We start from the raw sequence: 109,884 nt of genomic DNA, 5'->3' as shown, positions 1-109,884 counted from the left end.
GCCACTTCTGGATGCCGCCATCGACCGAGAAAGCGCGGGCGTGCCCGTAATATTGCAGCGTCCAGGCCAGGCGCGGCGCCCAGCCGAAGCTGATGTCGTTGTCGTAGACCACCACGGTGGTGTCTGGGGTGATCCCCAGGCTGTTGACCAGGTCGACGAATTCCTGCTCGTTGACGATAAGGTATTTGACGTCCGAGGTGGCGCCGGCGACGGTGCGGGTGCGGATGTAGTCGCCATGCTGGACATTGATTGCTCCCTCGATATGCCCGGCGGCATATTCGGCCGCTGAACGGGTGTCGATGAGAACGACCTTTTCATTGACCGAGCCCTGTTGGACAGCGGCGACAAAATCGGTGGTGACGAAACTGTCACTCAAGGTGGTGATGGCAGCCGGCTGCGCATTGGCTGCCGTTTTGACATCACTGGAACTGCCGCAACCGACCAGCAGGCTGAGGGTGATGATTAAAAGGCCGACCAGAATGGGGATTTGAAACCTTTTCATGTTGCGTTCTCCTTGCTGTGAGTTATTTGATGGGGTCCCCTGCCTCCGGTAGTTCCGGTCAGCCTCATGGACAATGACACGATTTTTTATATAACTATTAGTCTATCGTTTTTATAGATTTTATCATACTGTAATCGACAAAGTTGGTCAACAATATTTTTCTTAAAACCTGCTATTGAGATCGGGATTCTTTCAGCGCTGGTCGATGACCCGTTTCGCTTTGTGCACCGCCCGCGGCAGGGCGCCGTCGGCGAGAATATGGACGCCGCTCGGGGCGATGCCGTGGCGGTTGCGCAGCAGACTCTTCAGGCGTTCGATCAGCGCAGCGTCGTTGTGGGCCGTACCGTCGCGCCGTTCGACGTCAAGGGTGAAACGGGTCAGGTGCTGCTCGCGACTCAGGGTGATGCGGTATTCGCCGGTCAACTCCGGAATGTCACGCACCGCGACCTCGACATCGGCGGGGAAGAGGTTGACGCCGTTGACGATGAACATGTCGTCGGTGCGGCCGTGCACCCAGATGCGGGCATGGGTCCGGCCGCAGGGGCAGGGCGAAGCGTCGCGGGTGACAATGTCGCCGGTGCGGAAGCGAATCATCGGCCGCGCGCGTTTCTGCAGGGTGGTCAGCACCAGCTCCCCCTTCTCGCCGTCGGCCACCGCCTCGCCGGTCTTGGGATCGAGAACTTCAAGCAGATGGTGATCCTCGGTAAAGTGCAGACCGTTGCGCTCGCTGCACATGCCGGCGTTGGCGCCGAAGATGTCGGAAATGCCGTAGAAATCGTAAAGCTCGGCCCCCCACAGGTTCTCGATGGCGGCGCGGGTCGCCGGCAGGGAGCCGCCCGGCTCGCCGGCGACGATGATGCGGCTGATCGCCAGATCCCTGGCCGGATCGATCCCCTGCGCCCTGGCGGTCTCTCCCAAATACCAGGCGTAGGAGGGGGTGGTCCAGGTGACCGTCGGCTGAAACTCCTGCATCAGAAACAGCAGCCGCTCGGCCGGGACGGTGCCGGCCCAGAAGCAGAGGGCGCCGAGTTTCTGGGCGCCGATGACATCGGGGCCGCCGACGAAGAGGGAGAAGTTGAGGGCGTGCAGGTAGCGGTCGATGGCGCGCACTCCGGCGGCGTAGAAGAGGCGCGCCTGCACCTCCTGCCAGGCGTCGAAATCGCCGGCGGTGAAGGGGGAGAGGGTCGGCACGCCGGTCGATCCGCTGGAGGCCGAGGCATAGACCACTTCGGCTTCCGGCACCGCCAGCAGATCGCCGAGCAGCGGGACCGCCTGCTGGCGTTCGCGCTGCACCTGCTTGCTGATGAACGGAAAGTGCCGCAGATCGTCGAGGCTGCCGAGGCTGGCGGCGCCAACCTTGCTGGCGCGAAAGGCCTGGCGGTACCAGGGGGAGTGCTCGGAGGCAAAGGCGATGTGCTCGCGCAGCAGCTTCAGCTGCAAGGCTTCCAGCTGCGGGCGCGGCAGGGTTTCGAGCTCAGCGTCGCGGTAGCTGGTGTGCAGGTCTTCGCTTGGTTTTTCGAGCAGATTGCTGGCCATTGCTGTCTCCTGTCTAATTCTGATCGAGCCCGGCGATGCGCCGGGCGTTGGTCGCAAACTTTTTCCACGGCTCCAGCGCGCGCACCACCAGCCGCGCGCCATCCGGTGAGCCGCCGCCGTTGAGGCAGCCGGGGATGCCGCCGCCGACGGTCAGCCATTCGACCAGCCGCGCCAGGCGGGCGCGGGTCTCGCCGTCGGAGACCGCCGCCAGGGCCGTGAGCAGCTTGTCGCCGTAGAGCGGGCTGGTCAGATCCTGCCACGAGGGGAAGCAGCCGGTCTCGGTGATGCCGCCGCCGATCTCCTGGGCGAGGCGCTTGGTCTCGTAGGGGAGCATGGCCACCTGCACCTTGTTGATGTGCGCCAGCAGCGGGTCGGGAATCCACACCCCCGACGGGTGCGCCTGCCCCTGCAGGATGGCGCCGAGGCCGAGCCCGAAAGTGGTCTCGTTGTTGATCGCCATGCGCGTCAGCTTTTCCTGGAAGACCTTCTGCGACAAGCCGCCGGCTTCAGCCAGGGCCAGCACCGCGCCGATCATCACGTCCCCCTGGCCGGCGACGCAGGCACCGATCGGGGCGCGGTAGAGGGCGGTGAAATGATTGATGAAGACCCCGGCGTAGCGGGTCTGCCCCTGGATAAAAACCCGCTCGTTGGGGACGAAGACGTCGTCGAAGAGCAGAAACGCCTGGCCGACGCCGCCGGCCCTGGGGGCATCCCAGCCTTCTTCCTCGTCGCGGGTGTCGCTCGGCCGCCGGGTCTCCACCGCCGTCAGCCCGGCGACATCGCGCGGCACGGCAAAGGCCACGGCAAAGGCCTCCTCCCCCTCTTTCAGACCGCCGCCCGGGACGCAGACGATCTCGTGCGCCGCGGCGACACCGCAGATCTGGGCCTTGACTCCGCGCACCACGATGCCGTCGTCGCGGACTTCCTTAATGTGCAGATACTGGTCGGCCTCGCTCTGCGCGGCGGGACCGAGGGAGCGATCCCCCTTGGCATCGGTCAGCGCCCCGGCGGTGGCCAGGGCGTTCTCTTCGAGGTAGCGGAAATAGTTCTCCAGCCGCCGGTGGTAGTCGGTCCCTTCCGCCTGGTCGAGCTCCCAGGTCGTCGCCCACAGCGCATTGAGCGCGGTCCAGCCGGCGCAGGTCGCGCCGTGGCACGCCCCGGTGCGCTGGAACTGGGCGCGTTTCATGCGCGCGTTGGCGACCACGTCATCGGCGCTGCGCATCAGGGTGTTCCAGCGGTGGGCGCGCTTGCCGGTCAGGTGCGACTCACCGGTAAAGATGGCCGCATGTTCGGGGTCGAAGCCGGCGTCGTAACAATCGGCAATCGCCTTGACATGCAGCCGGGTGGCGGCATGGCGGGTGACGTCCTTGATTGGCTTGCCCCACTTGTAAAGATTGGGAGCGAGTTGCTTGAGGCTTTTGCGGTACTGGTTACCGGTTTTCATCGCGACTCCTTGCGCAGGGGGGGCCGACCCCAAGAAAAAAGCCGGGACAACTCCCCTTGGCATGCGCATGGCACGCCGCTGGGAATCGCCCCGGCCTCCGGTTTTTCCGGTCAGCACCAAAAGGGTAGTTGTTGGGGTGGTTGTTGCAGACTCTTTGGGCCGGCAGCGCGGTTGGCACACTGTCGACTGTGCCGATTATTAACCCGCCTACGGAAAGACTGTCAAGAAAAAAATTCAAAATCTATCGATTTGATAGTCTTTGCCTTGTCATCCGCGGCGCAATTCCCGGACCCGCCCGGCGATCAGTTCTGCCGCCCGCTCGATCTCTGCGCGGTCGCTGCCATGCCCGAGGCTGAAGCGCACCGCGCCGAAACCCTGCCCGCGCGGGATGCCCAGCGCCTTGAGCACGCCGGAGAGTTCGCCACTGCCGTCGTGGCAGGCCGAGCCGGTCGAGGCGGCGACCTCCGGCAGATGGGCCAGCAGCTCGGCGCCGTTGACGTCGGCAAAGCTGATGTTCAAGGTGTTGGGCAGCCGCTCGTTGGGGTGGCCGTTGAGAATCACACCGCCGGCGCGCTCCTGCAGCAGGCGATGGAAATCGTCGCGCAAATCGCGCAACCGCACCCCTTCGGCCGGCAGCCGCTCCTGCGCCAGCTGCGCCGCCTTGCCGAGCCCGGCGATCAACGCCACGTTCTCGGTGCCGGCGCGGCGGCCCGCTTCATGACCGGCGCCGTGCAGGTAAGGGTCGAGCGTGACCCCCTGGCGCACATAGAGCGCCCCTACGCCCTTGGGCGCGTAGAACTTGTGCCCGGCGACCGTCAGCAGGTCGACCCCCAGTTCATCGACCCGGGTCGGAATTTTCCCCACCGACTGGGCCGCGTCGCTGTGCAGGGCAATCCCCTGCTCCCTGGCGATGGCGCCGATCTCGGCCAGCGGCTGCAGCGTGCCGATTTCGTTGTTGGCGTGCATTACCGAGACCAGAATGGTGCGCGGGGTCAGGGCCCGCCCCACGGCCTGCGGATCGACCCGGCCGTGACCGTCGACCGGCAGCAGGGTGACGTCAAAGCCTTGCCGCTGCAGCCATTTCAACGGTTCGAGCACCGCCGGATGCTCGATCTGCGTGGCGATAATGTGGTTGCCGCGCGCCCGGTTGGCAAAGGCAAACCCGATCAGCGCCTGATTATTCGCCTCGGTGCCGCCGCTGGTGAAGACCACCTCCGCCGGCGTGCAGCCAAGCAGGGCGGCCAGCCGTTGCCGGGCCAACTCCACCACCTCCTTGGCCTGTCGGCCGTAAAGATGGCCGCTCGACGGATTGCCGAAGCGGGTGTTCAGCGCGGCAACAACCTCCGCCACCACCAGCGGGTCGACCGGCGTGGTGGCGTTGTAGTCGAAATAGATGGGATCCATCGGGTTCTCCGTAATCGGTGTCTTATTCTACAAGGGCTAGTGTGAATTTTTTGTCAAACATAAAGACGCTAACATGTCAACAATTGCAGTTACGTTTCTTGACAAATTTACTCAGTTTAGCGTATAAGTCAACCTGTAATTTGCTGAGCCTGAAGGAAGAGGATGGCGGCATCTTTTGTGGCGCGGCGGTCGCCGTCGCGGTCCGCCTCGATTCCGGCGAGCGCTACCTGACCAGCCTCCTGTTTGAAGGCCTGGTCTGAACGCAACGGTCCCCGCGCGGTGAAGCCTTGCTGGAAAAATGAGGTCAGAGCATGAAAGCACAACCTGAATTGACGCAAGTCGAAAAGGATAAGCTGGAGATCGATCCCGATTTCGATTTTCGTGAGATCGCCCGCCGCCCGTTTGCCGACATCACCCCCAATGAGCTGGCGATGTTCAAGTGGAGCGGCGTCTATCACCAGCTGCAACCGAGCTTCTTCATGATCCGCGTGGTGACCCCCGGCGGGCGCATGACCACCCGTCAGTTCAACCGCGCGGTCGATCTGGCCGCGGAATACGCCCAGCACGAGCTCTGCATCACCACGCGCCAGACCCTGCAGTTTCACTGGGTTCGCCAGCAGGATATCTACAAGGTCATCGAAGGGATGGCCGAGGTCGGGATCACGACGAAAAACGGCTGCGGCGATGTGCCGCGCAATATTATCGGCTCGTCACTGGCCGGAGTCGGAACCAACCAGATCGGCGATTCGCTGCGCCTGATCCGCTTGATGGCAGCGGATGAAGAGATCCAGAACCAGCGCAACCTGCCGCGCAAGCACAAGATCAGTGTCGCGCCCGCCAACGATGCGCTGGCGCAGACCCTGATAAACTGCCAGGGCTGGGTGCCGGTGCGACGTGGCGACAGGGTCGGCTGGAAATTTCACGCCGGCGGCGGACTCGGCGCCCGCCCCTTTCTGGCCAAGGTCATCTTCGACTGGGTTCCCGAAGAGCTGGTGCTGCCGGTCACCCGCGCCACCATCGAGGCCTTTCGTCGCCACGGCAACCGTCGCCAGCGCGCCCACGCGCGTCTCAAGGTGGTGGTGGACCGCATGGGGGGGGCAAAGTTCGGCGAGCTGCTCCTTGAGATCCTGCGCGAACGGGGGATCGCCGGGCTGGAACAGATCGAAGTCGCCAGCAATCCGGTTCCGACCATCGGCCGCATGTCCCTCAACGGGGAGGAAGTCATCCCCCAGCGCGACCCCGGCCTGAGCATCGTGCGCGTCATGATTCCGCGCTCGGAACTGACCACGGAGCGGTCCCGCACCATTTCGCGGCTGGCCGATGAGCTGGGTGGCGGGGTGCTGATGTTCACCAACCGTCAGAACATCGAACTGCACGAGGTTCCCAACCAGAACATCGCCGCGCTGCTTGACGCCCTGCACGGCGCCGGGCTGCGCACTGCCGGCCATGAGCATCTGCCCGATATCGTCGCCTGCGTCGGCAGCACCCTGTGCAAACTGGCGGTCTCGGACGCACCGGACGCCTGCCGCCGCCTCTACGCCGCGCTGGCGGACGATGAAAACGACTGGCGCAAGATTGGTCCGCTGCGTATCAACATCACCGGCTGTCCGAACAACTGCGCCCAGGCCTGGGTAGCCGATATCGGCCTGCGCGGCACCCGGACCCGCAACCCGGAAACCGGCAGCACCGAGGCTTACAGCATTTTTGTCGGCGGCAAACTGAGTGAGGCCGGCAAGATCGCCGAATATCTCGGCGACGTGGCGAGCTCGCAGATCGTTTCCGCGGTGCGCAGAATTCTCGACCTCTACCTTGAACAGCGCCGGAGCGAGAGCGAGCGTTTCGTCGATTTCTGCGCACGGCTCGGCATCGAAACCCTGCGCACCCTGATCGCCTGAAACGAGCGGACTTTTATGCAAAAACTTCTGGTACAAGCCCAGGCGCTCATCGACGCCGAGCAAATTGAAGAAGCGGTCGCCCTCTTGTGCGATGCAGGAGTCCCGACCGAAACCGCGGTGTGCGAGCTGATCGCGACCGCCTATCAGCGGCGCAGCGCCACGCGCGGCGATACCTTCGCGGCGAAGGTGTTTGCGCAGCGCGCTCTGGCGCAGGGGAGTCGCCTGCCGCTGATGGCGAAGATTGTCGCTGCCCGGCGTCAGGATCAACCATTGCAGGCGGGGGTCCAGCCGCAAACCTACCACTTGGGCGGCTGGAACGAACAGCGCCAGGAGATGGCCGCGCCCCTCGCCTCCTGCGCGCTCTCCAGGCTGCTCGGCCGTGCCGATCAGCCGAAAGACTTGGCCTGGCTTGAGCAGAATATTCCCTGTCAGAAAGCCTGTCCGGCCGCCACCGATATTCCCGACTATCTGGCGGCCATTTTTGCCGGCCGTCACGCCGATGCCTACCGGATCAACCTGCGCGACAATGTCTTCCCGGCCGTCCTCGGCCGCGTCTGCGCGCGCCCCTGCGAAGCCGAATGCCGCCACGGCTGGGACGGTCTGGGTGATTCCGTCGCCATCTGTTTTTCAAAACGGGCGGCGGCCGATTACCAAGATCAGGGGTTGGTCGTGCTCGACCCGTGGTTTGCGGCGTCCGGCAAGCGTGTTGCCATCGTCGGTGCCGGTGTCGCCGGTCTTGCCGCGGCCCGGCAATTGGCCCTGCTCGGCCATCAGGTTCGGGTTTACGAAAAACACCACCAGCCGGGCGGCATGCTGAATCAGGGGATTCCGGTTTTTCGCCTGCCGCGTGAAATTATCGATCAGGAGATCGCGCAGATCGTCGCGCTCGGCGTTGAGATCATCTGCAATACCTGCATCGGTGAAAGTCTTTCCCTGACCGAGCTGGCGGCAGAGTACGATGCCGTGGTGCTGGCCGCCGGCACCCTGCGCCCCAATCACCTTGATCTGCCGGGCAAGGAACTGGCGGGGGTGCGACACGGCCTCGACTTTCTGCTCGAAGTCAATACCACCGGCCGCGCCGAAGTTGGCGAGAAGGTGGTGGTCATCGGCGGCGGTTTTACCGCCATGGACTGTGCGCGCACCGCCCGCAGGCTGGGCGGAGCGACACTACAGCTCGAAACGGAAGAGGCAGGTCCCGTTGCCGCGGGCTCGATTTTGCGGATGCCGCAGGACCAGGTCAAAGTCATGTACCGCCGCTCGGTCGAGGAGATGCTTGTCACCCCGGGTGAACTCGAAGAGCTGGCACACGAGCAGATCCCCCTGCACTGCATGGTCGCGCCGAGGGCGTTCGTTGGCGAAAAGGGCAGGATCACGGCGATGCGCTTTGTGCGCACTGAACTCGGCCAGCCCGATGCCAGCGGGCGCCGCCGCCCGGTCGAAATTTCGGGCAGCGAAGTTGAAATCCCGGTTGACACGGTGCTGCTCGCCACCGGCCAGGTTCCCGACACCCGCTGGATCGATGCGAACCTTCGCCGGCAGCTGGTGCAGGAGGATGGCTGGCTTAAGAGCGGCGCGGCCCACAGCACGGCACAGGAGAATATTTTTGTCGCCGGCGACTTTGCCACCGGTGCGTGGTCACTGATTCAGGCGATTGGCCATGCCAAGGAGTGCGTCAGGGTGGTCGACCGGTTTCTGACGGGAACAGACCGGCTCAAGGATGTGGCGCAGATTGAGGATGTTACCGACAGCGGCCGGATTCGCGAGATGGACGCGGTACCGCTGCAGAGGATGCCGACCACTCCGCTGGCACGGCGCGATCTGATGACCGAGGTTGATCTGGGGTTCAGCGCCGAGACCTCCGGTGATGAAGCGCAGCGCTGCTATCAGTGCCACTTCAAATACGAAATCGACAGCGACAAGTGCATCTACTGCGACTGGTGCGTCAAAGCCAAACCACGTCCCGAGTGTATCCTCAAGATCAAGAGCCTGCATCACGACGCCAATGGCCGATTGACCGGCTGGAAGATCGCCCGCAAGGTCGATGAGGTCAGCCAGGTCTGGATCAACCAGGCCGACTGCATCCGCTGCGGCGCCTGTGTCGCCGCCTGCCCGGTCGATGCCATCAGCATCCAGAAGGTCTCCCTCCATGCCGTTTGTCCGGTGACAGGTTAAAACCGCGTCCGGGCAAACCCCCTCAGATTCACCTCAACGGACTGCTCTCCAGCGACTGCACCGGACTGGGCGCGGTGTCGGCCTGTTCGACCACCTCCCCCTCGCGAAACATCCACAGGGTGCCGGGGCGCATGTCGACCCAGGCCTCGTTGTCGGTCAGCGGCAGCGAGGTGATCACCGCCACCCGGTCGCGCGGCGTGGTCAGTTCACGGAAATCGACAGCCACATCCTCATCCACCAGATGCGCCTCGCCGAAGGGTGCCTGACGCACAATATAACTGAGCCGCGTCGAACAATGGGCGACCATCACCTGCCCGTTGCTGAGCAGGTAATTGCTGATCCCCTGCGGGGCAAATTCCAGGGTCAGCTCCTGCAGGACGGCAAACAGCGCGGCCGGTGCCGGGGGCGTGGTGCCGAAGCGCTGCTTGAGGCTTTGCAGCAGCCAGCAGAAGATCCATTCGCTGTCGGTGTTGCCGACCGGCATGAAATTGCCATCCAGGGCAGGCTTGAACAGCGGCAGGTGGCCGTTGTGGGCGAAGAGCCAGTGCCGCCCCCAGAGCTCACGCTGGAACGGATGGGTATTCTCCAGGGTCACCACCCCTGCGGTCGCTTTGCGGATGTGAGCGATGACGTTCAGCGACCGGATCGGATAGGATCGCACCAGCTCCGCCAGCGGCGAGTGGGCGGATGGCTGCGGGTCGAGAAACAGCCGCGCCCCCTTCCCCTCGAAAAAGCCGATCCCCCAGCCGTCGCCATGGACGTCGGTCGCCCCGCCGCGGCGGCGAAAACCGGTAAAGGAGAAACAGATGTCGGTGGGGACGTTGCAGTTCATCCCGAGCAGTTGGCACATGGTCAGCTCCGCGTTGCGCCCTGCTGTTGCAGGCAATTCAGGCAATCCCGGACCGCGCAGACCCCGCACTGATGCGACATGGAGACCGGAATCCGCTGCGCCCGGGCGACCTTCATCACTTCGCGCCGGGCCCGGTGGGAGATCTTGCCGGTGAGCAGCAGCACCGCCTGGCAATGGCTGACCTTGGCGGCAAGATTGGTTTCCGCGGTATTGTAGACGCGCAGCTCGATCCCGAGCTTCTGCGCCTCTTCCCGGTAGTGGCGCTGCAGCCGGTCAAGTCCGCCGATCAGGGAAATCTGCATGGCCGCTCCTGCGGAAAAAACTTTTGACTTCTGGCCTTCTGTCGGTGAAAATGCTATAACCCTATCGTTTAGATAGAATTTAAATCGGGCAGGCGGGCCCTGTCAAGATGTTTCTGCGGTTTTCGCGAAAACCAGCCACCCACCGCGGCTCGCAGAAGGAGCCCCCCTGTGGACAAACGTCAGTGAGGATTCTTCATGCCGCAACCGCTTTTCGATTTCGACCAGCTTATCGACCGCCGCCAGACCGGCAGCGAAAAATGGAACCGCTATGCCGGTCGCGACATCCTCCCGCTGTGGGTGGCCGATATGGACTTTGCCGCACCGCCGGCGGTCCTGGCCGCCCTGCATGAACGGATCGACCATGGGGTATTTGGCTACACGGCGCCGGGCGACGGGTTGCGCCGGGCGGTCATCGACCACCTGCAGCGGGACTTTGCCTGGCAAATCGGGGCGGAGGAACTGGTCTGGCTGCCGGGACTGGTGACCGGCCTGAACGTGCTGTGTCGCGCGGTCGGCGAAAGGGGGGACGCAGTACTGACCAGCTCGCCGATCTACCCGCCGTTTTTATCGGCGCCGGGGTTGTCCGAACGCGAGCTGCTGGATGTGCCACTGGTGCTGCGCGAGCAACGCTGGCAATTTGATTTTGCCGCCATCGAAGCGGCCATCACCCCGCGCACCCGGCTGCTGCTGCTGTGCAACCCGCACAATCCGGTGGGGCGCGCCTGGAGCCGCCCGGAACTGGAGGCGCTGGCGGAGATTGCGCGCCGCCACGATCTGGTGATCGGCTCCGACGACATCCACGCCGGGCTGGTGCTGAATCCGGAGCAGCGCCATATACCGATCGCGACCCTCGATCCGGGGGTCGCCAGCCGCTGCATCACTCTGCTCGCACCGAGCAAAACCTACAATATCCCCGGACTCGGCTGCTCCTTCGCGGTAATCTCCGATCCGCAGCTGCGCAAGCAATTCAAGCAGGCGATGGGGCGCATCGTGCCGCACGTCAACACCCTGGGGCTGACCGCCGCCGAAGCCGCCTATCGTCACGGCGAACCGTGGCGGCAGGAGTTGCTCGCCTATCTGCGTGGCAATCACGAACTGGTGACGCAGGCGATCGCCGCCATGCCGGGGCTGGCGATGACCCCGGTCGAGGCCACCTGTCTGGCGTGGATCGACACCCGCGCCCGCGGCCTTGATCAGCCGGGGCAATTCTTCGAAGCCGCGGGGGTCGGCCTCTCCGACGGCGGCGATTTCGGCGCCCCCGGCTTCGTGCGCCTTAATTTCGGCTGCCCGCGCAGCCTGCTGGTTGAAGCGCTGGAGAGGATGAAAAAGGCGCTGGGGTGAAGGTCGTTTTGTCGATGACAGTCAAATCGGCAAATTGAGCAGTATTCAAACCGGCGGCATCGCTAAGGGGGCCGAGAGTCGTTGGGCCATGTTGCCGGCGCAGCTGCCGGTAATGCTCGGCCAACCACAGGCTGCGGCGTGGCTGACCGTAGATCTTCAAGAGTTGCTGTGAGCTGAGCGGTCGCTTCCTCCAGCCGAGAAAGGCGGCCACGTCCTTGAGCGGATAGCCAGAAAGACACCGACCTCATGGGGGCAGGGTTCCTCGCCGAAACGCCGCCTCAGGTGGGCCAGCGCCGCCCGCCAGTCCTCCGGCGCCGGGTAGCCGGCCCGGCGTAGAAAAGCCGCGGCGTTGCATTGCGCCTGCCGTTCCTCTCTCCCGCCGTTGAGTCCCTCCCGCAGCGGGCAGACGCCGCAGTCGTGGGTCATGAAAACCCCAACAGGTTTCGGCAGCGCTCCACCATCATTTCCCTGCGTACTTTGGGAGATACCGTGTTGGTGAAGATCCCCATCGCTTCAACGTTTTTCTGCGGAATTAGCCTTCCGAAGCCGGCTTGCGCGCGATCAGTGCCGCATAGCCGATCTGGCCGAAAAACCGTCCTTTCCGCGTGCGCTGCCGGGCCTCGCCCTTCATTGCCGCTGCCAGCTCCCGCCCGATAACTCCTTCCTCGGCCAACGCCTCGGCACCGCGATCGACCACGCTCAGCAGGTAGTCGGGCCGGGTTTCGCTGTAGCTGAAGGTGCGAAAGTCGCGGACCGTGAATCCGGCCCCCTCGGCCAGGCCCGGCGCGCGCCGGGCCAGCCAGCTGTCGTGGATGAAGGCACGACGGAAGGACGCGGCGCAGAGCTGCAGGGGATCGAGGTCGTCGGTGCCGAAGGTGGTTGAGGCATAATCGCCGTCGAAGACCGCCAGCCAGCCTCCCGGCACCAGCACTCGAAAGGCTTCGTGCAGCGCGGCGGCCGGGTCGGTGAGGTGGCAGAGGGAGGTGTGAAAAACGACCACGTCCTGACTGGCGTCCGTCAGCGGCAAAGCCTCTGCGGAGCTTTCCCGAAATGTCAGTTTGCACTGATTCGCGGCGAGTTGCCGGGCTCTGCCAAGCAGCACTGGCGACGGATCGATGCCGATCACGGCACCGACGTCGGGGATTTGGGCCAGCACCCGGGCCACCGGCCCGGTGCCGCAGCCGACCTCGACCACACGGGCTCGGGCGGGGAAGTCGATCCGCTCCAGGTAGGCGCGCAGCATCGCCCGCTGCTGCGGGTCGGCGGCGCGTAGTTCCAGGATCGCGGCGAGCTGCTCGACCTGCTGTCGGGAGGCGGTGTCGATGGTGTTGTAGACGTCGGTCATGAAGTCCTCGGGGTGTCGGTCACCCGGTCAGGCGCCAGCCGGATTCCACCCGCCCCCCCTGGGCGGAGAACCAGTCGAGCGCCCGCCGGGCCTGAATATCGTGCTCGCCGTCGAAAATTTCCAAGAAGAAGCGCCGGGCGCCCAACGCGTGCAGTCGTTCGGCGAGGCGCCAGCTGTGCTGCCAGGGGACCAGGGGATCGAAGCGGCCGTGGTGCAGAAAGAGGTTGGTTTCGGTCAGGGCGGCGGCATGTTCCAGCGGCGAACGCTCGCGATAGCGCCGGTCGATGTCGGCCGAGGCGCCCGGAGGACCGCCAAGACAGGCCTCGATGTGCGGCGCGTAGTAGCTCGCCTCGCCGTGCCAGAGGGCGAGATCGGTGATCGGCACCCAGACGCTGACGGCACGCCAGCGGGCGGGGTCCGCCGCCGCGACCAGCAGCGCCAGTTGTCCCCCGCCGCTGCCACCAAGCAGAAAGAGCCGCTGCCGGTCGATGGAGAAACGCGCCGTTATCCAGGCCGTCGCATCGAGCACATCCTGTCGCGCCAGGGGTGAGCCGGCAGCTTGCTCCGCATGGGGATTGCCGGCCAGGTTGGGGCCGCGCGCCTCGGGCAGCAGCAGCGCCCAGCTGCGCTCGCGGCAGAGCGGCAGCAGGGTCTCCAGCTGATTGAAGCGGTCAAAACTCCAGGTGTGCAGGGCAACCAGCAGTGGAAAAGGACCATCCCCCTCGGGGATGAAATACAGGTTTGGCTCCGCTGAGCCGTCAAGCAAGGAAGGGATGCGGATTTCCCGCACTCCCATGCTGTCAAGGTCTTTGCGACTCACACCAGAACTCCTTTCGATGGACGGTGCGCGGCGATCAGCTCGCCGCCGGGTTCGAGACTGGCGTGACCAAGGTCGAGTTCCTGTTGATAGGCAAGAGTGTTCTCGTCAATACGGCGCATGAGGTACTCGACTTATCCCGGGTGCTAACACGCCGCCGGTCCTCAGATCGCATAGGCAAAGGGCTGCTCGGCGCCGTGAAAAAAGTGACCGTAAATCTCCTTGCGGATCTGCACAAAATCGTAGCTGCTGCGATCGCGCGGGCGCGGGAGGTTCACCGGGAGAATTTTTTTGATCGTCCCCGGCCGGCTTGACATGATCACCACCCGGTCGCCGAGGAAAATCGCCTCGTCGATGTCGTGAGTGACCAGGACCATGGTGGTCTTCTCCACCTCCCAGATCCGCAGGATTTCCTCCTGCATCTGGATCCGGGTCAGGGCATCGAGGGCGCCGAACGGCTCGTCGAGCAGCAGCAGTTCGGGACGGGTGACCAGGGCGCGGGCGATGGCGGCGCGCTGCGCCATGCCGCCGGAGAGCTGATCGGGGTAGGCGCGGGCAAACTTTTCGAGACCGACCAGCTCGATATGCTCATCGACCGAGCGCTGCTGCTCGACGGTCAGTTTGCGGCCGAGGCCGAAGGCGACATTTTCCACGACTGTCAGCCAGGGGAGGAGGCGGTGTTCCTGAAAGACCATCCCCCGCTCCAGGCTCGGGGAAAAAATCGTTTTGTCGCCCAGGCGGACACTGCCGGCTGAGCTGGTTTCCAGCCCGGCAACGATGCGCAGCAGGGTGCTCTTGCCGCAACCGCTGCTGCCGACGATACTGACAAATTCACCCGGTTCGATGGCGAGATCGACCTGTTCCAGGGCGACGATTTCATCGCCGTTGACCTGAAACGATTTCTGCAGCTGGTCGATGGCGAGGGCCCGTGGGTGGGCCGGGGTGACGGTCATATTCCTGCTCTCCTTCTCTCTTTGCCGACCGGATGCGCCCGGCGTTGCCAGCGCCGGCCGACGCTCTCCAGCAGCAGGTCGGTCAGCTTGCCGAAGATGGCAAACAGAACAATGCTAGCGATGATGATCGCGGCACGGCCGGTCATCTGGCCATCGACCATCAAAAAGCCGAGCCCCCTGCTCGCCCCCATCAGTTCGGCGGCGACGACGAACATCCAGCCGAGCCCCAGCCCGCTGCGCAGTCCGACCAGATAAGCCGGCAGGGTTGCCGGCAAAACGATGCGCCGAATCAACTCGATCCCTTTAAGCTGAAAGATCCGACCGACTTCCAGCAGTTTGCGGTCGACCTGCAAAATACCGCTGTAAAGGTTGAGGTAGACGGGGAAAAAAACCCCGACGGCGATGAGGCTGACCTTCGAAGATTCCTGCACTCCGAGCCAGAGCAGAAACAGCGGCACCCAGGCCATGGACGGGATGTTACGCAACGCCTGCAACAGCGGGTCGAGAAGTTTGCGCGCCAGCGGCAGGTAGCCGGTGAGGGTGCCGAACAGGGTGGCGGCGATCGCACCGAGTAAGAATCCTGCCGCGATGCGCCACAAGGTGATACCGATATGCCCGAGGAGTTCCCCCTGCCGTGCCAGGTCGAAAATGGTGGTGGCGACGACGCTCGGCGCCGGCAGCCAGTTGGGCGGGAAGACCCCCATGCGGGCGAGAATCTCCCAGACGGCGACCAGCAGGGCCGGCAGCAGCCAGCCCAGCAGTGGATCGGGGAGCCGGAGTCCGCGCCAGGCGCGGACTCCGGTCCTGGTCAATGTCTTTGTCAACGCCGCCGCAAGCGCGGTTTCGTGACCGTAGCTACTCATGATTCGTGTCCTTACCTGGCAACTTTGGCGATGAAACCCGGATCGATCAGACTGCCGACCGTCGCCTCGATATCGACCGTTTCCGGAATGATGCCGCTCTTTTTCAAGACCGCGCCAGCGGCGGCGATCGCCTTGTGCTGGACGTCGCCGATGACCGGATTGCTCAGATCGGTGCGCTCCAGTTCCTTGGCCGCAACTTCCGGACTCAACTTGGCGTCCCGGGCCAGGACCGCCTTGAGTTCGTCCGGGTGGGCGATAGCGTGCTTGCGCGCCTTCTCGTAGACCGTCAGCACCCTGACCACGTAGTCAGGATACTGTTTGGCGAACTCTTCGCGCACGTTGAGCACGCCGTAGGTGTTGAGATCGGGGTCGCGAAAGAAGAGGCGGGCGCCTTTTTCCAGTTCGATCTGCGCCATGTGCGGATCGAGGCCCGCCCAGGCGGCGACATCGCCGCGATCGAGGGCATTTTTGCCGTCGGGATGCTGCAGGGGAACCAGTTCGATGTCTTTTTCCGACAGGCCGAAGCGATCAAGGGCGCGCAGCAGGAAGATGTGCGGGTCGGTACCGCGGGTAGCGGCGACCTTTTTCCCTTTGAGGTCGGTCACCTTCTGGATCGGACTGTCTTTGGCGGTGACCAGGGCGGTCCATTCCGGTTTCGAATAAAGGTAAATCGCCTTGATCGGGTTGCCGTTGGCCTTGCCGATCAGCGAAGCGGCGCCGGCAGTGGAACCGAAATCGACGCTCTTGCTGTTCAGCAGCTCCAGGGCCTTGTTGCTGCCGAGGCTCAGATACCACTCGACCTTGATGTTCTCCTTGGCCAGCTCGGTTTCGAGCCACCCCTTGTCCTTGAGCAAAAGAGCGACCGGGTTGTAGTAGGCGTAATCGACGCGGATAACGGCCGGCTTGCCCACGGCTTCCTCTTTGCTGCAACCGGTCAGTCCGGCGACGGCGGCAACGAGGGCGAGAAGGATGAGCATGAAGCGTTTTTTCATAATGGAACTCCTTGGTGTGTTGGGGGTGAATGTTGAACGAAACCGATCGTTCAAGTTAGCTGATGCGGTTGCCCGACGAGCCGTGGCGGCGCTGGTGGACCCAGCTCTTGTAGCGCGGGTCGTCGGGATTCTTTTCGATGGCCTCGCGTTCGTCGAGATAGAGGCCGAGATTGGTGCTGGCGTACAGGGCGCGGTCGGCGCCGATCGGGCAGACCTTGGCGCAGATGCCGCAGGGCCAGCGGTTTTCCGCGCGCAGCACCTGGTGATGACGGGTGCAGGCATCGACATCCATGTCGGCAATCAGCTGGTCGTCGCGGGTGGTAAAGGCCTGCGACGGGCAGAGTTTGCGGCAGAGGTCGCACTTGATGCAGAGCTCCTTCTTCAGCAGCGGCGTCGCCGGCAGTTCCAGACTGGTCAGGATCGAGACCAGCCGCACCCGCGGTCCGTATTCGGGGACGAGGAGGTTGTGGCTGTAGCCGATGGTGCCAAGCCCGGCGTATTTGGCGGCAAAGACGTGGCTGAAACACCCCGGCGGCAGTTCGAGCAGAATTTCGAGATTGCCGTAGCCGTCCCGCGGCATGAAGATCGCCGGAGCGCCGCGGTCGTTGAGGTAGATCGACAGGCGAAAGCCGATCTGGTCGAGGAGACTGTTGGAGGCGTTGTACATCTCCTGATAGTTGATCGACGGCGTCGTCTCGATGATCGGCAGCAGCATCGGCACGCCGATGACGATGACCGTACGCGCCTCCTTCCACAGGGCGGTCGGCCGGTAGTCGGGGCGCACCTCGTCAAACTCTTCCCAGCGCTCAACCGGCGCGAAGCCGACGAGGCTCGCCCCGAGGTCGCGGGCTTTTTTGATCAGCTGTTGTTTACTGGGCGCTTTTATCCGTGTCATGGTCGGACATGTCCTTGAGTCCTGCTGGTGTGCCGGGAACAAAAAAGGCCGAACACACCCACGTTTCGGGGTGTATCCGGCCTCCAGTTGTCTGGTCAGCATGTTCCGGGGCGCACCCCGGTTGTCAGGTTTCAAATCTGCGCCAGCGCCTGCTCCAGGTCGGCGATGATGTCCTGCAGGTTCTCGATCCCCACCGACAGGCGGATGAAGTCGGGGGTGACGCCGGCTTCGAGCTGCTCGGCGGCGGTGAGCTGCTGATGGGTGGTCGAGGCCGGGTGGATCACCAGCGACTTGGCGTCGCCGATATTGGCCAGCAGCGAGTGGAGCTTGAGGGCGTTGATGAACTTCTTCCCTTCCTCGATTCCACCCTTGATGCCGAAGCCGATCAGGGCGCCGTAGAGGGCGTGATTGTGGTACTTCTTCGCCAACTCATGAGAGGGGTGCTCCGGCAGTCCCGGATAGTTGACCCAGCCGACCTTGGGGTGCTTTTGCAGATATTGGGCAACGGCCAGGGCGTTGGTACTGTGGCGCTCCAGGCGCAGGTGGAGCGTCTCAAGCCCCTGCAGGAAGAGGAAGGAGTTGAAGGGGGAGACGGCCGGACCGAGATCGCGCAGCAGCTGCACGCGGATTTTGACGATGTAGGCGATATTGCCCAGCACTTCCCAGAAGTTGACCCCGTGATACGAGGGATCGGGCTTGGCGAGCTGCGGAAACTTGCCGTTCCCCCAGTTGAAGGTGCCGCCGTCGACGATGACGCCGCCGATGGAGGTGCCGTGGCCGCCAATGAACTTGGTCGCCGAGTGGACGACGATGTCGGCGCCGTGCTTGAGGGGGTTGATCAGGTAGGGGGACGGCGTGGTGTTGTCGACCACCAGCGGCAGATCATGGTCGTGGGCGATTCTGGCGACGGCGGCGATATCGAGCACATCGAGTTTCGGATTGCCGACGCTCTCGGCGTAGATTGCTTTGGTTTTCGGCGTGATCGCCTTGCGGAAATTCTCCGGATCGGACGGGTCGACGAACTTCACCGTAATGCCGAGCTGGGGAAAGGTGTAGTGAAACAGGTTGTAGGTGCCGCCGTAGAGGCTGGCCGCCGAAACGATCTCGTCGCCGGCATGGGCCAGGGTGAGCAGCGCCAGGCTGATCGCCGACTGCCCCGAGGCGACCGCCAGCGCCGCCACCCCTCCTTCGAGGGCGGCGACCCGCTGCTCGAAGACATCCGAGGTCGGGTTCATCAGCCGGGTGTAGATGTTGCCGAATTCCTGCAGGCCGAAGAGCCGCGCCGCATGGTCGGCGTCGTCGAAGACGTAGGAGGTGGTCTGGTAGATCGGCACCGCCCGCGCCTTGGTGGTCGGGTCGGGTTTCTGGCCAGCGTGCAGGGCCAGGGTCTCGGGGCGGTACTGCGGTTCGGTCGCTTCACTCATGGTCAAATCTCCTTAGTCAGAAAAGAGGTAAAACCGAACCGCCTGCCAAGAAGGGGCAGATTCGGCGTTGTGTGGGCTGGATGGCCTCGTCAATTAAAACTGTATGTCTATCGTTTTTGTAGGCTAATAAAAGTACCTTGGCTTGTCAAGCTTATTTTGGGGCGCCGCGAATTTAATTTCGCTTCAGACGGCGACCTGCACCGGCGGCGCCGACTCCTGCCGGGCGAGGTAGGCGGCCAGCTCGACCAGCCGGCTGGCATAGCCGGTTTCGTTGTCGTACCAGGCGATAACACGCACCAGGTTGCCGCCAGTGACGGTAGTACAAAGACCATCGACAATGGCCGAGGCGCAGCGGCCTTGAAAGTCCCGGGAGACCAGCGGCAGCTCGCAATACTCGACAATCCCCTTGAGGCGGCCCTGGGCCGCCGAACGCAATACCGAATTGACCTCGGCCACGCTGGTGGCGACACGGGTCTCGACGACCAGGTCGAGCAGCGCGACGCTGGCGGTCGGAACACGCACTGCCATCCCCTGCAGCCGCCCCGCCAGCTCCGGCAGAACCTGCTCCACCGCGGCAATCGCCGAGGTGGTCGTCGGGATGATGGAGAGTCCAGCCGCCCGGCCGCGCCGCGGGTCGGCGTGGGGTTGATCGCTGAGGGCCTGGTTGTTGGTGGCGGGATGGACGGTGTTCATCATCCCTTTGGCAATCCCGAACCTCTCCAGCAGAACCTTGGCGATGGGAGCCAGACAGTTGGCGGTGCAGGAGGCGTTGGAAAGAATCTGCTGCTCCGGGCGGCAGTCGGCTTCATTGACCCCCAGGCAAACGGTCAGGTCGGCATCGGCACAGGGCGCGCTGATGATCACCCGCCGGGCGCCGGCGTGCAGGTGCTTTTCGGCAGCGGCGCGGCGGGCGAAACGGCCGGTGGCCTCGATGACGATATCGATTCCCAACTCCCGCCAGGGGAGCACGGCCGGGTCGGGGATCTGCAACATCCGGATAGTGCGGCCATCGATCCGCATGGCACCGGCCTCCACATCGACACTTCCCGCAAAGGGGCCATGCACGGAATCGTATTGGAACAGATGGGCCAGGGTCCGCGGCGGAGCCAGATCGTTGATCGCCACCACCTCGATGGCCGGCGAATGCTGCGCCAGGCGCAGAACCGTGCGTCCGATGCGGCCGAAACCGTTGATGGCGACCCGCGCCGCCGCAAGCTGTTCGCCGGGCAGGGTCGCGGCGGATGGATCAGATGACATAGTCTTGAGCCTGTTCATGTACCAATTGAAATTCCCGGAACAGTTCCCGGCGATAGGTGCTGAAGTCATCGCCGGTGCGGTCGCAGGGGCGCGCCAGGTCGATGCTGACGATCTTCTGCACCCGGCCGGGGTTCGGCGCCATCAGCACCACCTTGCCGCCGAGGTAGACTGCCTCGTCGAGATCGTGGGTGACGAACACCACGGTCGGCTTTTTCTGCTGCCAGAGCCGCAGCAGTTCGTCCTGCAGCCGCAGACGGGTGAAGGCATCCAGCGCCGCGAACGGCTCGTCCATGAACAGCACGCTTGGTTCGACCGCCAGGGCCCGGGCCAGGGCGACGCGCTGCCGCATGCCGCCGGAGAGCTGGTGCGGATGCCGGTCCGCGGCCTGACCAAGACCGACCAGATCCAGATAATGCCGGGCCCGCTCCTGCGCCTCGGCGCCGCGCTGTCCGCGGGCCTCAAGGGCGAAGAGGATATTGCCGAGGGCGCTTTTCCAGGGGTAGAGACCATAATCCTGAAAGATCATGATGTGATCGGGGTCGGGGCCGAGCACCTGCCGGCCATCGATTTCAATCCGCCCGCTGCTCGGCCGGGTGAAGCCGGCCAGCAGGTTGATCAGCGTGGTCTTGCCGCACCCGCTCGGCCCGACCAGACAGACGAACTCGCCGGCGGCGATCTCCAGATCGACGCTGGCCAGGGCGCAGGTCGCCGCGCCGCGCTGGTTGGGGAAGCGCTTTTCCACCTCGCGCAGCAGAATTTTGCTGTTGGTCGGCACCGCAGTCATGATGGCGTCTTCCCCCAGAGGCGGCCGATGAACCCCTCCGCGCCCCGCATCCCCCGGTAGATCGCCAGCCCAAGCAGACCGACCACCAGCATGCCGGCCATGATCCAGTCGGTGCGCAGAAAGTTGCGCGCGTCGACGATCAGGTAGCCAAGGCCCGACTGGGCCCCGAGCATCTCGCCGGCGACCAGGTGAATCCAGGCGGTGCCGACGGCGATGTGCAGGCCGACCATGATCCCCGGAAAGGCGGCCGGAACAATGACCTTGAGAAAGGTCATGCGTCGTCCGGCACCGAAATTGGCCGCCACCTTCAGATAAACCTCCGGCACCTGGCGCACCGCATCGACCGTGGCGAGCAGCACCGGGTAGAAGGCGGCGAGAAAGATGATGAAGATCGCCGGGGCGTTGCCGATGCCGAACCACAAAACCGCCAGCGGAAACCAGGCGATGGGCGAGATCGGCCGCAGCACCTGCAACAGCGGATCGACGGCGCGGCGGCACCTGGGGTGCTGGCCGAGGAGCAGGCCGAGGGGGATGGCGATCGCCACCGCCAGCAGGTAGGCACTGGCGAAGCGCCACAGGCTGATGCCGATATGCTCCCAGAGCAGACCGCTGGCCGCCAGTTCACGCAACGCCGCCAGCACCGCGAGAGGCGACGGGAAGAGTGCCGGCGGATAGAAAGAAGCCGCCATCTGCCAGAGCAGCACAAAGCCGGTCAAGGCAGACAGCGGCAACAGGGGGTGAAACCGTTTAAAAAAGCGCAACATATCAGCCGGCGAAGAAACGGGTGTCGACATAGTCGGTCAGATCAACCTCATCCTTGGCGACGCCGAACTGGAGCATCAGTTTCTGGGTGGCGGTAAAATCGGCAAGGTCAGGCTTGAGCCGGTCGAAGGTCAGCCGCCCGGCCGGCTTGGTCAGGACGAACTCCACCACCTCGGCCTTCTGTCCGAGGTACTTCACCGAGGCCCGGGCGGCGGCGACCGGATCCTGCTGAATGAAACGGGCGGTGCGCTGCATACCGTCGATCAGTTCCTGCACCGCTTCCGGGTAAGTGTCGATCACTGCTTCACGCAGGTTGAGGACGCAACAGATGTGATCGGGCCAGATATCCTTGGAGAGGGTCAGCACCTTGCCGACCTTCTGGAACTCGGCCTGGGCCCCGAAGGGTTCAGCGACGATGTAGCCGTCGATGCGGCCGGTGGCCAGCGCCACCGGCATCTCCGGCGGGGCCATATCGAGCAGCTTGACCTCGGTGTTCGGATCGATGCCGCACTCGGTGAGCAGCTTGCGCAGCAGCAGATTGTGGGTCGAGAATGGGCTGGGGATGGCGATGGTGCGCCCCTTGAGGTCGTCGATGCGCTGGATCTCGTCGCCACTCTTGACGGTGATGACGCTGCCATTGCGATGGCCGAGCAGCACCACCTTGAGGGGCACCCCCTTGTTGCGCAGGGTCAGGCCGATGGGGGTGAGCAAAAAGGCGCCGTCGATGGCGCCGGCCTTGAGCGCCTCGGAGACATCGGGCCAGGAGGAGAACTTGACCGGCTCGAAGTCGAGATGGCGGAACTGCTCGCGGGCGGCGGCGAGCACCAGCAGGTGATCGGTGATCGGTAGATGGCCGATGCGCAGTTTGGCCTTGGTGTTGGCGGCGCGTGCCGTCAAGGGACCGAGCAGAGGGGCGGCGGCCAGGGCGCCGAGGCCGGTTTTGAGAAAATCGCGACGTTTCATGCTTTAAGCTCCTTGCGTGTTGGTTGTAGAGGTGTCCGGCCAGCCGAGCTGACGGCGGCGCTGACGCAAATCGATGACCAGGCGCGCGGCGAGCTGCCGCGGATCGGGCTCGACCACCATCACCGAACCGAGGGTTTCGCGGGTAGCGCTGTAGAAAAAATTCGCGACCTTGTCCGAGCCGCCGATGGGCGGGGCGATGCAGTGGTAGGAATCGAGTCCGAGCAGGCGAAACCCGAGGGCCGCGCCGACCCCTTTTTCGTTCGACCACTCCGGGCTGGAGAAGGCGAAGGGGAGACGCTTAAGCGGTTCGTTCAGGGCATCGGCCAGCACCCGGAACAGGGCCGAGGCGCGGGCATTGTCGAGGCATTCGCCCATGTGCCAGACCGGCGGCAGCCCCTTCTCCGCGAGCAGCGCCTGCAATCCCGGTCCCGCCTGAGCCAGCCCGTCGGGGTGACAGAAGCCGAGCTTGAGCAGGGCATAGGCGGCGCAGCCGTTGGTCAGCACCAGAATGTCCTGTTCAATCAGCCTGGCCGCCACCTGCGTGATCGCCTCCTCGTAGACCAGCTTGGGGTTGTTGCAGCCGACCAGGTTGACGATGCCGCGAATCCGGCCGCTGCGCAGCTGCTCGCCCAGCACCGCGGCGCCGCCGAAGGAGGCGAGGATATTCTCCACGGCAAAGCCGACCTCGGCCTCGATGCGTGCCGGAGGAATGAAGATCTTGCCCGCCACCCGGCTGCCGAAGCTGTCGATCGCCCGACCGATGATCTGCTCGGCGATGGCGTCGGCCTGGTCGAGATTGTCATGGTGATGGTTGAAGCCGAGATGCTCGGCCCCCGGCAGGCGCGCCGAATCGCTGGTGGTGATCACCCGGGTGTGAAAACAGGCGGCGACATCCATGATGCCGGGAAAGACATCCTGCACGTCGGCGACCCACAGATCGAGGGCGCCGGTCGCCAGCGTCAGTTCAGCTCCCATGGCACTGGCCAGCGGCTGGACGTCGCCGAATTTGGCCAGGGCCGAATGGCCGGAGCAGCAGATGCCGTAGAGCCGGATCTTTTTCGCGCCCTGCTGCCGCGCCCGGGCGTTGAGATCCTCGCGCCGGGCCGCCTTGACGATGGCGGCGACCAGCACCGGCGAATGACCGTGGACGGCGATGTTAACCGTGTCGGTGGTGAGCGTCCCCAGATTGACCTCGATCCGGCTCCGTTTCGGCAGGCCGTAGAGGCTGTCCATGGCGATGCTTGAGCCGACCACGCTGTTCCAGGCAAAGGCGAGCCCGCAGCGCAGCATCTGGCGCAGCAGGTTTTCCCAGTCGCCATCGGTGCCGGTGGTGGTGCGGTGCAGCGCCTCGAACACCTCGTGGTAGGCGCCGACCGGCAGAATATCGAGCGCCTTCCAGACCGCAAGCCGCTCCGGCGGTGCCAGCGCTTCAAGGGTTCGATGCGGTCCGGGCAGGGTGCGACAGAGGTCGTCAAGCAGGATCATGGCGATCTCGCCGGCCAGCTCGCGCACCTCGCGCCCCTCGATCTTAAGACCGAAGCTGCGCGCCGTGGCCAGCACCTTCTCCGGGCCGAGAATCGGCAGGTCGAGTCGGCCGTCGGCCGCCCCCTTGAGGGCCAGCATGACTTCGCGGCCGCGCGCCCCGTGGGCCGCGGCGCCCGCCGCCACCCAGCGCAGGATGTTGCGCGCGGCAATCACATGGGCGTCAGCCCCGCAGACGCCGCGCGGGCTTTTCGAGGTGATCCGGCAGGGGCCCATGTGGCAGTTCTTGCAGCAGGTCCCTTCCAGACCGAAGCCGCAATGCGGCTTCTGCGCGTCGAAGCGGTCGAAGGGGGTTTCGATGCCAAGCGCCTCCATCCGGGCCAGCATCTCGCGTACGGCCGGATCGGGGGTGCGTTGACGCACCGTCTGCTTGTCGGGATAATCCCTCGGCCCGGTGTTCTTCATCAGATCCCTTCTCCATAGCCGACATACCCCTCGCCCAGATCGTAGAGCCGCTCCCCCCAGTCGGCGGCCCAGTCGCGAAACTCCTCGTCGTCGAGGGCCATCGGCCGGGAGGGTTTCCCGGGCTGGCTGAGCAGTTTTGCCAGATCGCGATAGAGGTAGGCGGCGTGCGACAGGGGGGCGGCCTCGATAACCGTTTCGCCGAAGAAGGCGCTGCGGATCACGGCACGCGCGCGCGGCAGATAGCCTTCCAGGCCGATGCCGGTTTTGCGGGCGAAATCCTGCACGATGGAGCCTGCGTACGTTTCGGAGAGGTTGTTGCCGATCAGGCCGGTTGTCACATCCCGATCTTTGAGCGCCTGCCAGAGTCGATTGACCGCTCGGAGCGAGGCCGGCTCGATGTCCGTCACAGCCAGAACCTGGCTGGCCAGGCCGGCAACAAGCAGTTGTTGCAACCGGTCGAGGTTGTCGGCCAGGTCGATCAATACCAGTTCGGGCGCCGGGGCGCACGCGGCGATCGCAGCGGCGAGGGAGGCGGCTGACTGCTGGCCCCAGTACCGGCAGGCCAGCCCCTTGAAGCCGCTGGTCCAGCCGGCATCACCGACCGGCTCTCCCTGGCTGACCAACGCCGCAGACTGACCGGCGGCGCCATCGATCAGCAGGACGTCGCGCCCGGCTTCGGCACAGGCCGCCGCCAGATGCGCCGCAACGCCGGCGCTGCCGGCGCCGGGATGGCCAAAAAAGATCAGATACTGTGTGCTCATGCGGATTCCACTCTGCGGCGTTACTTCAGCCGTACCTTTTCACTCTTGTCGATCTGCACCACATGGCCGTCCTGGATCACCAGGGTGACACTGCCGTAGCGGATTTCGCTGATGGCCGCGCGCAGCCGGGTTTCGAGATCGCTGGTCCACAAATCGGGGGTGCTCTGCGGTGGATTGCTGCTCATGACGGCCTCCATTAACCGGGTCAGAGCCCGGCTAGATCTGGTAATCGGGTTCGAAGACCCGCACGTTGGTTGGTTGAATGTAGACTTTTTCGCCGGTTTTCAGTCCCAGCTCACGGTAGTGTTCGCGCGGCAGCTCGGCCTGCACGGTCTCGCCGGTGTCGAGGCGCCTGAGTTCGATGCGCGGCAAGGCCCCGGCCCCCTGGATGAAGACCACCTCGGCGGCGATATCGTCGCTCGCCGCGGCACTGCGCCGGATGCGAATATCGCCGGGACGCACGTAACCGACCCCGCCACCATCGGCACCGGTCGGACAGGCGATGGCGCCGGGCTGGCTGCTGTCGCCGCTCCGGCAATGGAAGAGGTTGACATGGCCGAGAAAACTGAAAACGAAGGGGGTGGCCGGCCGGTCGTAGACCTCTTCCGGGGTGCCGATCTGTTCGATCCTGGCCTGGTTCATCACCACCACCCGGTCGGCCACTTCCAGCGCCTCCTCCTGGTCGTGGGTGACGAAGACGCTGGTGACGTGGATCTCGTCGTGCAGCTTGCGCAGCCAGCGGCGCAGCTCCTGGCGAACCTTGGCGTCGAGGGCGCCGAAAGGCTCATCGAGGAGCAGCACCTTCGGCTCGGTCGCCAGCGCCCGCGCCAGCGCGACGCGCTGACGCTGGCCGCCGGAGAGCTGGGCCGGGTAGCGCGCGGCCATGTTGTCGAGCTGGATCAGCTGCAGCAGCTCGTGGACCCTTTCGCGGATCTGGGCCTTGCCCGGCCTTTCATTTCTCGGTTTGACGGTCATGCCGAAGGCGATGTTGTCGAACACGGTCATATGCCGAAACAGGGCATAGTGCTGGAAGACGAAGCCAACCTGGCGGTCGCGCACCTGGCGGCGGGTGGCATCTTCGCCATCGAAATGGATGCTGCCGGCATCGGCGGTCTCCAGCCCGGCAATGATCCGCAGCAGGGTGGTCTTGCCGGACCCGGAGGGGCCGAGCAACGCCACCAGCTCTCCGGAGGGAACCTGCAGATCGACCTGGTCGAGGGCGGTGTAGGCGCCGAATTTTTTTGAAATGTTCTGAACCTGGATTCCCATAGGACTATTCCACTCCAATCGGTTTGGTCGCGGTTTTCACCTCCTGGCGGACCCTTTTCTCCAGCAGCGCCTTGGCCACCAGGGTGAGGATCGCCAGCAGGGCCAGCAGCGAGGCGACGGCAAAAGCGGCGGCGAAGTTGTACTCGTTGTAGAGGATCTCGACGTGCAGCGGCAGGGTGTTGGTCAGTCCCCGGATGTGGCCGGAGACGACCGAGACCGCGCCGAACTCGCCCATCGCCCGGGCATTGCAGAGGATCACCCCGTAGAGAACCCCCCAGATGATATTGGGGAGGGTGACGCGGAAAAAGATCTGCCAGCCGTTCGCCCCGAGCACCAGGGCGGCCTCTTCTTCCTCGGTCCCCTGCGCCTGCATGAGCGGGATCAGCTCGCGGGCGACAAAGGGGAAGGTGACGAAGATGGTCGCCAGGACGATCCCCGGGACGGCGAAGATCAGCTTGATGTCGTGCGCCGCCAGCCACGGCCCCAGCCACCCCTGCAGGCCGAAGAGCAGCACGTAGATCAGGCCGGAGATGACTGGCGAGACCGAAAACGGCAGGTCGATCAGGGTGATGAGAAACGCCTTGCCGCGAAACTTGAATTTGGCGATGGCCCAGGCGGCGGCGATGCCGAAGACCAGGTTGAGGGGCACGCTGATGGCGGCGGTGAGCAGAGTCAGGCGGATCGCCGCCAGGGCGTCCGGCTCGCTGATCGCCGCCCAGTAGGTGTCGAGGCCTTTCTCCAGCGCCTGGACGAAGACTGCGACCAGCGGCACCACCAGGAACAGGGCGAGAAAGGCCAGCGCCAGGCCGGTCAGCAGCCAGCGCACCGCCTTCGGCTCAGTCAGGGCGGCGCCGGCAGGATGAGAAACGGTCAAGGATTGTGTCGGCATGGTCCCCTCCCTCAGCGTTCCGCGTGGCGGCGCGCCCACCACTGAATCAGATTAATCGTTAAAAGAATCAGGAACGAGAAGGCCAGCATCACCGTGGCGATGGCGGTCGCGCCGGCATAGTCGTACTGCTCCAGTTTGGTGATGATCAGCAGCGGGGTTATCTCCGAAACCATCGGCATGTTGCCGGCGATGAAGATGACCGACCCGTACTCGCCGATGGCCCGGGCATAGGCCAGGGCAAAACCGGTCAATAGCGCCGGCATCACCGCCGGGAAAATCACCCGCACGAAGGTCTGCCAGCGGTTGGCCCCCAAACAGGCCGCAGCCTCCTCCAGCTCTTTTTCCAAATCCTCCAGCACCGGCTGGACCGTGCGCACCACGAAGGGGAGGCCGATAAAGGTGAGCGCGACCATGATCCCCAGGGGGGTATAGGCCACCTTGATCCCCAGCGGGGCGAGATATTTCCCGATCAGGCCATTTTCCGCATAGAGTCCGGCCAGGGTGATGCCGGCCACGGCGGTCGGCAGGGCGAAGGGGAGATCGACCAGGGCATCGATCACCCGCTTGCCCGGGATTTTGTAGCGCACCAGCACCCAGGCGACCAGCAGGCCGAAGAGACCGTTGACCAGCGCCGCGACTAGGGCGGCGCCGAAGGTCAGGCGAAACGAGGCCAGCACCCGCGCCGAAGCGACTGTCCCCCAGAACGCATCCCAGGAGAGGGTCGCGGTCTTGAACAGCAGGCTGGAGAGCGGGATCAGGACGATCAGGCTCAGATAGAGGAGGGTGAACCCCATCGCCAACCCGAACCCGGGCAGAACACTGCGCTGTCTGAGTAGAAAATTCACTGCCATCTCCCTGCGGTCGCCCGCTCAGGTCAAGATAGAGGGTAGCCGGGGCACGGCAGACCGTGCCCCGGCAGAGGACAACTAGTGCGCCGGAACGTAGATCTGGTCAAAGGTGCCGCCGTCGGCAAAATGCGTCTTTTGCGCCTTCTGCCAGCCGCCGAAAACCTCGTCAACGGTAAACAGGTTGACCTTCGGGAAGCGGGCGATATCGGCCGGGTCGGCATGTTCCGGGGCCACCGGGCGGTAGTAGTGCTTGGCCGCCAGCTTCTGCCCGACCGGGCTGAACAGGTATTCCAGGTAGGCCTTGGCCACTTCGGTCGTACCGTGCTTGGCAGCCACCTTGTCCACCACTGTCACCGGCGGTTCGGCCAGGATCGAGACGGAGGGGACGACGATCTCGAATTGATCCGGGCCGAGTTCGTTGATCGCCAGAAACGCTTCGTTCTCCCAGGAGAGGAAGACATCGCCGATCCCGCGCTTGACGAAGGTGGTGGTCGAGCCGCGCGCCCCCGAGTCGAGGATCGGCACATTCTTGTAGAGGGCGGTGACGAAATCGCGCGCCGCCGCTTCACTGCCGCCGCTCTGCTTCAGGGCGTAGCCCCAGGCGGCCAGAAAGTTCCAGCGGGCACCGCCGCTGGTCTTGGGGTTCGGGGTGATGACGGAGACACCCGGCTTGATGATATCGCCCCAATCCTTGATCCCCTTGGGATTCCCCTTGCGCACCAGAAAGACGATGGTCGAGGTGTAGGGAGCGCTGTTGTGCGGCAGGCGCGCCTGCCAGTCCTTGCCGAAATGTCCGGTCTTCTCGGCGATGGCATCGATGTCGTAGGCCAATGCAAGGGTGACGACATCCGCTTCGAGGCCATCGATCACCGCCCGGGCCTGCTTGCCGGCGCCGCCATGCGACTGATTGACCTTTACCGTGTCGCCGGTCTTCTCCTTCCAGTAGTCGGCGAAGGCCGCGTTGTACTCCTTGTAAAGCTCCCGGGTCGGATCATAGGATACGTTGAGCAGGGTGTACTCTTTCGCCAGGGCCAGGCTGCCGATGAAGAGGCCGAGGACAAACAGGACCAGGGTCAGTTGCGGGACGAGTCTGTTTCGTAACATGAGTGGTTCTCCTTATGTCGTATGGCTAAAAGGGTTCTTTTAATAGGCGACCTGGACCCGGGTGAGCAGGACTTTTTCGGTCTCGCGGTCGCCGCTGGCGCTCCCCTGGTCAAACGTGGTCTGTTCATAGTTTACAACCACCTTGAGGTTGCGGCTCGGGTACCAGTTGAGACCTGCCGCCCAGGCACTCGCCTTCTCGGCGTACTTGGTCGGGTCGGCGAAGAGCGGAAATGCGTCCTGGTCGATTTCGAGTTCGTTATAGCGTCCTGCCAGCTCCAGGGCGCCCCAGGCGCCGCTTTTCGGATCGAAGGACCGTTTCGGCTTGACCCCCTTAAAGGAGGCGTCCTCGCCGGTCACCACCCAGGAGGCCGCAACCTGCCAGGCCTGGTTGGCCAGATCCCTGGTGATCGTGCCATTGCTGACTTCCTGCTCCGAACGGACGTACTCGGCGAGCAGGCCGACGGGGCCGGCGTACCAGTAGGCCTGCGGGGCCACCCGCCAACGGCGGCCGTCGGCGTTGCTGGTGGCTAAATATTTAAAGAACGTCTGCTGCCCTCCCGACTTGAACGAGGGGAGGGCTCCCTCCTGATTGCCGTAGCTGCCGGCCACACCAATTCCCAGCCCTTGCAACGGAGCGATGCCGGAAGTCTTGAACGGATGGGCGAAGAGGCGCGCCGCCAGGTCCTTGTCGTCGTTGCTGTCGCTGTCGGTGCTGCCGCCATCGACGCCGCCGTTGAAGAGGCCGAGAGCATAGCTCAGGGTCCCCTTCGCCAGTTCCCCCCCGATCTGCAGGCCGACATCGCGATTGGGAACCAGGCTGGTGGGAAGGGCGCGCTCGACGAACAGCAGGCTGGCCCCCGACTGCAACCGCTCAAGGCCCACCGGCGCTTTGAACTTGCCGACCCGAACCTGGGCCGCCGGCCAGTAGTTCGCCTGGATGTAGGCATCCAGCAGTTCGGTCTTGCCGCGGCCGAAGTCGGGCATGATGCGGAACTGATAATCCTTCCCTAGGGTTCCCTCGATAATCGGCCGCACCCGCCGCAGCAGCAAATCGTTGGTAACGGCGTCCCGGTTGTCATCGAGGTAGACACGGCCGTCGGCCTGCACGTAACCGCGCAGTTTCAGTTGCCAGCTGCCATCTTGCGAGCGGATCGCGAATCCCTTCTCGCCAGCCTCGACGACACCATGCTTGGCGGCCTCCTTGCCGGCCGCTTCTTTTTCCAATTCCAGTTTGCGTTCCAGGATACGGATCTTCTGATCGAGTTCCTGCCAGCGTTCCTCAGGGGAAGGACCCGCCCAGACAGGGCTGGTTCCCAGGAGCAGCCCTGCGACCAGGACCAGGGTAATGAACCGGTTGCTACGCATTGATTTCCTCCTTGTTGACTGTCGGTAGCTTCCGGCGGTCCGGTCAGCCCTGCGCCGTTTCTCTTAATTTAAAAGCGTGCCTCCGGAATTTCCGGTCGGCTCATTTCTGACAGGGTTTAATGGTCAGACGATGCCGTCAAACAGGACGCTGGTCAGGTAGCGCTCACCGGAGTCCGGGAGAATCGCCACGATCTTCTTCCCGGCAAATTCCGGACGGGCGGCCAGCCGGGCGGCAACCGCCGCCGCGGCACCGCACGAAATGCCGGCCAGGATTCCTTCCTCCCTGGCCAGGCGCCGGGCAAAGTCGATCGCCTCGTCGTTGCTGACCTGCTCGACCTGATCGACGACCGCCAGATCGAGGGTTTCGGGGATGAAGCCGGCACCGATCCCCTGAATCTTGTGCGGGCCGGGCTGGATCTGCTGCCCCGCCAGGTGCTGGCTGATGACCGGCGAATCGCTCGGTTCAACCGCCACCGAATAGAGGGGTTTGCCCTTGTCCTGTTCAAAAAACTGCGAGATGCCAGTGATGGTGCCGCCGGTGCCGACCCCGGAGACCAGCACGTCGACCTCGCCGCCGGTCGCCTCCCAGATTTCCGGGCCGGTGGTGCTGCGGTGGATGGCCGGATTCGCCGGGTTTTTGAACTGGTGCAGCAGCACATAACGTTCGGGAGCGCTGGCGGCCAACTCTTCGGCAGCGGCAATGGCGCCGCCCATCCCCTTGGCGCCGGGAGTCAGCACCAGGTTGGCGCCGAAAGCCTTGAGCACCTTGCGCCGCTCCAGGCTCATGGTCTCGGGCATAGTCAGGGTGATGGGGATACCGCGCGCCGCGGCGACGAAGGCCAGCGCGATGCCGGTATTGCCGCTGGTCGGCTCGACAATCTCCTTGCCGGGGCCGAGCAGCCCTTTCTTCTCGGCGTCCCAGATCATCGCCGCGCCGATGCGGCATTTGACGCTGTAGGCCGGGTTGCGCCCCTCGATCTTGGCGTAGACTGCGGCGCCCTGGGGGACGATGCGGTTCAGCTTGACCAGTGGAGTGCCACCGATGCTCAACGAATTGTCGGTAAATGTCTGGCTCATGAAGGTCTCCTTGGTTGGGTGGTTTGTAATTATGTCTATCGATTTTATAGTCTAAAGGGCAAAAAAATCTAGATGGTGAAATCGATCACCTTGCTGGCCCTTTTGGAAGCCTCGTCCGACCGCTGCAGAACATCCTTGAGCGAGGTGTGGTCAAGAATATCCGCAATGGCGTTGCGGACATCCTTCATCACCAGACGGATGCCACAGGTGTTTTCGTCGTGACACTCCTCGCATTTCTGGTAGGCCGTTTCGCTGGCGCAGGGGATCGGGGCCAGAGGCCCTTCGAGCACCCGAATGGCACTCCCCAGGGTGATCTGCGCCGGGTCCTTGGCCAGGAAATAGCCGCCCCCCTTCCCCTTGCGGCTGCCCAGAATTCCGGCATTTTTCAGCTGCAACAGGATCAACTCCAGGAACTTCTTGGGTATCCGCTCCTGCTCAGCCAGATCGGCGATCAGAAGCGGCCCAAGGCCATGTTCCCGGGCCAGGGAGAGAAGGGCTTGCAAGCCGTATTTGGTCTTTTTTGAAATCACTATCTATCTTCCCTATTTTTTTTATAGACTAATTGCTCCTATCGTAACTGTCAACCATTTTTTTGCACCATTTTTTTGCCCCTCCAACCGATCAGCAAAACGGCACACCTCGGCCGCGTTATCCCGACAGGGATTATGTCATTGGCTAGGTAAATCCCATTCCTTACAATCCTGGACCAAAAAGGCTAAGCATCCAGTTGCATAGTATCCAGCTCCCCTGCAAAGAGATTGGCAACCACTGTTTTCGAAGGGATCCACTCCCCTCTCCCTGCGGCTTCTGCGGCGAGGTCCCTTGCAACTGCCACATGCACCCCGGTGATGATCCAGTGAGAACGCCTCGCCCCCTTCGACCTGCAGGCCAACACCCACACCTTCAGGGTGGTGCGCACCCTCGCCGACAATGACCCCCTACAGCAGCCTCACCTCGCCGAGGCGATCCAGTATCGGGGGCTGGAGCGCAAGCTGACCTGAAGATCGCAGCCGAGAGCCCCGCCAAAATTGAAGGCGACCCTCGATTTATGATTCAATTGGTTGTATATTGTTCGCCATCACCTGAAACCCCAAGGAGGCTGACGATGGATACTGCGGCAAAAGTACTGGAAGTGATTCACAAGGCGGGCGAGCCCCTCAACGCCGGCAAGGTCGCCGAACTCGGCGGGCTGGAGCGCAAGGCGGTCGATAAGGCGATGGACCAGCTCAAGAAAGAGGGGAAGATCGTTTCGCCAAAGCGCTGCTACTGGTCACCAGCCTAGGCTTCTCCCCCCAACAGGCCCGATTGCACCTTGAAAAACCCCGCCGAAGACTGGCGGGGTTTTGTTTGGACGCCTGGCTGGTGATTTTCATCTACTTTGGTCTGGTTGAAGCTCTTTCATCCAGAACTGCATGACATGATCGCGCTGGATACCGTCAGGCTCGCGCCAGGCAAAATGGGTGGTTACCCCCGGCAGGCGGACGAACCCGGTACGGGCCAAAAAGCGGGTGATCGGGATGAAATCGGGCGGGCGCAGCGGGTGATCCGCAGGGCGCTCGACGGTGGCGCAGGTCAGCTGGCGGTAACGCCCGCGAGCAAGCACTTCGCTTTCCAGCTGCGCCAGCAGCCGGCGGCCGAGGCCGCGACTGCAGTAGGCCGGACGCAGCAAGAGCTCGCCGACGTAATAGGTTTCCCCGAGGTTCAAAGCGCTGTCGGCAAAGGCTTCCAGCAGTTGCGAATTTTCATGGCTCAGCGGCATGCCGGTCGCCGCCCCGATCGCCTCGCCCCCCTCCGCGGCGAGGATGACGCAGGCGTCCGGTTGCTCGGCATAACTGCGCAGGTAGTTGAGTTCATCCTCCCGCCGCCCCCGGTAGAGATAGGGGTACTCGAGAAAGATGTCGAGACGCAGCGTCGCCAGGGCGTCAAGCGCCCCGGCAACGGCGGGCCCGGTCAGCAGTTTCCCAGCGGGGGTCGACAGCGACTTTTCGTCCTTTTCCAGGGTGGGCATCACCCGGCCTTCAGCGACGCCATGTCGATGGAGAAGCGGTACTTGACGTCCGACTTCAGCAGCCGCTCGTAGGCCTGGTTGATCTGCCCGATCGGGATCACCTCGACGTCGGCGGTGATGTTGTGCGCGCCGCAGAAATCGAGCATCTCCTGGGTCTCCTTGATGCCGCCGATCAGCGAGCCGGAGAGGCGCTTGCGCCCGAAGAGGAGGGCGAAGGAGTGGACCGGCAGCGGCTTCTCCGGCGCCCCGACCAGGGTCAGCTCGCCGTCGAGGCCGAGCATCTGCAGGTAGGCGTTGATGTCATGGTCGGCGGCGATGGTGTCGAGGATGTAGTCGAAGCTGCCGGCATGCTTCTTCATCTGCGCCGGGTCGGTGGAGAGGATCACCTCGGCGGCGCCGAGGCGCAGGGCGTCGGCCTTCTTCCCCGGCGAGGTCGTAAAGACCGCCACCTGGGCGCCGAAGGCGCGGGCAAACTTGACCCCCATGTGGCCGAGGCCGCCGAGGCCGACGACGCCGACCTTCTTCCCCTTGAGATTTCCCCAGCGGCGCATCGGCGACCAGGTGGTGATGCCGGCGCAAAGGAGCGGCGCCACCCCGGCGAGATCGAGGTTGGCCGGGACCTTGAGGACGAAGTGCTCGTCGACGACGATGCGTTCCGAGTAGCCGCCGTAGGTGACCGGTGCCGTGCCATGCTTATCCGGCGAGTTGTAGGTGAAGGTCGCGCCCGGGCAGAACTGCTCGACATCGGCCTGGCAACTCGGGCAGTCATGGTCCGAGTCGACCAGGCAGCCGACGCCGACGAGGTCGCCCACCTTGTGGCTGGTGACGGCGCTGCCGACGCCGGTCACCCGGCCGACGATTTCGTGCCCCGGCACGCAGGGGTAGGTGGTCTGCATGACGCTGTGCCACTCGTCGCGTACCGTATGCAGGTCCGAGTGGCAGACACCGCAGTAGAGGATTTCGATCTGCACGTCACGCGGGGTGGGGGCGCGACGCGGGATGGTAGTGGACGTCAGTTTTGCGGTCGCACTGGCGGCGGAATAGGCTTTGGCATTGGACATGGTCTTCTCCTTGGCGGATTGGGCGGGTTACAGCCCGGTCATTTTTCCGATCGCTTCCGGGTAGTCTGGCCCCACCAATGAGCGTTTTTACACTGGTAGGGTCCTTTCACTGTTCAGCTCTTCCTATCGTTGAACCTATCCTACTGGCGGGAAAGTGCAAGTCGGCAGATTGCTCCCGGCGGATCAGTGACGGATTGTCCAAATGGGCGGGGAAAGGTGGTCGGGAGGGGGGAGCGGGCTGGAATTTGCAGGTGGCGTGTTAGAATTTTGGCCCTACGCAGGCATGGCGAAAAGGGACAGCCGGGTATTTTCACCCCTCTGCCCCTCCTGGCCCAACCCAGAACAACGAAACTCAGCGGACCAGCCCGGAGATGCCAATCAAAATTAGGTAGACGGCGACAATATAATTCAGCGCCTTGGGAATCACCAGGATCAGGATGCCGGCCAAGATCGCCAAAACAGGTTGCAGGTGCACATACATGATAGGGACTCCCTGGGTCGGTTACGGTTTCAATCCCTGGTTGACAATTTCCATTCCAAAACTCAACGGGATGGGAACCTGTTTCCCAGGGGGGATGTTCACGAAGAGAATCTGCCCTTAATCACGGGGATACTCTCATTTGCCCTGGTGGCCGTTGCCATGTCCGCCATTATGGTGCCACAGACCCGGCGGCCGGGGGCACCCGGCCAGGGTTACCGTGACCAGGAGGAGAACGACCAATTTCAGCAAAAGAATTTTTTTCATCTGTCACCTTTCAGGTTGTCACTGAGCAACTTAAGTTAGGCTGCGTGAGGAAGAGACGCGCCGGTTGCTGAACGGCGGTATGTCCTTCTGGCGCGCAAACATTGAACTGGTCCAGAAGTATCGCAACGAACATGCCAGTGTCAGGCCCCGCCCTTCAGGGAAGTAAATAATTGATATTTTTATGAAAATTTGAAAACAAGGAGAGTGCAGGAAAAGAACCTGGCCGAGCAAGGCCGTACCATATGACGGATCTGCCAGGCGTGACGGATCGGGGGAGCGCTTTCATTGTGGTGATGAATCTGCCCCGAGATAAACAGGAGGCGGGTAACTCTTGTTTTGCTCTGGCCTCCGGGAATCCGGAGGCCGTATTCTGGGTAGAGTCCTCCAGGCTGCGGAAGCTCTCCCTGAAAATCCGCAGGCCGCCGAAAGACGGTCAGTCAACTAACCCGATCTAGCCCTCGGCCGATCGAATCCTTGCGGGGGATACCCCCCTCGGCAAAAATGCGCTATGCTTCCAACCATGTCGAAACTGCGCTTGCATATTCTCTTTACCCTGTTCTCCCTGCTGTTACTCCTCCCCGGTTGCGACGCCAAGCCGAAGATCCGCCCGCTGGCATCCGGCGCGACGATCCTCGCCTTTGGCGACAGCCTGACCCATGGCAACGGGGCAGGTGCCGGCGAGAGCTATCCGGCGCAACTCGAAGAATTGCTCGGGGTACGGGTGGTCAATGCCGGGGTGCCGGGAGAAGTGTCGACCGCCGGGGTCAACCGGTTGCCCGGGGTGCTGGAAACGGTGCAGCCGCAACTGGTGATCCTGATCCACGGCGGCAATGATTTCCTGCGCCGCCTCGACGTCGCGCAGACGAAGGAGAACCTGCGGGCGATGATTCTAGCCTGCCGACAGCAGGGTGCCGACGTCGTCCTCGCCGGAGTCCCGCAACTCGGCCTCTTCCTCGCGCCGGCTCCCTTTTACGCGGAACTCGCCAAAGAGTATCGGCTCCCCTATCTGGACGACACCCTCAGCGATATCCTGAAGGACAATCGCCTGAAGAGCGATGCCATCCATCCCAACGCCGCCGGCTACCGGCAACTCGCCACGGCGCTCGCCGAACTAATTCACGCCGCCGAGGGACGCTGACCTGTCATCTTATGTACTCTGGCCCGCATGGAGGAAAACCCTTGTACGATTTCAGCCGTTGCAAGCTCTGCGGGAAGGAGGCAGCCGCGCCAAAATACCGATTAAAAGAGATGACTGTGTACGCCTGCACTAACTGTGATTTCCACTTTATCGATGCCCTTGACGACCTTCCGACTGAAGAATCCAGGGAGTCCCTGCTGACAGGGAAAACTCGACAATTTATTTCCAGCAAGCTCCTCCAGAACAGCGCCCAACTGAAAATCAATCTGCAGTTTGTCAAAGCACATGTCGCTCTGGCAGGAAAACATTGTCTCGACATCGGCTCCGGGGCGGGAGTATTCCCCTCGTTGTTGCAAGAAGAGCAAGCAATTCCGGAAGGTATCGAACCCCAGCAGGTCTTCCGCGAATACGCACTGGAAAAATTCAAGCTCCTGTTGCGGGCTGAACTGGTCGACGACCCCTACTGGCAAAACGGATACGCCAGCTATTTTGAGATCATTACCCTCTGGGACACGCTGGAACACGTCAATTTCCCGGTTCAAACGATCGCGGCGGCCGCCAAACTGCTCAAACCGGGGGGCTATTTATTCCTCGACACCCCCGCACGTGATTCTTTTTTCTACCGGGTCAGTGAATGGTCCTATCGTTTGAGCAGGTCCGCTACCTCTCCGCTACTGGAAACCCTCTACTCCCCCAAACCATTTCGCCACAAACAGATTTTCACCAAAGCGCAGCTTTTGGCCCTGCTGAAAAGCGCCGGCTTTTCCAATATCGAGTTCTCAGCAATACACCGCGCCAGGAACAAGCTGGTTTTAGTCGCACGAAAAACAGACCATTAAGAGACACCCTCTAGCGATATCCTGAAAGACAATCGTCTGAAGTGCGCTGCCATCCATCCCAGCGCCGCCGGCTACCGGCAACTCGCCGCGGTGCTCGCGAGGCTGATTCGCGCCGCTGAGGAGGACTGACCCGCCGTGGAAAACCAAGCCGCTACTTTCAGCTATCGTCCCATCGGCATCCTGCACTCCCCCTATCACCGCCGCATCGACGCCCCCCACCAGGGGACGGTGGTGGCCGGGACGGTGGACGGGGCGGCGGCGAACGCCACCCTGGAGCTGGCGGATTGGCTCGACGACAAGGTGCTGCAGGATCTGGATGGCTTCGACCGGCTCTGGCTCATCTATTCCTTTCACCGCAGCGAAGGGTGGCGCAGCACCATCAAGCCGCCGCGCGGCGGACCGAAGCGGGGCGTTCTCGCCACCCGCTCCCCGCACCGGCCCAACCCGATCGGCCTGTCGGCGGTGGAACTGGTGCGGATCGAAGGGCGGACGCTGCACCTGCGCGGCGTCGACCTGCTCGACGGCACCCCGGTCCTCGATATCAAACCCTACGTCCCTTACGCCGATGCCTTTCCCGAGGCCAGGGCCGGCTGGGTCGATGAGCTGGATGCAAGGCTGGGGAGTCAATCGGCGCCGGGACCGCGACGGCCACGGTAGCTGAAATTGGCAGGCGTGAATCGAAAGGGGGAGAGGCTGCTTTGCAAAAAAAGCAGCCTCTCCCCGTTCTGCTCTGAGCGACCTATACGCTCAGCTGCCCCCGCCACCCAGCAACGCGAACAGGAGCAGCAGGATGAGGGTCTGAACGACCCAGCCGATCGCGCACACGCCCACAGCCCGCAGAGTGCTGGTGTAATCGAGCGCCTGCCGGACCGCGATAACCATGGCAACTAGCATCCAGATGGCTGCCAGGGTAAAAACGATCGGCCCCAGTCCCGGGATGATCCCCAGTACCCGGATCATGCCGGGAGAACTCGAAAATCCGGTGGTGCGCAGCATTTGACCGAGATCGGCTTCGGTTTGCGGCTCGGCGAGAAACCGGGTGCCGATGAAGTAGGTGAGCCAGGCCCAGATATACCAGCTACCCAAGGCGGCAAGGGTGCCAAGCAGAATCCCGGCCAGTCCCAGGTTGGCGACACTTCCGATTCCGGCCGCCAGACTGGAAAGGACAACCACCCCCAGGGCCTGAGGCATTGCACCCCGGTCGGCTTCGACCTCTTCATAGAGGGGAACGTCCAGCTTCGCCGCCCGCAGCATCCGCGTCATGAAAATGCTCATCGTTGCTCCTTTGGTTGTGGGGTAAAAGGGCCGGAATTAATTTTTCTGCAAAAGTGCCTACTGAGCTATCTTCTCTCACGACATCATCCCTCCCGCAACCTCATACGATCAACCATCACCTACCCCGCCCCCCGTGGAATTCGCCCCTCACAGGGGACTTTGGTCTGGCAAAGGCCGCAGCCGGTCGCTTTGATGTCGTAACTGGCCGCAACGGCCTCGGGAACAGTTCCGTAAACGTAGTCGCGGCAGAGGAACTTGTCATGGCCGCTATCGGAGAGGGCGCCGACCGGGCAGCGGGCGATGCAGGCGCCGCAGCTGCCGTCGACAAAGCGCAGGCAGTAGCCGCGAAAGTCGGAATAAGGGCGCGGGGTGGACGGCAGCGGGGCGTCGGTGACGATGCTGCCGAGACGGTGGGCGATCCCCTTGGCGGTGATCAGGCCGTCGTTGAGGCTGAAGGTGCCGAGGCCGGCGGCGAAGGCGGCGTGGCGTTCGGACCAGTTGGAGGAAGGACCGGATCCTTCCACCTCGACTGCCTGCCAGAGCGGAGAGAGCTGGGTGGCGACGGCCCGGAATCCCCGCGCCGTCAGCAACTCGACCAGGTGACGGCGCAACAGGACGTTAAACGCCTCGCCGCGGTCGCGGGTTCGGGCCCAGGCCCGGGAGGGATACTGCTGCTCGCGACGGTTACCGAGGCGGGTTGTTTCCACCACCGGCAGCACCCAGCAGAGGACCGCCGTGGCGCCGGGCAGCAGCCCGTCGGGGGTGAGGTGGAAATCGCCGACTATCTCTTTGTACTGGACGAAGAGCGAATCGGCGGCAGCTGCGACGCCAACCAGCGGTGCCTCAAAATAGGGGGTGACCCCGTCCTCCTGAAGGTTGGCGGGGTGCTCACGGACGAAACGTTCAATCTCGGCAATCAGCTGTTGCAGCATTGTCGGCACCTCCGTTGCGGCTGGTCGCGAGCGGGCTGACCGCCCCGCGCAGACCAGATGTACCACGATTCCATCCCTGCGGGCCAGCGCCAAGCTTTCCCCCGCCCCTTCGACCGGCGCTTTCTTTCGTAGCACTTCTGGACTTGCACCACGGTCGCAAGTACCTTTAATGTGTAAGCAAGAGACCGATCTGCCGTCGTAGCTGCCGACACCTCACCAGGAGACTCGACCCGCCATGTCCAGCCGCTGGGAAAAAGGGCTCATCTTCCTCGTCATTGCCGTGCTGGTCGGCCTCTTCTTCACCTTCGACCTGCAGCGTTTCCTGACCCTGGCCGAGCTGAAAGCGCGCCAGGAGGCGTTTCAGAACTACTATGCCGTCCATCGGTTGCTGACTCTCGGCTTCTATTTTTTCATCTACGTGGCGGTCACCGCCCTGTCGCTGCCGGGGGCGGCGGTGATGACCCTGGCCGGCGGTGCCCTGTTCGGCTTCTGGCCGGCGCTGGTCGTCGTCTCCTTCGCCAGCACCATCGGCGCCACCCTCGCCTTCCTGGTCAGCCGTTTTCTGCTGCGCGACTGGGTGCAGGCGCGCTTCGGCGAACGCCTCCAGGCGGTCAACGCCGGCATCGAGCGGGAGGGGGCTTTCTACCTCTTTTCGCTGCGGCTGGTCCCCCTCTTCCCCTTCTTCGTCATCAACCTGCTGCTGGGGCTGACCCCGATGCGCACGCGCACCTTTTACTGGGTGAGCCAGCTCGGCATGCTCGCCGGCACCGCGGTCTACGTCAACGCCGGCACCCAGCTCGGCCGCATCGACAGCCTTTCCGGCATCCTCTCCCCTGGGCTACTCCTTTCCTTCGTCCTGCTCGGTCTCTTCCCGCTGCTGGCGAAGAAGGGGCTCGACCTCGCCAAGACGCGCAGGGCCCTAGCCGCCTTCCCCAAACCGAAACGCTTCGACTACAACCTGGTGGTGATCGGTGCCGGCAGCGCCGGGCTGGTCTCCGCCTACATCGCCGCGGCGGTGAAGGCGAAGGTGGCGCTGATCGAGAAGCACAGGATGGGCGGCGACTGCCTCAACACCGGCTGCGTGCCGAGCAAGGCGCTGATCCGCTCGGCAAAGATGCTCGCCTACGGTCGCCGGGCGCAGGAGTTCGGCTTTGAGCGGACCAGCACCGACTTCGACTTCGGCGCAGTGATGGAGCGGGTGCAGCGGGTCGTTGCCAAGGTCGCGCCCCACGACTCGGTGGCGCGCTACACCGAGCTCGGTGTCGAGTGTATCGAGGGCGCGGCGCGCATCACCTCTCCCTACTCGGTCGAGGTGGATGGCCGCATCCTGACGACGCGCAGCATCATCGTCGCCACCGGCGCGACCCCCTTTGTGCCGCCGATCCCCGGGCTCGACCAGGTTGATTACCTGACTTCCGACAACCTCTGGCAGCTGCGGGAACTGCCGCAGCGGCTGGTGGTGCTCGGCGGCGGCCCGATCGGCTGCGAAATGACCCAGGCCTTTGCCCGCTTTGGCACCCGGGTGACCCAGGTCGAAATGGCGCCGCGGCTCATGGGCCGCGAGGATGACGACGTCGCCGCCTTCATCCGCAGCCGCTTTGAGGCGGAAGGGGTGCGGGTGGTTACCGGACACGCGGCCAAGGCAGTGGAAGTCCGCGACGACGACAAGGTCCTGGTCTGCGACCACCATGGCGAGCGGGTCGAGATCGGCTTCGACGCCATCCTCGTCGCCGTCGGTCGCCGCGCCCACACCTGCGGCTTCGGCCTTGAAGAGCTTGGCGTCACCATCAGCCCGCGCGGCACCATCGCCACCGACCCCTTCCTGCGCACCAACTTCCCCAACATCCTCTGCGCCGGGGATGTTGCCGGACCCTATCAATTCACCCATACCGCCGCACACCAGGCCTGGTACGCCGCGGTCAACGCGCTTTTCAGTCCCTTCAAGACCTTCCGCGCCGACTACCGGGTCATCCCCTGGAGCACCTTTACCGACCCGGAGGTCGCCCGCGTCGGCCTGAACGAGACCGAGGCCAGGGAACAGAAGCTCGGCTTCGAAGTGACCCGCTACGAGCTGAGCGAGCTCGACCGGGCGATTGTCGAGGGAGAGGAGGAGGGGTGGATCAAGGTCATCACTCCGACCGGCAAGGATACGATTCTCGGTGCCACCATTGTCGGCCCCCACGCCGGCGACCTCCTCGCCGAATTCACCCTCGCCATGAAGCACGGCATCGGCCTCAACAAGATTCTCGGCACCATCCACCCCTATCCGACCCTGGCCGAAGCGAACAAGGCCGCGGCCGGGGCATGGAAACGCGCCCATGTGCCGGAGCGGCTACTACAATGGGTGGAAAGGTTCCATACCTGGCGCCGCGGCTGATTGCAGTGCCAGCAAGGCCCCGGGTCGGATCCGGCCCGGGAATTTACCCACGAAGGAGATGAGATCATGAAAAAACTGAGCGTTCTTATCGTCACCGCCCTTTTCGCTCTCAGCCTCGGCGGCTGTGCCGCCCATAGCGGTGCCAAGCAGATGGTCAAATGCCCGGCGTGCGGCTATGAATTCCAGGTGCCGGCAACCCAGTAACTAGTGCCAGCCCCGGCTGCGGCCGGCTCCCGCCTCCGGCAGGAGACCGGCCGCAGTCCTTTGCGGGGGGAACGGAACCCCCGCCGTCGCCAGAGGAATGAGAAAATGGGGAAAATGAAAACCTTATGCCTCGCATCCCTGATCGGGCTCGGCCTGCTCCTCGCCGGGCCGGCCAAGGCGGCGCCAAAGCCCGAGTTCTGGCCGATCTGGCAGGGGAGCGCCCCGCAGAGTACCCAGCAGGTCGACCATGGGGCCTGGGCGCGTTTCCTGGCGCGCTACCTGGTACCCGGCCAGGCCGGGGAACCCAACCTGGTCCGCTACGGCGCCGTCAGCGCCGCCGACCGGGCTGCCCTGCAGGGCTACCTCGACAGCCTCGCTGTCGTTGCGGTCACCGGACTGAACCGCGCCGAGCAGAAAGCCTACTGGATCAACCTCTACAACGCCCTGACGGTGATGACCATCCTCGACCATTACCCGGTCGCCAGCATCCGCAACATTAAATCGGGCTGGTTCAGTCCCGGACCCTGGGATCTGAAGCTGATCAAGGTCGATGGCAGCGAGCTCTCGCTCAACGACATCGAGCACCGTATCCTGCGGCCGATCTGGCACGACAACCGCATCCATTATGCCGTCAACTGCGCCAGCCTCGGCTGCCCCAACCTGCAACCGGAACCCTTCACCGCGGCCAACAGCGAAGAGCTCCTCGAGCGGGGGGCACGGGAATATGTCAACAGTCGACGCGGAGCACATTTTAACGGCGCCACCCTGGTCCTTTCCAGCATCTACGACTGGTACCAGGCCGATTTCGGCGGCAGCGAAACCGGGGTACTGAGTCACCTGCAGCACTACGCCGACCCGGCTTTGGCTGCGAGGCTGAACGGCTTCCAGGGGGATGCCGGTTATGCTTATGATTGGCGTCTGAACGCCCCCTAGGGAATCGCGATCTTCACGGAGTATTCAGCCCGGGGATACTTCCGCCCCTCGCCGCTGCCGCGGTCTGGACCTGCCCCGTCAACTCAGGCGGTGGAAGGTAAATCGCTCAAGGAGTCCGCATGAAACAGCAAAAGGTCAGCTTTCCCAACCAGGATGGGCTCGCTCTCGCCGCTCTCCTCGACCTGCCGGAGGATGAAGCGCCCCTTGCCTTCGCGATCTTCGCCCACTGCTTCACCTGTACCAAGCAGAGCGCCGCCGCCGGCCGCATCTCCCGCGCCCTGAGCCAGCAGCGGATCGCGGTGCTGCGCTTCGATTTTACCGGCCTCGGCGAAAGCGCCGGCGACTTTGCCAGCACCACCTTTTCCCACAATGTCGCCGACCTGGTCGCCGCCGCCCGCTACCTGGAGGAGACCTTTACCGCGCCGCAGATCCTGATCGGCCATTCCCTCGGCGGCGCCGCCGTGCTCCAGGCGGCGTCGCGCATCGCCACGGTGCGGGCGGTGGTGACGCTCGCCGCCCCCTGTCATCCCGACCATCTCCTCAAGCTGCTTGGCGATTCCCGTGCCGCCATCGAGCGCCAGGGTCAGGCCACCGTCGACATCGGCGGCCGCCCCTTCACCCTCGGCAAGGAGTTCGTCGATGACCTGCTGGCCCAGGAGCCGCTGACGGCGATCGGCCGGCTTAAAGTTGCGCTGCTGGTGATGCATTCCCCCCAGGACAAGATCGTCGGCATCGACCATGCCGCCGCCATCTACCGGGCCGCCAGACACCCGAAGAGCTTCATTTCCCTCGATCCGGCCGATCATCTCCTCTCCCGGGCGGAAGATTCCCGCTTTGCCGCCGCCATGATCGGGGTCTGGGTGCGGCGCTTCCTCGATTCCGACGAAAACGCCACCACCGATCCGGAGATCAGCGACAACCGGGTGACGGCGCGCACCGGCGCCGAGGGGTTTCGCACCGACGTCTTCGTCAACGGCCACGCCCTGGTCGCCGACGAGCCGGAAGCTTTTGGCGGGACCAACCAGGGCCCCTCCCCCTACGACTATCTACAGGTCGCCCTCGGTGCCTGCACCGGCATGACGGTGCAGATGTACGCCGCGCGCAAGAAGTGGCCGCTGGAATCGGTGGTGGTTCGTTTGCGGCACGAGAAAATTCATGCGCAGGATTGTGCTGACTGCGATGACCCGGCGCATCGTATCGACCACCTCGAGCGGGAGTTGGAGATTCATGGCGCGTTGAATCAGGAGCAGCGAGAGCGCCTGCTGGAGATCTCCGAGAAATGTCCTGTGCATCGTACCCTGCACGGCGAGGTGAAAATTTCGACGCGACTGCGCGAAGCCTCGTCCCGATCCTCGGCAAGGAGTTCGTCATGAAAACCGTGGAAATCTATACCAAGGATTACTGTCCCTACTGCCACCGCGCCAAGGAATTGCTGCAGAAAAAAGGGGTGAACTTCGTCGAATATGATGTGACCCATGATGCCGCCAGGGAAGAGGAGATGCGTCGACGCTCGGGGCGCGCCACCGTGCCGGAGATCTTTGTCGATGGGGAACTGATCGGTGGCTGTGACGATCTTTTTGCGCTGGACGCCAAAGGGGCGCTGGACGCAAGGCTCGGATAAACTCCACGCTCCTGTCGGCCCGCCCGCACGACGTCGATGCATCACCTGAAAACCTCTGGACGAATCGGCCGCCCGTGGCTATTCTAGGATGTCTTTTTTGCCATGCCTGTCGGGGGGAACATGTCCGAGGAACGCACCAACTACGTCCGGGCGCACGCCAGCATCGACGCCTTCATCACCGCCTGGAAAGCGTCCGGCGGTGCCGAGCGCGCCAACTACCAGCTCTTCCTCACCGAACTCTGTCACCAGCTCGACGCTCCCCTACCGGAACCGACCCGGCCCGACGACAGCGAAAACGCCTACGTCTTCGAACGCACCGTCACCCTCCAGCACGGCGACGGCAACACCTCCCCCAACTACATCGACCTCTACAAGCGCGGCTGCTTCGTCCTCGAAGCCAAACAGGGGAGCGACAAGCAGGAACCTGCGCAGTTCAAGGAGACGGAGAAGAAGTACAAGACCGGCACCGCCAGGCGCGGCACCCAAGGGTGGGACCGGGCGATGCAGGCGGCCAAGAACCAGGCCGAACGCTATGCCAAGGCCCTGCCGACAGGCGAGGGGTGGCCGCCGTTCCTGCTGGTGGTTGACGTTGGCCACAGCATCGAACTCTACAGCGAGTTTTCCTGCACCGGCAAAGCCTACCTCCCCTTCCCCGACCCCCGTTCCCACCGCATCCATATCGGCGATCTGGCCCGCCCCGAGGTGCGGGAGTTGCTGCGGAGTATCTGGACCGACCCGCACAGCCTCGACCCGGCGAAACGCTCCGCCAAGGTCACCCGCGAGGTGGCTGACAAGCTGGCCCGGCTGGCGAAGTCGCTGGAGGCGGCCGGGCACTCTTCGGAAAAGGTCGGCAACTTCCTCAAGCGCAGCCTGTTCACCATGTTCGCCGAGGACATCGGCCTGATCCCCAACAACAGTTACACCGAGCTGCTGACGAGCCTGCGCGGCAGTACCGACAAGTACGTGCCGATGGTCGAAAGCCTCTGGCAGACCATGAAGGACGGCGGTTTCTCCCCGGTACTGCGCGAGAAACTGCTGCGCTTCAACGGCGGCCTGTTCGAGGGGTCCGAGGCACTTCCCCTCAACGAGGACCAGCTGGAGATGCTGATCCAGGCCGGCAAGGCCGACTGGAAGGACGTCGAGCCGGCGATTTTCGGCACCCTGCTGGAGCGAGCCCTCAACCCGACCGAACGTCACCACCTCGGAGCCCACTACACCCCCCGCGAGTACGTCGAGCGGCTGGTGCTGCCGACCGTGGTCGAGCCGCTGCGCGTCGACTGGGAGGCGGTTCTCGCCGCCGCCGTCGCCCTCGACACCCAGGGCAAGCGCGACGAGGCCGTGGCCCAGCTTCAGGCCTTTCACCATCACCTCTGCGGCGTCCGTGTCCTCGATCCGGCCTGCGGCAGCGGCAATTTCCTCTATGTCACCTTCGAGCACCTCAAGCGCCTGGAGGGGGAAGTCCTCGACGCGCTGGAGGGGTTCGGTGAGACGCAGGAACTGATGGGCCTGGCGGGGACCACCGTCGACCCGCACCAACTTCTCGGCATCGAGGTCAACCCGAGGGCAGCGGCCATCACCGACATGGTACTCTGGATCGGCTACCTCCAGTGGCACTACCGCACCCGGGGGGACGTCCAACCTCCCGAGCCGGTCATCAAGAAGTTCCGCAACATCGAGTGCCGCGACGCCGTGCTCAGCTGGGAGCGCACCGAACCGGTAGTCGACGAGGATGGCACCCCCGTCACCCGCTGGGACGGCGTGACCACCAAGACCCACCCCGTCACCGGCGAACAGGTCCCCGACGACACCTCCCGGGTGCCGCTGCTGCGTTACGTCAACCCGCGCAAAGCCGAGTGGCCCGATGCCGACTTCGTAGTGGGGAATCCGCCGTTCCTAGGGAAGCAGAACATTCGCCCTGCTTTGGGTGACAGCTACGTTGAGACACTGCGCAATGTATGGCTTGACGTACCCGACTCGGTCGACTTCGTCATGTACTGGTGGCACAAAGCTGCAGAGTTGGCGCGACTTGGCAAGCTCCGACGCTTTGGCTTCATCACTACCAACAGCCTTACACAGAAATTCAACCGCAAGGTGGTAGAAACACACCTTATAGCCGTACCCTCGCTGTCCTTGGCCTTTGCCATCCCCGATCATCCATGGGTCGACTCCGCCGACGGAGCCGCCGTCAGGATTGCCATGACCGTCGGGAGACCTGCTAAGGATGGTGACGAAGGTCGGCTGGTCACAGTGGCCGCCGAAAGAGGGAGCGATGGGGAAGGAATTGCTGTTGACTTGATAACGCGGCAGGGTGTTTTGCACGCCGACCTTCGGGTTGGTGCCAACGTGGCAAGTGCTCAGCCGCTCCTGGCGAATAGCCAAATTTCCGGCACGGGTTACATTCTGGGGGGCCGGGGTTTTGTTTTGACGGCTGAAGAAGCGGATCGCCTCAGGCATCAAGGCGCCGAAACCGCTCGACTAATTTTCCCATTATCCAATGGGGATGACATCGTGGGGAAGGCGCGACATTTTCATGTCATCGATGCCCACGGCCTTACCGAGGAACAATTACGGCGTGAGACCCCAGGCCTTTGGCAGCGTCTTTATGAGAGGGTATATCCTGAGCGGCAAATCAACCGGGATCCGAAGTTGCGTGCTAATTGGTGGCTCTTCCGACGCAGCAACGAGCTGATTCGCTCCGCGACTGCGGGCCTGCATCGGTTTGTGGTCACCCCGGAAACCGCTAAACACAGGATATTTTCTATCATCAATGCGGGTAGCAGACCGGAACACAAGCTCATCTGTATCGCCACCGACAGCGCCTACCACCTTGGCGTACTATCAAGTCGCGCTCATGTCACCTGGGCTCTGGCAGCGGGTGGACGCCTTGGCGTTGGCAATGATCCTGTTTACAGCAAGACCCGCTGCTTCGAGCCTTTCCCGTTCCCCGTCTGCAGCGACACCCAGCAGCAACGCATCCGCGACCTGGCCGAACAACTCGACTCCCACCGCAAGCGCCAGCAGGAGCAGCACCCCGACCTGACCCTGACCGGCATGTACAACGTGCTGGAGAAGCTGCGGAGCGGAGCGGAATTGACCGCCAAGGAGAAGGTCATCCACGAGCAGGGGCTGGTATCGGTGCTGCGGCAGCTGCACGACGAACTCGACGCGGCCGTGGCCGATGCCTACGGCTGGCCGGCCGACCTCACCGACGAGGCGATCCTGGAACGGCTGGTGGCGCTCAACAAGGAGCGAACCGGGGAGGAGGAGCAGGGACTGGTGCGCTGGCTGCGCCCCGAGTACCAGAACCCCTCCGGGAGGATGGGAGAGTCGCAGGGGAAACTGCCCGGCAGCGAGGAGACCGCCGCACCCGTCGCCGCCAAGGAGAAGCCGGTCTGGCCCAAGACCCTCCCCGAGCAGGTCGCCGCCGTCCGTGCCGCCCTCACCCAGCGCAGCGTACCGACAACGGCCCTGCAACTCAAGGAGGCCTTCAAGCACGCCCGCGAGCCCAAGGTCCAGGAAATCCTCACCGCCCTCGCCTCCATCGGCCAGGCCCGTGAGGTGGGACCGGGGGCGTACACGGCCTGAAAGACGGGCACGCAGAAACCAACCCCGTCGCGCCCCTTTGCATCGACTGCGCCTCCTGATGTGCAAAAGGGCAAAGAAAGCGTGCCTGGTCCGGTATCAAAAAGGCCTTGATAAATTCAAGGTCGGAATTCTTTGCTCTGCTCAGCTTGCTGTGCGCGGGGGTTAACAAGGTGATGTTCAAACGCCACGCGACCAAGGGCCGCTCGCGTGGCGTTTATCTTAGGTGCAGTCTCTGGTGTGGTTTCCAAAGCTGCTCTGAAAGTGGGCACTTCGCTCCAGCGCGAGAAGCGTTTCCGAATCACCGGCAAGAAATCCGTCCAGCCGGGGAGCTGCTGTTTTGATCGTCAACTTCCGGCTGCTGTCTCGGGTGTAAGTAACGCATTAAGCTGTCGGTTTTGTGGCGGATGAGGGTCCTTGATTATTCAAACTCACTGTTTGCCGGCGGACGATACTGCTTATAGTCTTCCCGCCGCCAGCGAAACGGCAGGTCAATGATGGTCCCCGGCTCGCGAATCTGGTAAAGGGCTCTTAGCGTTTCCAGGACCACCGCTTTTTGCTGTGTGCTGTTGCCCGGCTCGCCGACCGGATGTCCGAACGGCCAGCGCAGGAAGACGGTTCGCGGCGGTTTTACCTTCTCCGAGTACTCACGCACGATCGAGATTCCCACCGTGGCCAGGCCGGCCTTTTCAATCTCTCTCTGGATCAATCCCACGGATTGATTGCAGATCCCTCAGGCCGGTGTCAAAAGCACCAGGTCGACCTGATCCGCCTTCAGTCGTGCCGCAACGTCCCGGGCGGTTTTCTCCACCAGCGTCGCTATGTGTCGTCCATCGATGTGTCCCATGAAAGCGTAATGGACTTTGGCCAGCTGACCGAGGGTGCCATCGACCTCCAGTTCCTGCAATCGATCCAGGGGCAGGATGATATTGGGGTCCTTGTGCGCGTCGCTGTGGTCGTAATAATCGTGGGTGATCTTGAAATCGTTAAACAGCCGGTCGCCGTCCAGAACGCGATAGCTCGGATCCCCCTCCTGGTCACGCATGTCAAAGGGGATCTGGTCGCGATGATGAATGCCGGAGGTCGTCACCAGGGCCAGTTTGGCTTGCCGCAATGGTTTTGCCGGCCTCGTCCAGGGGATATCCCCGGACGTTTCGCGCGGCTGATAGGCCGCGACAAACCGGCGCCCCAGTTTCGGCGACCAGGAAATCAGCCGCGCCAGAAGGCGATTCTTCAAGCGTGTGAGTGAGCTCATTGCGCCACCTGTCTGTCGGAAGAAGTGAACCTGTCGAGCGAAGCCAGACCCGGGCTGACGGGAATGGATGCGTTCAGCTGGCCCTTGGCGTCGATAATCGGCAAAGTTTTGTTGTTCGCCCATTCAATCCAGGAGCCGTCGTAGTTTTTGACCTGCTGGTAGCCAAGGCCGAGCAGCACCAGGGTCGCATAGGAGGAGCGTATCCCGGTCTGGCAATGAGCAATCACCTCTTTATCCGGGGTCACGCCGTGGGACAGCAGCAAGGCATTGATCTCTTCCGGACTTTTCAGAACCTTGACCCCATTGACCTCTTTCTGCAGATTCGTCCAGTTCAGGTGGATGGCCCCGGGAATATGTCCGCCTCGATCAGCGCGCACATCCGTGCCGGCAAACTCGCCGTCGCTGCGCGTGTCCCAGACAACGGCGTCGGGGGTCTCAAGGCGGGTATAGAGATAATCCGCATCGGCACGCGCCTCCAGGTAGTCGCCATCAACCGCGAACGCATAGTTGCTTGCCTCTGGCGTCTTGGTGGGGAGCAGGCTGATGTTGCGGCCTTCCATGGACCACTTGTCGTAGCCACCATCGAGCACAAATGCTTTTTGATGCCCGTGGTAACGCAGGGTCCAGACCAGTCGAGCCGCATAGGGGTTGTCATCCTCCGCGTAGACAACCACCGTGCTGGCAGTGGTCAACCCCAGAGAGCTCATCAAATTCTGGAAAGCAGCCGCTGTCGGAACCAGACTTTTCACCTCGTTGCGGGTCTCCAGAAAGCGCTCTTTTTCGACATTGAGCGCTCCGTCGATATGACCCAGCCAATAGAGCGGCGCCTTGCGCACATCCAGCACTACGACATGGTCTCTGTTCGCTGCCAGCCATTGCGTGTCGACGAAATAATCCTCCAGGGCAGCCTGGCTGACTCCGGGCAACAGCGCGAATAGAAATATCAGTAGGCCGAGCTTGTAGGCTTTCATAAAAAGATCCTCCGAAATTTGACTTGTTTTGTAGGGTTTATACTCTCTATTTACTACCATGTCAATGTGTTTTATGTTTTTTTATACTACTGTATTTTACCGTAAATTAAATACAGAGCTGGGCAGCCGCTACGGGGTGCATCCCAACCAGATCACCAACTGGAAGCGGCAGGCCATCGACAATATGGCCGAGACCTTTGCCAGCAAGGCGGAACGTACCCGCAGCAACGATGATCCCCAGATCAAGGAGCTGCATGCCAAGATCGCCCTGGACCGCACTCTGCTGGGGGATCGACGGACAGATCGCGGTCAGGAGTCCCCACCCGGCAGCAGTAACCATGGCTCGGCTGCAAGGATCCGACTTACCTGGCCGGGGCCCTCGCCGCCATTGCCGCGGGTGTCGTCGCCCCCTGACCAGCGCCGGATAACTCTTCTCGGCATCTGATATGCACTAGACCCCTGTCGTTCCCGCTCATCGCTGCGGAAACCGGGGTTTTGTGCCTTGCCACGGGCAACGGCCGGCGCCCTCTGCGTAATTTTTAGACAAATTCGCCCGCGAAGGAGTCGGCAAGGGTCATGCTCGGGACTTCTCTCAACCTCTGCAACCTCCCCCCCTGGGCGATCGCCTCGCGGCACTTCAACCGGCACCCCCAGCCGATCGAGGTGCAGGGGGTGGCGAGCAGCGGCAAGCCGCTCTTCGACCGGCTCGGCACCGTCGCCGAACCGTTGCAGCGCGGCGCGCTCTTTCACGACTTCATGGATGTCCGCTTCCAGCTCCACCAGTGGGACAACCAGGACTCCCACAGCAGCCGCAAGGCGCTGAAAAACAGTTACCTGCGCTTTTTGCGCGGCTGGCTCTTCGACAGCAACTCCCTCGAAGGGGCGGTCCTCAAGGGGTGGGTGGAGTCGCGGCTGGGGATCCCGCCCCTCTTTCACAAGGAACCGATCGGCGACATCCACTCTGCAGCCTATTACCAGTACCTCGGCGAACGGATGAAGGGAGCGGCGCGGGCCAGCGCCATCCTTGGCCAGCTCGACCTCCTCTACGGTTTTGTCCAGTACGAATTGCAGCGCCGCCATCCGGACCTGAGTCACCTCACCCTCTATCGCGGCATTTACGATTTTTCCGAGCACCAGGTTCTGGCCGAGGAGAGTCCGGGCCACTACCTGCTGCAGCTCAACAACCTCAACTCCTTCACCGACGATTTCGAGAAAGCCTGGGAATTCGGCAACCGGGTCATCAAGGCCGCGGTCCCCCTGGCCAAGGTCTTCTTCTGCAGCGGGCTGCTGCCGAAATCGCTCCTCAAGGGGGAGGGAGAATACCTGGTGATCGGCGGCGAGTTCGAGGTGCAGGTCCTGACCGGAGGCTGACGATGGCACGGGCGGAACTCGAAGCAGCGGCGCGGGCCGTCTTTCTCGGAGTCGCCCTCGGCGACGCCCTCGGCGCGACCACCGAGTTCATGACCCCGGGGGAGATCCGGGCCCGCTACAAGCTCCACAACAAGATCCGGGGCGGCGGCTGGCTCGGGGTGAAGCCGGGCCAGGTCACCGACGACACCGAGATGTCGCTGGCGCTGGCGCGGGCGCTGATCGCCGCCGGCGGCTGGGACCTGCAGGGGATCGCCGAACAGTTTCTCGCCTGGATGCGCAGCAAGCCGATCGACATCGGCTCCACGGTGCGCAAGGGGATCGTCGGCTTCATGCGCAAGGGGAGCCTGGAGGTTCCCTACAACGAGTGGGATGCCGGCAACGGCGCGGCGATGCGGATGGCCCCGGTGATCCTGCAGACCCTGGGCGATGACGACCTGCTGCGGCGCTGTGCCCTGGAACAGGCGCGGCTGACCCACAACCATCCCCTCTCCGACGCCGCCTGCGTCACCCTGGGGAAGATGGTGCAGGCAGCGATGCTCGGCGCCGACCGTTTCCAGCTCCACGCCCTGGCGCGCGAGCTGATCGCCGCCTGCCCGACCTTTCACTTCAACCACTACAAGGGGCTGGCGTCGGGCTATATCGTCGATACCATGCAGACGGTCTTTCACTATTTCTTTTCCACCGCCAGCTTCGAAGAGTGTCTGGTCGGGGTGGTCAACCAGGGGGGGGACGCCGACACCACCGGGGCGATCGCCGGCATGCTCGCCGGCGCCTTTTACGGCATCGACGCGTTGCCGAAGCAGTGGCTGCGCAAGCTCGATCGCCAGGTCCGGGAAGAGGTCGAGACAGCGGCGGTCGCGCTGCTGAAGATTTCTCCCTGGGTCCTGCGCGACACTCCCTTCCGGGAACTCTCCGGCGACCTCTGGGAGTTTCACCAGCAGGGCTGCGTGGTGGCGATCACCACCAACGGCAAGGTCGGCGGCAATGGCCGCAACGTCATGGCCCGGGGGACCGCCCGCCAGGCCGCCGAGCGTTTTCCCGCCCTGCCGCAGCGCCTCGGCGAACTGATCCGCCAGCACGGCAACCATGTCTTCGATCTCGGAAACGGGCTGGTCAGCTTCCCTGTCGAGCACACCCCCTGGGAGGTGCCCGACCTGCAGCTGATCCGCCAGTCGGGGCGGGAGCTGCGCGCCCTGGCCGACGACCGGGGGTGGCAACGCATCATCGTCCCCCGCCCCGGCTGCGGCGGCGGTGGCCTCTCCTGGGGCGAGGTGCGCCCCCTGCTCGAAACTTGCTTCGACGACCGCTTCTGGATCATCCAGGCCCCCGCCGCCTGAAGGGCTGGGCCGGCTTCACTCATCCGAGCGGGACAGCGTCGTCCCCGAAACAGGCAATGGTGCCCGCGGCCAAGCGTCTCGCTTGCCGCGGGCTTTTTCCCAAAGGAGTCCAGTCATGACCAGCACAAAAGACCTGTTGTCGGTCGCCAGCGCGGCCGCGGCCCTGAAAACGACCCCTCTCAATATCCTGATGCACATCAAGAAGGGCCTGCTCGCCGGCGAGGAGATCGACGGAAGCTGGTTTGTATCCGGTGCCTCCCTCGACAGGTTCCGCGCCGAGGCGGGGGCGGCGGCCCACGGCAGCCTCTGTCAGGGGAAGAGCCACTGCGGCGGCTGCGGCGGCAAGGAGTAACGCGATGCGACTCCTTATCAAACCATCGGACCTGCGCTACAAGTACCGGCACAACAGTCCGGCTCGCGACCTCCCCCCCTTCGTCGGCAAGCCGGACGAGCGCCCCTTCGACCGGGACAGCCTCCATGAGGTCATCAACATGTCCCAGGTGGTGATGGCGGACCTCGGTTCCGACAGCGGTGTCGTCCTCGAAACCCTGGAGGAAGTGATGGTGCAGGAGATGCCGGCCTTTTTGAAGACGCGGGAGGAGGTCTTCGATTTCCTCACCATCGTCATGACGGAGAAGCTGGCCCGGGCCCGGGACTGATCCTTTTTGGGCAGACCCGGCTGGCGTTGCCCAATTTCTATGCAGCAAGGGGTTGCCGGCCACTGCCGGAGCCGAAGCCGGAGACCGATTTTTTTCGGAATCAAAAAAAGATTCATGCAAATTCGATAGGTTGGCCGATCAATCTGGCCGCTTGGCACAGGCCATGCTATAAATTGAAAGCGAATCCGGAAATCAGCGCACGGCGCAGTGCACTGGTTCTTCCCCCAGGCAAAGAGGCCCAAAAGATGTCGGCAGGTCGCCGAACCTTCTTTTGGGCTTTTTACGTTGCAGACAATTTTTGAACAGCAGAAGCGGCACCACGGTGGCGCTGCTTCGGGCAATGGCGCCCGGCCTGAAAACTCCCGTTCAGGCCGGGCGCTCCATTTTCAAGAGCATGGCTTCTCCGGCGCAGCGCCGCTGGCGGGCCGACCAACATCCACCCAGAAAGAGAGGATCCCCGTCATGGAAGAGAAAAAAATGCGTCAGATTGCAATCTACGGTAAAGGCGGCATCGGCAAGTCGACCACGACCCAGAACACCGTCGCCGGCCTCGCCGCCCTCGGCAAGAAAGTCATGATCATCGGCTGCGACCCGAAGGCCGACTCGACCCGCCTGATCCTCCACGCCAAGGCGCAGGAGACGGTCATGGACAAGGTCCGCGAGCTCGGCACCGTCGAGGACCTCGAACTCGAAGACGTCCTCAAGTGGGGCTACGGCGACATCAAGTGCGTCGAGTCGGGCGGCCCGGAGCCGGGCGTCGGCTGTGCCGGCCGCGGCGTCATCACCGCCATCAACTTCCTCGAAGAAGAGGGCGCCTACACTCCCGACCTCGACTTCGTCTTCTATGACGTCCTTGGCGACGTCGTCTGCGGCGGCTTCGCCATGCCGATCCGCGAGAACAAGGCCCAGGAGATCTACATCGTCGTCTCCGGCGAGATGATGGCAATGTACGCCGCCAACAACATCTGCAAGGGGATCGTCAAGTACGCGGCAAGCGGCAGCGTGCGTCTCGCCGGCCTGATCTGCAACAGCCGCAACACCGACCGCGAGGCCGACCTGATCGAGGCGCTGGCCGCCAAGCTCGGCACCCAGATGATCCACTTCGTCCCCCGCGACAACCAGGTGCAGCGCGCCGAACTGCGCCGCATGACGGTCATCGAGTACTCCCCCGAGCACAAGCAGGCCGAGGAGTACCGGCAGCTGGCGAAAAAGATCGCCGAGAACAAGATGTTCGTCGTCCCCACCCCGCTGGAGATGGAAGAGCTCGAAGAGCTGCTGATGGAGTTCGGCATCATGGAAGCGGAGGATGAGACCGTGGTCGGCAAGGCGGAGAACGCTTAAATCGGCGCAGAAATCTCATAGGACCTATATGACCTATAGGTCCCATAGGACCTTTCAAGGAGATTTGACCATGGCAGAGCGAAAGCCCATCCCGGGCGTTAGCAAGGAAAAGACCGAGAAGCTGATCAAAGAGACCCTGGCGGCGATGCCGGCCAAGGCCCAGAAGAAGCGTGCGCCGCACCTGGGCGCCAACGAGCCGACCGCCTCGACCTGCGCGGTGAAGTCGAACAAGAAGGTCGTCCCCGGCGTCATGAGCCAGCGCGGCTGCGCCTATGCCGGCGCCAAGGGGGTGGTCTGGGGGCCGATCCGCGACATGGTCCACGTCTCCCACGGACCGATCGGCTGCGGCGTCTACAGCTGGGGGACGCGGCGCAACCTGATGCAGGGGATTCCCGGCGTCACCTCCTTCCCGATGGACTTCACCTCCGACTTCCAGGAGCGCGACATCGTCTACGGCGGCGACAAGAAGCTGGAGAAACTGCTGCAGGAGGCCGACGAGCTCTTCCCCCTCAACAAGGGGCTCTCGATCCTCTCCGAGTGCCCGGTCGGCCTGATCGGTGACGACATCAACGCCGTCGCCAAAAAGATGGAGAACGAGCTCGGCAAGCTGGTCGTACCCTGCAACTGCGAAGGCTTCCGCGGCGTCTCCCAGTCGCTGGGTCACCACATCTCCAACGACTCGATCCGCGACCACATCATCGGCAAGTTCGAATTCCCCGAACCGGCCGGCCCCTACGATGTCGCCCTGATCGGCGACTACAACATCGGCGGTGACGTCTGGGCGGCGAAACCGATCCTCGAAGAGATCGGCCTCAACGTCAAGAGCGTCTGGACCGGCGACGGCGAGGTCGAGAAGATCGGCGCCACCCATTCGGTGAAGCTGAACCTGATTCACTGCTACCGCTCGATGAACTACATGTGCAAGGTGATGGAAGAGAAGTGGAACATCCCCTGGCTCGAGTACAACTTTTTCGGTCCGAGCAAGATCGAGGAAAGCCTGCGCGCCATCGCCGAGCGTTTTGACGACACCATCAAGGAAAACGTCGAGAAGGTGATCCAGAAGTACAAGCCGGTGATGCAGGCGGTGATCGACGAGTACAAACCGCGCCTCGAAGGAAAGACCGCCATGCTCTTCGTCGGCGGCCTGCGCCCCCGCCACACCGTCGGCGCCTACGAGGACCTCGGCATCCAGATTACCGGCGCCGGTTACGAGTTCGCCCACCAGGACGACTACGACCGCACCTCGCCGGAGCTGGCCAAGGGGGCCTTGATCTACGACGACGTCTCCGAGTTCGAGCTGGAGAAATTCGTCGAGGAGTTCAAACCCGACCTGGTCGGCAGCGGCATCAAGGAGAAGTATGTCTTCCAGAAGGCCGGTATCCCCTTCCGCCAGATGCACAGCTGGGACTATTCGGGCCCCTACCACGGCTACGAGGGGTTCAAGGTCTTCGCCCGCGACATCGACATGGCGATCAACAGCCCGACCTGGAAACTGGTGAAGTCGCCCTTCTAAAAGGAAATCTGCCACAGAGGCACAGAGCCACCGAGAAGGTCAAATTCAGAAACTCTCGGGTTGTGGGACTAAACCCTGAAAATTTTGGTTTGCTCTTCCTCTGTGTCTCCGTGTCTCTGTGGCAAAAACCAAGGAGTAATCGCCATGAGCGAATCTGCCGTTAAAAAAGTGACCGAGACTCCGGCCAGCGAGATCGAGCGGGTCAAGGAATGGATCAACAGCGAAGAGTACAAGGAGAAGAACTTCGCCCGCGAGGCGCTGGTCGTCAACCCGGCCCACGCCTGCCAGCCCCTCGGCGCCCAGATGGTCGCCAGCGGCTTCGAAGGGGCCCTCCCCTTCGTCCACGGCTCCCAGGGGTGCGCCTCCTACTTCCGCAGCACCTTTTCCCGCCACTTCCGTGAGCCGGCGGCGGCGACCTGCGACGCCATGACCGAGGACGGCGCCGTCTTCGGCGGCCAGAACAACCTCTTCGAAGGACTGGAGAACGCCTACGCGCTCTACAAGCCGAAGATGATCCCGGTCTACACCACCTGCATGCCCGAGGTCATCGGTGACGACCTCACCGCCTTTATCCGCAACGCCAAGACCAAGGGGCACCTGCCGGAGGAGGTTTTGACCCCCTACGCCAACACCCCGAGCTTCAACGGTACCCATATCCACGGTTACGACTCGATGCTCAAGAGCATCCTCGAAACCCTGACCACCGACCAGAAGATCGAGGGCAAGTGCACCGGCAAGCTCAACCTGATCCCGGGCTTCGACGGCAACACCGGCAACCTGCGCGAGTACAAGCGCATCCTTGAGCTGTTCGGCATCCCCTACACGCTGATGGCCGACATCTCGGAGGTCTTCGACACCGTCTGCGACGGCAACTACCGGCTCTATCCTGGCGGCACCAAAATTGAAGACGCCGCCGAGTCGATCAACGGCAAGGCGACGATCTCGCTGCAGAAGTATTCGACCCTCAACACCATGAAGTGGATCGAGGAGGAGTACAGCGGCGAGAAGCTGGTGATGCCGATGCCCTTCGGCATCCAGAAGACCGACGAGCTGCTGCTGAAGCTCTCCGAGCTCTTCGGCAAGCCGGTCCCGGAGAAACTGAAGGAGGAGCGCGGCCTCGCCGTCGACGCCATGACCGACGCCCACCAGTACCTGCATGGCAAGAAGTTCGCCGTCGCCGGCGACCCCGACTACCTGATCGGCATCGTCTCCTTCCTCCTCGAGATGGGCGCGATCCCCTACCACGTCCTCTGCTCGCGCACCAACAAGAAGTTCGAGAAGGAGATGAAGGCTCTGCTCGCCTCCTCTCCCTTTGGCGCCACCGGCAAGGTCTACATCAACAAGGACCTCTGGCATTTGCGCAGCCTGCTGGTCACCGATCCGGTCGACGGCATCATCGGCGACACCCACGCCAAGTGGGCGGCCCGCGACTCCAGGATCCCGCTCTTCCGCATCGGTTTTCCGATCATCGACCGGGTCAACCTCCACCGCAGCCCGGTAATCGGCTACCAGGGGGCGGTCAACATGCTGACCATGATCGCCAACAAGTTCCTCGATATCAAGGACGAGACCTGCGAGAACCAGTGGTTCGAAATGATGCGTTAACCCAGTGACGGGGGTCGGCGGAGGCGATCGGGCCTTCCCCGCCCCCGTCCCCCCTTGCGCGAGGATCCGATGATCCGTACCCGCAGATTCGACATCGTTGGCGGCCGGGCCGGGAAAGGATTGCATATGAAAGTGGCATTCGCCAGTACGGACAAAATCCATGTCGACGAGCACTTCGGCCGGGCCGAATCCTTCTTCATCTGGGAAGTCGGGATTGAGGAAGCCGCCTTTTCCGGCCTGGTACAGGTCAAGACCGAAGGGGCCGACGAGGCCGACCGCATCGAGGCCCGCTGCGCGGGACTCGCCGACTGTGCCCTGGTCTACGTCGCCGAAATCGGCGGCCCGGCAGCGGCTCGGCTGGTCGCCAAGAAGATTCACCCGATCAAGAGCAAGGAACGCGAGCCGATCACCGCCGTGGTCGAAAAGCTGCAGGAGGTGCTCCGCAACAGCCCGCCGCCGTGGCTGCGCAAGGCGATGCTGAAAGGCGAACGGCCGGCAACCTAAACCCATAAACCAAGGAAGAGGAGAGATCCCATGGCTTATCTCACCGGAATTACCCGTGGCGGTGCCAGCTGGACCCCCACCTTCGCCGAAACCATCGACCCGGAGAAGTGCATCGGCTGCGGCCGCTGTTTCAAGGCCTGCTCCCGCAAGGTCCTCGGTCCGGAAGACCTGGTCGATGAAGAGACCGATTCGACCCGCATGGTGATGACCATCGCCAACCCGGACAACTGCATCGGCTGCGCCGGCTGCGGCGTCACCTGCCCGAAGAAGTGCTTCAGCTTCAAACCGATGGAAGTCTGAAGACCCTAAAGCAGAGGATCCATACATCGTATGGGTCCTCTGGGAGGTTCCCATGCTTATCGCCGTCGCATCCAAATCCGGGCTCGAAGTCGACCAGCACTTCGGCCACGCCGAACGTTTTCTGATCTACGACTGCGCCGGAGGGGCGCCGCGCCAGGTCAAGGAGGTCGCGGTCGAGAAGTACTGCTCCCTCGATCCCGACCATCCCTTCCGTCATCGCCAGTTCGACGCCATCGTTGCCGCCCTGCAGGGGTGCAAGGCGGTGGTGACGGCCATGATCGGCGATTATCCGAAGCAGGAGCTGGCGAAAGCCGGCATCACCGCCATCAGCGCGGTTGGCCCGATCGGTCCGGCCCTGCTCACTGCCCATGGCAACCTCTGCGGTTGCGGCTGCCAGGGTCCGAAACGCTGCGGCTGCTGAAAATTTAACGTTCCAGAGCTGCAATTGCCTCAGGCATGGGCAGGGGGAACAATGAGGGTTCCTTTCTGCCCCTTTTTTTGGTCCTTCCAGGGTTGGCACGTCTGATGCTATAAAAAAGACGGCACCCAAGGTACAAAGTTGTACCGACCTGAACTTGGCAACGAAGCCCCGCTGCGCATATGCGCGGTCGGGGCTTGATTTTTTTCAGGAGCTTGGCAACGGCGCTTCCGGCTTACACCCGGGAGCGCCGTCGTCTTTTTGCAACGAAAGGAGCAACGCCATGGCCAGCGGTTGTCCGATGATGAAGGCCAACGTCCAGAGCGATCATCCCTGTTTTGGCGGCGATCACAGCAAGGCGGGGCGTATCCACCTGCCGGTCGCCCCGGGATGCAATATCAAGTGCGGTTTCTGCGAACGCAAGTTCGACTGCGCCAACGAAAGCCGCCCCGGCGTCACCAGCCGCGTTCTCACCCCCGAGCAGGCGGTGGAGCGGGTCCGGCTGGTCAAGCGCCACATGGAGAAGCAGGGGGGCGCGCAGCTCAAGGTGGTCGGCATCGCCGGTCCCGGCGACCCCCTCGCCAACCCGAAGACCTTTGAAACCTTCCGCCAGGTCCGGGCCGCCTTTCCGGAGCTGACTCTCTGCCTCTCCACCAACGGCCTGCGCCTGCCGGAGATGATTGACACCATCCTCGCCTACGACGTCCACAGCCTGACCGTCACCATCAACGCTCTCACCCCCGAGACCGGTGCCAGGGTCTACGAATGGATCAAGGTCGACGGTCAGCGCCTGCAGGGGGAGGAAGCGGCGGCGCTGCTGCTGGCGAAGCAATTCGCGGGGGTGAAACTGGCGGCGGCGGCCGGGATGCTGGTCAAGATCAATCACGTCTACATCCCCGGCGTCAACGATCACGAGACCCTCGACCTGGCGGTCAAGGTGCGGGAACTCGGCGCCAGCATGATGAACATCATGCCGGTGATCCCGGTCGGCCTGTTCAAGGAGATCGAGCGCCCATCCGACGCCACCATGGAGATGGTCCGCAACCAGGCCGAGCTGATCCTCTCCCAGGCGCGCCATTGCAAGCAGTGCCGTGCCGACGCCGCCGGCGTCGTCGGCCAGGACATCGACCTCGAGGCGCTGCACACCCTGGCAAGCTGAAAGGTTCACCCACGCGCCCTGCCGACGGCCGCGGACTCAGCCTTGACCGGTCGGGTCCGTCCTTGCCGCCAATAGCGCGTCGGTTTTGGCGGCCATGATGAAGTCGTTGCGGTGCAGGCCGCCGATCTTGTGGGTCCACCACTGCACCGTCACGCGCCCCCACTCGGTGAGGAGCGCCGGGTGATGCCCCTCAGCCTCGGCCAGCTCGCCGACCCGGTTGCTGAAATCGAGGGCCTGGCGGAAGTTGCGGAAGGGAAAGCGCCGGGTCAGCCGGCCGATGCCGTCGACCTCGACGATCTCCCAGTCGGGCAACTGCTCCAGATAGGCGGCGATTGCGTCTGCCGTCGCCGGCGGCACCTGGCCACGGCAGGCTTCGCAGTGCTGCTCGGTCAAGGTTCCCATCCCCGAACTCCTTTCCCTCTCCACTTCACCCGGCGGCCTGCGCCGCCAGCTCTCCGGCCAGTTGCACCAGCAGGTCCCGTTCTTTCAGCCCGTCGATGAAACGCTGCGGAATCTTGCCAAGTCCGACCTGCGCCCCGACCAGGGCGCCGGTCAGCATCGCCCGCGCCTGGTTCTGGCCGCCGCCGTTGATGGCGTGCAGCACCGCCGCCTCGAAGTCGTCCCGGAAGCGGGCGGCGAGGTAGTAGGCGGCCGGCAGCTGGTGGAAGATGGCGCAAGGCATGCCGTAGACGATCGAGACCTTCCAGGCCGGTTCGATGCGAATCTGCGGGTCGGCTGCGGCCGCAGCCATGTAAGAAGGGGTGAGCAGCGCATCGGGGGAGGCAAAGCGACCGACGCGGGGCGGGTCGGGGTCGCCCGGCCGCGGCGGCTGCAAATCCTCGGCGGTGACGGCGTGAAAGGGGAGTTCGCCCTCCTTGACCAATTTCATCAGCCGATCGGAGATCCTGGTATCCAGCGGGTGCCCCTGCACCAGCTGGCCGAGGAGGGCGCAGTAGGCGACGGTCATCGCCACCACCAGTTCGTCCCCCTGGGTCAGCACAGTGTTGGCGGTGACCTGGCGTGCCAACTCCGCCGGCTGCCGGGCGTAACGCACGGCGATGGCGAGGACGCGTTCGATCGCCTCGGTGGTATCGGCATGGCCGCCGGTCTCCCCCCAGGGACGCCCCTGCTCCACCCGCCGTCGCCAGGCTTCGCGGATCGACTGGCTGGTGTAGCCGCCGGGGCCGCCCATCGGGGTGCCGTCGAGGAGCGGGAAGAGCTCTGTGTCGAGGCGCCGGCAGAAATCGGCCTCGTCGTACGCCCCGCGCGCCACCAGCGACTGCAGGGTGAGCTTGAGGATGATTCCGGCCTGGGAGAGCTCGCCGGCCTTGAGCCCGGCATGGTAGCGCCCCGGCCTGGGATCGGTGTAGTCGCCGATCCAGTCACCGTAGTCGCGGCGCAGCTCGCCAAGATCGTAGTACCAGTGCGGTCCGAGCCCGAGCGCGTCACCGATGAAGGCACCGAGCAGGGCCCCCGCCGCCCGGTCCTGAAGTGATAAAGTTGACATGCTTGACTCCTCTTCGGATAGTTGAAATCGACCGAAACCTCTGCGGCCATTATACACCGGGCGGAAATTCAGAGGCGCCTCGGACACCGGACAAAGGATTCCCCGGGCGAGCCGAATCGGTTATGGTAGCTGCCGGGCAACGAAGGGAGGCAAGAGCGTGGCGGGAGAATATCGTAACGAGCTGCGCCCCGGGATGCGGGTGGCGATCGTGCGCAAACAGGACCAGCGCAGCGGCACCCTGACCGTGGGAACCATCGACCGGTTGCTGACCAGCAAACCCTATCATTCCCGGGGGATCAAGGTCCGCCTGGAGGATGGGAAGGTGGGACGGGTCCGGCAGATCGATCCCGGCGCGGAAGGGTAAAACCGGCCGGGAGTGCTGCCGCAGGGGGTCCGGAATGCTATGCTGGAAGGAGGCAACCGGAAGGCGGGAGGAGCATGAGCGGCAAGCAAGCGGAGATTGGCTTTTTCGAAGCGACCGCCATCGGCATCGGCGGCATGGTCGGCGGCGGCATCTTCGCCGTCCTCGGGCTGGCGGTGCAACTGGCACGGGGTGGGGCACCCCTCGCCTTCGCCCTCGCCGGCATCGTGGCGCTAGTCACCGCCTACTCCTTCTCCCGGCTGGCGGTCTGCTTCCCGAGCCAGGGGGGGACGGTGACCTTTCTCGACCGCGCCTTCGGCCCCGGGCTTTTCACCGGCACCCTCAATATCCTGCTCTGGCTCAGCTACATCGTCATGCTCTCCCTCTACGCCTACGCCTTCGGCAGTTACGGCGCCACCTTCTTCCCCACGGCCGACCAGCTCTTCTGGAAACATCTCCTGATCAGCGCGGCAATCTTCGCCATTACCGGGCTGAACCTCCTGAGTGCCGACCTGATCGGCAAGGCCGAGGACGGGGTGGTCGCCGTCAAGCTCGTCATCCTCCTCCTCTTCGTCGGCCTCGGCCTGCGCACCATCGACCCATCCCGGCTGGCGGTTGCCGCCTGGAGTCCGGCCCTCGACCTGGTGACCGGCGGCATGATCATCTTCCTCGCCTACGAAGGTTTCGAGTTGATCGCCAACGCCGCCGGCGACACCCGCAATCCGGATAGGGTCCTGCCGCGAGCCTTCTTCAGCGCCACCGGTTTCGTGCTGGTCCTCTACGTGCTGATCGCCGCCGTCGCCGTCGGTAACCTGCCGGTCGATCGCATCGTGGAAGCCAAGGACTATGCCCTCGCGGTCGCCGCCAAGCCCTTTCTCGGCCAGAGCGGATTTCTGCTGATTACCGTGGCTGCGTTGCTGTCGACCGCCTCGGCGATCAACGCCACCCTCTACGGTGCGGCGCGGCTCAGCTATGTCATCGCCAAGGACGGCGAACTCCCGGAACTGCTGGCAAAAAAAGTCTGGAACGAACCGCTCGAAGGACTGCTGATCACCGCCGGGGGGACACTGCTGATTGCCAACCTCTTCGACCTCTCCAGCCTCTCGACCATGGGGAGCGCCGGCTTCCTGCTGATCTTCGCCGCCGTTAACGGCGCCAACGCCCGCCTCGCCAGCCGCACCGGCAGCCACCGCTGGCTCTCGCTGACAGGGGCGGGCCTCTGCCTCGCGGCCCTTGTCGCCCTCCTCTGGCAGACCCTCAGCGACCGTCCCGCCCGGGTGCTGGTGCTGATCGGAATGCTCGGCCTCGCCTTCGCCATCGAGGCCGGCTTCCGCCTCGCCACCGGTCGGCCGCTGCGGGTCGCGACGGACCTCCGGGAGGAAAAGGCAGACCCGAACGACCCGTCATGAGATCAGAACCCCCGCAGCTCAATGGCCTCGATAGTCCGTTCCAGACCAAGCTGGTAGGCCGCCAGTCGATAGGAGATGTCCGACGCCTCGGACCGTTCCCGGACTTCCCGCCATGCATGCTGCAGCCGGTCGGTCAACTCCCGGTTGACCCGATCCTCGGTCCACTGGTACCGCTGCCGGTTCTGCACCCATTCGAGGTAGGAAACGGTCACGCCACCGGCGTTGGCAAGGACATCGGGGACGACAACCACACCTCTCTCCCGCAGCATCTGATCCGCCTCGCTGGTCACCGGCAGGTTGGCCGCCTCGACCACCATCCGTGCCTTGACCCGGTCGGCATTGCCACGGTGAATAACTCCGCCGATGGCCGCGGGGATCAGCAAATCGACTTCGAGGGCAAAAAGTTCTTCGCTCGAGATCGTCTCACCCTCCACCGCCAGGTCGGGAACCGCACCTCCCGGCTGATCCTGCACCGCCTTGACCATCCCTTCGATGTCCAGACCCGCTGCCGAGTATTTTCCTCCCTCCACATCGACCACCGCGACCACCTTTGCCCCCTGGTCGGCGAGGAAGCGGGCGGTATGGCTGCCGACATTGCCGAAGCCCTGCAGGGCGACGGTGGCGCCGTCGAGCCGGATCCCGGCGGCCTCGGCGGCCCAACCCGCCACCAGCGCTACGCCACGTCCGGTGGCGGCGAGACGGCCGGGTGAACCGCCGAGCGCCAGTGGCTTGCCAGTGACGACTCCCGGCTCAAACCCTGCCTGCAAGGCATAGGCATCGACAATCCAGGCCATCTCCTGAGGCCCGGTCCCCATATCAGGAGCAAGAATATCCCGGTCCGGGCCGATGATCATCGCGACCCGTTCCACGTAACGCTTGGTCAGGGTCTCCCGCTCGCGACTGGAGAGCTGCCGCGGGTCACAGTTGACGCCCCCCTTGGCGCCGCCGAAGGGGAGGTTCAGGACCGCGGTCTTCCAGGTCATCAGCTGTGCCAGGGCCACGAAGTGGTCCATGTCGACATCGGGGTGAAATCGCAATCCGCCCTTAAAGGGACCGCGGCTGTGTTCGTGCTGAACCCGGTACCCATAAAAGACCGAGACCGAACCATCGTCGCGATTGAGGGGGAGTTCAAAACGTGTCTCCCGGTAAGGAGCGCGCAACAGGTTGCGCACCTCGTCCACGGTTTCCAGGCGATCGAAAGCTTCTTCGAGAAAATGTTCACAAGTCTGACGTGGGGAAAAGGTTCCCCCGGATTCTTTTTCCGCAGCCATTGGCTTCCCCTTTCCGCTGGAGGCGATGGGAACAGGTCGCCGGAAACAGCCCGGGCCGACCACGGTGCCTCCCGCTGATTCTCTTCAATTATAACCCCAAGTGTCCGCTTGGTTGACGGGACGACTCCGCACGCTAAACTTAAACTATCGTAATATCAGCTAGATAATAAAATAAAAAGGATATGGAATGTTCACCCAGGAATTCTGGAGCCTGTACGGGCAGGCCGTAAAAACCTCCCTCGGATTTTTCTGGAAAGCCGGCTGGGCCTTTATCTTCGGGTACTTTGTCAGCAGCATGATCCAGGTCTTTGTCTCGAAAAAGAAGCTGACGCCCTACCTCGGCACCCCCCGGCCGCGGAGCCTCTCCCTGGCGGCCCTGTTCGGGGCGATCTCCTCTTCCTGCTCCTTCGCCGCTCTCGCCACCGCCCGCGCCCTCTTTCTCAAGGGGGCCCACTTTATCGCCGCCGTCGCCTTCATGTTCGCCTCCACCAACCTGGTGATCGAACTCGGCATCCTGATCCTGATCTTTCTCGGCTGGCAATTCCTGGCGGCCGAGATTGTCGGTGGCTTGCTCCTCATCGTCATCAGCAGCCTGCTGATCCGGCTCAGCTATCCGCGGCGCTGGATCGAAGAGGCGCGGAAGGAGATGGAAGCAAAGGCGGAAGAGGAAGAGGATTTTGACTGGAAGGAGCGGATCACCAGTCGCCAGGGGTGGCAGATGGTCGGCAACAAGTTCGTCATGGAATGGCAGATGGTCTGGGAGGAGATCCTGATCGGCTTTACCGTCGCCGGCTTCGTTGCGGTCTTTGTGCCGGAAAGTCTCTGGGCGAAGATCTTCCTCATCGACGCCGGTGCCGCCCTGCCGCAGTGGCTGCAGGCCCTCGAAAACGCCCTGGTCGCACCTTTCGTCGCCGCCCTGACCTTCATCGGCTCGATGGGGAATATCCCTCTCGCCACGGTCCTCAATGCCAACGGGGTAATGTTTGCCGGGATCATGGGGTTTATCTACTCGGACCTGATGGTGCCGCCGCTGGTGGCCGTCAACGCCAAGTATTACGGCTGGCGGGTAGCCCTCTACATCGCCGGCATCATGTACCTCGCGATCGTGGCCACGGCGCTGATTCTCCACTACAGCTTTGCCGCCTTCGGCATCACCCCCCACAGCGCCCGCAGGGTGGAAGAGATGACCCGCTTCGGCTTCGACTACACCTTCTGGCTGAATCTCTGCTTCCTCGGGGTGACGGGCGCCCTGATCTTTCTTCATCGCCGCCATCGCCAGGAGCAGTCGGAAGAGATGTCCATGGAGATGGGTGGCGGCCATTTGAGCCCGAAACGGGTCGTGGTCTGGCTCGCCCTGATTCTCCTGGTCGGCGGCCTTGTTGCTCTCGCCCTGACCAGCGGCCAATCCTAGCTTCCGTCGGGTGAAAAACCGGGCCTTACGGGGCCCGTGGTAAGATGAAAGGGCAAAGTCACTTGTCAGAACGTTCATCCCGAAAGGAGAAAACGATGACGACACAGGAAGCCTATGTCGAAAAAGTGAAGTCGAAAATCGACCAGTGGAACGCTGAAATCGAAAAATTCCAGGCCAAGGCCCGCGGTGCCAAGGCCGATGCCCGGATCGAGTATGAGGAGCAGGTCGAAGAACTCAAGGACCGGCGCGACGCTCTGCAGGAGAAGGTTGCCGACCTAGAAAAGGCCGGTGGGCAGGCCTGGGAGGATTTAAAGGCGGGCGCTGAGAAGGCTCTCGGCGAGGTTGAATCGGCCTTCGCCAAGGCGCGTGACCGTTTCACGCTGCACTGATCGTCCGTCCCTACCTGAAAAAGGGGGCGGACGATGAGGAGGGGAGGGGTTCGCTGTCATCTCATGATTCTTCCGGGGCAAAGCAGAGGGAATAATCGCTGCAGAGCCCGCAATCGGGTGCCTTGCACATGACTCCCCCCTTCAGGTCGCAGACCTGGCGGAAGAGGAATCGCTTCCAGCGCATCCCCCGGCTGTTGGCCGCGGTCAACGCCGGGAGGTGGCGCCGAATCGCGGCGCTCAGTTCCGGCCGGGCGAAGAGGCCCATCGCCACCCAGAGATGCCCCGGATGGGCGGCGCGGGCGGCGAGGATCGCGGCGAGCCAGCGGGGCGCCGGGTCGTCTCCCCCTGCGGGGAGGTGGGAGTGCAGCACCGCCAGTACGCCGGCATTGACCAGGGGCGGCCGCTTCCCCCTCTCCCCCGATTCCAGGGTCGCGGGAGCGACACCCGGAAAGTAGCGCTGCAGCAGTGCGGCCAACTCCCACTCGTCGAGGCCGAGGGCGGCGGCCAGCGACCAGGGTTCGGCAGCGGCCACCGTCAGCAGGCAGGCGAAGAGGTGGCGGTCTTCCGCCGCGACCGCGCGCGGGGCCGGGCTGGCCAGCAAGCGGCGATAGACCGGGTCGGCGGCCGTCACCCGCGGCCCGTGTTCGACGGCAGCCGGGTCATGGGCGACCACTGCTACCGCATGGTCTTCACTGCGGGCACTGGCCAGGGCGGCCTGGAGCGCGGCCACCGCCAGCTCGGCGCAATAATCCCGCTCCGTCGGCAGGCCGTTGAGGACTGCGGCGACCGCGGCCGGCGCTATCGCCGCCGCCGCTTCGAGATCCTTCCCCTCCGCCAGTTCGGCGGCGGCAGCACAGGCGGCGATGGTAAAGCCGCAACCGAAGACCTGGAACCGGACCTGCGTCACCTGCCCGGCATCGATCCGCAGGGCAAAGCGCACCGCCAGGCGCCGGCCGGCCTCTTCCGGTCCGAGGCCGACCTCGCCGGTCCCATCGGCACGGTCGAGGGTGCCGGTGTAGCGGCTGTCGGTAGCGTAGCGGCGGATGGTGTCGGTGTAAGAGCTCATTTCAAAAGCCAATCCTGGGGCGCATGGGACAACTGGGACCGATCGGACCTTTGTGGTTCATAAGTCCCAGTGGTCCCATGCGTCCCATTCTTTTCATTGGTCTCACCACCCCTGCTCCTCCCGCCAGCGACTGGCGGCATTGGCCAGCGCGCAGAGGAAATAAGCGCCCCCCTCGTAGAGGACGTCGTTCTGCAGCTGGTTGCCGACCTCTTCCCAGTTGGGATAGCCGCGCACCACCAGCCCCTTGTGGCAGCGATGGGCAATCCCGGCCCCGTGGAAGTTGGTGATCAGCAGGTCGTACTCGGCGGCGAAGTCCTCGGCATCCTCCAGGTCCCCGACCAGGACCTGCGCCGCCGGGACCTGCTCCAGCTGCGGCGCATCGACTGTGGCGATCGCCGCCCTGACCTCTCCCCCCGCCTCACAGAGGGCGGCGACCTGGCCGGCGAGGTGGTCGGGTTCGGCGGCGACGAGGAAGCGGGTCTGGCCGAGGGCGAAGTGACAGTCGAGCAGGGCATCCTGCAACCGCTTGCGCCAGCATGCCACCGCCGGCGGCGGCGCACTGAAACCGGTCTCGGCGAGAAGCAGCGCGACCAGCCGGTCGGTCGCCGCCAGCCCCTGCAGGTGGTCAAAGTGGTGATGGCGCATTGCCGGGTTCTTTTTGGTCAGCGCCTCCCCGGCGGCACGCATCGAGGCACCGACGCTGAGCACCAGCCCGGCGTCGCCGAGGGTGCGAATCTCTTCGACGCCGATGCCGCCGCTGGAGAGGGCGCTCTGCTTCTCGCCGAGGTGGCCGTCGAGAGAGGTCGAGAGGTCGGGAAGCGCAAGCACCTCGAAACCGAAGCCGGCGATGAACTCCTTGATCTTCTCTACCTCGATCGGCGTCAGGCTGACGTGGGGCAACAGGACCAGCTTGGTATCGTCGACCAGCTCCGTCGCTGTTACCAGCTGTTCGATCATCGCTCTGACCGTCAGCGCCCAGCCGCTCTCTAGCCCTCCCTCGTAGTCGGGGGTGTTGACCCAGACCAGCGGGAAGTCGATCTTGCCGGCCACGCCGCGGATGTCGTCCCCCTTGGTCTCGGTGAGGCCGGTGGTGTGCAGGCCGATCAGCTGCGGGGTCACCTTGGCGGTGATGTTCTTCACCGACTCGACGATGCTGTAGTCGCCGCCGTCGAGGATTGCGGTGATGTCGGTCACCGCCGTGGTCTGGATCGCGATCGGCTCGGCAAAATGGCGGGTCAGGTAGACCTTGGTGAAGGAGGTGCACCCCTGGCCACCGTGCATCAGCGGCATGCAGTTGTCGACGCCGAGAAAGGCGAGGGTCGCCCCCATCGGCTGGGAGAGGCGGTGCGGATTGACCTGCAGCGGCTTCGGTGATTTGTGGACTACTCCTCCCATGGCGCCCTCCTGGCGACGTTGCGGAAGACCGGGGTTTCCAGGGCGTGCCGGAGATCCTCGGCGAGGTTGAGCAGGCCGCGGTAGCCGCCGTAGCTCTTCTTCTTCTCCTGGTTGACGTCGGCGAAGGCGATCCCCTTCTTGATCGCGGTGTAGAGGCTGCGCCCACCGGCGAGGAGGAGGTCGGCCTTGGTATCATCGATGATCTTCGCCTGTTCCTGGCCCGGCTTGGTCATCAGCACCCCGCCGGCACCGAGGTACTGGCGCGCCTTCTCCCGGTCGTCCTCCGTCGACTTGCCGACCGCCGTCGCCACCACCTCGATGCCGAGGTCCTGCAGCGCCGCGGCGATCGACCAGGCCTTGTTGCCGCCGGTGTTGAGGACCGCCTTCTTGCCGGCGAAGAGGGCCCGGTAGGGGGCGAGCTCCTGCTCGAGGCGTGCCTCCTCGCGCTCAATCAGCGCCCGGGTGCGGGCGATCAGTTCGGCGTCGCCGAGGGCGGTGGCGATGGCGAGCAGCCCGTCGCTGGTGTCGCGCTTGCCGTAGAAGGAGAGGGAGATCGAGGGGATGCCGTATTTCTCTTCCAGCTTCCGGGTCAGGGAGACGAGCGACTTGGCACAGACCAGCACGTTCAGCTTCGCCCGGTGCGCGGTGCGGATCGCGGCGACCCGGCCGTCTCCGGAGAGGGTCGAAAGGACATGGATGCCGAGCTCCGCGAGGAGCGGCGTGTATTGCCACATGTCGCCGGTGACGTTGTAGTCGCCGATCAGGTTGATGTCGAAGGGGGTGGTGGTCTCGGGCTCGGCGGTGCCGATCAGGCTGGCCAGCACCGCTTCGCCGCCGAGGCGGCTGCCGAGGTTCTTGCTGCCGACGAAGCCGGGGGCATGCACCGGCACCACCGGCAGGCCATGTTTTGCCGCCGCCTGTTTGCAGAGGAGGTCGAGATCGTCGCCGATCAGGGCGGTGACGCAGGTGGCGTAGACGAAGACCGCCTGCGGGGCGTAGCGGCCGACCACGTAGTCGACCGCCAGCAGCAGCTTCTCTTCGCCGCCGAAGACGACATCGTTGGTGGAGATGGCGGTGGTGAACCCCATCTGGGTCAGGTCCCGGCCCGGCCAGCTGGTCCGGGTGGCGCGGGTCTCCCAGGAGGAGCCGAGGCAGGTGATCGGGCCATGCACCACGTGGGCGGCGTCGGCATAGGGGAAGAGGGCGATCTGCGCCCCTTCGAAGGCGCAGCCGCCGGTCGTCGCTCCCGGGGTCGGGGCGTTGCAGGCACTCTTTTTGGTCTTGTTGTGGGCGCAGGCCTGCTCGTCGAGCAGGTCCTTGATTTTCGGTTTATTCGCCAAGGTCTGATCCTTTCCGAAAACTGGGCAGAGTCGGAAATCAGCTCCTTCGCGGCATTGGGAGGGAGGCGGCCTGGTCCGGCAGCGTTGGCGGGGCAGGGAGTCGGGATGATGACGCATTACAGAACTGCAAAAGTCTCGCCATGCTGGCAAGTTATTGAATTTTCTGGCAGAGCCAAGGGCGGGATGGAAGATGGCGTGTTGAACACAGGCATGGTGCCGATTTTTTAGGCAAAGATGGCTTGGCCTCAGGTTGCGAATTCGCCGGTGCGGTGGCTGTCGTAGCCGGGGAGTTCACCCAGCAGGCGGCGGTAAGCCGGAGAGCGAACCACCTCCACCAGGGCGCGGATGCGGGGATCGGCGAGGCTGTCGGCGGCGAGACAGAGATCATAGGCCTCTTCGCGCACACTGAGGAAATTCAGCCCCTCTTCCTCCCCGACCAGTCGCAGGGCGACTCCGGCCTGAGCGAAGCCGCTGCGGATCGCCGTGGCGACGCCGCGATGATCGCGGGCCAGGTGCGCGGGGGCGAGACGGCCGGGACAGAGCTCATCGAGGACCTGACGGGCGCCGGAGCCGGGCTCGCGCCCGATCCAGCGCAGGTCGGCCGCGAGGGCGCCACTGATCGTCCCGACGCCGAGAGCGGGGTCAAGCACCAACCCGGTCTGCCAGTCGGTGATGCGCAGCAGGCGAAACTCGGCGCCGAACCTCTCCCGGGCCGCCGTGCGGTTCCCTTCGCCACCGCCATCCCTGCCGAGATGAAGACCGGCCGCATGCACCAGTCCGGCCGCCAGCAGTTCCAGGGCAGGACGGCTGGCCCGGGGCAGGACCAGCATGCGGAATCCGGTCTGGCGCGCATATTCCGCGGCGAGCAAGCCGACCGCCGGATCGCAGCAGGCGATCACCAGGGTGCGCACCGGGTCGGCGAAGGCCTGGTCGTGGCAGCCCCCGTCCCGCCAGACTCCATCGTGGGGGACGGTCCCCAGGGGACTCGCCTCAACCGGGAAGAGCAGTTGCCGGGAACCGATCAGGGCGCGCCAGTACCGGCACCCCTCCGCCGGCGGTGACCAGGCCCAGGATGCCGCCCCATGCCCGGCCAGGGCGAAGAGATCTTCGACCCGACAGCCGAAGGCCGCAGCCAGGGTAAGCGCCGCGGCGGTAGAGGGGATCAGCCGCCCCGCCTCGATGGCACTGATGCCGGTGCGCGAGAGGCCGGCCCGATCGGCGAGCTCCTGTTGCGACCAGCCCCGCTCTTCGCGCTGCCGGCGGATGGAATTGGCGAGGGTGAAATTTTCCTTTGACATGATCATGACCTTATGACATTATCCTGACTAAGTCAAGGAACGATTCCCGCCAACGACGTCGGTACCTTCCTCCCCGCTACGGCAGCTCCGCCAAGATACCCCCATTCATTCGGGAAAGGAAAGAGATCATGCGCACCCTGCTGCTTGCCCTGGTGGTTTCGCTTCTGCTGGCAACCTTCGCCCAGGCCGCCGAGATCCGGTTGTCGGTCGCGGCGAGCATGACCGATGCGACCCGGGAACTGGTCGCCGCCTATCAACAGGCCGCCCCCGATACGACCCTCCTCCCCAACTTCGCTTCGTCGGGAGCCCTGGCCAAACAGATCGCCCAGGGGGCGCCCGCCGATCTCTTCATTTCCGCCAATCCGAAGTGGATGCAATTCCTGGTCGAGGAGCAGCGCATCCCGGCCGAGGGGGTGCAGACCCTGGCTTTCAATACCCTGGTCTTTGTTGGCCGCAAGGGTCTGGCGGTCACCGAACTGGAGGACCTGGCCAAGCTGCAGAAGATCGCCATCGGCAGCCCCAGGAGTGTCCCGGCGGGACAGTATGCGGAACAGGCGCTGAAGGCCGCTGGACTCTACGAGCAACTGCAGGGGAAATTGGTGATGGCCCAGGATGTGCGCCAGGCCCTGGTCTACGCCGACCGCGGCGAGGTCGATGGCGCCTTCGTCTACAAGACCGACGCGCTGCTGGCCCAGCAGGCGGTCATTCTGCTGGAGGTCCCGCAACCCCTCTACGCCGAGGTGACCTATCCCGTCGGTCTGACGGCCGAAGGGGTCCGCAAGCCGGAGGCGGTTCAATTCTTCGCCTTTCTCCGCTCCGCGGCGGCGGCACGAATCCTGGAAAAATACGGCTTTATTGTAAAGTAGCGACAGCCAGCGGTTTCGTCTCCCGCTGACCCGCAAGGAGGCCCGGACCATGGCCGGGACGACCGGCGGCGGCCGGCGAAACCAGGACGAGGAGGTGCGACAGTGAGGTCGTACCGGGCAACGACGCCCGGCTTTCGATGCTGAAAGCCGGGCGTCGTCATTACCGGACCATGACAGCTGCCCTGGCAGCACTCACAATGAGAATAAAACAATGAAGCGCGGGTTCTTGCCCCTCTGTTTTTTGGTTTCCCTGACCCTGTTTCCCACGCCCCGCACCGAGGCCCGGACCCTGGAGGATATCCTGCGGGAAAAGGGGGTGATCAGCGCCGAAGACTACGCGGAGGCGACCCGGCAGAGCAGCCCGGCCTGGTACCAGCCGGGCAAGGGACTGAGCGTCGCTACCGCCGACGGCGCCTACCGGCTGCAGTTCGGCGGCTGGGCGCAACTGCTCTACAGCTACCGGGATGCGGACCGTGCCAATGGCGAGAATATCAGTGATTTCCGCATCCGGCGCGTCAAGCTGGTGCTGCAGGGGAATCTCTTCGACCAACGGCTCGGTTACAAGTACCAGGCGGACGTGGCGAGCGGCTTTGTCACCGAAGATGTCTTCCTCAACTATGCCTTCGCTGCGCCGCTGGTGGTGCAGGTCGGCCAGTTCAAGCCACCCCAGGCGCGCCAGGAACTGGTTTCGGTGGCGCGGCAGCTCTTCATCGACCGCTCCCTGGCCAACGAAACCTTCAACCTGGGCCGCGATACGGGCCTGCAGATGGCGGGCGCGGTGCACGAAAAACTTGTAGAATATCGGTTGGGAATATTCAACGGCAATGGCCCCAACACCCGCAACAAGGAGAACCGGATGCTGCTGGCCGGGCGGGTCGACATCAATCCCCTCGGCCCGGTCCCCCTCGATGAAGCCGGCTGGCCCAGCGACCGGCCAATGCTGAACCTCGGCGCCGCCCTCGCCAGGGAAAAGATCGGGGCCAACGATGTCGGCAGCGGCTTTGACAAGGACAACGATGTCATGGATGTCGCCCTCAACCTCGATGGCTTGACTGCGGCCGACTTTACGGCGGCTTACGGCAGCAACCTGACCTGGCTGCTCTGGACCGCCAATCTTGCCGCCAGCTGGCAGGGGGCGAGTTTCGCAGCCGAATACTACGCCCTGACGGCCGACCCGGAGAGCGGAGACGCCTGGGATGCCGATGGCTATTACCTTCAGGCCGGTTACCAGGTGCTGCCGAAGAGACTGGAGTTCGGCGTCCGCTATTCGGCGATCAATTCGACCGCAGCCAACGCCTCGGCAAAATTTGAGAAGAACGAAACCCAGTTCGGCATCAACTACTATTTCGACCGGCACCATCTCAAACTGCAGTCCGACCTCACCTTGGCCAGCGATACGCGAACGACCGGCAAGGACGACACGACGATTCGGCTGCAAGGGCAATATTATTTCTGACAGCTGTCGAATCTGCCTGATTTTAAGGCAGCGACGCACATCAACCCCAGAGAGGAGAGACTTATGAAACTCAGTGCCCGCAATACACTTAAAGGAACCGTCAGCAAAATCACCCTTGGCGCAGTCAATGCAGAGGTAGTCATTACCCTCCCCGGCGGGGATCAGGTCACCTCCATCGTCACCAAGGAGGCGGTGGCTTCCCTGGGGCTCGCCGAAGGAAAGAGTGCCTACGCCATTATCAAGGCATCCAATGTGATGCTCGGCGTCGATCATTAGCCCGTAACGCAAACAAAGGACGCCCGCCCGGCCTCCGCGAAGGGGCCGGGCGAGCCGACGCCGGGAAAATACCCTTGGGAAAGTTTCCGGCCGAAGGAACCTGGATGCTCGAATTCTCCCCGACCGACTGGCAGGCGATCACCCTCTCGGCGCAGGTGGCGGTCACTGCCACCCTCCTCTCGCTCCCTTTCGGCATCACCGCCGCCTACCTGCTGGTCTTCTCCCGGCTGCCGGGAAAGGCCCTCTTCGACGGCCTCGTCAACCTGCCGCTGGTGCTGCCGCCGGTGGTGGTCGGCTACCTGCTGCTGCTGCTGCTCGGCAGCAAAGGGTGGCTCGGCGGACTGCTGGCGGGACTCGGCATCCAGATCATCTTCACCTGGAAGGCGGCGGTGATCGCCTCGATGGTGGTCGGCTTTCCACTGCTGGTACGCTCGATCCGCATCGGCATGGAAGATATCGACCTGCACCTGATCCAGGCCTCACGCACCCTCGGCGCCCACTGGTACGACACCCTCTTTTCGGTGATCCTCCCTCTCGCCGGGCGGGCGATCCTCGCCGGCGCGACGCTGATGTTCGCCCGCAGCCTCGGTGAGTTCGGCGCCACCATCGTCATCGCCGGCAACATTCCCGGCGTGACCCAGACCATCCCGCTCGCCATCTACGACTACACCGCCACCCCCGGCGGCGACCGCATGGCCCTCGGTCTCTGCCTGGTCTCGGTAGTGCTGGCGCTGGCGGTTCTCCTCTGCAACGAGGGGCTGGTGCAGCGCTTTCGCCCCAGGAGCCGGCGATGATCCTCGATTTGGCCCTTCAAAAGCGCCTCGGTGACTTCTCCCTGGCGACCGCCTTTTCGGTGGAGGGGCGCCGCATCGGCCTCTTCGGCCCCTCCGGGAGCGGCAAGTCGACCCTGATGCACCTGATCGCCGGCCTGCAGCGACCGGATCAGGGCTCGATCCGGCTTGATGGCGAGACCCTCTTCGACAGCGGCGTCCGCATCAACCGCCCCCCCGAGAAACGCCGCATCGGCGTCGTCTTCCAGCACGCCCACCTCTTCCCCCATCTCGGCGTGAAGAGCAATCTCCTCTACGGCTACAAGCGCATTCCGCGCGCGGAACGCCGCATCGACCCGAAAAACCTGATCGAGGTCCTCGGCCTCGCCCCCCTGCTCGACCGCGACACCGGCACCCTTTCCGGCGGCGAACGCCAGCGCGTGGCGCTGGCGCGCACCGTCCTCTCCTGCCCGCGGCTGATCCTCCTCGACGAGCCCCTCACCGGCCTCGACGCGGGGCTCAAGTACCAGATCATCCCTTACCTGAGGAAAGTCTTCAGCGAGTTCGCCATTCCCCTTCTCTTCATCAGCCACTCCCTCAACGAGATGCGGCTGATGACCGAGCAGGTGCTCGAGTTCGCCGGCGGCCGCCTGGTCGCACGCAGTTCCGCCGAGGAGCTCGCCCGGCGCCGCATGGGGAGCAGCCCGGTCGGCTACATCAACCTCCTCGAACTGAAGACTCCGCGCCAGCACGACGGCCTCTACAGTTACAACTGGGGTGGTCGCGAGCTGATGCTGGCGGCCGGCGGCACCGAGCCGCAAGGGATGTTCGAACTCTCCTCCAAGGACATCACCCTCTTCAAGCGCCACCCGGAGGCGACCAGCGCCCGCAACCTGCTCGCCTGCCGGGTCAAGTCGATCTTTACCGCCGGGGCGCGCACCGGGGTGGAACTCGACTGCGGCGGCCAGACCCTGGTCTCGCAGGTGGTCGCCGAAGCGGTGCGGGATCTCGGTCTCGAGCCGGGGAACGAAATCATCGCCGTGATCAAGGCCTCGGCCTTCCGGCGCCTCTACTGACCTCCTCCGGAGCCTGCCATGATCCTCTTTGTTCAGAACCACGACCGCGTCCCCGCCGCCAACTTCGCCACCTGGCTCGATCAGTGGAAGGTCCCCCACGCCACCTGGCGCCCCGACCGCGACGATCCCCTCCCCGACCTCGCCCCCCTCGCCGGGGTGATCGTCCTCGGCGGCTACATGGGGGTACAGGACCAGGAACGCTTCCCCTTTCTCGGCACGGTGCGCGCGTTCATGGCCGACTTGCTGGCCCGGGAGGTTCCCCAGCTCGGCGTCTGCCTCGGCGGCCAGCTCCTCGCCGCGGTGCTCGGCGGGGAGGTGCGCCCCGCCACCGACGGCGAGCACGGCGTCCGCACCGCCACCCTGACCGCCGCTGGCCGCCGCGACCCCCTCTTCGCCGGGCTCCCCGAGGAGCTGCCGGTCTTCCAATGGCACAACGACTCCTTCTCCGTCCCCTCCGGGGCGAACCACCTCGCCACTTCTGTGGACTGCGCCGGCCAGGCGATCCGCCACGGCAACGCCTGGGGGGTGCAGTTCCATCCCGAGGTCAACGGCGAAGTGGTCGCCGCCTGGTGCCAGCAGACCGGGGCCGCTGCCGAGGTGGCGGAGAGCTTCCGCCGCCGCGAAGCGGAATTGGCGACGAGCGCCCGGCGCCTGCTGCGCAACTTTATCGACCTCACCGGCCGCTGACCGGGAATTGGTCACTGCTGCCGCGATTTGCGGCAAGAGTGGTGCGAAACGGGGGCCAGCGCCCCGATTTTCGGGCTTTTCCCTTGGCACGGCTTGTGCTGATAAGGAGGAGGAAGCAAAATTATCCGCCGACAGCGTCGCCGGCACCCCAACAGGCAAAGTCGCCCCGGAACCTGAAACAGGTTCCGGGGCTTTTCGTTTTTCGCTGGGAGGTTGACCATGAACGCAGCCCTGAACCGGCCGATCATCATCGACGACACCACCCTGCGCGACGGCGAACAGACCGCCGGCGTCGCCTTCACCCTGACCGAAAAGAAAGAGATCGCCCGCCGCCTCGACGCCATCGGCGTCGGCGAGCTCGAGTGCGGCATCCCGGCGATGGGGCGGGAGGAGCAGGCATCGATCCGCGCCCTGGTCGAGATGGGCCTCTCCGCCCGGCTGATCACCTGGAACCGGGCGGTGATAGCCGACATCGAGGTCTCGCTGGCGACGGGGGTCGAGGCGGTCGACATCTCCCTCTCGGTCTCCGACATCCATATCGAGCACAAGCTCGGCAAGAGCCGCGACTGGGTCAAGGAGCAGCTCAAGGTAGCGCTCGGCTTTGCCAAGGGGCATGGCCTCTACGTTTCGGTCGGCGGTGAAGACGCGAGCCGCGCCGACCTCGACTTCCTGGTCGAGTTGCTCGCCATCGCCGAAGCCGAAGGGGCCGACCGCTTCCGCTTCTGCGATACCCTCGGCATCCTCGACCCCTTCGCCACCTTTGACAAGGTCCGCTTCCTCGCCGACCGTACCCGTCTCGATCTCGAGGTTCACACCCACAACGACCTCGGCATGGCGACCGCCAACGCCATCGCCGGCCTGCGCGCCGGCGCCCGCTTCGTCAACACAACCGTCAACGGCCTCGGCGAGCGCGCCGGCAACGCCGCCCTCGAAGAGGTGGTGATGGCCCTCAAGCATGCCTGCGGCATCGACCCGGGGATCGACACCCGCGGCTTCGTCGAGCTCTCCCGCTACGTCGGCCAGGCGAGCAGCCGGCCGGTGCCGGACTGGAAGGCGGTGGTCGGCGAGAAGGTCTTTCACCACGAATCGGGGATGCATGCCGACGGCGTCCTGAAAAATCCCCTCAACTACGAAGGCTACAACCCGGCCGAAGTCGGCCTCGAGCGCAGCCTCATCCTCGGCAAGCATTCGGGTCGGCACGGCCTCAGCGAGCGCCTGGCGCTCCTCGGCATCAACGCCGCCGACCACAACCTCGAGAGCCTGCTTAGCCGGGTGCGCCGCCTCTCCGAACGCCAGAAACGCCCCTTGAGCGACGCCGATCTGCGCCACCTCTGCCGGGCGGCCTGAGGACGCGACATGGAGTTCGCGACACCGACTGTCTGCGAGTGGCCCTGTTTTCGCGCCTGGGCCGCCGCCGAGAACTGGCGCGTGCCGCTGCGCGAGGAACAGCTCTTCCAGGACCAGTGGTGGCCCCACTTTTTCGTCCTGCGCCTCGCCGGCCGCCCCCTCGGCTTCGTCTCTGCCGTTGCCTACCAAGAGAGCGGCTGGATCGGCAACCTGCTGGTCGCCCCGGAGAGCCGCGGGCGCGGTTTTGGCGCCGCCCTCTTTGACTTCGCGGTCGAGCGCCTGAACCTGGCCCGGGTGAAGCGGATCTGGCTGACCGCCTCCGGCGCCGGCCTCCCCCTCTACCAGCGGCGCGGCTTTCTCCCTTGCGACCGCGTCGAGCGTTGGCAGGGGCCGGGGCAGGGGCTGGGCGGTGGTCTGCCGACGCCACCGGAGCTGCTGGAGAAGCTGATCGCCCTCGATTGGCGCTGCTGGGGAGAAGACCGCTCGCCCTTGATCACCGCCCTGGCGATGCCGGCAATGATCCTGCAGCAGGGGGAGAGCCTCGCCCTGCTGCAACCCGATCCGAATGCCTGGCAGCTCGGCCCCTGGCTCTCCCCGGGCCGCTGTCCGCGGGAGAACCGGCTGCTCCTGCTGCAGGCGCTGGAGCGCACCCCCGCCGAGCGGCCGCTGGTCATCGATCTGCTGCGCTCGAGCGGCATGGGCCCGCTGCTGCGCAGCGCCGGCTTTGTCCTTTCCGGCAACAACGAGCTGATGTCCTGGGGCGCAATGCCGCCGGCCCGGGAAGGGGTGATCGCCCTGGCGAGTCTGGGGAGCATCGGCTAGGAACCTATTGACAAAATCTGCGCAAAGGTGTGAAGTTCGAGCGGCTCTTTTCTTGCGGTTCTGCCCAGAACCGGTTCCCGCTCGAGGACGTCGCCCATGACCATCCTGCTCATCGTCATCTTCCTGCTCGCCTATACCGCTATCGCCCTGGAACACCCCTTAAGGATCAACAAGACCGCCAGCGCCCTGCTCGCCGCCGGGCTGCTCTGGACCGTCTACTCGCTGCTGACCGGCGACCACGCCCATGTCGGCAGCAGGCTCTCCGAGTCGCTGGCCAGCACCGCCCAGATCATCTTCTTTCTGCTCGGGGCGATGACGATCGTCGAGGTGGTCGATGCCCATAACGGCTTCGAGGTCATCACCTCGCGCATCAAGACCACAAGGCTCAGCTCGCTCCTCTGGCTGACCGGCTTCGTCACCTTCTTCCTCAGCGCCACCCTTGACAACCTCACCACCACCATCGTCATGGTCTCGCTGATGCGCAAGCTGCTGCAGCGCCAGGAAGACCGGCTCTTTTTCGCCGGCATCATCGTCATCGCCGCCAACGCCGGCGGCGCCTGGTCGCCGATCGGCGACGTCACCACCACCATGCTCTGGATCGGCGGCCAGATCTCCACCCTCTCGATCATGCGCGGGGTGCTGCTCCCCTCCCTCGCCAACCTCATCGTCCCCCTCGCCATCACTGCCTGGGTGCTGCGCTCCCGCGCGGTGGTTCCGGTGGCCGACGTCCCTTCCGGCAACGGGAACAGCACCACGGCGCTGGAGCGGAACCTGATGTTCTGTTGCGGTATCGGCTGCCTGGTCGCGGTGCCGGTCTTCAAGGCCGCCACCCACCTCCCCCCCTTCATGGGGATCACCTTCGGCCTCGGTTTCCTCTGGCTGGTCGGCGAGCTGCTGCACCGCAACAAGAAGGAGGAAGAGAAACAGCACCTGACTCTGGTCCATGCCCTGACCCATATCGACATGGCCTCGATCCTCTTCTTCTTCGGCATCCTGCTGGCGGTCGCCACCCTCGAACACGCCATGATCCTCGAGCACCTCGCCGGCTGGCTCGACCAGACCGTCGGGCGCCAGGATCTCATCGTCGGCATCATCGGCCTGGTCAGCTCCATCGTCGACAACGTGCCGCTGGTCGCCGCTTCGATGGGAATGTACGACCTCGCCAACTTCCCGATGGACAGCTTTCTCTGGGAGTTCATGGCCTACTGCGCCGGGACCGGCGGCTCGATCCTGATCATCGGCTCGGCGGCCGGGGTGGCGGCGATGGGGATGGAGAAGATTCACTTTTTCTGGTACGTGAAGAAGATCAGCGGTCTCGCCCTGATCGGCTATCTCGCCGGGGCGGCGGTCTATATTCTCCAGTACCGGCTGCTGCACGGCGGCTAGGTTTAGCAGGCCCCCAAAAGCAAACGCCCCGCCCGGGACAACCGGTGCGGGGCATTTGCTTTTGGGGGCGGGAGTGACGTGTTACTTCGCCTGGTCGACCATAAGGATCGTCTTCGCCTCGACCTCGGCGGCGACGGCGGCCAGGGCCGGGTCCTGCGACAGGGCGGCGAGCATCTGCGCCGGCCGGATCAGGCCGAGCCGGGCCTTGCCCTGATCGGTGTAGACCGAGATCCGGCAGGGGAGCGCCATATTCAAGCGCATGTCGGCGCCCAGAACCTTGACCGCCTGCTGCGGATTGCAGACCTCGAAAATCCGGCACTGCTCCTGGAAATCGAGTCCCTTGCTGCGCAGCTTCTCCCCCAGGTCATGAATGTGCAGGACGCTGAACCCATTGCGGGTCACCGCGGCCTCGATGTCGGTCGCCGCCTGCTCGAACGATTTTGCGGTCTCGACGATGTAGTACATGGCTCCCCTTTCTCTGGACGGTTTGAACAACTCTGAATTCCCTGGCGGGGATCCATCGCCGCCATTATACCACCTATGGGGAAAGGTTCCGGCGCCTGGGCCGGGGCACTGTTGTTTATTCCTGGCGGCTGGGTAAGCTTGATAGAGGAGACATTGATCTGGCCGACCCGCTGCAATTAGCCCCCAGAAAAAAAACCACCGGTCCGGAGAGCGTCGCGGGCACCTTCAGGAAATGGGAACGCAATCGATCCAACCGGAGGATTTGACCGGAGGGGTCAAAGCAGGTGGCCACATTGAGTGGCCCCAAAGGAGTACCTCATGGGATCATTGTTGGGAATCGCCATCCTGGTCGCTGATATCTGGGCCCTGGTGAAAATTCTCCAGAGTCCGGTTTCGCCCGGCAACAAGACCCTCTGGGTGCTGGTCATCTTCCTGCTGCCGGTGATCGGCCTCGTCCTCTGGTTTTTTATCGGGCCGCGGGGCGGCCGCGCCTGATGCCACCGCGTTCTTTTACGGCGCCAACCCGATGACAGGAATCAGCGGTGAAGACCAAACTTGTCAACCTTTACCAAAAAATTCGCTCTAGCTACTGGTTCCTCCCTTCGGTCATGGCCGGCATGGCAGGCGTCCTGGCCTTCATTCTGGTCAAGCTCGACTTGCTTAATGCACAAAGCGGGCTGATCGATCTCTCCTGGATCAGCCTCACCGGTGCCGCCGGGGCGCGGGCCATCCTCTCGACGGTGGCCAGCTCCATGATCACGGTTACCGGCATCGTCTTTTCCATCACCATCGTTACCCTTTCCCTCGCCTCGCAGCAGTTCGGGCCGCGCCTGCTGCAGAATTTCATGCGCGACCGCGGCAACCAGGTGGTGCTCGGGACCGTCACCTCCACCTACCTGTTTTGCCTGCTGGTGATGCGAACGGTCAGTGACGCGCCCGCTTCCCCATTCGTCCCCCACCTCTCGGTTCTGGCCGCCTTGCTACTGGCGATCCTCTGTGTGGGAGTCCTGATTTACTTCATCCACCATGTCGCCGAGTCGATTCAGGTCACCAATGTCATCGCCGCCGTCAGCCGCGAGCTGAGCGCCGAAATCGAACGGCGCTTTCCCGACAAATTCAGCGAAGCGGTGGGAGCGCGGGAGATCGACTATGCCCTGGAGGAATTGCTTCCCGCACGTTTCGACGAGGAGGTCCGATCGCTCCCAGCCCTCTCCGGTGGCTATTTGCAGGCCATCGACCATGCCGGTCTCCTCGAACTGGCCGTCGACCGGGACCTCGTCATCCGTATCGGGCACCGGGCCGGGCATTTCATCGTTGCGGGCGCGCCCCTGGTCGAAGTCTGGCCCGGCACCGCCGCCGATGGGGAGGACCTGGTGAAGGCGGTGAACGGCCACTTCATAACCGGACAAAAACGCAGCCAGGAACAGGATCTGGTATTTCTCATTCATGAATTGGTGGAAATCGCCGCCCGCGCCCTGTCGCCGGGGGTAAACGATCCCTTTACCGCCATCTCCTGCATCAACCATCTCGGGGCGGCGCTCTGCGATCTGGCGCAAAGAATCTTCCCCCCGATTTTGAAAAAGGATGCCGCAAACCGGGTACGGGTCGTCAGCTACCCGACCACCTTCGACCGGATCGTGGCGGCGTCCTTCGACCAGATTCGCCAGTATGGCCGGACCAATGCCGCGGTGAGCATCCGCCTGCTGCAAACCATCCGGCTGATTCTCCCTTTCACCTGTTATCCCGAACAGAGAAACGCCTTGTTGCACCAGGCCGCCATGATCGAGCGAGGGAGTCGGGATGGCCTGCCGGAGGAGTCCGACCGGCGCGATGTCCATGCAAAGTACCTGGCCGTATTTGAAACCATGGAAACCTGCTTCGGCTTGACCGGCGGCGACTGAACAGGGGTCTTTACCATGAACTGCGCGCGAAATCTTCGGCGTTCAAAACGGGTCTTGCCCCATCGTCACGCCTGGCGCCTTGGCGTCAGCGCCCTCTTTTTCGGGCTCCTCCTCTCCCCGGCATTGGCCCAGCAGGAACCTGCGGCCAAAGCGAGAGTGACCCCGCCCGCCGGGGAGAGCACCTCGGGTGCGGCGCGCATCGAGGTGCAGCCGGTCGCCAGCGACCAGGCCATTGACAGGCGCCTGACCAGCATACTGGAAGCGACCGGCTGGTATTCGGAGATTGCCGTGCAGGTCGAAGAAGGGGTGGTCTTTCTCGACGGGCGCGCCGCGTCGGCGGAAGACCGGACCTGGGCCGGGACCCTGGCCGCCAAAACCGGCGACGTGGTTGCGGTGGTTAATCGTATCCGGGTGGCGGAAAGTTCGCCCTGGGATTTTTCGCCCGCGTTATCAGAGCTGCATAACCTCTGGCAGGGGACCCTGCAGCGGCTGCCGCGACTCCTGCTCGGGCTGCTGGTGCTGTTCCTGTCCGGAGCCGTTGCCTGGCTCGCGGCGCAGGGGACGCGAAGGGCCCTGGGCCAACGGCTGAATCCGCTGCTGCGTGATGTCGCGGCGCGGGTTTTGAGCATCATCGTTCTGCTGCTCGGGTTGTATCTGGTGCTGCAGGTCGTCGGCCTCTCCCGCCTGGCGGCAACAGTGCTTGGCGGAACGGGGCTGGCCGGTCTGGTGGCCGGAATCGCCTTTCGCGATATCCTCGAAAACTATCTCGCCAGCATCCTGATCAGCCTGCGCAATCCGTTTCGGATCGGCGATCTGGTCGAGATTGTCGGGAATACCGGCGTCGTGCAATGGGTAACCACCCGCGGCACGGTACTGATGAATCTGGACGGCAACCACGTGCAGATTCCCAACGCGACAGTCTATAAAAGCATCATCCGGAACTACACCGCCAATCCCAATCGCCGCGAGAGCTTCGAAGTCGGGATCGGCTTCGAGAACGAGATTACTCGCGCCCAGGAGTTGGTCCGGGATCTTCTGCGGGAACATCCCGCGGTGCTGGCGGACCCGGAGGCCCTGGTTCTGGTCGACCGGCTGGGCTCCGCTACCGTGAATCTGAAAATCTACTTCTGGTATGACGGCCTGGCCTACAACGGACTCAAGGTCAAGTCCTCGCTGATCCGGCTGGTGAAGCGGGTTTTCCAGGAGCAGCAAATTTCCATGCCCGACGAAGCGCGGGAGGTTCTGTTCCCCGAAGGGGTATCGGTCCGCATGCTTCAGTCTACAACAGCGGTGGAGCCACAGGAGGAATCGAAAGCGCCCCCGCCGCCGGTCGCCGCCACGGAGGCGGTCACCACCGGCGCTGAAGGAGGACTGGCGAGTGAAGACGAGCAACTGCTGGAGCAGGGCCGCAAAGCCAGGGTTCCGGAGGAGGGGATGAATCTGCTGGAAGAGAATCCGGCGGACTGAAGGCTTTGGCCGGCAGGATCACACAGTGGGAAGAAACCAGCCCAACCCACATCTGACCACGAAGCCCCGACCGGGAATCCGGTCGGGGCTTCGTCTCAGTAGGAGACGGGTGTTTCCTCTTCATCAGTGAGGGGGAAAGTTGCCTGGATCGACAACGAACCAGACCTCCTTCAATCCCTGGCCGTTCGTCTCCCCCGCAGCGCTGTCGCCGGCAAAGCAGTAGAGCGGATAACCGCGGAAGGTGGTCTGCTGCTGGCCATCCTCACGGGTGATGGTGGCGAAGTCGGCGGCTGCGGCCTCCGCCGGCGCCATCACGCTTTCCCGGTAGAAGATCGGCCAGTTGCCGACGCACCCGCCGCTGCAGGCGCTCATCCCCGGCATGTCTTTCTTGAACCAGTAGAGGGTCTTCCCTTCGGCATCGGTCAGGTAGTGGCCGATGCCGGCCTTTTCGGCGACCTTGACTTCATGGTGCATGGCCAGCGCGGATAACGGCACCGCCAGCAGCATGGCCACGATGGCGAGACGCAGTAAGCTGTTCATGGTGTGCTCCCTGTGGGTGGATAAGGTGTGAAAAGCGGCAGTTCGCTTTCATTATCCGCCCGGGGCCGGGATTAAAGCAACTGAGCGGCCTTCCCGCGCCGCCAAAGTCACTTCCCCACAAAAAAGAAGTCCCGGCCGGAGATTCGTCGGGACTTCGTTTTGTTTATCTTGGGGCTGGTCAGCCGAACAGGTCGCGGCTGTCATCCGGCGCTTCGCCGCGCTCCGTCATCCCATAATCCCGCACCACCGCCGCGACCCGCAGCCGGTAGTCGGCAAAAATGCCGCCGCGCCCTCGGGCCTGGGCTTTTCTGTGCCTCTCCAGATTGCGCCAGTTGCGCACGGCCGCTTCATCCCGCCAGAAGGAGAGCGAGAGAACCTTCCCCGGGGTCGTCAGGCTCTCGAAGCGCTCGATGGAAATAAAGCCGTCGATCTGCTGCAACTCCGCCCGCAGAGACGCGGCCAGGTCGAAGTACTCCTCGGCCCGCCCCGGCGTCGGCCAGACTTCAAAGATGACGGCGATCATGGTGGAATCTCCCTTGTAAGCGTCTGCGAGAATCGGAACAGCCTCCCGGTGTGTCCTTGTCAGGCCGGCAAAAGTTCAGGGTGCCGGGATCAGCTCCACGGTCCAGTCGACTACCCGGTAAAGCTCCGGGTGCGGGGTGTCGGCGATGGGGACGTTGATCAGCGAGGCGATTACGGTCCCGTCGTTCCAGTCGGCGACGAGGTTGGGATATTCCAGGGCAACGAGATCGACGGCTTCGTCGAGAGTGCGGCCGATCTGCCAGCCGAGCAGGGTATCGACACTATGGATGACCAGCACCCCGACCTCGGTGACGCCGTCGGCGACCGCCGGGATAACGGTCACGACGATGGAGGTGGCGTCGCTGAAGTCCTCGTTGGATACGGTGACGGTGAAGCTGTAGCGCCCGGGGAGGTCGGGGACAAAGGAGGTCCTCGCCGCCCGGGGGTTGGCAATGGTCGCGGTGCTCCCGGAGGGGGCCGAATCGAGCGTCCAGAGGTAGGTCGCGTCACGGTCAAGGAGGGTGGCGCTGGCATCCAGCATAACCGTATCGCCGACTGCGGCAATTTCGGGAGTGGTGGCCTTGGCGATGGGCTGGACATTCCCGCAACCGCAGAGCGCCAGCAGCAAAATTCCAGTGATTCGTCTGACCATGGTTCCGACTCCCCGATCTTGTTGGTTCCGCCGGGCACCTGTCGTGGGGTTGGCGGAAAATCTTTGCTCTATTGTAATCGACCGGCGGAGGTAAATCATCCGGCGATCGTAAAAGCAAAGCTTCAGGGTGACCCAAATGACATCTCCCGTCCAAATGGACGGTCTACCGACCGGGCCAACCTGGGGTTGCTGATGGGATAAAAAGTCCCGGCCGGGTTTCTGAATTCGATTCGGCGTCCCATGAAGGGCTCTGGCCTGGAGTTTAGGCGGGGGGATGAGGTAATCACTGCGGCCCTTACTTGTAATTAAGCCTAGAATTTGCCGAGGATTGGCTTGATATTAAATTTTTAGACTAATATACTTACCTTAAAATTACTTTTTGGGGAGGTTTTCACGTGATTGCGTCCAATGCTGAACTTATTGCGGTACTGCGTCGTTATAACCCTTGGTGGTCGGGTGGGCGGTTTCCTGAGCTCCCCCCATGGCATCGGGCCGCATTTCAGGAAATTGGCGACTGGCTGCAAAACCCACCTGCCGGAAGAGCACTTCTCCTCTCGGGGGCACGCCAGGTTGGAAAAACCACCCTGTTCCTGCAAGCGATTGACCAGCTTCTCGACAAGGGTGTCCCTCCAACCAACATTCTATACGCGACCTTTGACCATCCGCTGCTCAAATTGATCGGGCTTGATGGTTTGCTGCAACTTTGGCGCGAATTCGAACCGGGTCGAGATGGTGTCGAATACCTATTCCTCGATGAAATCCAGGCGACCAAGGATTGGCAGGTCTGGCTCAAGCATCAGGTCGATTTTGAAAAGCGCCGGCGCATCGCCGTCACTGGCTCGGCAACCCCACTGGAAACCGAGGGTCTCGAATCAGGGGTAGGACGCTGGCACACCATTCGGCTGGCTACTCTGTCCTTTTACGAATATCTGCAAATCCGGCGCGATCCGGTGCCCGATCTCCCCCCTGTCTCCACCCTCGCCGGACTCTTTGACAAGTCTCCCAACTGGTTCGCCCGCACAGGGGAAGAAGCTCGGCCACTGACCGGGCTGTTCCACGAATACCTGTTACGAGGTGGCTTTCCCCAAAGCTCCCTGGTCAGCAGCATAACCCTGGCCCAGAAGCTTCTCCGAGAGGACATCGTCGACAAAGTCCTAAAACGTGACATGACCGCACTCTTTGGCGTCAGGCGCGTCCTTGAACTGGAACAGACATTTCTTTACCTCTGCCTTCACGACGGCGGGCTCCTCGACATCCAGGCTTTGTGCAGCAATCTGGAGGTTAAAAAGGGGACCGCCAACAACTTCATCGATTTGCTCGAAGCGACTCACCTGATCTACAGGCTGCGGCCTTTCGGATACGGCAAGGAGATCCTGCGCGGCCGGTCAAAAGTCTACCTTGCGGACGCCGCTATCGCTCCCGGGGTAATGCTCAAGGGGAAGGAACTGCTGGAGGACACCCAAAAGCTCGGCCAAGCGGTAGAGACCGCCTTCTTCAAGCACGTCTTCAGCCGCTATTACCAGCGAAGCATCTCCTTTTCCTATTGGCGTGGAAAGAAGGATCAGGAGGTGGACATCATCGCCGATACCGGCAAACGGCTGGTCCCTTTCGAGGTCAAGTATCGCGGGCAGAATGTTGGGACTTCGGAGCTGAAAGGCCTGGTTCAGTTCTGTCAGGAGCGAAAGGTCCATCGCGCTTACGTTATAACCAAGGACGCTGCCGATTTCGGGATACTGTCCCTTTCCGCAACCGAGGACTTCAAGGCACTGAAGATTCCGGCTCCGCTCGCCTGTTATTGGCTCGGGCGCTCCGAGGTGGAATCCCTTGACCGGCAGGAGTTGGAAGGCTGAGTGATCAGACCCTTCCGAGACGCCCCGGCATACGCATAGAGATGAGCCTTTCGACTACCTCGTGTCCATTCAGAAACCCCGGGGGATACGACTTAGTTTCAGAAGCGGAAATAAAGGATTTTTCGTCGAGTCAAGGAAGTCAATTTTACCAACTGGTTAAAAACGCCAGTCGGAAATCCGGTCGGGACTTTTGAATTAAGTATGCTGTCTCCGGAACTCCCCCAGCTTCTTAGGGTGCGGCTCTCCTTCCAGGAGCACAGGAGACCAGGAGCCAACGGGTAGCTTTATTTCTGGTCCTTTCGCGGGCGCCCGGGGCGACGTAACTCGACCCTGCGCTCCAGTCTCTTTTCAATTTCATCGACGAAGGATGCTCCGCCCGTCAATTGTCCGCGGGTAACGGCACCGAGAATTATCGACCGCTCCTCTTCGGAAATCGTCCCGGCCAGAAAGGCCCGGTATTTGGCTGCGCGCTCCTCGTTTGCAACTCCCAGCCCCAGATAGAGGGAATCCAAATCGAGCCAGTCAAGGGACTGCTGGCCGGTTCTGGCACCACAACTTGACCACCGGTAGCGCGCAGGATCTTCACATACCCCCGCGAAAACCGGGTTCATCTCCACATACCGGCAGCAGGCCAGCAGATAGGCATTGCTGTCTATCGGGCTCGACTTGAACCGTCCCTCCCACAGGGTCCCGGTACGCCCCTCAAGACGGTTGACATAGCGCGTCTGCCGTCCGGCAACGCGTTTCATCAATTTCCCGATAGCTTCCGCCCGATCTCCCGGATCGACCACCAGGTGAATGTGGTTGGTCATCAGGCAATACGCATACACCTTGCACTCGTAGGCCTTTTTCCACTCGGCCAGATTGGCCAGGTAGTAGAGGTAATCCTCGTCGCTGGCAAATACCGTCTGCCGGTTATGCCCGCGCTGGATAATATGATGGGGAAAATTGGGAATGATGATGCGAGCGGTTCTTGGCATAGCCGGAAAGTAGCACGGGGTGAATCGGAAAGGCAATAAATAAATCTGTCCCCCTTTCCTTGTCCGGGCAGGAAGAAAAGCAAATAAGCGCCCTTTCGGCCCCGTCAAGTTCATTCCCGACTGAACAAAAGCCCCGACCGAGTAACAGGTCGGGGCTTTTGTTCGTTTATTGCTCCCAGGAAGACAATCCGAAAGTTGCTAGCCGAACACCTCACGGCTGTCATCGGGTGCTTCGCCGCGTTCCGCCAGCCCGTAATCCCTCACCACCGAGGCAACACGCAACCGGTAATCGGCGAAGACACCATCGCGTCCTTTGGCCTGGGCGTTTCGATGGTCCTCAAGGGTGCGCCAACTGCGAACGGCCTCTTCGTCACGCCAGAACGACAGCGAAAGATATTTCCCCCTGGTCGTCAGGCTCTCGAACCGCTCGATGGAAATGAACCCGTCAATTTTTTGCAAATCTGACCGCAAGGAGGCAGCCAAATCGAAGTACTCTTCAGCCCTTTCCTCAACCGGCCAGACTTCAAAGATTACGGCGATCACGGTGGAATCTCCTTTGTAAGGGGCTAGGGAGCCCGGAACTCCGTACCAACTTCTCTCTTTCGTCCCCTCCGGCAACAGGTCATGGTGTCAGGATTAACTCGACGGTCCAGTCGACCACCCGGTAGAGTTCCGGGTGGGGGATGGGGACGTTGATCAGGGTGGCGATAATGGTCCCATCGTTCCACCCGGTGACCAGGGTGGGATATTCCAGGGCGACGAGATCGGCGGCCTCGGCGAGGGTGCGGCCGATCTGCCAGCCGAGCAGGGTGTCGACGCTGTGGATGACCAGCACCCCGACTTCGGTGACGCCGTCGGCGACCGCCGGGATCACCGTGACGATGATGGAGGTGACATCGCTGAAATCCTCGTTGGCAACAGTGACGGTGCAGGTGTAGCGGCCGGGCAGGTCTGGGACGAAGGATGTTTTCGCCGCGTGGGGGTTGGCGATGGTCGCGGTGCTGCCGCTCGGCGCCGAATCGATGGTCCAGAGGTAGGTCGAGTCGCGGTCGAGAAGGGTGGCGCTGGCATCGAGGATAACCGTGTCGCCGACGCTGGCAATTTCGGGGGTGGTGGCCTTGGCGATGGGCTGGACATTCCCGCAACCGCAGAGTGCCAGCAGCAAAAATCCAGTGATTAGTCTAAGCATGGTTTCGATTCCCCGATCTCGTTAATTCCGCCGGGATCCTGCCCTCTGGTTGGCGGAAAATGTATGCTCTATTGTAATCGACCAGGGGAGGTAAATCTCCAGGCAATGGGAGGGTGTAAAAAAGATTGTGTAAATGGCCATTCAGGGGTACACCGGGACCCCACCCTCTAAGGAGCCCCCATGGCCATCGAAAAAGATCTGCTGGACCGTCTGCTTGCCGACTACAAGAAGCCCGAAGACCTGATCGGCGAAACCGGCTTGCTTAAACAGCTCACCAAGGCCCTTCTGGAACGAGCTTTGGAAGCGGAATTGACCCAACACCTGGGGCACGAGAAGCATGCTCCCGTGGCCACGAAAGGCGGCAATGCCCGCAATGGCAAGTCGGCCAAAACCATCAAGGGCGAATTCGGCAAACTGCCGATCGAGGTTCCGCGTGACCGGGACAGCAGCTTCGAGCCGCTCATCATTCCCAAGGGCCAGACCCGCTTCGCCGGCTTCGACGGCAAGATCATCTCCCTCTACGCCCGGGGGATGACGACCCGGGAGATCCAGGGGCATCTGGAAGAGATTTATGGCGTCGAGGTCTCTCCCGCCCTCATTTCCAGCGTGACCGATGCCGTCGCGGACGAGGTCAAGATCTGGCAGAACCGACCGCTCGACGCCCTCTATCCCATCGTCTATATGGACGCGGTCCGGGTCAAGGTGCGAGACAACGGCCACGTCAGCAATAAAGCGGTCTACCTGGCCCTGGGCGTCACCCTGGACGGCATCAAGGAGGTCCTGGGCATGTGGGTGGCCGAGAACGAGGGCGCCAAGTTCTGGCTACAGGTGGTGACCGAGTTGAAAAACCGGGGTGTCGAAGACATCTTCATCGCCTGCGTGGACGGGCTCAAAGGTTTCCCCGAGGCCATCGAAGCAGTCTTTCCTCGCACCCAGGTCCAGCTCTGCCTCGTTCACATGGTGCGCCATTCTCTCCGCTACGTCTCCTGGAAACAGCGCAAGGAAGTGGCGGCCGATCTGAAGTCCATTTACCAGGCCGCGACGGCCGAGCAGGCCGAAATGAACCTGACGGAGTTCGAAGCGAAGTGGGATAAAACCCACCCCTCCATCGGCCAGTCCTGGCGGCGGAACTGGGAGAGAATCACCCCGTTTTTCGCCTACCCGGCGGAGATTCGCAAGGTGATCTACACCACCAATGCGATCGAATCGCTGAACATGTCGCTGCGCAAGGTCACCAAGAACCGGGGCTCATTCCCCAACGACGCAGCCATGTTCAAACTGCTCTACCTGGCGCTGAACAATATCGCCAAGAAATGGACCCTGCCGATTCGGGACTGGAAGGCCGCTCTCAACCAGTTCTCTATCTTGTTCGAAGGCAGGTTGCCGGTTTACTGACGACAAAAACCCAAGCCATTTACACAAACTGATTTACACCGCCGGCAATGGAGAAAAAATGGTTTCGAAGTGACTCAAATTTCGTCCAGCTAAGCCTAAGAACCAGACGGGGGATATTTGTTTTTCCAGAGCTCTTATTTCATGCAGTTATCGAATACGCTTCGCTTCACCTCTGCTTTGGGGCCAAAGTTGAGCAGCAGCCCCACCTCAACATCCGTTGCCTTCAGGTAATTCAGTAGCTGCGCCTCATGGGTGCCGTTCAAGACTCGGGTTGCCTTGATTTCGACGATAACCTTTTCTTCTACCAACAGGTCCGCAAAATACTCACCGACCATCTGCTGGGCATAATTTACAACGATTGCGGCTTGTTGCTGGACGGCAAGACCGGTGAGTGCGAGTTCAATGAATAGTGCGTTTTCATAGACCTTTTCCAGGAATCCATACCCGAGCTTGTTGTAGACATTGTAAAAACTGCAGATGATCTGATTTGTGATTTCCTCGTGTTTCATTCCCCCTCCTTCTTGAATCATCGAAATCTGTCAAATTCAAGATTAAAAACTTTGGACACGGATCAGATCTGATTAACACGGATCAAGCCAAACATGAACCCTAAAGTCCTTGCCCCTAATCCGTGGTTATCCGTGAAATCCGTGTCCAAGTGCTCCTGTCTTCTCTTTTGTTTCGCCTTCCATGCAGCAAACACCAAAATAACCCGCCGAACTCGGATCAAATCTGATGAACACGGATCAAGCCAAACCTGAATTTTACAGTCCTTGCCCCTAATCCGTGTTCATCCGTGGAATCCGTGTCCAAAGAACTTTCCTGCCTTTTAACTCCACCCCATCACAACAACTTCTGCAATTCCCCCACAAACCGCTCCACCTCCTCCGCACTGTTGTAGTAATGCAGCGAAGCCCGCAACAGCGGCGGGTGCGGATGCTGCTCCGAGCTGAGAGGGTTGGCGGAAAAAGGGACAGTGGCGACATTGATGGCGCGGTCGGCGAGGAGCTGCTGCAATTCGGCGGCAGGCCGCTGGCGGGCGTGGAAGGTGACGATGCCGCACTGCAGCAGGCCGCGGTCGGCAACGGTGACCCCGTCGAGGGTGGCGAGCTGACGGCGCAGCTCGGCGGCGAGGTGGCCGATGCGGGCGCTGATCGTCTCCAACCCCCAGTCGAGGGCGTAATCGATGGCGACGCCGAGGGCGAGCTGGCCGGCATAGCTGCGCTCCCAGGTCTCGAAGCGGCGGGCGTCCGGGCGCAGCCGGTAGTCGCGGGCGAAGAGCATCGGTGCGGCGAAGTGGTTGAGCTCGTGCGGTTCGAGCGTCTCGAGCAGGGAGTTGCGAACGTAGAGGAGGCCGGTGCCGCGCGGGCCGCGCAGGAACTTGCGGCCGGTGCCGCAGAGGAGGTCGCAGCCGATCGCTTCGACATCGACCGGGAGCTGGCCGAGGGCCTGGCAGGCGTCGAGGAGATAGGGAATGCCGGCTCTTCTTGCGAGCTGGCCGACGGCGGCGGCGGGGTTGACCAGGCCGCCGCCGGAGGGGACCTGGGTCAGGCAGATCAGCCGGGTGCGGGCGTCGATCAGCCGCTCCAGCGCCGCCAGGTCGACCTGACCATGGCCGTCGTCGGGGACTTCGACGATCTCGACCCCCTCGTTCCGCGCCCGTTGCAGCATCGCGACCAGGCTGCTGCCGTACTCGGCGCTGCCTACCAGGATGCGCGCGCCGGGCCGGAACTTCAGGGCGTAGAAGGCGGCGTTCCAGGCGCGGGTTGCGCTTTCGGCAAAAGCGATCTCGGCGGGCGCGCAGTTCAAAAGCCGGGCCGCGGCGACGTAGAAGTGCTCCAGCTCTAGCTCGCGCCGGGCCATCACCTCGTAGCCGCCATGCAGCTCCTCGTCGCGCAGGTAGTCGTGCAGGGCGTCGGCCACGGGCACTGGCGGCAGGGCGGCGCCGGCGTTGTTGAAGTGGATCAGCTTCTCGCAGCCGCGGGTTTCGCGGCGGGCGCGGGCGAGGTCGAAAGCCGTCATCCTTCCAGCCGCTCCCAGATCGTCAGCTGCGAGACACTGTGCTGAAACTTGCGGGCGGTCTCGCGAATCACGAAGGGGACGTCGCGCGGCTCGCCGATCATCCGGAAGTGGTCGCCGAGCTGCTCCTGCAACCCCTCGAGGGTGGTAAAGGGCTCACCGGCGCGGCGCACGCCACCGATCCAGTGCTCCTTTTTGGTGAACTCTTCGAGCCAGGTGTAAGGAGAGGCAAGGACGAGCAGGCCACCGGGGTTGATGCGCTCGCGGATCATGCGCAAAAAGCGCGCCGGGTCGTAAAGGCGATCAAGGAGGTTGGCGGCGAGGACCAGGTCGTAGTTGGCAAACTGGGGCTTGAGGTTGTGGGCGTCCCCCTGAAAGAACTCGATCCGCTGCGCCGTCTCGGCGAGACCGAAGTCCTGGAGGCGCTTTTCGTGGAAGGAGACGATCTCCCCCTCTTCGGGGAGCTGGTAGTGGATCACCCCCTTCTCCTGCAGCTGGTAGGCGATGCGGATGAAGCGGGCGGAGAAGTCGATGCCGGTGACGAAGTCGAAGTGCCTGGCCAGCTCGAAGCTCCCGCGGCCGACGGCGCAGCCAAGATCGAGGGCGCGCTGTTTCGGCCAGCCGCCCATCGCCTCGGCGCAGATGCCGGCAAGGGTGGCGGGGAAGTTGGGCACCCCGAACTTGTCGGGGCCGAAGTGGGCGTCGCAATACTGGGCGACGGCGGTGTCACTCTCGTACATCGCCTCCGGCTCCTCCACCGCCTGCTCGCTGGCGACGTAGCGCAGGCCGGCATGCTGGAAAAAGTGGCGCCGGAAGGCGTAGCGGCAGTCGCGGGTCGCCTCGTTGCCGGTGGAGATCCAGGAGCCCCCCTTGATCAGGTTGTGCTGGGTGTCGAAGGTCGGGGTCGAGAAGTCGTCGTACCAGGGATGGACTTCGAAGCCGTCGAAGCCGGTGATCGGCGTCTCGGTCCACTGCCAGACGTTGCCGACGACGTCGCAGAAGTCGCCGAACTCGAATTTGCTGACCGGGCAGGAGGAAGCGAAATGTTCGAGGTTGATGTTCCCCGGCGCCTGCTCCCAGTAGGGCTGATCGGGAATCTCGAGCAGGTCGTGGAGCCGGTACCACTCGTCCTCGGTCGGCAGGCGGATCGGTTTGCCCGTCGTTTTCGCCTTCCAGTTGCAGAAGGCCTTCGCTTCGAGCTGGTTGACCTCCACCGGCCAGTCCCAGGGCATGGCGATCTCCTGCGCCATGGTTCGAAAACGGTAGGAATCGCCGTCCTTGATCCAGAAGAGGGGATGTTCGGCGCGGGAGAAGGTGAGCCAGCGCTCCCCCTCGTCGCTCCAGTAGCTTGGGGTGCGGTAGCCGCCGGCGTCGACGAACTCGCGGTACTCGGCGTTGGAAACGAGGTAGCGGCTCGCCTCGAAATCGTCGACGACAAAACGGTGGTGCCCGAACTCGTTGTCCCAACCGTAGAGGGGATGGTCCTTCTGCTTGCCGAGGGTCACCTTGCCGCCGGCTACCGGCAGCAGCCGGTTCTGCGGCGCGGCGCCGCTCTCGGTGCAGATTTCCCAGAGCGGCAGCTGCCGCACCCGCTCGATGGGGAGACGGCGGATGATCACCGAGGAGGTCTCGAGGTGAATGCGCGAATGCTCGATCCCCATCATGATCGCCCACCAGGGGTTTTCCCAGTCGATGGGGAGGGTCAGCGGCAGGCTCGCGATCACGCCGTCGACCAGGTTCCGCACCGTATTGCGGTAGGCCTTGACTTCCGCCACCGTCGGCCAGTCGTAGTTGGCGTCATTGAGGTCGTCCCAGGACATCTCGTCGACGCCGATGGCGAACATCGCCTCATAGCCGGGGTTGATGCGCTCGTCGATGACCCTGGCGACGATCAGCTTGTTGATGTAGAAGGCGGCGGTGTGGCCGAGGTAAAAGATCAGCGGATGGCGCAGCGGCTCGGGGCGCAGGTAGAAGGCGGCGTCATCGGCGAGGGTGTCGTAGAGCTGTTCATCGAGGCTGTAAGAGGCGTGAAAGTAGGCGCGGATCTCGGCACGTTTCTGCTCCGGCGTGCCGCTGTTGAGAATGGTGGTGCGGGTGTTGCGCAGCTCCATCGGCTCCTCCCGGTCGGCTGGGGTGGCGGTAAAGGATCTATTATAGCAGAACAGCTTCCGACCGGCTGCGAAAGCCCTTACCTCCTCTTTCCCGCCTCGCAGGGAGAACCTAAAAAGTGACCTGCGCGCCGAACCAGCGGCGCTGGAACCAGAAGGCGACATGGACCAGGCCGATCATCACCGGCACCTCGACCAGCGGGCCGATGACGGCGGCAAAGGCGGCGCCGGAGTTGAGGCCGAAGACCGCCACCGCCACGGCGATGGCAAGCTCAAAATTGTTGCTCGCCGCGGTGAAGGCGAGGGTGGTGGTGCGGCTGTAGTCGGCGCCGACCTTGCGCCCCATCCAGAAGGAGACCAGGAACATCAGCACGAAGTAGATCAGCAGCGGGACGGCAATGCGCACCACGTCGAGGGGGATCTGCACCATCAGCTCCCCCTTGAGGCTGAACATGACGACGATGGTGAAGAGGAGCGCGATCAGGGTGAGCGGGCTGATTCTGGGCACCACCACCGCGTGGTAGCGCTCGCGCCCGAGGAGCTTGACGCCGATCAGCCGGGTCAGGGCCCCGGCGAGGAAGGGGATGCCGAGATAGATGAAGACGCTCCTGGCAATGGCGCCAATTGTGATGTCAACCACCGCCCCCTGCAGGCCGAAAAGGGGTGGCAGCACGCTGATGAAAAACCAGGCGTAGACGCTGAAGAAGAGGACCTGGAAGATGCTGTTGAAGGCGACCAGTCCGGCGGCGTATTCACTGTTTCCCTTGGCGAGCTCATTCCAGACGATGACCATGGCGATGCAGCGCGCCAGGCCGATCAGGATCAGGCCGACCATGTACTCGGGATAGCCATGCAGGAAGATGATGGCAAGGAAGAACATCAGAAGCGGGCCGATTACCCAGTTCTGCAGCAGGGAGAGGCCGAGGATGCGCTTGTTGGCAAAAACGTCGGGCAACTCCTCGTAGCGAACCTTGGCGAAGGGGGGATACATCATCAGGATCAGGCCAGCGGCGATGGGGATATTGGTGGTACCGACGCTGAAGAGGTTGACGAACTCCTTGATCCCGGGAAAGAACCAGCCGGCGCCGACGCCGACCAGCATGGCGAGAAAAATCCAGAGGGTGAGGTAACGATCGAGAAAGGAGAGGCGTCTGGAGAGGGTGGTCATGGCTGTCATCCTTCGTGGCAGGTCAGGAGTGGTCCGCTGCGAGTTCCCGGCGGAAGAAGTCCTGCATGGTGTGGCGGATCTCGTCACGCACCCGGCGGTAGACCGCCAGCACCTCGTCCTCGCTCCCCCTCGCCCGCGGCGGGTCGTCGAAGCCCATGTGCAGCCGCCGCACCCCGCCGAAGAAGAGGGGGCACTTCTCGTTGGCATCGCCGCAAAGGGTGATGACGTAGTCGAAGGGCTGTGATTCGTAGCGGCTGATGTGATCGGAGCTGTTGGCGCTGATGTCGATGCCGAGTTCGGCCATCACCTGCACCGCCCGCGGGTTGAGGCCGTGCGGCTCGGTCCCGGCGGAGAAAGCCGCGACGCGCCCGGCGAAGTCATGGTTGACGAGACCTTCAGCCATCTGGCTGCGGCAGGAGTTGCCGGTACAGAGAAAGAGGACCCGTTTTTTCACCATTGCAACCTCCAATACATCCGCCTGGGCGGATAGCTCAGGGTAAAAAAATTCAGCGGCAGCCGCCGGCAGCGCCGGTCACCTCCCGCCGCCGCAGCGCTTCGAGGTCCCGGCGTACCTGCGCCAGTTCGCCGAGCCGCCGGCCGAGCAGGGCCAGCAACTCATCGGCGAAGGGACTCCCGGCGTCGGCGAGGCGGTAGAACATCCAGACCCCCTGGCGCCGGTCGTCGACCAGCCCGGCGTTGCGCAGGTAGGCGAGATGGCGCGAGACCGTCGACTGCGGCAGGTTCAGGACCGCCATCAGATCGCAGACGCAGAGTTCCCCCTCCCGCAACAGGGCAAGAATGCGCAGCCGGGTTTCGTCGGCCAGGGCTTTGAACAGGCGCGTCGTCGTCTTCATGGTTTCTCTTATATCCGCATAGGCGGATGTTGTCAAGGATAGAGCATCGCTCCCCCGGGACGCCGGACCGCTCAGTTGGCGAGGAGCATCGGCACCGTCATCTGGCTGAGGAGGCGGTTGCCGACCTCGCCCAGCTCGAGCCGGCCGCGGCGGCTGGTAACGTGAACCCCGACCACCACCAGGTCGGCGGCGTGGTCGGCGGCGAGGTTGAGCAGGTCTTCGCCGACATCGAGGCTGGTCCGGGGAATCTGTTCGACCAGCGCCGCCAGGCCGTGACCGTTACAATAGTCACGCAGCCGGCTGCTCTCGTCGACGATCCCGATCCCCCCACTCCCGATCGAGACCAGGCTGACCTGTTCGGCCAGGGCCAGCAGCGGCAGGGCATCGCGCAGCGCCCGCGACGCTTTCGGTCCGGCCTTCCAGGCGACCAGCACCCGTTCGCCGAGGCGCAGCGGGCAATTCGCCAGCGGCACCACCAGCACCGGGCAGCCGGCGCCGAGCAGGAGCCGCGCCATTCCCGCCAACCCGTCCTTCTCTACCGCCGGCTGACTCACCACCAGCAGGTCGGCGAAACAGCACTGGTAGCCGAGCATCTCCACCAGGCTGATCTTGGTGAAGCCGAGATCGACCGCCACCCAGCCGCTGGCGACCCCGGCCGCCGCGACCTGGCGCTCGAAGGCTTCGCGTACCCGGCCCAACTCGGCGGCCGGGTCCTGCTGCCCCGGCCCTTCGTAGACGTAGAGGCCACGCAGCCGGGCGTCATGCTTGCGGGCCAGGAGCAGGGCCGCCGCCACCCGGTCGTTACTCGCCGGGGTCGGGTCGAGGTAAACCAGAATCTCTTTCAGTTTCATCGCGCTTCTCCCTGCCCTGCCTGCATCCATGGGCTCATGGTCCGACGCCGGGGCGCCGGTCTTCGTTGCTCTTCTTGGGTCGATTCCCGCCTCAGCCGGCGCCGCACCCGCGGCGCGCCAGCGCCACTTTTGACCCGGTCGGCCGGCCGAGGGCAGCGCTGATGAAACAGCCGGCATCGATCAGCCCGTCGAGATCGACACCGCTCTCGATGCCGAGCCCGTTGAGGAGATAGAGGAGATCCTCGCTCGCCACATTTCCCGAGGCTCCCGGCGCATAGGGACAGCCGCCGAGACCGGCGACCGAGCTGTCGAAGACGGCGACCCCGACCTCAAGGGCGGCCAGGATGTTGGCCAGCGCCTGGCCGTAGGTGTCGTGGCAATGGACCGCCAGCCGCGTCACCGGCACCTGTTGTGCCACCTCTTTCACCAGGGCCTGGATCTGGCCCGGGGTGCCGACGCCGATGGTGTCGCCGAGGGAGACCTCGGCGCAGCCAAGGGCCGCCAGGCGACCGGCGAGTTCCGCCACCCGCTGCGGAGGTACGGCTCCCTCGTAGGGACAGCCGGCGACACAGGAGATATAGCCGCGCAACCGGATTCCCCGCGGCCGGGCGATGGCGGCGACCTCGGCGAAGCGCTCCAGGCTGGTGGCGATGGAGCAGTGGATGTTCTGCTGTGAGAAGGTCTCGGAGGCGGCGGCAAAAAGCGCGATCTCCTCGACCCCGGCGGCCAGGGCCCGCTCCAGTCCCTGCCGGTTGGGGACCAGCGCGCTGTACACCACCCCCGGCCGGCGCTCGATACCGGCCAGCACCGCGGCGGCGTCGGCCAGCTGCGGCACCGCCTGCGGCGCGACGAAACTGGTCGCCTCGATCGCCTTCAGGCCGGTGGCGCTGAGCCGGTCGATGAAGGCAATCTTGGTCGCCGTCGGGACCGCGCCCGCTTCGTTCTGCAGGCCGTCACGGGGGCCGACCTCGACCAGCCTGACCTGGCGCGGCAGCTTCATCCCTCCTCCGCGTCCGGCACAATACTGAGCAGTTCGACCCCTTCGCTGACGATGGCCCCGACAGCAAAGGGGAGGCTCGCCACCACCCCGGCGGCGGGGGCGGTGATGGTGTGCTCCATCTTCATCGCCTCGAGGATCGCCAGCCTGGCGCCCCGCTCGACGCGGTCGCCCGTCTTGACCAGGAGCGCCACGACCTTCCCCGGCATCGGCGCGGTGAGCCGTCCGCCCCCCGTCTCGGCCGCAACCTGGAGCCCCGGATCGTCGAGGAGGAGCAGGTGGCTGCGGCCGCCGCTGAGGATGGTCAGCTCGCGACCGTGCTGCACCACCGTCACCCGGCAACGCTCTCCCCCCAGTTCGGCACAGAGCTCCCCGGAGCTGTCGATGGCGCCACTGGCGCTGAGCTGCCCGCCCGGCAGGTCGAAGAGGTAAGAGTCGCCGCGATAATGGACGGTGACGGCGAGGCGCTCGCCGCCGTCGCTGAAACCGAACTCGTGGTGGTTATCGGAGTTGAGGCGCCAGCCATCGGTACGATGCCAGGGGGACCAGGGATCCGAGCTGGCGGCGGCAGCCGTTGCCGCCTCGGCGTTACGCCGCAGCAGCAGCGCCAGGGTGGCGAGGGCCAGCATCCGTTCGCTGACCGGCCCGGGCTCGGGGAAGAGCTCGGTGGCGTGGCGCTCGATAAAGGCGGTATCGAGATCGGCGGCGGCAAAGGCCGGGTGGGCGCAGAGGGTGGCGAGAAAGCCGAGGTTGGAGCTCACCCCGGCAACCTGGAAAGCGCCGAGGGCCTGCTGCAGGCGCCGCACCGCCCGTGGCCGGTCCCGGTCCCAGACGATCAGCTTGGCGAGCATCGGGTCGTAGTGGATGCTGACCTCGTCCCCCTCGCGCACCCCGCTGTCGATCCGCACATGGGGCGATTCCGGCGGCTGGCGCAGATGACGAATGCGGCCGGTGGCGGGGAGGAAGTTGCGCGCCGGGTCCTCGGCATAGATCCGCGCCTCGATGGCATGGCCGCTGATCGTCAGCTCCTGCTGGGAGGCGGGGAGCGCTGCTCCGGCCGCGACCCGCAACTGCCATTCGACCAGGTCCTGGCCGGTAATCATCTCGGTGACCGGGTGCTCGACCTGGAGACGGGTGTTCATCTCCATGAAATAGAAGGAGCCGTCGTGATCGAGGAGGAACTCGACGGTGCCGGCGCTGACATAAGCGATCGCCCGCGCCGCCGCCACCGCGGTGGCGCCCATCGCCGCGCGCAGGTCGGGGGCGAGGCCGGGGGCGGGCGCCTCCTCGATCACCTTCTGGTGCCGGCGCTGGATCGAGCAGTCGCGCTCGAAGAGATGGAGCAGGTTCCCCTGGCTGTCGCCGAAGACCTGGACCTCGACGTGGCGGGGACGCTGCAGGTAGCGTTCGAGCAGCACCCGGTCGTCGCCGAAGGCGGCGGCCGCCTCGCGCCGCGCGCCGGCGAGGGCGTCGGCAAAGTCGTCGCCGTGGTTCACCACCCGCATCCCCTTGCCGCCGCCACCGGCGCTCGCCTTGATCAGCAGCGGGTAACCGATGGCGTCGGCGGCGCGGCGCAGGCGCTCGTCCGACTGGTCGCTCTCGTGGTAGCCGGGGACGAGGGGGATGCCGGCCGCGCTCATGATCTGCTTGGCGGCGCTTTTGGACCCCATCGCCTCGATCGCCGCTACCGGCGGGCCGACGAAGATCAGTCCGGCCTCGCCGCAGGCGGCGGCAAAGGGGGCGTTCTCGGCCAGAAAGCCGTAGCCGGGATGGATGGCGTCGGCGCCACTGGCGCGGGCCGCGGCGAGGATACGGTCGCCGGCGAGGTAGCTCTCCCGCGCCGGCGCCGGCCCGAGGTGCTGGGCTTCGTCGGCGAGTTCGACATGGCGCGCACAGCGGTCGGCGTCGGAATAGACCGCCACCGTGGCAATGCCGAGCCGGCGGGCGGTACGGATGATGCGGCAGGCAATCTCGCCGCGGTTGGCTATCAGCAGCTTGGCGATCATCGCATCATCCCCGGATCCAGTTGGGTGGGCGTTTTTCGAGATAGGCCGAGAGCCCTTCGCGCCCCTCGTCCGAAGCCCGCGCTTCGGCGATCCGCTCGGCGGTGTCGGCGATCAGGTCATCGTCGAGAAAGCTGAGCGACACTTCGGCAACCAGCTCCTTGACCGAGGCCATCGCCCGGGGGCTGTTGCGCAGCAGCAGCCGGCTGAGGCTGTCCGCCCGGGCTTCGAGCTCCCCGGGGGGGACCAGCTCGTGAACGAGGCCGAGACGATGCGCCTCGGCGGCATCGAAGCGCTCGGCGGTGATGAAGTAGCGCCGGGTGGCCCGCGGCCCGATGGCGGCGGCGACGTAGGGGGAGATGACCGCCGGGATCAGGCCGAGCTTCACCTCGGAAAGGCAGAAGGTGACCTCGGTGGTCGCCAGGGCGATGTCGCAGCAGGCGACCAGGCCGACGCCGCCGCCGATCGCCGCCCCCTGTACCAGGGCGATGGTCGGCTTGGCGAGGTTGGCGAGGGTCTTCATCAGCTCCGCCAGGTCCATGGCATCGGCGAGATTCTCCTCGAAGGAGTAATCGGCCATGCGCCGCATCCAGTTGAGATCGGCGCCGGAGGAAAAGCTCTTGCCGCGCGCCGCCAGCAGCACCACCCGCACGTTGTCGTCGCGGTCGAGGCGACGCAGCTCCGAGGTCAGCGAACTGATCAGGGTGTCGTCGAAAGCGTTGTGCAGGTCGGGCCGGTTGAGGGTGATGGTGGCCCGGCCGTACTCGTCGGTTTCACTCAATAGGGCTGCATTGCTCATGGCTCACATCCTGAAAATGCCGAAGTCGGTTTTGGCGATCGGCGCGTTGAGCGCCGCCGACAGCCCGAGGCCGAGGACCATGCGGGTGTCGGCCGGCTTGATGATGCCGTCGTCCCAGAGTCTGGCGCTGGCGTAGTAGGGGTGCCCCTGGGTCTCGTACTGTTCACGGATCGGCGCCTTGAAGGCTTCCTCCTCGTCCCGGCTCCAGCTGCCGCCGGCCGCCTCGAGGGCGTCACGCTTGACCTGGGCGAGGACGCTCGCCGCCTGTTCGCCCCCCATCACCGAGATGCGCGCGTTGGGCCACATGAAGAGGAGGCGCGGACCGTAGGCGCGACCGCACATGCCGTAGTTGCCGGCGCCGAAACTGCCGCCGATCAGGACGGTGAACTTGGGGACGGCGGCGCAGGCGACGGCGGTGACCATCTTGGCGCCATCCTTGGCGATGCCGCCCGCCTCGTACTTGCTGCCGACCATGAAGCCGGTGATGTTCTGCAAAAAGATCAGCGGGATGCCGCGCTGGCTGCAGAGCTCGATGAAGTGCGCCCCTTTAAGGGCCGACTCGGAAAAGAGGATGCCGTTGTTGGCGACGATCCCCACCGGGTAGCCGAAGATGTGGGCGAAACCGCAGACCAGGGTGGCGCCGAAGAGCTGCTTGAACTCGTCGAACTCGCTGCCGTCGACCAGCCGGGCGATCACCTCGCGCACGTCGTAGGGCTTGCGCACGTCGGCGGGGATGATGCCGTCGATCTCCGCCGGGTCGTAGAGGGGTTCCTGCACCGGGCGCAGCTTCAGGCCGAGCGGCGGCTTGCGACGGTTGAGGTGGCCGACGATGCGCCGGGTGATGGCGAGGGCGTGCTCGTCGTTCTCGGCGTAGTGGTCGGTCACCCCCGAGGTGCGGCAGTGGACCTCGGCGCCGCCGAGCTCCTCGGCCGTCACCACCTCGCCGGTCGCCGCCTTGACCAGCGGCGGGCCGCCGAGGAAGATGGTGCCGTTCCCCTTGACGATGACGCTCTCGTCGGCCATCGCCGGGACGTAGGCGCCGCCGGCGGTGCAGGACCCCATCACCACGGCGATCTGCGGGATGTTGCGGGCCGAGAGGGTCGCCTGGTTGTAGAAGATGCGGCCGAAGTGCTCGCGGTCGGGGAAGACCTGGTCCTGCTCCGGGAGGTTGGCACCCCCCGAGTCGACCAGGTAGATGCAGGGGAGATGATTCTCCGCGGCGATCTCCTGGGCGCGCAGGTGCTTCTTGACGGTGATCGGAAAGTAGGTCCCCCCCTTGACCGTAGCGTCGTTGGCCACGATCATGCACTCCTCCCCCGCCACCCGGCCGATGCCGGTGATCAGCCCGGCGGCCGGGATCGAACCGCCGTACATGTTGAAGGCGGCGAACTGGGAGAGTTCGAGGAAGGGGGAGCCGACATCGAGGAGGTGGCGGATGCGCTCCCGCGGCAGCAGCTTGCCGCGACCGACATGCTTGGCGCAGGACTGCTCGCCGCCACCACGCTTGATCCGCGCGACCTGCTCCTCGAGGTCGGCGACCTGGCGCCGCAGCGCCTCGGCATTGGCGCGGAATTCCTCACTCTGGCTGTTGATCGAACTCTTGAGAAGGGTCATGGTATTCGCCGTCCCCTACCCTTGCGGGTGGTCCTCGCTATTTTTCGTCGGCCGCGGCAGCACGGCGAGGGTCACCAGCGCCCGGGCCACCAGCTGTTCGGCCGCGGCCTGCCGTACATAGACGCTCGCCTCGGCCACTACCAGGCGGCGCCCGGCCTTGATCACCTCGGCCCGGGCCCACAACTCCTCGCCCCGCGCGGCGGCGAGGAGGTTGATCGTGAAGGTGCTGGTCAAAACCAGCTGGTCGGCGCCGATCACGGTAAAGGCCGCGGCGCCGGCGGTATGGTCGGCGAGGGTCGCCTGGACCCCGGCGTGGATAAACCCGTCCTGCTGCTGGTGGCGCGCCGTCACCGCCAGGCGCGTTTCGACGCGGCCGGGAGCGATGGTCACCGCTTCGATGCCGAGCTCGCCGATAAAGGGGGCGGCGCCGAAGATGGCGGCGGTTGCTGCGCGATAGTTGGGGTTGCGAATCTCCATCGTCCCTCCGGGATCAGGCGGCGACCAGTTCGCCGAGGAAGTCGCACACTTCGGCCAGCACCTCGGCTTCGGCCTGGCGGTGGGGAACGTGGGCGCAATCGGCGAGCAGGCAGCTGCGGCAGCGGCCACCCACCCCGTCCACTACCGCCTGCAGCTGGCGGACGGTGCCGAACTCGTCGTTTTCGCCCTGCAGGGCGAGAACCGGGCAGCGCACCGCGGCCATCTGCGCCTCGACGTTCCAGCTGCGGAAGGCCGGGTCGAGCCAGGTCTCGGCCCAGGTGGCAAAGACCGTTTCGGCCTTCGCCCCGTGGTAACGGCTGAGGCGCTGGCAGAGGTCGCTGTTCTGCCAGCGCTGGACCACGGCACGGATTCCCGCCAGGGTCGCCTCCTCGACGAAGAGATGGGCCGCTTCGCTGATCACCGCCAGCGGTCGCTCCGGGAAGGCGGCCGCGTAAAGCAGAGCCAGGGTCGCACCGTCGCTGTGGCCGAAGAGGAGCGGCCGCTGGATGTCGCAGGCGCTCAGCAGGGCGTCGAGACTGGCGAGTTCGCGATCGAGGTAGTCGAGGCCGCGGGGCGCCATCAGCGCCTGGGAGCCACCGAAGCCGCAGCGGTCATAGGCCATCACCGGCAGGCCGGTGGCGTCGGCCAGGGTTTGCGGAAAGCCGCGCCACTGGGCGATACTGCCTAGGGCCTCGTGCAGCAGCACCACGGTCGGCTGGGTAGCGGTTCCGGCCGCTTGCTGCGGCCGGAACCACTGCACCTGCAGCCGCTCGGCCAGCACCGTCATCATGATCGGACCTTCTGTCCTGCTCATCCTGGTCCCGTCCCGACCCTCAGGTCGTCTGCTCGAAGAGCTCGCGCCCGATCAGCATGCGCCGGATCTCGCTGGTACCGGCGCCGATTTCGTAGAGCTTGGCGTCACGCAGCAGCCGCCCGGTCGGATAGTCGTTGATGTAGCCGTTGCCGCCGAGACACTGGATCGCCTCCAGCGCCATCCAGGTGGCGCGTTCGGCGGCGTAGAGGATCGCCCCTGCCGCGTCCTTGCGCAGCGATCCCTTGCCGCCACAGGCCTTGGCCACAGTGTAGACATAGGCCCGGCAGACGTTGAAGGTGGTGTACATGTCGGCGAGCTTCCCCTGCATCAGCTGGAACTGGCCGATCGGATGGCCGAACTGCTTGCGCTCATGAAGGTAGGGGAGGACGACATCGAGACAGGCCGCTATGATGCCGAGGGGGCCACCGGCGAGGACGACCCGTTCGTAGTCGAGGCCGCTCATCAGCACCTTGACCCCTTTGCCGACGCTGCCAAGGACGTTCGCCTCCGGGACCTCGCAGTTCTCGAAGACCAGCTCGCAGGTCCCGGAACCGCGCATGCCGAGCTTGTCGAGTTTTTGCGCCGTGGAAAAACCGGGGAAGTCCCGTTCGACGATGAAGGCGGTGATGCCGTGCGGACCCGCCTCCATGTCGGTCTTGGCATAGACGACGAAGGTGTCGGCCTCGGGGCCGTTGGTGATCCACATCTTGTGGCCATTGAGAAGATAGTGGTCCCCCTCCTTGTCGGCGCGCAGGCGCATGCTGACGACATCGGAACCGGCGCCGGCCTCGCTCATGGCGAGGGCCCCGACCTGCTCGCCACTCACCAGCTTCGGCAGGTAGCGGGCGCGCTGCTCGGGGGTGCCGTTGCGGAAGATCTGGTTGACGCAGAGATTGGAGTGGGCACCGTAGGAGAGGGCGACCGAGGCAGAGGCGCGGCTGAGCTCCTCCATCACAACGACATGCTCGAGGTAGCCCATCTCGGCGCCGCCGTACTCCTCGCCGACGGTGATGCCGAGCAGGCCGAGCGCTCCCATCTTGGGCCACAAATCCATGGGAAAGTTGTTGCTGCGGTCGATCTCGGCCGCGCGCGGGGCGATCTCGGCGCGAGCGAAGCTGCGCACGGTGTCGCGCAGCAGCTCGACCTCATCTCCCAACTGGAAATCCAAACTGGGGTAGCTTTCCATGGCTCCACTCCCTGCCTGAGACGGTTGCCGTCAATCAAAGGGTTCACTCCCCTCGATTGCACGGGTGATACCAACCCCCCTTGCAGCGCAACGACAATTTCACCGGAAAAGTCCAGCTATCGGTAATCATTGAAAAGGTTACTTTTCTTTCCTGCCGCACCGGCTCCCCGGGGCGCCCCGGCTGTAAACAAAGGCAACGGCGGTGACGCCATCCGGGACAGCTCGTCACGCCGCGCCGTCGGCGAGGGTGAACTCCCAGGCGCACCAGTAGTCGTCCGGATGGGGGTCGGGGGGACAGGCGATGCAGCGGGTGACGATGCGCGCATCGATGGTGCTGGCGAAGCCGGCGTACTCGACGATCCCCACCGTCTTGCAGGGGAAATCGGCAAGGCCGCGGCGCTTGCGCGCCGACTGCACCCGGCAGTCGACCATGCGGAAGACGGCCCGGCTGTCGCTCACCTCGAGCGCCTCCTGCAGGTTGAGGCGGGCGTAGAGGCGGTGCTTGAGGCACTCGACCAGCGCCGGGATGCCGCCGCCGGGGGCGAGGCCGAGGCGCGCCATGATGCGCTTCGCCTCGATCACGGTGAACCTCTCCCAGGCATCCTTGTCGGCGGCGATCGCCGCCTCCATCCCGGAGCGCTGCTCCACCGCCTGAAACCAGAGCCCGTCGTGGGCGAGCCAGTTCTTGGCGTCATCGACGATGATCGCGATCAGTTCCTCTTTGCTCAGCTGCTGCAAAAGGGAGAGGCCTTCATCGAGGTTGGCTTTCATGGTGTTAACTCCTTTACGATTTTCATAGGTCCCATTGGTCTCATGGGTCCTATGGGACTTATCGGACCTATGAAAGACCTCTAGCCTTTGGTGACCGCGGCGCCGATGACGATGCGCTGTACTTCGCTCGTCCCCTCGTAGATCTCGGTGATCTTGGCGTCGCGCATCATCCGCTCGACCGGGAAGTCGCGGGTATAACCGTAGCCCCCGTGAATCTGCACCGCCTTGGTCGTCACCCACATGGCGGTCTCCGAGGCGGCAAGCTTGGCCATCGCCGACTCCTTGCCGTAGGAGAGGCCGGCGCTCGCCCGCCAGGCCGACTGGTAGACCAGCAGCCGCGCCGCCTCGATACGCAGCGCCATGTCGGCGAGCAGGAACTGCACCGCCTGGAAACCGGCGATCGGCTGGTCGAACTGCCGGCGCTCGCGGGCGTAGGCGAGGGCTGCTTCATAGGCCCCCTGGGCGATACCGAGGGCCTGGGAGGCGATACCGATGCGGCCGCCGTCGAGGGTCTTCATCGCCACCTTGAAGCCGCTCCCCTCGGGGCCGAGGAGATTCTCGGCGGGAATCCGGCAGTTGTCGAAGACCAGCTCCCGGGTCGGCGAGGAGCGGATCCCCATCTTCGACTCCTTCTTGCCAAAGCTGAAGCCGGGGGTCTCCTTTTCGACGATGAAGGCGCTGATGCCGTGGTGTTTCTCGGCGCTGCGGTCGCTGCGGGCGAAGACGATATAGATCTCCGCCTCGCCGCCGTTGGTGCAGAAGATCTTGGTGCCATTGAGGACCCAGCTGTCGCCGTCGCGCACCGCGGTGGTCTTGGTGCCGCCGGCGTCGGAGCCGGCCGAGGTCTCGGTCAGGGCGAAGGCGCCGAGCTTGCTCCCCTCGGCGAGGGGGACGAGGAACTTCTGCTTCTGCTCCTCGCTGCCGAAGAGGTAAATCGGGTTGGCACCGAGGGAGAGGTGGGCCGAAAGGGTCACCCCGGTGGAGGCGCAGACCCGCGAGAGCTCCTCGACGGCGATGGCGTAGCTGATGTAGTCGGCGCCGGCGCCGCCGTACTCTTCGGGAAAGACGATGCCGGCGAGGCCGAGCTCGGCGACCCGGTCATGCATCAGAAGGCGATCGAAGCTTTCCGTCTCGTCGCGCACGGCGGCCCCGGGCTTGATCTCCTTTTCGGCGAACTCGCGCACGGTCTGGCGGATCAGTTTCTGTTCCTCGGTCAGTTCGAAATACATGGCGCCTCCTTGGTTACTTGATAGGGATTCGATTTGTTTGCCACAGAGTCACGGAGACACAGAGAAAGCAACGTCTTGTAAGGGTTAACCCCTTGCCTGAAGCTGCTGATGTCGATTTTCTCTCTGTGTCCTCAGTGTCTCTGTGGCCAATTCCAGGTTTTTCAAGCGAACCCGCGCAGGATCTCGCGCGCGATGATGAGCCGCTGGATTTCGCTGGTCCCTTCGTAGAGGGTGGTCACCCGGGCATCCCGGCAGTAGCGTTCGACCGGAAACTCGGTGGTGTAACCGTAGCCACCGAAGATCTGCAGCGCCTCGTAACAGGCGCGGTTAGCCGCCTCGCTGGCGAAGAGCTTGGCCATCGACGCCTCCTTGGCGAAGCTGCGCCGCTGCTCCTTGCGAAAGGCGGCGTTCATCAGCAGCAGCCGCGCCGCCTCGAGTTCGGTGCCGCTGTCGGCGATCTTCCACTGGATCGCCTGGAAGTCGGCGATCGGCTGGCCGAACTGCTTGCGCTCCAGGGCGTAGCGGGTGGCGGCGTCGAGCGCCGCCAGGCCGATGCCGAGCGCGAGGGAGCCAATGCCGATGCGGCCGCCGCAGAGTTCGGCCACGGCGATGCGAAAGCCATCGTTGAGCCGGCCCATCAGGGCGTCGGCCGGCACCCGGCAATCCTGGAAATGGAGCTCGCTGGTGACCGAGGCGTGCTGCCCCAGCTTCTCCTCGGCGCGGCCGACGCTGCAACCGGGGGTGCCGGCCTCGACCAGGAAACAGCTGATCCCCTTCCCTTTCGGCGCGCTGCGGTCGGTCACCGCCCAGACCACGAAGACGCCGGCGTAGGGGGCGCTGGTGATGAAGATCTTGCTGCCGTTGAGGAGCCAGTGGTCGCCGTCGCGGACTGCCTGGGTGGTCAGCGCCGCCGGGTCGGAGCCGGCCCCCGGCTCGGTGAGGGCGAAGGCGCCGGCGCGATACGCGCCGGAGCAGATGCGCGGGATGTAGC

110 protein-coding genes and 2 pseudogenes (2 of these 112 running past the window's edge) are annotated in these 109,884 nt (G+C 63.9%); 44 read left to right on the top strand and 68 right to left on the bottom strand.

Going from position 1 to position 109,884, the window contains the following annotated elements; translation table 11 throughout:
* The 4 genes from ACYQ8E_RS12930 to ACYQ8E_RS12915 form a co-directional block, all read right to left on the bottom strand.
* Positions 1-502 carry the 5' end (the start) of a sulfurtransferase gene (locus tag ACYQ8E_RS12930; RefSeq protein ID WP_066722858.1) on the bottom strand. Its footprint begins 1,400 nt before the window's first position, so only the first 502 of its 1,902 coding nucleotides appear in the window; its start codon is at positions 500-502; the stop codon falls past the left edge of the window.
* 192 nt (positions 503-694) lie between these two features.
* Positions 695-2,038 (bottom strand): phenylacetate--CoA ligase family protein, encoded by a 1,344-nt coding sequence (locus tag ACYQ8E_RS12925; protein WP_066722856.1) that lies wholly within the window; start codon positions 2,036-2,038, stop codon positions 695-697.
* A gap of 13 nt (positions 2,039-2,051) precedes the next feature.
* Complete coding sequence (locus tag ACYQ8E_RS12920; protein ID WP_459861064.1) at positions 2,052-3,482, bottom strand: 4-hydroxyphenylacetate 3-hydroxylase N-terminal domain-containing protein; 1,431 nt, start codon at positions 3,480-3,482, stop codon at positions 2,052-2,054.
* Between the two features lie 267 nt (positions 3,483-3,749).
* Positions 3,750-4,886: a cysteine desulfurase family protein gene (locus tag ACYQ8E_RS12915; RefSeq protein ID WP_066722851.1), complete on the bottom strand. Its 1,137-nt coding sequence runs from the start codon at positions 4,884-4,886 to the stop codon at positions 3,750-3,752.
* 149 nt (positions 4,887-5,035) lie between these two features.
* Here ACYQ8E_RS12915 and ACYQ8E_RS12910 point away from each other — a divergent pair.
* The 3 genes and pseudogenes from ACYQ8E_RS12910 to ACYQ8E_RS12900 all read left to right on the top strand — a co-directional run.
* A pseudogene (locus ACYQ8E_RS12910) lies at positions 5,036-5,146 on the top strand (cysteine synthase A); the annotation flags it as partial.
* A 51-nt stretch (positions 5,147-5,197) separates the two neighbouring features.
* Positions 5,198-6,781 carry a nitrite/sulfite reductase gene (locus ACYQ8E_RS12905; RefSeq protein ID WP_066722848.1) on the top strand — a complete coding sequence of 528 codons (1,584 nt, stop codon included), beginning with the start codon at positions 5,198-5,200 and terminating at the stop codon, positions 6,779-6,781.
* Positions 6,782-6,796: 15 nt separating this feature from the next.
* A complete protein-coding gene (locus tag ACYQ8E_RS12900; protein WP_066722846.1) occupies positions 6,797-8,953 on the top strand; it encodes an FAD-dependent oxidoreductase in 2,157 nt (718 codons plus the stop codon).
* Positions 8,954-8,981: 28 nt separating this feature from the next.
* Here the strand turns inward: ACYQ8E_RS12900 and ACYQ8E_RS12895 are convergent, their stop codons facing one another.
* Positions 8,982-9,803: a class II glutamine amidotransferase gene (locus ACYQ8E_RS12895; protein ID WP_066722844.1), complete on the bottom strand. Its 822-nt coding sequence runs from the start codon at positions 9,801-9,803 to the stop codon at positions 8,982-8,984.
* A 2-nt stretch (positions 9,804-9,805) separates the two neighbouring features.
* Positions 9,806-10,105 (bottom strand): DUF2325 domain-containing protein, encoded by a 300-nt coding sequence (locus ACYQ8E_RS12890; RefSeq protein WP_066722840.1) that lies wholly within the window; start codon positions 10,103-10,105, stop codon positions 9,806-9,808.
* A 195-nt stretch (positions 10,106-10,300) separates the two neighbouring features.
* Between ACYQ8E_RS12890 and ACYQ8E_RS12885 the strand changes: the two genes are divergently transcribed.
* Positions 10,301-11,446: a MalY/PatB family protein gene (locus ACYQ8E_RS12885; protein ID WP_066722837.1), complete on the top strand. Its 1,146-nt coding sequence runs from the start codon at positions 10,301-10,303 to the stop codon at positions 11,444-11,446.
* On the opposite strand, the pseudogene ACYQ8E_RS18415 reads toward ACYQ8E_RS12885, so the two are convergent.
* The 23 genes and pseudogenes from ACYQ8E_RS18415 to ACYQ8E_RS12770 form a co-directional block, all read right to left on the bottom strand.
* A pseudogene (locus ACYQ8E_RS18415) lies at positions 11,379-11,872 on the bottom strand (DUF3793 family protein). The gene ACYQ8E_RS12885 and the pseudogene ACYQ8E_RS18415 sit on opposite strands and share 68 nt — an antisense overlap.
* A 106-nt stretch (positions 11,873-11,978) precedes the next feature.
* Positions 11,979-12,791, bottom strand: coding sequence for a methyltransferase domain-containing protein (locus ACYQ8E_RS12875; RefSeq protein WP_066722832.1), 813 nt, complete (start codon positions 12,789-12,791; stop codon positions 11,979-11,981).
* A 19-nt stretch (positions 12,792-12,810) separates the two neighbouring features.
* On the bottom strand, positions 12,811-13,611 hold the full coding sequence (locus tag ACYQ8E_RS12870; RefSeq protein ID WP_066722829.1) for an alpha/beta hydrolase family protein: 801 nt from the start codon (positions 13,609-13,611) through the stop codon (positions 12,811-12,813).
* Positions 13,608-13,730: a hypothetical protein gene (locus tag ACYQ8E_RS12865; protein WP_257722362.1), complete on the bottom strand. Its 123-nt coding sequence runs from the start codon at positions 13,728-13,730 to the stop codon at positions 13,608-13,610. The genes ACYQ8E_RS12870 and ACYQ8E_RS12865 overlap by 4 nt, the downstream gene beginning before the upstream one ends.
* Positions 13,731-13,772: 42 nt before the next feature.
* Positions 13,773-14,561, bottom strand: coding sequence for an ABC transporter ATP-binding protein (locus ACYQ8E_RS12860; protein ID WP_066722826.1), 789 nt, complete (start codon positions 14,559-14,561; stop codon positions 13,773-13,775).
* Positions 14,558-15,424, bottom strand: a complete 867-nt coding sequence (locus tag ACYQ8E_RS12855) for an ABC transporter permease (RefSeq protein ID WP_082820095.1) — start codon at positions 15,422-15,424, stop codon at positions 14,558-14,560. Before ACYQ8E_RS12855 ends, ACYQ8E_RS12860 begins: the two co-directional genes overlap by 4 nt.
* An 11-nt stretch (positions 15,425-15,435) precedes the next feature.
* Complete coding sequence (locus tag ACYQ8E_RS12850; RefSeq protein WP_066722823.1) at positions 15,436-16,416, bottom strand: aliphatic sulfonate ABC transporter substrate-binding protein; 981 nt, start codon at positions 16,414-16,416, stop codon at positions 15,436-15,438.
* A gap of 55 nt (positions 16,417-16,471) precedes the next feature.
* The gene (locus ACYQ8E_RS12845; RefSeq protein WP_066722819.1) at positions 16,472-17,311 is read right to left on the bottom strand and encodes a 4Fe-4S dicluster domain-containing protein; all 840 of its coding nucleotides are present in this window, start codon (positions 17,309-17,311) and stop codon (positions 16,472-16,474) included.
* Between the two features lie 131 nt (positions 17,312-17,442).
* A complete protein-coding gene (locus ACYQ8E_RS12840) occupies positions 17,443-18,735 on the bottom strand; it encodes a homocysteine synthase (RefSeq protein WP_066722816.1) in 1,293 nt (430 codons plus the stop codon).
* A 183-nt stretch (positions 18,736-18,918) separates the two neighbouring features.
* Positions 18,919-19,992: a type I glyceraldehyde-3-phosphate dehydrogenase gene (gene gap / locus ACYQ8E_RS12835; RefSeq protein ID WP_066722813.1), complete on the bottom strand. Its 1,074-nt coding sequence runs from the start codon at positions 19,990-19,992 to the stop codon at positions 18,919-18,921.
* Positions 19,982-20,776: an ABC transporter ATP-binding protein gene (locus ACYQ8E_RS12830; protein WP_066722810.1), complete on the bottom strand. Its 795-nt coding sequence runs from the start codon at positions 20,774-20,776 to the stop codon at positions 19,982-19,984. Before ACYQ8E_RS12830 ends, gap begins: the two co-directional genes overlap by 11 nt.
* On the bottom strand, positions 20,773-21,540 hold the full coding sequence (locus ACYQ8E_RS12825; RefSeq protein WP_066722806.1) for an ABC transporter permease: 768 nt from the start codon (positions 21,538-21,540) through the stop codon (positions 20,773-20,775). The genes ACYQ8E_RS12830 and ACYQ8E_RS12825 overlap by 4 nt, the downstream gene beginning before the upstream one ends.
* Position 21,541: 1 nt before the next feature.
* Positions 21,542-22,501 carry an ABC transporter substrate-binding protein gene (locus ACYQ8E_RS12820; protein ID WP_066722802.1) on the bottom strand — a complete coding sequence of 320 codons (960 nt, stop codon included), beginning with the start codon at positions 22,499-22,501 and terminating at the stop codon, positions 21,542-21,544.
* Between the two features lie 3 nt (positions 22,502-22,504).
* Positions 22,505-24,448 carry an anaerobic carbon-monoxide dehydrogenase catalytic subunit gene (gene cooS, locus ACYQ8E_RS12815; protein ID WP_082820094.1) on the bottom strand — a complete coding sequence of 648 codons (1,944 nt, stop codon included), beginning with the start codon at positions 24,446-24,448 and terminating at the stop codon, positions 22,505-22,507.
* Positions 24,448-25,209 (bottom strand): P-loop NTPase family protein, encoded by a 762-nt coding sequence (locus ACYQ8E_RS12810; RefSeq protein WP_066722799.1) that lies wholly within the window; start codon positions 25,207-25,209, stop codon positions 24,448-24,450. Before ACYQ8E_RS12810 ends, cooS begins: the two co-directional genes overlap by 1 nt.
* Positions 25,210-25,229: 20 nt before the next feature.
* Positions 25,230-25,394 (bottom strand): YezD family protein, encoded by a 165-nt coding sequence (locus ACYQ8E_RS12805; protein WP_082820093.1) that lies wholly within the window; start codon positions 25,392-25,394, stop codon positions 25,230-25,232.
* A 31-nt stretch (positions 25,395-25,425) separates the two neighbouring features.
* Positions 25,426-26,478 carry a sulfate/molybdate ABC transporter ATP-binding protein gene (locus ACYQ8E_RS12800; RefSeq protein WP_066722795.1) on the bottom strand — a complete coding sequence of 351 codons (1,053 nt, stop codon included), beginning with the start codon at positions 26,476-26,478 and terminating at the stop codon, positions 25,426-25,428.
* Between the two features lie 4 nt (positions 26,479-26,482).
* On the bottom strand, positions 26,483-27,367 hold the full coding sequence (gene cysW / locus ACYQ8E_RS12795; RefSeq protein ID WP_066722792.1) for a sulfate ABC transporter permease subunit CysW: 885 nt from the start codon (positions 27,365-27,367) through the stop codon (positions 26,483-26,485).
* Between the two features lie 11 nt (positions 27,368-27,378).
* Positions 27,379-28,212, bottom strand: coding sequence for a sulfate ABC transporter permease subunit CysT (gene cysT / locus ACYQ8E_RS12790; RefSeq protein WP_335339852.1), 834 nt, complete (start codon positions 28,210-28,212; stop codon positions 27,379-27,381).
* A gap of 81 nt (positions 28,213-28,293) precedes the next feature.
* Positions 28,294-29,319 (bottom strand): sulfate ABC transporter substrate-binding protein, encoded by a 1,026-nt coding sequence (locus ACYQ8E_RS12785; protein WP_082820092.1) that lies wholly within the window; start codon positions 29,317-29,319, stop codon positions 28,294-28,296.
* A 39-nt stretch (positions 29,320-29,358) separates the two neighbouring features.
* Positions 29,359-30,684 carry an OprO/OprP family phosphate-selective porin gene (locus ACYQ8E_RS12780; protein WP_066722783.1) on the bottom strand — a complete coding sequence of 442 codons (1,326 nt, stop codon included), beginning with the start codon at positions 30,682-30,684 and terminating at the stop codon, positions 29,359-29,361.
* Between the two features lie 123 nt (positions 30,685-30,807).
* Positions 30,808-31,761, bottom strand: a complete 954-nt coding sequence (gene cysK / locus ACYQ8E_RS12775) for a cysteine synthase A (RefSeq protein ID WP_066722780.1) — start codon at positions 31,759-31,761, stop codon at positions 30,808-30,810.
* A 68-nt stretch (positions 31,762-31,829) separates the two neighbouring features.
* Positions 31,830-32,291, bottom strand: a complete 462-nt coding sequence (locus tag ACYQ8E_RS12770; RefSeq protein ID WP_066722776.1) for an RrF2 family transcriptional regulator — start codon at positions 32,289-32,291, stop codon at positions 31,830-31,832.
* Between the two features lie 575 nt (positions 32,292-32,866).
* Between ACYQ8E_RS12770 and ACYQ8E_RS12765 the strand changes: the two genes are divergently transcribed.
* Complete coding sequence (locus tag ACYQ8E_RS12765; RefSeq protein WP_459861063.1) at positions 32,867-33,043, top strand: MarR family transcriptional regulator; 177 nt, start codon at positions 32,867-32,869, stop codon at positions 33,041-33,043.
* An 87-nt stretch (positions 33,044-33,130) separates the two neighbouring features.
* Here ACYQ8E_RS12765 and ACYQ8E_RS12760 read toward each other — a convergent pair whose 3' ends face one another.
* The 3 genes from ACYQ8E_RS12760 to ACYQ8E_RS12750 all read right to left on the bottom strand — a co-directional run bounded on the left by ACYQ8E_RS12760 (position 33,131) and on the right by ACYQ8E_RS12750 (position 35,311).
* Complete coding sequence (locus ACYQ8E_RS12760; protein WP_066722770.1) at positions 33,131-33,769, bottom strand: GNAT family N-acetyltransferase; 639 nt, start codon at positions 33,767-33,769, stop codon at positions 33,131-33,133.
* A complete protein-coding gene (locus ACYQ8E_RS12755; RefSeq protein ID WP_066722768.1) occupies positions 33,769-34,830 on the bottom strand; it encodes an NAD(P)-dependent alcohol dehydrogenase in 1,062 nt (353 codons plus the stop codon). Before ACYQ8E_RS12755 ends, ACYQ8E_RS12760 begins: the two co-directional genes overlap by 1 nt.
* A gap of 352 nt (positions 34,831-35,182) precedes the next feature.
* Positions 35,183-35,311 (bottom strand): DUF3096 domain-containing protein, encoded by a 129-nt coding sequence (locus tag ACYQ8E_RS12750; protein ID WP_082820091.1) that lies wholly within the window; start codon positions 35,309-35,311, stop codon positions 35,183-35,185.
* Between the two features lie 784 nt (positions 35,312-36,095).
* On the opposite strand from ACYQ8E_RS12750, the gene ACYQ8E_RS12745 reads away from it, so the two are divergent.
* The 3 genes from ACYQ8E_RS12745 to tsaA all read left to right on the top strand — a co-directional run bounded on the left by ACYQ8E_RS12745 (position 36,096) and on the right by tsaA (position 38,209).
* On the top strand, positions 36,096-36,713 hold the full coding sequence (locus ACYQ8E_RS12745; protein WP_231875360.1) for an arylesterase: 618 nt from the start codon (positions 36,096-36,098) through the stop codon (positions 36,711-36,713).
* A 41-nt stretch (positions 36,714-36,754) separates the two neighbouring features.
* The gene (locus tag ACYQ8E_RS12740) at positions 36,755-37,552 is read left to right on the top strand and encodes a class I SAM-dependent methyltransferase (protein ID WP_197463687.1); all 798 of its coding nucleotides are present in this window, start codon (positions 36,755-36,757) and stop codon (positions 37,550-37,552) included.
* Between the two features lie 135 nt (positions 37,553-37,687).
* A complete protein-coding gene (gene tsaA / locus ACYQ8E_RS12735; RefSeq protein ID WP_066722749.1) occupies positions 37,688-38,209 on the top strand; it encodes a tRNA (N6-threonylcarbamoyladenosine(37)-N6)-methyltransferase TrmO in 522 nt (173 codons plus the stop codon).
* A gap of 90 nt (positions 38,210-38,299) precedes the next feature.
* On the opposite strand, the gene ACYQ8E_RS12730 is transcribed toward tsaA, so the two are convergent.
* Together ACYQ8E_RS12730 and ACYQ8E_RS12725 are read right to left on the bottom strand one after the other, a co-directional pair.
* Positions 38,300-38,827 (bottom strand): YIP1 family protein, encoded by a 528-nt coding sequence (locus tag ACYQ8E_RS12730; RefSeq protein WP_066722748.1) that lies wholly within the window; start codon positions 38,825-38,827, stop codon positions 38,300-38,302.
* A 119-nt stretch (positions 38,828-38,946) separates the two neighbouring features.
* A complete protein-coding gene (locus ACYQ8E_RS12725; protein ID WP_066722746.1) occupies positions 38,947-39,759 on the bottom strand; it encodes an epoxyqueuosine reductase in 813 nt (270 codons plus the stop codon).
* Positions 39,760-39,994: 235 nt separating this feature from the next.
* Between ACYQ8E_RS12725 and ACYQ8E_RS12720 the strand changes: the two genes are divergently transcribed.
* The 6 genes from ACYQ8E_RS12720 to ACYQ8E_RS12695 all read left to right on the top strand — a co-directional run bounded on the left by ACYQ8E_RS12720 (position 39,995) and on the right by ACYQ8E_RS12695 (position 48,479).
* A complete protein-coding gene (locus ACYQ8E_RS12720; protein WP_066722743.1) occupies positions 39,995-42,136 on the top strand; it encodes a dihydrolipoyl dehydrogenase family protein in 2,142 nt (713 codons plus the stop codon).
* A gap of 66 nt (positions 42,137-42,202) precedes the next feature.
* Positions 42,203-42,340 carry a hypothetical protein gene (locus ACYQ8E_RS12715; protein WP_157471662.1) on the top strand — a complete coding sequence of 46 codons (138 nt, stop codon included), beginning with the start codon at positions 42,203-42,205 and terminating at the stop codon, positions 42,338-42,340.
* A 114-nt stretch (positions 42,341-42,454) separates the two neighbouring features.
* Positions 42,455-43,273 carry a DUF547 domain-containing protein gene (locus ACYQ8E_RS12710; RefSeq protein ID WP_157471660.1) on the top strand — a complete coding sequence of 273 codons (819 nt, stop codon included), beginning with the start codon at positions 42,455-42,457 and terminating at the stop codon, positions 43,271-43,273.
* Between the two features lie 119 nt (positions 43,274-43,392).
* On the top strand, positions 43,393-44,646 hold the full coding sequence (locus ACYQ8E_RS12705) for a bifunctional alpha/beta hydrolase/OsmC family protein (RefSeq protein WP_066722737.1): 1,254 nt from the start codon (positions 43,393-43,395) through the stop codon (positions 44,644-44,646).
* On the top strand, positions 44,643-44,894 hold the full coding sequence (gene grxC / locus ACYQ8E_RS12700) for a glutaredoxin 3 (protein ID WP_066722734.1): 252 nt from the start codon (positions 44,643-44,645) through the stop codon (positions 44,892-44,894). The genes ACYQ8E_RS12705 and grxC overlap by 4 nt, the downstream gene beginning before the upstream one ends.
* Positions 44,895-45,014: 120 nt before the next feature.
* Positions 45,015-48,479 carry a class I SAM-dependent DNA methyltransferase gene (locus tag ACYQ8E_RS12695; RefSeq protein ID WP_066722731.1) on the top strand — a complete coding sequence of 1,155 codons (3,465 nt, stop codon included), beginning with the start codon at positions 45,015-45,017 and terminating at the stop codon, positions 48,477-48,479.
* A gap of 418 nt (positions 48,480-48,897) precedes the next feature.
* Here ACYQ8E_RS12695 and ACYQ8E_RS12690 read toward each other — a convergent pair whose 3' ends face one another.
* From ACYQ8E_RS12690 to ACYQ8E_RS12680, 3 genes are read right to left on the bottom strand one after another with little or no spacing between them, the layout of a single operon-like run.
* Positions 48,898-49,191: a hypothetical protein gene (locus ACYQ8E_RS12690; RefSeq protein WP_459861062.1), complete on the bottom strand. Its 294-nt coding sequence runs from the start codon at positions 49,189-49,191 to the stop codon at positions 48,898-48,900.
* 18 nt (positions 49,192-49,209) lie between these two features.
* A complete protein-coding gene (locus ACYQ8E_RS12685) occupies positions 49,210-49,731 on the bottom strand; it encodes a glycine/sarcosine/betaine reductase selenoprotein B family protein (protein WP_459861061.1) in 522 nt (173 codons plus the stop codon).
* Positions 49,728-50,702 carry a sulfurtransferase gene (locus ACYQ8E_RS12680; RefSeq protein ID WP_066722722.1) on the bottom strand — a complete coding sequence of 325 codons (975 nt, stop codon included), beginning with the start codon at positions 50,700-50,702 and terminating at the stop codon, positions 49,728-49,730. The genes ACYQ8E_RS12685 and ACYQ8E_RS12680 overlap by 4 nt, the downstream gene beginning before the upstream one ends.
* Positions 50,703-50,838: 136 nt before the next feature.
* Here ACYQ8E_RS12680 and ACYQ8E_RS12675 point away from each other — a divergent pair, with 136 nt between their 5' ends.
* The 12 genes from ACYQ8E_RS12675 to ACYQ8E_RS12620 all read left to right on the top strand — a co-directional run bounded on the left by ACYQ8E_RS12675 (position 50,839) and on the right by ACYQ8E_RS12620 (position 60,909).
* A complete protein-coding gene (locus ACYQ8E_RS12675) occupies positions 50,839-51,147 on the top strand; it encodes a hypothetical protein (protein WP_157471658.1) in 309 nt (102 codons plus the stop codon).
* 131 nt (positions 51,148-51,278) lie between these two features.
* Positions 51,279-52,073: an NAD(+)--dinitrogen-reductase ADP-D-ribosyltransferase gene (locus ACYQ8E_RS12670; RefSeq protein ID WP_066722716.1), complete on the top strand. Its 795-nt coding sequence runs from the start codon at positions 51,279-51,281 to the stop codon at positions 52,071-52,073.
* 2 nt (positions 52,074-52,075) lie between these two features.
* Entirely contained in the window at positions 52,076-53,410 is a 1,335-nt protein-coding gene (gene draG / locus ACYQ8E_RS12665) for an ADP-ribosyl-[dinitrogen reductase] hydrolase (protein ID WP_157471656.1), read from the top strand.
* Positions 53,411-53,525: 115 nt separating this feature from the next.
* Complete coding sequence (locus tag ACYQ8E_RS12660; protein ID WP_066722713.1) at positions 53,526-53,762, top strand: hypothetical protein; 237 nt, start codon at positions 53,526-53,528, stop codon at positions 53,760-53,762.
* Positions 53,763-53,766: 4 nt separating this feature from the next.
* Positions 53,767-54,069 carry a hypothetical protein gene (locus ACYQ8E_RS12655; protein WP_066722711.1) on the top strand — a complete coding sequence of 101 codons (303 nt, stop codon included), beginning with the start codon at positions 53,767-53,769 and terminating at the stop codon, positions 54,067-54,069.
* A gap of 477 nt (positions 54,070-54,546) precedes the next feature.
* Positions 54,547-55,410: a nitrogenase iron protein gene (nifH, locus tag ACYQ8E_RS12650; RefSeq protein ID WP_066729567.1), complete on the top strand. Its 864-nt coding sequence runs from the start codon at positions 54,547-54,549 to the stop codon at positions 55,408-55,410.
* 70 nt (positions 55,411-55,480) lie between these two features.
* Entirely contained in the window at positions 55,481-56,923 is a 1,443-nt protein-coding gene (nifD, locus tag ACYQ8E_RS12645) for a nitrogenase molybdenum-iron protein alpha chain (protein ID WP_066722708.1), read from the top strand.
* 144 nt (positions 56,924-57,067) lie between these two features.
* Positions 57,068-58,528 carry a nitrogenase molybdenum-iron protein subunit beta gene (gene nifK, locus ACYQ8E_RS12640; RefSeq protein WP_459861060.1) on the top strand — a complete coding sequence of 487 codons (1,461 nt, stop codon included), beginning with the start codon at positions 57,068-57,070 and terminating at the stop codon, positions 58,526-58,528.
* Between the two features lie 126 nt (positions 58,529-58,654).
* On the top strand, positions 58,655-59,032 hold the full coding sequence (nifX, locus tag ACYQ8E_RS12635) for a nitrogen fixation protein NifX (RefSeq protein ID WP_066722702.1): 378 nt from the start codon (positions 58,655-58,657) through the stop codon (positions 59,030-59,032).
* A 30-nt stretch (positions 59,033-59,062) separates the two neighbouring features.
* Positions 59,063-59,332 carry a ferredoxin III, nif-specific gene (gene fdxB / locus ACYQ8E_RS12630; RefSeq protein WP_066722691.1) on the top strand — a complete coding sequence of 90 codons (270 nt, stop codon included), beginning with the start codon at positions 59,063-59,065 and terminating at the stop codon, positions 59,330-59,332.
* Between the two features lie 52 nt (positions 59,333-59,384).
* A complete protein-coding gene (locus ACYQ8E_RS12625; protein WP_066722689.1) occupies positions 59,385-59,753 on the top strand; it encodes a NifB/NifX family molybdenum-iron cluster-binding protein in 369 nt (122 codons plus the stop codon).
* 280 nt (positions 59,754-60,033) lie between these two features.
* Positions 60,034-60,909 carry a radical SAM protein gene (locus ACYQ8E_RS12620; RefSeq protein WP_066722686.1) on the top strand — a complete coding sequence of 292 codons (876 nt, stop codon included), beginning with the start codon at positions 60,034-60,036 and terminating at the stop codon, positions 60,907-60,909.
* Positions 60,910-60,945: 36 nt separating this feature from the next.
* On the opposite strand, the gene ACYQ8E_RS12615 is transcribed toward ACYQ8E_RS12620, so the two are convergent.
* Together ACYQ8E_RS12615 and ACYQ8E_RS12610 are read right to left on the bottom strand one after the other, a co-directional pair.
* Positions 60,946-61,311, bottom strand: coding sequence for a 4a-hydroxytetrahydrobiopterin dehydratase (locus ACYQ8E_RS12615; RefSeq protein ID WP_066722684.1), 366 nt, complete (start codon positions 61,309-61,311; stop codon positions 60,946-60,948).
* A gap of 25 nt (positions 61,312-61,336) precedes the next feature.
* The gene (locus ACYQ8E_RS12610) at positions 61,337-62,416 is read right to left on the bottom strand and encodes an ADP-ribosylglycohydrolase family protein (RefSeq protein ID WP_066722681.1); all 1,080 of its coding nucleotides are present in this window, start codon (positions 62,414-62,416) and stop codon (positions 61,337-61,339) included.
* A 193-nt stretch (positions 62,417-62,609) separates the two neighbouring features.
* Here ACYQ8E_RS12610 and ACYQ8E_RS12605 point away from each other — a divergent pair, with 193 nt between their 5' ends.
* Positions 62,610-62,780: a YwbE family protein gene (locus ACYQ8E_RS12605; protein WP_442856871.1), complete on the top strand. Its 171-nt coding sequence runs from the start codon at positions 62,610-62,612 to the stop codon at positions 62,778-62,780.
* A 74-nt stretch (positions 62,781-62,854) separates the two neighbouring features.
* On the top strand, positions 62,855-64,186 hold the full coding sequence (locus tag ACYQ8E_RS12600; RefSeq protein WP_066722676.1) for an APC family permease: 1,332 nt from the start codon (positions 62,855-62,857) through the stop codon (positions 64,184-64,186).
* Positions 64,187-64,188: 2 nt separating this feature from the next.
* On the opposite strand, the gene ACYQ8E_RS12595 is transcribed toward ACYQ8E_RS12600, so the two are convergent.
* The gene (locus tag ACYQ8E_RS12595; RefSeq protein WP_459861059.1) at positions 64,189-65,457 is read right to left on the bottom strand and encodes a Glu/Leu/Phe/Val family dehydrogenase; all 1,269 of its coding nucleotides are present in this window, start codon (positions 65,455-65,457) and stop codon (positions 64,189-64,191) included.
* Positions 65,458-65,644: 187 nt separating this feature from the next.
* On the opposite strand from ACYQ8E_RS12595, the gene ACYQ8E_RS12590 reads away from it, so the two are divergent.
* Both ACYQ8E_RS12590 and ACYQ8E_RS12585 read left to right on the top strand, forming a co-directional pair.
* Positions 65,645-66,868 (top strand): permease, encoded by a 1,224-nt coding sequence (locus tag ACYQ8E_RS12590; protein WP_066722672.1) that lies wholly within the window; start codon positions 65,645-65,647, stop codon positions 66,866-66,868.
* A 95-nt stretch (positions 66,869-66,963) separates the two neighbouring features.
* Positions 66,964-67,257, top strand: a complete 294-nt coding sequence (locus tag ACYQ8E_RS12585) for a sll1863 family stress response protein (RefSeq protein ID WP_066722670.1) — start codon at positions 66,964-66,966, stop codon at positions 67,255-67,257.
* A gap of 61 nt (positions 67,258-67,318) precedes the next feature.
* Here ACYQ8E_RS12585 and ACYQ8E_RS12580 read toward each other — a convergent pair whose 3' ends face one another.
* From ACYQ8E_RS12580 to ACYQ8E_RS12565, 4 genes are all read right to left on the bottom strand, one after another.
* Entirely contained in the window at positions 67,319-68,323 is a 1,005-nt protein-coding gene (locus tag ACYQ8E_RS12580; protein WP_066722661.1) for a nitrogen fixation protein NifQ, read from the bottom strand.
* Positions 68,324-68,425: 102 nt separating this feature from the next.
* The gene (gene nifN, locus ACYQ8E_RS12575) at positions 68,426-69,718 is read right to left on the bottom strand and encodes a nitrogenase iron-molybdenum cofactor biosynthesis protein NifN (RefSeq protein WP_066722659.1); all 1,293 of its coding nucleotides are present in this window, start codon (positions 69,716-69,718) and stop codon (positions 68,426-68,428) included.
* Complete coding sequence (gene nifE, locus ACYQ8E_RS12570; RefSeq protein WP_066722656.1) at positions 69,706-71,058, bottom strand: nitrogenase iron-molybdenum cofactor biosynthesis protein NifE; 1,353 nt, start codon at positions 71,056-71,058, stop codon at positions 69,706-69,708. Before nifE ends, nifN begins: the two co-directional genes overlap by 13 nt.
* A 245-nt stretch (positions 71,059-71,303) precedes the next feature.
* Entirely contained in the window at positions 71,304-72,362 is a 1,059-nt protein-coding gene (locus tag ACYQ8E_RS12565) for an XRE family transcriptional regulator (RefSeq protein WP_459861058.1), read from the bottom strand.
* 122 nt (positions 72,363-72,484) lie between these two features.
* Between ACYQ8E_RS12565 and modA the strand changes: the two genes are divergently transcribed.
* The 9 genes from modA to nhaD all read left to right on the top strand — a co-directional run bounded on the left by modA (position 72,485) and on the right by nhaD (position 81,042).
* Positions 72,485-73,222 carry a molybdate ABC transporter substrate-binding protein gene (modA, locus tag ACYQ8E_RS12560; protein ID WP_066722653.1) on the top strand — a complete coding sequence of 246 codons (738 nt, stop codon included), beginning with the start codon at positions 72,485-72,487 and terminating at the stop codon, positions 73,220-73,222.
* 211 nt (positions 73,223-73,433) lie between these two features.
* Entirely contained in the window at positions 73,434-74,678 is a 1,245-nt protein-coding gene (locus ACYQ8E_RS12555; protein ID WP_459861057.1) for a porin, read from the top strand.
* Between the two features lie 63 nt (positions 74,679-74,741).
* On the top strand, positions 74,742-74,954 hold the full coding sequence (locus tag ACYQ8E_RS12550) for a TOBE domain-containing protein (RefSeq protein WP_066722633.1): 213 nt from the start codon (positions 74,742-74,744) through the stop codon (positions 74,952-74,954).
* Positions 74,955-75,058: 104 nt separating this feature from the next.
* Positions 75,059-75,748 (top strand): molybdate ABC transporter permease subunit, encoded by a 690-nt coding sequence (modB, locus tag ACYQ8E_RS12545; RefSeq protein WP_066722631.1) that lies wholly within the window; start codon positions 75,059-75,061, stop codon positions 75,746-75,748.
* Complete coding sequence (gene modC, locus ACYQ8E_RS12540; protein WP_459861056.1) at positions 75,745-76,800, top strand: molybdenum ABC transporter ATP-binding protein; 1,056 nt, start codon at positions 75,745-75,747, stop codon at positions 76,798-76,800. The genes modB and modC overlap by 4 nt, the downstream gene beginning before the upstream one ends.
* A gap of 18 nt (positions 76,801-76,818) precedes the next feature.
* A complete protein-coding gene (locus ACYQ8E_RS12535) occupies positions 76,819-77,487 on the top strand; it encodes a type 1 glutamine amidotransferase (protein WP_066722625.1) in 669 nt (222 codons plus the stop codon).
* 219 nt (positions 77,488-77,706) lie between these two features.
* The gene (nifV, locus tag ACYQ8E_RS12530) at positions 77,707-78,834 is read left to right on the top strand and encodes a homocitrate synthase (protein ID WP_066722623.1); all 1,128 of its coding nucleotides are present in this window, start codon (positions 77,707-77,709) and stop codon (positions 78,832-78,834) included.
* 9 nt (positions 78,835-78,843) lie between these two features.
* On the top strand, positions 78,844-79,656 hold the full coding sequence (locus ACYQ8E_RS12525; protein WP_066722621.1) for a GNAT family N-acetyltransferase: 813 nt from the start codon (positions 78,844-78,846) through the stop codon (positions 79,654-79,656).
* Positions 79,657-79,752: 96 nt separating this feature from the next.
* Positions 79,753-81,042 (top strand): sodium:proton antiporter NhaD, encoded by a 1,290-nt coding sequence (gene nhaD, locus ACYQ8E_RS12520; RefSeq protein ID WP_066722619.1) that lies wholly within the window; start codon positions 79,753-79,755, stop codon positions 81,040-81,042.
* Between the two features lie 81 nt (positions 81,043-81,123).
* Here the strand turns inward: nhaD and ACYQ8E_RS12515 are convergent, their stop codons facing one another.
* Positions 81,124-81,507: a DUF302 domain-containing protein gene (locus ACYQ8E_RS12515; RefSeq protein ID WP_459861055.1), complete on the bottom strand. Its 384-nt coding sequence runs from the start codon at positions 81,505-81,507 to the stop codon at positions 81,124-81,126.
* A gap of 318 nt (positions 81,508-81,825) precedes the next feature.
* Between ACYQ8E_RS12515 and ACYQ8E_RS12510 the strand changes: the two genes are divergently transcribed.
* Genes ACYQ8E_RS12510 through ACYQ8E_RS12500 form a run of 3 tightly spaced genes read left to right on the top strand, consistent with a single transcriptional unit; the run spans position 81,826 to position 84,875 of the window.
* Positions 81,826-82,002 carry a PLD nuclease N-terminal domain-containing protein gene (locus ACYQ8E_RS12510; protein WP_082820086.1) on the top strand — a complete coding sequence of 59 codons (177 nt, stop codon included), beginning with the start codon at positions 81,826-81,828 and terminating at the stop codon, positions 82,000-82,002.
* 47 nt (positions 82,003-82,049) lie between these two features.
* Positions 82,050-83,408, top strand: coding sequence for a DUF2254 domain-containing protein (locus tag ACYQ8E_RS12505; RefSeq protein WP_066722614.1), 1,359 nt, complete (start codon positions 82,050-82,052; stop codon positions 83,406-83,408).
* A 15-nt stretch (positions 83,409-83,423) separates the two neighbouring features.
* Positions 83,424-84,875, top strand: a complete 1,452-nt coding sequence (locus tag ACYQ8E_RS12500) for a mechanosensitive ion channel family protein (RefSeq protein ID WP_082820085.1) — start codon at positions 83,424-83,426, stop codon at positions 84,873-84,875.
* 123 nt (positions 84,876-84,998) lie between these two features.
* Here the strand turns inward: ACYQ8E_RS12500 and ACYQ8E_RS12495 are convergent, their stop codons facing one another.
* The 3 genes from ACYQ8E_RS12495 to ACYQ8E_RS12485 form a co-directional block, all read right to left on the bottom strand.
* Positions 84,999-85,415: a COG4315 family predicted lipoprotein gene (locus ACYQ8E_RS12495; RefSeq protein WP_066722612.1), complete on the bottom strand. Its 417-nt coding sequence runs from the start codon at positions 85,413-85,415 to the stop codon at positions 84,999-85,001.
* Positions 85,416-85,593: 178 nt separating this feature from the next.
* A complete protein-coding gene (locus ACYQ8E_RS12490; RefSeq protein WP_066722609.1) occupies positions 85,594-85,938 on the bottom strand; it encodes an antibiotic biosynthesis monooxygenase family protein in 345 nt (114 codons plus the stop codon).
* A 75-nt stretch (positions 85,939-86,013) separates the two neighbouring features.
* Positions 86,014-86,589, bottom strand: coding sequence for a PKD domain-containing protein (locus ACYQ8E_RS12485; protein WP_066722607.1), 576 nt, complete (start codon positions 86,587-86,589; stop codon positions 86,014-86,016).
* 395 nt (positions 86,590-86,984) lie between these two features.
* Here ACYQ8E_RS12485 and ACYQ8E_RS12480 point away from each other — a divergent pair, with 395 nt between their 5' ends.
* Entirely contained in the window at positions 86,985-88,439 is a 1,455-nt protein-coding gene (locus ACYQ8E_RS12480; protein WP_066722604.1) for an ATP-binding protein, read from the top strand.
* 284 nt (positions 88,440-88,723) lie between these two features.
* On the opposite strand, the gene ACYQ8E_RS12475 is transcribed toward ACYQ8E_RS12480, so the two are convergent.
* The 3 genes from ACYQ8E_RS12475 to ACYQ8E_RS12465 all read right to left on the bottom strand — a co-directional run bounded on the left by ACYQ8E_RS12475 (position 88,724) and on the right by ACYQ8E_RS12465 (position 90,608).
* A complete protein-coding gene (locus ACYQ8E_RS12475) occupies positions 88,724-89,419 on the bottom strand; it encodes a transposase (protein ID WP_066729561.1) in 696 nt (231 codons plus the stop codon).
* 198 nt (positions 89,420-89,617) lie between these two features.
* A complete protein-coding gene (locus tag ACYQ8E_RS12470; RefSeq protein ID WP_066722601.1) occupies positions 89,618-89,962 on the bottom strand; it encodes an antibiotic biosynthesis monooxygenase family protein in 345 nt (114 codons plus the stop codon).
* 79 nt (positions 89,963-90,041) lie between these two features.
* Positions 90,042-90,608 (bottom strand): PKD domain-containing protein, encoded by a 567-nt coding sequence (locus ACYQ8E_RS12465; protein ID WP_157471652.1) that lies wholly within the window; start codon positions 90,606-90,608, stop codon positions 90,042-90,044.
* A gap of 180 nt (positions 90,609-90,788) precedes the next feature.
* Between ACYQ8E_RS12465 and ACYQ8E_RS12460 the strand changes: the two genes are divergently transcribed.
* Positions 90,789-92,003 carry an IS256 family transposase gene (locus ACYQ8E_RS12460; RefSeq protein ID WP_066722594.1) on the top strand — a complete coding sequence of 405 codons (1,215 nt, stop codon included), beginning with the start codon at positions 90,789-90,791 and terminating at the stop codon, positions 92,001-92,003.
* 134 nt (positions 92,004-92,137) lie between these two features.
* On the opposite strand, the gene ACYQ8E_RS12455 is transcribed toward ACYQ8E_RS12460, so the two are convergent.
* The 17 genes from ACYQ8E_RS12455 to ACYQ8E_RS12375 all read right to left on the bottom strand — a co-directional run.
* A complete protein-coding gene (locus tag ACYQ8E_RS12455) occupies positions 92,138-92,512 on the bottom strand; it encodes a GxxExxY protein (RefSeq protein ID WP_066722587.1) in 375 nt (124 codons plus the stop codon).
* 334 nt (positions 92,513-92,846) lie between these two features.
* Positions 92,847-94,025 (bottom strand): aminotransferase class V-fold PLP-dependent enzyme, encoded by a 1,179-nt coding sequence (locus ACYQ8E_RS12450; RefSeq protein WP_066722585.1) that lies wholly within the window; start codon positions 94,023-94,025, stop codon positions 92,847-92,849.
* Positions 94,022-96,133 (bottom strand): 5-histidylcysteine sulfoxide synthase, encoded by a 2,112-nt coding sequence (ovoA, locus tag ACYQ8E_RS12445; protein ID WP_066722583.1) that lies wholly within the window; start codon positions 96,131-96,133, stop codon positions 94,022-94,024. The genes ACYQ8E_RS12450 and ovoA overlap by 4 nt, the downstream gene beginning before the upstream one ends.
* Before the next feature lie 109 nt (positions 96,134-96,242).
* Positions 96,243-97,298 carry an ACR3 family arsenite efflux transporter gene (arsB, locus tag ACYQ8E_RS12440; protein WP_066722575.1) on the bottom strand — a complete coding sequence of 352 codons (1,056 nt, stop codon included), beginning with the start codon at positions 97,296-97,298 and terminating at the stop codon, positions 96,243-96,245.
* Positions 97,299-97,320: 22 nt separating this feature from the next.
* A complete protein-coding gene (locus ACYQ8E_RS12435) occupies positions 97,321-97,755 on the bottom strand; it encodes an arsenate reductase ArsC (RefSeq protein WP_197463684.1) in 435 nt (144 codons plus the stop codon).
* 49 nt (positions 97,756-97,804) lie between these two features.
* The gene (locus ACYQ8E_RS12430) at positions 97,805-98,152 is read right to left on the bottom strand and encodes an ArsR/SmtB family transcription factor (protein ID WP_066722573.1); all 348 of its coding nucleotides are present in this window, start codon (positions 98,150-98,152) and stop codon (positions 97,805-97,807) included.
* A 71-nt stretch (positions 98,153-98,223) separates the two neighbouring features.
* Positions 98,224-99,003 (bottom strand): universal stress protein, encoded by a 780-nt coding sequence (locus tag ACYQ8E_RS12425; RefSeq protein WP_066722571.1) that lies wholly within the window; start codon positions 99,001-99,003, stop codon positions 98,224-98,226.
* A 91-nt stretch (positions 99,004-99,094) separates the two neighbouring features.
* On the bottom strand, positions 99,095-100,003 hold the full coding sequence (locus ACYQ8E_RS12420) for a hydroxymethylglutaryl-CoA lyase (protein ID WP_066722569.1): 909 nt from the start codon (positions 100,001-100,003) through the stop codon (positions 99,095-99,097).
* The gene (locus ACYQ8E_RS12415; protein WP_066722566.1) at positions 100,000-102,006 is read right to left on the bottom strand and encodes an acetyl/propionyl/methylcrotonyl-CoA carboxylase subunit alpha; all 2,007 of its coding nucleotides are present in this window, start codon (positions 102,004-102,006) and stop codon (positions 100,000-100,002) included. The genes ACYQ8E_RS12420 and ACYQ8E_RS12415 overlap by 4 nt, the downstream gene beginning before the upstream one ends.
* A 4-nt stretch (positions 102,007-102,010) precedes the next feature.
* Positions 102,011-102,802 carry an enoyl-CoA hydratase/isomerase family protein gene (locus ACYQ8E_RS12410; protein ID WP_066722563.1) on the bottom strand — a complete coding sequence of 264 codons (792 nt, stop codon included), beginning with the start codon at positions 102,800-102,802 and terminating at the stop codon, positions 102,011-102,013.
* A gap of 3 nt (positions 102,803-102,805) precedes the next feature.
* Positions 102,806-104,416 carry a carboxyl transferase domain-containing protein gene (locus ACYQ8E_RS12405; protein WP_066722561.1) on the bottom strand — a complete coding sequence of 537 codons (1,611 nt, stop codon included), beginning with the start codon at positions 104,414-104,416 and terminating at the stop codon, positions 102,806-102,808.
* 15 nt (positions 104,417-104,431) lie between these two features.
* Entirely contained in the window at positions 104,432-104,893 is a 462-nt protein-coding gene (locus ACYQ8E_RS12400; protein WP_066722559.1) for a PaaI family thioesterase, read from the bottom strand.
* Positions 104,894-104,906: 13 nt separating this feature from the next.
* On the bottom strand, positions 104,907-105,707 hold the full coding sequence (locus ACYQ8E_RS12395; protein WP_082820084.1) for an alpha/beta fold hydrolase: 801 nt from the start codon (positions 105,705-105,707) through the stop codon (positions 104,907-104,909).
* Positions 105,708-105,726: 19 nt separating this feature from the next.
* Positions 105,727-106,893, bottom strand: coding sequence for an isovaleryl-CoA dehydrogenase (locus ACYQ8E_RS12390; RefSeq protein WP_066722554.1), 1,167 nt, complete (start codon positions 106,891-106,893; stop codon positions 105,727-105,729).
* A 225-nt stretch (positions 106,894-107,118) separates the two neighbouring features.
* Positions 107,119-107,664, bottom strand: coding sequence for a DUF6125 family protein (locus tag ACYQ8E_RS12385; RefSeq protein ID WP_066722551.1), 546 nt, complete (start codon positions 107,662-107,664; stop codon positions 107,119-107,121).
* 80 nt (positions 107,665-107,744) lie between these two features.
* Positions 107,745-108,893, bottom strand: a complete 1,149-nt coding sequence (locus ACYQ8E_RS12380; protein WP_066722549.1) for an acyl-CoA dehydrogenase — start codon at positions 108,891-108,893, stop codon at positions 107,745-107,747.
* Positions 108,894-109,054: 161 nt separating this feature from the next.
* A protein-coding gene (locus tag ACYQ8E_RS12375) for an acyl-CoA dehydrogenase family protein (RefSeq protein ID WP_066722547.1) crosses the window boundary here: on the bottom strand, positions 109,055-109,884 show its 3' portion. It continues 328 nt past the right edge of the window; the window shows 830 of its 1,158 coding nt (coding positions 329-1,158); its start codon lies off the right edge, out of view; it ends in the stop codon at positions 109,055-109,057.

The sequence above is a fragment of the Desulfuromonas carbonis genome (genome assembly GCF_054658035.1).
This window is presented reverse-complemented; position numbering and strand designations above follow the sequence as displayed.

Excerpts from the sequence above, each read along its gene's own strand:
- ACYQ8E_RS12670 (WP_066722716.1), top strand. The coding sequence starts at position 51,279 with ATGCTCGGGACTTCTCTCAACCTCTGCAACCTCCCCCCCTGGGCGATC.
- ACYQ8E_RS12875 (WP_066722832.1), bottom strand. The coding sequence starts at position 12,791 with ATGACCGACGTCTACAACACCATCGACACCGCCTCCCGACAGCAGGTC.
- ACYQ8E_RS12855 (WP_082820095.1), bottom strand. The coding sequence starts at position 15,424 with ATGAGTAGCTACGGTCACGAAACCGCGCTTGCGGCGGCGTTGACAAAG.
- ACYQ8E_RS12755 (WP_066722768.1), bottom strand. The coding sequence starts at position 34,830 with ATGTCCAATGCCAAAGCCTATTCCGCCGCCAGTGCGACCGCAAAACTG.
- ACYQ8E_RS12725 (WP_066722746.1), bottom strand. The coding sequence starts at position 39,759 with ATGCTGCAACAGCTGATTGCCGAGATTGAACGTTTCGTCCGTGAGCAC.
- modC (WP_459861056.1), top strand. The coding sequence starts at position 75,745 with ATGATCCTCGATTTGGCCCTTCAAAAGCGCCTCGGTGACTTCTCCCTG.
- ACYQ8E_RS12765 (WP_459861063.1), top strand. The coding sequence starts at position 32,867 with ATGGATACTGCGGCAAAAGTACTGGAAGTGATTCACAAGGCGGGCGAG.
- ACYQ8E_RS12485 (WP_066722607.1), bottom strand. The coding sequence starts at position 86,589 with ATGGTCAGACGAATCACTGGAATTTTGCTGCTGGCGCTCTGCGGTTGC.
- nifN (WP_066722659.1), bottom strand. The coding sequence starts at position 69,718 with ATGGGAGGAGTAGTCCACAAATCACCGAAGCCGCTGCAGGTCAATCCG.
- ACYQ8E_RS12430 (WP_066722573.1), bottom strand. The coding sequence starts at position 98,152 with ATGAAGACGACGACGCGCCTGTTCAAAGCCCTGGCCGACGAAACCCGG.
- fdxB (WP_066722691.1), top strand. The coding sequence starts at position 59,063 with ATGGCTTATCTCACCGGAATTACCCGTGGCGGTGCCAGCTGGACCCCC.
- ACYQ8E_RS12415 (WP_066722566.1), bottom strand. The coding sequence starts at position 102,006 with ATGATCGCCAAGCTGCTGATAGCCAACCGCGGCGAGATTGCCTGCCGC.
- ACYQ8E_RS12615 (WP_066722684.1), bottom strand. The coding sequence starts at position 61,311 with ATGGGAACCTTGACCGAGCAGCACTGCGAAGCCTGCCGTGGCCAGGTG.
- ACYQ8E_RS12820 (WP_066722802.1), bottom strand. The coding sequence starts at position 22,501 with ATGAAACGTCGCGATTTTCTCAAAACCGGCCTCGGCGCCCTGGCCGCC.
- grxC (WP_066722734.1), top strand. The coding sequence starts at position 44,643 with ATGAAAACCGTGGAAATCTATACCAAGGATTACTGTCCCTACTGCCAC.
- ACYQ8E_RS12730 (WP_066722748.1), bottom strand. The coding sequence starts at position 38,827 with ATGAGCATTTTCATGACGCGGATGCTGCGGGCGGCGAAGCTGGACGTT.
- ACYQ8E_RS12600 (WP_066722676.1), top strand. The coding sequence starts at position 62,855 with ATGAGCGGCAAGCAAGCGGAGATTGGCTTTTTCGAAGCGACCGCCATC.
- ACYQ8E_RS12825 (WP_066722806.1), bottom strand. The coding sequence starts at position 21,540 with ATGTTGCGCTTTTTTAAACGGTTTCACCCCCTGTTGCCGCTGTCTGCC.
- ACYQ8E_RS12745 (WP_231875360.1), top strand. The coding sequence starts at position 36,096 with ATGTCGAAACTGCGCTTGCATATTCTCTTTACCCTGTTCTCCCTGCTG.
- ACYQ8E_RS12605 (WP_442856871.1), top strand. The coding sequence starts at position 62,610 with ATGCGGGTGGCGATCGTGCGCAAACAGGACCAGCGCAGCGGCACCCTG.
- ACYQ8E_RS12565 (WP_459861058.1), bottom strand. The coding sequence starts at position 72,362 with ATGATCATGTCAAAGGAAAATTTCACCCTCGCCAATTCCATCCGCCGG.
- ACYQ8E_RS12695 (WP_066722731.1), top strand. The coding sequence starts at position 45,015 with ATGTCCGAGGAACGCACCAACTACGTCCGGGCGCACGCCAGCATCGAC.
- ACYQ8E_RS12830 (WP_066722810.1), bottom strand. The coding sequence starts at position 20,776 with ATGACTGCGGTGCCGACCAACAGCAAAATTCTGCTGCGCGAGGTGGAA.
- ACYQ8E_RS12720 (WP_066722743.1), top strand. The coding sequence starts at position 39,995 with ATGTCCAGCCGCTGGGAAAAAGGGCTCATCTTCCTCGTCATTGCCGTG.
- modA (WP_066722653.1), top strand. The coding sequence starts at position 72,485 with ATGCGCACCCTGCTGCTTGCCCTGGTGGTTTCGCTTCTGCTGGCAACC.
- ACYQ8E_RS12555 (WP_459861057.1), top strand. The coding sequence starts at position 73,434 with ATGAAGCGCGGGTTCTTGCCCCTCTGTTTTTTGGTTTCCCTGACCCTG.
- ACYQ8E_RS12760 (WP_066722770.1), bottom strand. The coding sequence starts at position 33,769 with ATGCCCACCCTGGAAAAGGACGAAAAGTCGCTGTCGACCCCCGCTGGG.
- ACYQ8E_RS12610 (WP_066722681.1), bottom strand. The coding sequence starts at position 62,416 with ATGTCAACTTTATCACTTCAGGACCGGGCGGCGGGGGCCCTGCTCGGT.
- ACYQ8E_RS12405 (WP_066722561.1), bottom strand. The coding sequence starts at position 104,416 with ATGACCCTTCTCAAGAGTTCGATCAACAGCCAGAGTGAGGAATTCCGC.
- ACYQ8E_RS12920 (WP_459861064.1), bottom strand. The coding sequence starts at position 3,482 with ATGAAAACCGGTAACCAGTACCGCAAAAGCCTCAAGCAACTCGCTCCC.
- ACYQ8E_RS12860 (WP_066722826.1), bottom strand. The coding sequence starts at position 14,561 with ATGACCGTCACCCCGGCCCACCCACGGGCCCTCGCCATCGACCAGCTG.
- nhaD (WP_066722619.1), top strand. The coding sequence starts at position 79,753 with ATGACCATCCTGCTCATCGTCATCTTCCTGCTCGCCTATACCGCTATC.
- ACYQ8E_RS12710 (WP_157471660.1), top strand. The coding sequence starts at position 42,455 with ATGAAAACCTTATGCCTCGCATCCCTGATCGGGCTCGGCCTGCTCCTC.
- ACYQ8E_RS12890 (WP_066722840.1), bottom strand. The coding sequence starts at position 10,105 with ATGCAGATTTCCCTGATCGGCGGACTTGACCGGCTGCAGCGCCACTAC.
- ACYQ8E_RS12475 (WP_066729561.1), bottom strand. The coding sequence starts at position 89,419 with ATGCCAAGAACCGCTCGCATCATCATTCCCAATTTTCCCCATCATATT.
- ACYQ8E_RS12660 (WP_066722713.1), top strand. The coding sequence starts at position 53,526 with ATGACCAGCACAAAAGACCTGTTGTCGGTCGCCAGCGCGGCCGCGGCC.
- ACYQ8E_RS12840 (WP_066722816.1), bottom strand. The coding sequence starts at position 18,735 with ATGAGTGAAGCGACCGAACCGCAGTACCGCCCCGAGACCCTGGCCCTG.
- ACYQ8E_RS12420 (WP_066722569.1), bottom strand. The coding sequence starts at position 100,003 with ATGAAGCTGCCGCGCCAGGTCAGGCTGGTCGAGGTCGGCCCCCGTGAC.
- ACYQ8E_RS12510 (WP_082820086.1), top strand. The coding sequence starts at position 81,826 with ATGGGATCATTGTTGGGAATCGCCATCCTGGTCGCTGATATCTGGGCC.
- ACYQ8E_RS12885 (WP_066722837.1), top strand. The coding sequence starts at position 10,301 with ATGCCGCAACCGCTTTTCGATTTCGACCAGCTTATCGACCGCCGCCAG.
- ACYQ8E_RS12620 (WP_066722686.1), top strand. The coding sequence starts at position 60,034 with ATGGCCAGCGGTTGTCCGATGATGAAGGCCAACGTCCAGAGCGATCAT.
- nifK (WP_459861060.1), top strand. The coding sequence starts at position 57,068 with ATGAGCGAATCTGCCGTTAAAAAAGTGACCGAGACTCCGGCCAGCGAG.
- ACYQ8E_RS12455 (WP_066722587.1), bottom strand. The coding sequence starts at position 92,512 with ATGAAACACGAGGAAATCACAAATCAGATCATCTGCAGTTTTTACAAT.
- ACYQ8E_RS12900 (WP_066722846.1), top strand. The coding sequence starts at position 6,797 with ATGCAAAAACTTCTGGTACAAGCCCAGGCGCTCATCGACGCCGAGCAA.
- ACYQ8E_RS12585 (WP_066722670.1), top strand. The coding sequence starts at position 66,964 with ATGACGACACAGGAAGCCTATGTCGAAAAAGTGAAGTCGAAAATCGAC.
- arsB (WP_066722575.1), bottom strand. The coding sequence starts at position 97,298 with ATGACCACCCTCTCCAGACGCCTCTCCTTTCTCGATCGTTACCTCACC.
- ACYQ8E_RS12580 (WP_066722661.1), bottom strand. The coding sequence starts at position 68,323 with ATGAGCTCTTACACCGACACCATCCGCCGCTACGCTACCGACAGCCGC.
- ACYQ8E_RS12680 (WP_066722722.1), bottom strand. The coding sequence starts at position 50,702 with ATGAAAGCCTACAAGCTCGGCCTACTGATATTTCTATTCGCGCTGTTG.
- ACYQ8E_RS12915 (WP_066722851.1), bottom strand. The coding sequence starts at position 4,886 with ATGGATCCCATCTATTTCGACTACAACGCCACCACGCCGGTCGACCCG.
- ACYQ8E_RS12395 (WP_082820084.1), bottom strand. The coding sequence starts at position 105,707 with ATGAGCAGGACAGAAGGTCCGATCATGATGACGGTGCTGGCCGAGCGG.
- ACYQ8E_RS12400 (WP_066722559.1), bottom strand. The coding sequence starts at position 104,893 with ATGGAGATTCGCAACCCCAACTATCGCGCAGCAACCGCCGCCATCTTC.
- draG (WP_157471656.1), top strand. The coding sequence starts at position 52,076 with ATGGCACGGGCGGAACTCGAAGCAGCGGCGCGGGCCGTCTTTCTCGGA.
- ACYQ8E_RS12655 (WP_066722711.1), top strand. The coding sequence starts at position 53,767 with ATGCGACTCCTTATCAAACCATCGGACCTGCGCTACAAGTACCGGCAC.
- ACYQ8E_RS12385 (WP_066722551.1), bottom strand. The coding sequence starts at position 107,664 with ATGAAAGCCAACCTCGATGAAGGCCTCTCCCTTTTGCAGCAGCTGAGC.
- nifV (WP_066722623.1), top strand. The coding sequence starts at position 77,707 with ATGAACGCAGCCCTGAACCGGCCGATCATCATCGACGACACCACCCTG.
- ovoA (WP_066722583.1), bottom strand. The coding sequence starts at position 96,133 with ATGGAGCTGCGCAACACCCGCACCACCATTCTCAACAGCGGCACGCCG.
- ACYQ8E_RS12865 (WP_257722362.1), bottom strand. The coding sequence starts at position 13,730 with ATGCGCCGTATTGACGAGAACACTCTTGCCTATCAACAGGAACTCGAC.
- ACYQ8E_RS12410 (WP_066722563.1), bottom strand. The coding sequence starts at position 102,802 with ATGAGCAATGCAGCCCTATTGAGTGAAACCGACGAGTACGGCCGGGCC.
- ACYQ8E_RS12905 (WP_066722848.1), top strand. The coding sequence starts at position 5,198 with ATGAAAGCACAACCTGAATTGACGCAAGTCGAAAAGGATAAGCTGGAG.
- ACYQ8E_RS12465 (WP_157471652.1), bottom strand. The coding sequence starts at position 90,608 with ATGCTTAGACTAATCACTGGATTTTTGCTGCTGGCACTCTGCGGTTGC.
- ACYQ8E_RS12780 (WP_066722783.1), bottom strand. The coding sequence starts at position 30,684 with ATGCGTAGCAACCGGTTCATTACCCTGGTCCTGGTCGCAGGGCTGCTC.
- ACYQ8E_RS12515 (WP_459861055.1), bottom strand. The coding sequence starts at position 81,507 with ATGTACTACATCGTCGAGACCGCAAAATCGTTCGAGCAGGCGGCGACC.
- nifX (WP_066722702.1), top strand. The coding sequence starts at position 58,655 with ATGAAAGTGGCATTCGCCAGTACGGACAAAATCCATGTCGACGAGCAC.
- ACYQ8E_RS12460 (WP_066722594.1), top strand. The coding sequence starts at position 90,789 with ATGGCCATCGAAAAAGATCTGCTGGACCGTCTGCTTGCCGACTACAAG.
- ACYQ8E_RS12805 (WP_082820093.1), bottom strand. The coding sequence starts at position 25,394 with ATGAGCAGCAATCCACCGCAGAGCACCCCCGATTTGTGGACCAGCGAT.
- ACYQ8E_RS12490 (WP_066722609.1), bottom strand. The coding sequence starts at position 85,938 with ATGATCGCCGTCATCTTTGAAGTCTGGCCGACGCCGGGGCGGGCCGAG.
- ACYQ8E_RS12450 (WP_066722585.1), bottom strand. The coding sequence starts at position 94,025 with ATGACGGCTTTCGACCTCGCCCGCGCCCGCCGCGAAACCCGCGGCTGC.
- cooS (WP_082820094.1), bottom strand. The coding sequence starts at position 24,448 with ATGAAGAACACCGGGCCGAGGGATTATCCCGACAAGCAGACGGTGCGT.
- ACYQ8E_RS12495 (WP_066722612.1), bottom strand. The coding sequence starts at position 85,415 with ATGAACAGCTTACTGCGTCTCGCCATCGTGGCCATGCTGCTGGCGGTG.
- gap (WP_066722813.1), bottom strand. The coding sequence starts at position 19,992 with ATGTCATCTGATCCATCCGCCGCGACCCTGCCCGGCGAACAGCTTGCG.
- cysW (WP_066722792.1), bottom strand. The coding sequence starts at position 27,367 with ATGCCGACACAATCCTTGACCGTTTCTCATCCTGCCGGCGCCGCCCTG.
- ACYQ8E_RS12425 (WP_066722571.1), bottom strand. The coding sequence starts at position 99,003 with ATGAAACTGAAAGAGATTCTGGTTTACCTCGACCCGACCCCGGCGAGT.
- nifD (WP_066722708.1), top strand. The coding sequence starts at position 55,481 with ATGGCAGAGCGAAAGCCCATCCCGGGCGTTAGCAAGGAAAAGACCGAG.
- ACYQ8E_RS12850 (WP_066722823.1), bottom strand. The coding sequence starts at position 16,416 with ATGAAAAAACGCTTCATGCTCATCCTTCTCGCCCTCGTTGCCGCCGTC.
- ACYQ8E_RS12925 (WP_066722856.1), bottom strand. The coding sequence starts at position 2,038 with ATGGCCAGCAATCTGCTCGAAAAACCAAGCGAAGACCTGCACACCAGC.
- ACYQ8E_RS12435 (WP_197463684.1), bottom strand. The coding sequence starts at position 97,755 with ATGGTGAAAAAACGGGTCCTCTTTCTCTGTACCGGCAACTCCTGCCGC.
- nifH (WP_066729567.1), top strand. The coding sequence starts at position 54,547 with ATGCGTCAGATTGCAATCTACGGTAAAGGCGGCATCGGCAAGTCGACC.
- ACYQ8E_RS12550 (WP_066722633.1), top strand. The coding sequence starts at position 74,742 with ATGAAACTCAGTGCCCGCAATACACTTAAAGGAACCGTCAGCAAAATC.
- ACYQ8E_RS12390 (WP_066722554.1), bottom strand. The coding sequence starts at position 106,893 with ATGGAAAGCTACCCCAGTTTGGATTTCCAGTTGGGAGATGAGGTCGAG.
- ACYQ8E_RS12785 (WP_082820092.1), bottom strand. The coding sequence starts at position 29,319 with ATGTTACGAAACAGACTCGTCCCGCAACTGACCCTGGTCCTGTTTGTC.
- ACYQ8E_RS12800 (WP_066722795.1), bottom strand. The coding sequence starts at position 26,478 with ATGGGAATCCAGGTTCAGAACATTTCAAAAAAATTCGGCGCCTACACC.
- cysK (WP_066722780.1), bottom strand. The coding sequence starts at position 31,761 with ATGAGCCAGACATTTACCGACAATTCGTTGAGCATCGGTGGCACTCCA.
- ACYQ8E_RS12705 (WP_066722737.1), top strand. The coding sequence starts at position 43,393 with ATGAAACAGCAAAAGGTCAGCTTTCCCAACCAGGATGGGCTCGCTCTC.
- ACYQ8E_RS12845 (WP_066722819.1), bottom strand. The coding sequence starts at position 17,311 with ATGACACGGATAAAAGCGCCCAGTAAACAACAGCTGATCAAAAAAGCC.
- ACYQ8E_RS12895 (WP_066722844.1), bottom strand. The coding sequence starts at position 9,803 with ATGTGCCAACTGCTCGGGATGAACTGCAACGTCCCCACCGACATCTGT.
- ACYQ8E_RS12590 (WP_066722672.1), top strand. The coding sequence starts at position 65,645 with ATGTTCACCCAGGAATTCTGGAGCCTGTACGGGCAGGCCGTAAAAACC.
- ACYQ8E_RS12535 (WP_066722625.1), top strand. The coding sequence starts at position 76,819 with ATGATCCTCTTTGTTCAGAACCACGACCGCGTCCCCGCCGCCAACTTC.
- ACYQ8E_RS12750 (WP_082820091.1), bottom strand. The coding sequence starts at position 35,311 with ATGTATGTGCACCTGCAACCTGTTTTGGCGATCTTGGCCGGCATCCTG.
- ACYQ8E_RS12595 (WP_459861059.1), bottom strand. The coding sequence starts at position 65,457 with ATGGCTGCGGAAAAAGAATCCGGGGGAACCTTTTCCCCACGTCAGACT.
- ACYQ8E_RS12715 (WP_157471662.1), top strand. The coding sequence starts at position 42,203 with ATGAAAAAACTGAGCGTTCTTATCGTCACCGCCCTTTTCGCTCTCAGC.
- ACYQ8E_RS12525 (WP_066722621.1), top strand. The coding sequence starts at position 78,844 with ATGGAGTTCGCGACACCGACTGTCTGCGAGTGGCCCTGTTTTCGCGCC.
- ACYQ8E_RS12625 (WP_066722689.1), top strand. The coding sequence starts at position 59,385 with ATGCTTATCGCCGTCGCATCCAAATCCGGGCTCGAAGTCGACCAGCAC.
- ACYQ8E_RS12500 (WP_082820085.1), top strand. The coding sequence starts at position 83,424 with ATGAACTGCGCGCGAAATCTTCGGCGTTCAAAACGGGTCTTGCCCCAT.
- ACYQ8E_RS12380 (WP_066722549.1), bottom strand. The coding sequence starts at position 108,893 with ATGTATTTCGAACTGACCGAGGAACAGAAACTGATCCGCCAGACCGTG.
- ACYQ8E_RS12685 (WP_459861061.1), bottom strand. The coding sequence starts at position 49,731 with ATGAGCTCACTCACACGCTTGAAGAATCGCCTTCTGGCGCGGCTGATT.
- ACYQ8E_RS12810 (WP_066722799.1), bottom strand. The coding sequence starts at position 25,209 with ATGAGCACACAGTATCTGATCTTTTTTGGCCATCCCGGCGCCGGCAGC.
- modB (WP_066722631.1), top strand. The coding sequence starts at position 75,059 with ATGCTCGAATTCTCCCCGACCGACTGGCAGGCGATCACCCTCTCGGCG.